The 106,679-nt window shown below is 68.9% G+C and carries 126 protein-coding genes, 1 tRNA gene, 1 other RNA gene and 1 pseudogene (2 of these 129 cut by a window edge); 57 read left to right on the top strand and 72 right to left on the bottom strand.

Features of this window, described 5'->3' with window-relative positions; genetic code table 11:
- Positions 1-918, top strand: the 3' portion of a protein-coding gene (locus tag J2X41_RS14985) for an NADH:flavin oxidoreductase (protein WP_310082810.1). The gene continues 174 nt to the left of window position 1, outside the view; 918 of the gene's 1,092 nt are visible here — the last part of the coding sequence; the start codon falls outside the window, past its left edge; it ends in the stop codon at positions 916-918.
- 138 nt (positions 919-1,056) lie between these two features.
- On the opposite strand, the gene J2X41_RS14980 is transcribed toward J2X41_RS14985, so the two are convergent.
- From J2X41_RS14980 to J2X41_RS14945, 8 genes are all read right to left on the bottom strand, one after another.
- A complete protein-coding gene (locus J2X41_RS14980; RefSeq protein WP_310082809.1) occupies positions 1,057-1,848 on the bottom strand; it encodes an SDR family oxidoreductase in 792 nt (263 codons plus the stop codon).
- Positions 1,849-1,956: 108 nt separating this feature from the next.
- Positions 1,957-2,871, bottom strand: a complete 915-nt coding sequence (locus J2X41_RS14975) for an SMP-30/gluconolactonase/LRE family protein (RefSeq protein WP_310082808.1) — start codon at positions 2,869-2,871, stop codon at positions 1,957-1,959.
- A 94-nt stretch (positions 2,872-2,965) separates the two neighbouring features.
- A complete protein-coding gene (locus J2X41_RS14970) occupies positions 2,966-3,376 on the bottom strand; it encodes a hypothetical protein (protein WP_310082807.1) in 411 nt (136 codons plus the stop codon).
- Complete coding sequence (locus tag J2X41_RS14965) at positions 3,376-3,891, bottom strand: dihydrofolate reductase (RefSeq protein ID WP_310082806.1); 516 nt, start codon at positions 3,889-3,891, stop codon at positions 3,376-3,378. Before J2X41_RS14965 ends, J2X41_RS14970 begins: the two co-directional genes overlap by 1 nt.
- A 70-nt stretch (positions 3,892-3,961) precedes the next feature.
- A complete protein-coding gene (locus J2X41_RS14960; RefSeq protein ID WP_310082805.1) occupies positions 3,962-4,390 on the bottom strand; it encodes a PaaI family thioesterase in 429 nt (142 codons plus the stop codon).
- Positions 4,387-5,229 (bottom strand): thymidylate synthase, encoded by an 843-nt coding sequence (locus J2X41_RS14955; protein WP_310082870.1) that lies wholly within the window; start codon positions 5,227-5,229, stop codon positions 4,387-4,389. Before J2X41_RS14955 ends, J2X41_RS14960 begins: the two co-directional genes overlap by 4 nt.
- Before the next feature lie 86 nt (positions 5,230-5,315).
- On the bottom strand, positions 5,316-6,269 hold the full coding sequence (locus J2X41_RS14950) for an SH3 domain-containing protein (RefSeq protein ID WP_310082804.1): 954 nt from the start codon (positions 6,267-6,269) through the stop codon (positions 5,316-5,318).
- Between the two features lie 72 nt (positions 6,270-6,341).
- Complete coding sequence (locus J2X41_RS14945; protein ID WP_310082803.1) at positions 6,342-6,896, bottom strand: DUF924 family protein; 555 nt, start codon at positions 6,894-6,896, stop codon at positions 6,342-6,344.
- A gap of 132 nt (positions 6,897-7,028) precedes the next feature.
- Between J2X41_RS14945 and J2X41_RS14940 the strand changes: the two genes are divergently transcribed.
- Positions 7,029-7,940 (top strand): RcnB family protein, encoded by a 912-nt coding sequence (locus J2X41_RS14940; protein ID WP_310082802.1) that lies wholly within the window; start codon positions 7,029-7,031, stop codon positions 7,938-7,940.
- A 115-nt stretch (positions 7,941-8,055) separates the two neighbouring features.
- On the opposite strand, the gene J2X41_RS14935 is transcribed toward J2X41_RS14940, so the two are convergent.
- Positions 8,056-8,580 carry an inclusion body family protein gene (locus J2X41_RS14935; protein ID WP_310082800.1) on the bottom strand — a complete coding sequence of 175 codons (525 nt, stop codon included), beginning with the start codon at positions 8,578-8,580 and terminating at the stop codon, positions 8,056-8,058.
- A gap of 167 nt (positions 8,581-8,747) precedes the next feature.
- Positions 8,748-9,683, bottom strand: coding sequence for an NAD(P)H-dependent oxidoreductase (locus J2X41_RS14930; RefSeq protein WP_310082799.1), 936 nt, complete (start codon positions 9,681-9,683; stop codon positions 8,748-8,750).
- A 166-nt stretch (positions 9,684-9,849) separates the two neighbouring features.
- On the opposite strand from J2X41_RS14930, the gene ilvC reads away from it, so the two are divergent.
- Positions 9,850-10,869: a ketol-acid reductoisomerase gene (gene ilvC, locus J2X41_RS14925; protein ID WP_028039886.1), complete on the top strand. Its 1,020-nt coding sequence runs from the start codon at positions 9,850-9,852 to the stop codon at positions 10,867-10,869.
- Between the two features lie 149 nt (positions 10,870-11,018).
- Positions 11,019-11,291: a hypothetical protein gene (locus J2X41_RS14920; RefSeq protein ID WP_310082798.1), complete on the top strand. Its 273-nt coding sequence runs from the start codon at positions 11,019-11,021 to the stop codon at positions 11,289-11,291.
- Between the two features lie 212 nt (positions 11,292-11,503).
- Here the strand turns inward: J2X41_RS14920 and J2X41_RS14915 are convergent, their stop codons facing one another.
- Entirely contained in the window at positions 11,504-12,316 is an 813-nt protein-coding gene (locus J2X41_RS14915; protein WP_310082797.1) for a CAP domain-containing protein, read from the bottom strand.
- Between the two features lie 50 nt (positions 12,317-12,366).
- On the opposite strand from J2X41_RS14915, the gene J2X41_RS14910 reads away from it, so the two are divergent.
- Entirely contained in the window at positions 12,367-12,930 is a 564-nt protein-coding gene (locus J2X41_RS14910; protein ID WP_310082796.1) for a nucleoside 2-deoxyribosyltransferase, read from the top strand.
- A gap of 163 nt (positions 12,931-13,093) precedes the next feature.
- Here J2X41_RS14910 and J2X41_RS14905 read toward each other — a convergent pair whose 3' ends face one another.
- A complete protein-coding gene (locus J2X41_RS14905; protein WP_310082795.1) occupies positions 13,094-13,861 on the bottom strand; it encodes a methyltransferase in 768 nt (255 codons plus the stop codon).
- 131 nt (positions 13,862-13,992) lie between these two features.
- On the opposite strand from J2X41_RS14905, the gene J2X41_RS14900 reads away from it, so the two are divergent.
- Both J2X41_RS14900 and J2X41_RS14895 read left to right on the top strand, forming a co-directional pair.
- Complete coding sequence (locus tag J2X41_RS14900; protein WP_310082794.1) at positions 13,993-15,003, top strand: polyprenyl synthetase family protein; 1,011 nt, start codon at positions 13,993-13,995, stop codon at positions 15,001-15,003.
- A gap of 1 nt (position 15,004) precedes the next feature.
- Positions 15,005-15,559 carry a hypothetical protein gene (locus tag J2X41_RS14895; protein WP_310082793.1) on the top strand — a complete coding sequence of 185 codons (555 nt, stop codon included), beginning with the start codon at positions 15,005-15,007 and terminating at the stop codon, positions 15,557-15,559.
- A gap of 158 nt (positions 15,560-15,717) precedes the next feature.
- Here J2X41_RS14895 and J2X41_RS14890 read toward each other — a convergent pair whose 3' ends face one another.
- Positions 15,718-16,572 carry an FkbM family methyltransferase gene (locus J2X41_RS14890; RefSeq protein ID WP_310082792.1) on the bottom strand — a complete coding sequence of 285 codons (855 nt, stop codon included), beginning with the start codon at positions 16,570-16,572 and terminating at the stop codon, positions 15,718-15,720.
- Between the two features lie 166 nt (positions 16,573-16,738).
- Between J2X41_RS14890 and J2X41_RS14885 the strand changes: the two genes are divergently transcribed.
- Complete coding sequence (locus tag J2X41_RS14885) at positions 16,739-17,140, top strand: YccF domain-containing protein (protein ID WP_028039892.1); 402 nt, start codon at positions 16,739-16,741, stop codon at positions 17,138-17,140.
- Here the strand turns inward: J2X41_RS14885 and J2X41_RS14880 are convergent.
- From J2X41_RS14880 to fumC, 5 genes are read right to left on the bottom strand one after another with little or no spacing between them, the layout of a single operon-like run.
- On the bottom strand, positions 17,137-17,421 hold the full coding sequence (locus tag J2X41_RS14880) for a CcdB family protein (protein WP_310082791.1): 285 nt from the start codon (positions 17,419-17,421) through the stop codon (positions 17,137-17,139). The genes J2X41_RS14885 and J2X41_RS14880 overlap by 4 nt on opposite strands.
- Before the next feature lie 15 nt (positions 17,422-17,436).
- Positions 17,437-17,679 (bottom strand): type II toxin-antitoxin system CcdA family antitoxin, encoded by a 243-nt coding sequence (locus J2X41_RS14875; RefSeq protein WP_310082790.1) that lies wholly within the window; start codon positions 17,677-17,679, stop codon positions 17,437-17,439.
- A gap of 31 nt (positions 17,680-17,710) precedes the next feature.
- Entirely contained in the window at positions 17,711-18,451 is a 741-nt protein-coding gene (locus J2X41_RS14870) for an AAA family ATPase (RefSeq protein ID WP_310082789.1), read from the bottom strand.
- Complete coding sequence (locus J2X41_RS14865) at positions 18,448-18,894, bottom strand: GNAT family N-acetyltransferase (RefSeq protein WP_310082788.1); 447 nt, start codon at positions 18,892-18,894, stop codon at positions 18,448-18,450. Before J2X41_RS14865 ends, J2X41_RS14870 begins: the two co-directional genes overlap by 4 nt.
- A 2-nt stretch (positions 18,895-18,896) precedes the next feature.
- Positions 18,897-20,288, bottom strand: a complete 1,392-nt coding sequence (gene fumC / locus J2X41_RS14860; protein ID WP_310082787.1) for a class II fumarate hydratase — start codon at positions 20,286-20,288, stop codon at positions 18,897-18,899.
- Between the two features lie 130 nt (positions 20,289-20,418).
- Here fumC and J2X41_RS14855 point away from each other — a divergent pair, with 130 nt between their 5' ends.
- The 4 genes from J2X41_RS14855 (at position 20,419) to J2X41_RS14840 (ending at position 23,316) form a co-directional block, all read left to right on the top strand.
- Entirely contained in the window at positions 20,419-20,958 is a 540-nt protein-coding gene (locus J2X41_RS14855) for a DUF1697 domain-containing protein (protein WP_310082786.1), read from the top strand.
- Positions 20,959-21,118: 160 nt separating this feature from the next.
- Positions 21,119-22,312 carry a heparan-alpha-glucosaminide N-acetyltransferase domain-containing protein gene (locus J2X41_RS14850; RefSeq protein ID WP_310082785.1) on the top strand — a complete coding sequence of 398 codons (1,194 nt, stop codon included), beginning with the start codon at positions 21,119-21,121 and terminating at the stop codon, positions 22,310-22,312.
- Positions 22,313-22,588: 276 nt separating this feature from the next.
- Complete coding sequence (locus tag J2X41_RS14845; protein ID WP_028039897.1) at positions 22,589-22,912, top strand: YbjQ family protein; 324 nt, start codon at positions 22,589-22,591, stop codon at positions 22,910-22,912.
- A 2-nt stretch (positions 22,913-22,914) separates the two neighbouring features.
- Complete coding sequence (locus J2X41_RS14840) at positions 22,915-23,316, top strand: RusA family crossover junction endodeoxyribonuclease (protein WP_310082784.1); 402 nt, start codon at positions 22,915-22,917, stop codon at positions 23,314-23,316.
- A gap of 45 nt (positions 23,317-23,361) precedes the next feature.
- Here the strand turns inward: J2X41_RS14840 and J2X41_RS14835 are convergent, their stop codons facing one another.
- From J2X41_RS14835 to J2X41_RS14810, 6 genes are all read right to left on the bottom strand, one after another.
- Positions 23,362-25,575, bottom strand: a complete 2,214-nt coding sequence (locus J2X41_RS14835; RefSeq protein WP_310082783.1) for a serine hydrolase domain-containing protein — start codon at positions 25,573-25,575, stop codon at positions 23,362-23,364.
- Between the two features lie 119 nt (positions 25,576-25,694).
- Positions 25,695-26,495, bottom strand: a complete 801-nt coding sequence (locus J2X41_RS14830) for a C13 family peptidase (protein WP_310082782.1) — start codon at positions 26,493-26,495, stop codon at positions 25,695-25,697.
- Between the two features lie 8 nt (positions 26,496-26,503).
- Positions 26,504-26,989 carry a PaaI family thioesterase gene (locus tag J2X41_RS14825; RefSeq protein WP_310082781.1) on the bottom strand — a complete coding sequence of 162 codons (486 nt, stop codon included), beginning with the start codon at positions 26,987-26,989 and terminating at the stop codon, positions 26,504-26,506.
- 4 nt (positions 26,990-26,993) lie between these two features.
- Complete coding sequence (locus J2X41_RS14820) at positions 26,994-27,479, bottom strand: ClpXP protease specificity-enhancing factor SspB (protein ID WP_310082780.1); 486 nt, start codon at positions 27,477-27,479, stop codon at positions 26,994-26,996.
- A gap of 224 nt (positions 27,480-27,703) precedes the next feature.
- Positions 27,704-28,068: a transfer-messenger RNA gene (ssrA, locus tag J2X41_RS14815) on the bottom strand.
- On the bottom strand, positions 28,034-28,342 hold the full coding sequence (locus J2X41_RS14810) for an Atu4866 domain-containing protein (RefSeq protein ID WP_310082779.1): 309 nt from the start codon (positions 28,340-28,342) through the stop codon (positions 28,034-28,036). Before J2X41_RS14810 ends, ssrA begins: the two co-directional genes overlap by 35 nt.
- Positions 28,343-28,544: 202 nt before the next feature.
- Between J2X41_RS14810 and J2X41_RS14805 the strand changes: the two genes are divergently transcribed.
- Both J2X41_RS14805 and J2X41_RS14800 read left to right on the top strand, forming a co-directional pair.
- Positions 28,545-29,456, top strand: a complete 912-nt coding sequence (locus J2X41_RS14805) for an AraC family transcriptional regulator (protein ID WP_310082778.1) — start codon at positions 28,545-28,547, stop codon at positions 29,454-29,456.
- 125 nt (positions 29,457-29,581) lie between these two features.
- Entirely contained in the window at positions 29,582-30,244 is a 663-nt protein-coding gene (locus tag J2X41_RS14800) for an aquaporin (RefSeq protein ID WP_310082777.1), read from the top strand.
- 157 nt (positions 30,245-30,401) lie between these two features.
- Here J2X41_RS14800 and J2X41_RS14795 read toward each other — a convergent pair whose 3' ends face one another.
- From J2X41_RS14795 to miaA, 9 genes are all read right to left on the bottom strand, one after another.
- Complete coding sequence (locus J2X41_RS14795; protein WP_310082776.1) at positions 30,402-30,632, bottom strand: DUF6289 family protein; 231 nt, start codon at positions 30,630-30,632, stop codon at positions 30,402-30,404.
- Between the two features lie 70 nt (positions 30,633-30,702).
- Positions 30,703-31,551 (bottom strand): hypothetical protein, encoded by an 849-nt coding sequence (locus J2X41_RS14790; protein WP_310082775.1) that lies wholly within the window; start codon positions 31,549-31,551, stop codon positions 30,703-30,705.
- A 2-nt stretch (positions 31,552-31,553) separates the two neighbouring features.
- Positions 31,554-32,102, bottom strand: a complete 549-nt coding sequence (gene ilvN, locus J2X41_RS14785) for an acetolactate synthase small subunit (RefSeq protein WP_056761859.1) — start codon at positions 32,100-32,102, stop codon at positions 31,554-31,556.
- Positions 32,102-32,389, bottom strand: coding sequence for a BrnA antitoxin family protein (locus tag J2X41_RS14780; RefSeq protein WP_310082774.1), 288 nt, complete (start codon positions 32,387-32,389; stop codon positions 32,102-32,104). The genes ilvN and J2X41_RS14780 overlap by 1 nt, the downstream gene beginning before the upstream one ends.
- Complete coding sequence (locus J2X41_RS14775; RefSeq protein WP_310082773.1) at positions 32,370-32,654, bottom strand: BrnT family toxin; 285 nt, start codon at positions 32,652-32,654, stop codon at positions 32,370-32,372. The genes J2X41_RS14780 and J2X41_RS14775 overlap by 20 nt, the downstream gene beginning before the upstream one ends.
- Positions 32,655-32,779: 125 nt before the next feature.
- Positions 32,780-34,585 carry an acetolactate synthase 3 large subunit gene (locus tag J2X41_RS14770; protein ID WP_310082772.1) on the bottom strand — a complete coding sequence of 602 codons (1,806 nt, stop codon included), beginning with the start codon at positions 34,583-34,585 and terminating at the stop codon, positions 32,780-32,782.
- A 114-nt stretch (positions 34,586-34,699) separates the two neighbouring features.
- On the bottom strand, positions 34,700-34,747 hold the full coding sequence (locus J2X41_RS25310) for a hypothetical protein (protein ID WP_369744215.1): 48 nt from the start codon (positions 34,745-34,747) through the stop codon (positions 34,700-34,702).
- Between the two features lie 118 nt (positions 34,748-34,865).
- The gene (locus J2X41_RS14765; protein WP_310082771.1) at positions 34,866-35,348 is read right to left on the bottom strand and encodes a CinA family protein; all 483 of its coding nucleotides are present in this window, start codon (positions 35,346-35,348) and stop codon (positions 34,866-34,868) included.
- 84 nt (positions 35,349-35,432) lie between these two features.
- Entirely contained in the window at positions 35,433-36,362 is a 930-nt protein-coding gene (gene miaA, locus J2X41_RS14760) for a tRNA (adenosine(37)-N6)-dimethylallyltransferase MiaA (protein ID WP_310082770.1), read from the bottom strand.
- 55 nt (positions 36,363-36,417) lie between these two features.
- Here miaA and J2X41_RS14755 point away from each other — a divergent pair, with 55 nt between their 5' ends.
- From J2X41_RS14755 to J2X41_RS14745, 3 genes are read left to right on the top strand one after another with little or no spacing between them, the layout of a single operon-like run.
- Positions 36,418-36,891 (top strand): hypothetical protein, encoded by a 474-nt coding sequence (locus J2X41_RS14755; RefSeq protein ID WP_310082769.1) that lies wholly within the window; start codon positions 36,418-36,420, stop codon positions 36,889-36,891.
- Positions 36,892-36,947: 56 nt separating this feature from the next.
- Complete coding sequence (gene serB, locus J2X41_RS14750) at positions 36,948-37,817, top strand: phosphoserine phosphatase SerB (protein ID WP_310082768.1); 870 nt, start codon at positions 36,948-36,950, stop codon at positions 37,815-37,817.
- Positions 37,814-38,479, top strand: coding sequence for an HAD family phosphatase (locus J2X41_RS14745; protein ID WP_310082767.1), 666 nt, complete (start codon positions 37,814-37,816; stop codon positions 38,477-38,479). Before serB ends, J2X41_RS14745 begins: the two co-directional genes overlap by 4 nt.
- Positions 38,480-38,628: 149 nt before the next feature.
- Here the strand turns inward: J2X41_RS14745 and J2X41_RS14740 are convergent, their stop codons facing one another.
- Positions 38,629-39,477: a protease modulator HflC gene (locus J2X41_RS14740; RefSeq protein WP_310082766.1), complete on the bottom strand. Its 849-nt coding sequence runs from the start codon at positions 39,475-39,477 to the stop codon at positions 38,629-38,631.
- A complete protein-coding gene (gene hflK / locus J2X41_RS14735) occupies positions 39,474-40,586 on the bottom strand; it encodes an FtsH protease activity modulator HflK (RefSeq protein WP_310082765.1) in 1,113 nt (370 codons plus the stop codon). The genes J2X41_RS14740 and hflK overlap by 4 nt, the downstream gene beginning before the upstream one ends.
- A 98-nt stretch (positions 40,587-40,684) precedes the next feature.
- Here hflK and J2X41_RS14730 point away from each other — a divergent pair, with 98 nt between their 5' ends.
- A complete protein-coding gene (locus J2X41_RS14730) occupies positions 40,685-41,797 on the top strand; it encodes an Mrp/NBP35 family ATP-binding protein (RefSeq protein WP_310082764.1) in 1,113 nt (370 codons plus the stop codon).
- 206 nt (positions 41,798-42,003) lie between these two features.
- On the opposite strand, the gene J2X41_RS14725 is transcribed toward J2X41_RS14730, so the two are convergent.
- The 5 genes from J2X41_RS14725 to J2X41_RS14705 form a co-directional block, all read right to left on the bottom strand.
- Positions 42,004-43,314: an outer membrane protein transport protein gene (locus J2X41_RS14725; protein ID WP_310082763.1), complete on the bottom strand. Its 1,311-nt coding sequence runs from the start codon at positions 43,312-43,314 to the stop codon at positions 42,004-42,006.
- Positions 43,315-43,591: 277 nt separating this feature from the next.
- Positions 43,592-44,500 (bottom strand): SDR family NAD(P)-dependent oxidoreductase, encoded by a 909-nt coding sequence (locus tag J2X41_RS14720; RefSeq protein WP_310082761.1) that lies wholly within the window; start codon positions 44,498-44,500, stop codon positions 43,592-43,594.
- A gap of 77 nt (positions 44,501-44,577) precedes the next feature.
- Positions 44,578-45,582 (bottom strand): HlyD family efflux transporter periplasmic adaptor subunit, encoded by a 1,005-nt coding sequence (locus tag J2X41_RS14715; protein WP_310082760.1) that lies wholly within the window; start codon positions 45,580-45,582, stop codon positions 44,578-44,580.
- Between the two features lie 20 nt (positions 45,583-45,602).
- Positions 45,603-46,370, bottom strand: coding sequence for an ABC transporter ATP-binding protein (locus J2X41_RS14710; protein WP_310082758.1), 768 nt, complete (start codon positions 46,368-46,370; stop codon positions 45,603-45,605).
- A complete protein-coding gene (locus J2X41_RS14705) occupies positions 46,367-47,572 on the bottom strand; it encodes an ABC transporter permease (protein ID WP_310082757.1) in 1,206 nt (401 codons plus the stop codon). Before J2X41_RS14705 ends, J2X41_RS14710 begins: the two co-directional genes overlap by 4 nt.
- A 309-nt stretch (positions 47,573-47,881) precedes the next feature.
- Between J2X41_RS14705 and J2X41_RS14700 the strand changes: the two genes are divergently transcribed.
- The 3 genes from J2X41_RS14700 (at position 47,882) to J2X41_RS14690 (ending at position 50,730) form a co-directional block, all read left to right on the top strand.
- On the top strand, positions 47,882-48,625 hold the full coding sequence (locus tag J2X41_RS14700; RefSeq protein WP_310082755.1) for a calcium-binding protein: 744 nt from the start codon (positions 47,882-47,884) through the stop codon (positions 48,623-48,625).
- Positions 48,626-48,769: 144 nt separating this feature from the next.
- Entirely contained in the window at positions 48,770-50,050 is a 1,281-nt protein-coding gene (locus J2X41_RS14695; RefSeq protein WP_028039926.1) for a nucleoside transporter C-terminal domain-containing protein, read from the top strand.
- A gap of 62 nt (positions 50,051-50,112) precedes the next feature.
- Positions 50,113-50,730, top strand: coding sequence for a glutathione S-transferase (locus tag J2X41_RS14690; RefSeq protein WP_310082752.1), 618 nt, complete (start codon positions 50,113-50,115; stop codon positions 50,728-50,730).
- A gap of 39 nt (positions 50,731-50,769) precedes the next feature.
- Here J2X41_RS14690 and J2X41_RS14685 read toward each other — a convergent pair whose 3' ends face one another.
- Positions 50,770-51,219 (bottom strand): PaaI family thioesterase, encoded by a 450-nt coding sequence (locus tag J2X41_RS14685; protein WP_310082750.1) that lies wholly within the window; start codon positions 51,217-51,219, stop codon positions 50,770-50,772.
- Positions 51,220-51,324: 105 nt separating this feature from the next.
- Between J2X41_RS14685 and J2X41_RS14680 the strand changes: the two genes are divergently transcribed.
- The 4 genes from J2X41_RS14680 to J2X41_RS14665 all read left to right on the top strand — a co-directional run bounded on the left by J2X41_RS14680 (position 51,325) and on the right by J2X41_RS14665 (position 54,583).
- Positions 51,325-51,633 (top strand): DUF3253 domain-containing protein, encoded by a 309-nt coding sequence (locus J2X41_RS14680; protein WP_310082748.1) that lies wholly within the window; start codon positions 51,325-51,327, stop codon positions 51,631-51,633.
- 51 nt (positions 51,634-51,684) lie between these two features.
- On the top strand, positions 51,685-52,272 hold the full coding sequence (locus J2X41_RS14675; RefSeq protein WP_310082746.1) for a uracil-DNA glycosylase family protein: 588 nt from the start codon (positions 51,685-51,687) through the stop codon (positions 52,270-52,272).
- The gene (locus tag J2X41_RS14670; protein WP_310082744.1) at positions 52,269-53,300 is read left to right on the top strand and encodes an alpha/beta fold hydrolase; all 1,032 of its coding nucleotides are present in this window, start codon (positions 52,269-52,271) and stop codon (positions 53,298-53,300) included. Before J2X41_RS14675 ends, J2X41_RS14670 begins: the two co-directional genes overlap by 4 nt.
- Positions 53,301-53,521: 221 nt before the next feature.
- On the top strand, positions 53,522-54,583 hold the full coding sequence (locus tag J2X41_RS14665; protein WP_310082741.1) for a Glu/Leu/Phe/Val dehydrogenase: 1,062 nt from the start codon (positions 53,522-53,524) through the stop codon (positions 54,581-54,583).
- Between the two features lie 45 nt (positions 54,584-54,628).
- Here J2X41_RS14665 and J2X41_RS14660 read toward each other — a convergent pair whose 3' ends face one another.
- Both J2X41_RS14660 and J2X41_RS14655 read right to left on the bottom strand, forming a co-directional pair.
- The gene (locus tag J2X41_RS14660) at positions 54,629-55,861 is read right to left on the bottom strand and encodes a cyclopropane-fatty-acyl-phospholipid synthase family protein (protein WP_310082739.1); all 1,233 of its coding nucleotides are present in this window, start codon (positions 55,859-55,861) and stop codon (positions 54,629-54,631) included.
- Between the two features lie 150 nt (positions 55,862-56,011).
- Entirely contained in the window at positions 56,012-57,469 is a 1,458-nt protein-coding gene (locus J2X41_RS14655; RefSeq protein WP_310082736.1) for an MFS transporter, read from the bottom strand.
- Positions 57,470-57,567: 98 nt separating this feature from the next.
- Between J2X41_RS14655 and J2X41_RS14650 the strand changes: the two genes are divergently transcribed.
- The 4 genes from J2X41_RS14650 (at position 57,568) to J2X41_RS14635 (ending at position 62,383) form a co-directional block, all read left to right on the top strand.
- Positions 57,568-57,771, top strand: coding sequence for a UvrB/UvrC motif-containing protein (locus tag J2X41_RS14650; protein WP_310082734.1), 204 nt, complete (start codon positions 57,568-57,570; stop codon positions 57,769-57,771).
- A 209-nt stretch (positions 57,772-57,980) separates the two neighbouring features.
- Complete coding sequence (locus J2X41_RS14645) at positions 57,981-58,640, top strand: TetR/AcrR family transcriptional regulator (protein WP_310082868.1); 660 nt, start codon at positions 57,981-57,983, stop codon at positions 58,638-58,640.
- Between the two features lie 294 nt (positions 58,641-58,934).
- Complete coding sequence (locus tag J2X41_RS14640) at positions 58,935-61,028, top strand: TonB-dependent siderophore receptor (protein WP_310082732.1); 2,094 nt, start codon at positions 58,935-58,937, stop codon at positions 61,026-61,028.
- 8 nt (positions 61,029-61,036) lie between these two features.
- Entirely contained in the window at positions 61,037-62,383 is a 1,347-nt protein-coding gene (locus J2X41_RS14635) for a PepSY-associated TM helix domain-containing protein (RefSeq protein ID WP_310082730.1), read from the top strand.
- Positions 62,384-62,534: 151 nt separating this feature from the next.
- Here J2X41_RS14635 and J2X41_RS14630 read toward each other — a convergent pair whose 3' ends face one another.
- Entirely contained in the window at positions 62,535-63,239 is a 705-nt protein-coding gene (locus J2X41_RS14630; RefSeq protein WP_310082867.1) for a UdgX family uracil-DNA binding protein, read from the bottom strand.
- Between the two features lie 97 nt (positions 63,240-63,336).
- On the opposite strand from J2X41_RS14630, the gene J2X41_RS14625 reads away from it, so the two are divergent.
- The 4 genes from J2X41_RS14625 to J2X41_RS14610 all read left to right on the top strand — a co-directional run bounded on the left by J2X41_RS14625 (position 63,337) and on the right by J2X41_RS14610 (position 66,169).
- Positions 63,337-64,212 carry a transglutaminase family protein gene (locus J2X41_RS14625; RefSeq protein WP_310082729.1) on the top strand — a complete coding sequence of 292 codons (876 nt, stop codon included), beginning with the start codon at positions 63,337-63,339 and terminating at the stop codon, positions 64,210-64,212.
- 34 nt (positions 64,213-64,246) lie between these two features.
- Complete coding sequence (locus tag J2X41_RS14620; RefSeq protein WP_310082727.1) at positions 64,247-64,393, top strand: hypothetical protein; 147 nt, start codon at positions 64,247-64,249, stop codon at positions 64,391-64,393.
- A gap of 272 nt (positions 64,394-64,665) precedes the next feature.
- A complete protein-coding gene (locus J2X41_RS14615; protein WP_310082726.1) occupies positions 64,666-65,007 on the top strand; it encodes a DUF559 domain-containing protein in 342 nt (113 codons plus the stop codon).
- A 907-nt stretch (positions 65,008-65,914) separates the two neighbouring features.
- Positions 65,915-66,169, top strand: coding sequence for a hypothetical protein (locus J2X41_RS14610; RefSeq protein ID WP_310082725.1), 255 nt, complete (start codon positions 65,915-65,917; stop codon positions 66,167-66,169).
- A 98-nt stretch (positions 66,170-66,267) separates the two neighbouring features.
- On the opposite strand, the gene J2X41_RS14605 is transcribed toward J2X41_RS14610, so the two are convergent.
- From J2X41_RS14605 to J2X41_RS14590, 4 genes are all read right to left on the bottom strand, one after another.
- A complete protein-coding gene (locus tag J2X41_RS14605) occupies positions 66,268-67,446 on the bottom strand; it encodes a VWA domain-containing protein (protein ID WP_310082724.1) in 1,179 nt (392 codons plus the stop codon).
- A gap of 44 nt (positions 67,447-67,490) precedes the next feature.
- A complete protein-coding gene (locus J2X41_RS14600; protein WP_310082723.1) occupies positions 67,491-68,129 on the bottom strand; it encodes a hypothetical protein in 639 nt (212 codons plus the stop codon).
- Between the two features lie 146 nt (positions 68,130-68,275).
- Positions 68,276-68,788: a GNAT family N-acetyltransferase gene (locus J2X41_RS14595; protein WP_310082722.1), complete on the bottom strand. Its 513-nt coding sequence runs from the start codon at positions 68,786-68,788 to the stop codon at positions 68,276-68,278.
- Positions 68,789-68,829: 41 nt separating this feature from the next.
- Positions 68,830-69,834 (bottom strand): zinc-binding alcohol dehydrogenase family protein, encoded by a 1,005-nt coding sequence (locus tag J2X41_RS14590; protein ID WP_310082721.1) that lies wholly within the window; start codon positions 69,832-69,834, stop codon positions 68,830-68,832.
- A gap of 109 nt (positions 69,835-69,943) precedes the next feature.
- Here J2X41_RS14590 and J2X41_RS14585 point away from each other — a divergent pair, with 109 nt between their 5' ends.
- From J2X41_RS14585 to dxs, 7 genes are all read left to right on the top strand, one after another.
- Positions 69,944-70,300, top strand: coding sequence for a helix-turn-helix domain-containing protein (locus J2X41_RS14585; protein WP_056761805.1), 357 nt, complete (start codon positions 69,944-69,946; stop codon positions 70,298-70,300).
- Positions 70,301-70,303: 3 nt separating this feature from the next.
- On the top strand, positions 70,304-71,224 hold the full coding sequence (locus tag J2X41_RS14580) for a histone deacetylase family protein (protein WP_310082720.1): 921 nt from the start codon (positions 70,304-70,306) through the stop codon (positions 71,222-71,224).
- A 46-nt stretch (positions 71,225-71,270) separates the two neighbouring features.
- Positions 71,271-71,921 (top strand): phosphoglycerate mutase family protein, encoded by a 651-nt coding sequence (locus J2X41_RS14575; protein WP_310082719.1) that lies wholly within the window; start codon positions 71,271-71,273, stop codon positions 71,919-71,921.
- A 120-nt stretch (positions 71,922-72,041) separates the two neighbouring features.
- Entirely contained in the window at positions 72,042-72,284 is a 243-nt protein-coding gene (locus J2X41_RS14570; RefSeq protein ID WP_310082718.1) for an exodeoxyribonuclease VII small subunit, read from the top strand.
- A complete protein-coding gene (locus J2X41_RS14565) occupies positions 72,284-72,634 on the top strand; it encodes a tRNA-binding protein (RefSeq protein WP_028039948.1) in 351 nt (116 codons plus the stop codon). The genes J2X41_RS14570 and J2X41_RS14565 overlap by 1 nt, the downstream gene beginning before the upstream one ends.
- Positions 72,631-73,515, top strand: coding sequence for a farnesyl diphosphate synthase (locus J2X41_RS14560; protein ID WP_310082717.1), 885 nt, complete (start codon positions 72,631-72,633; stop codon positions 73,513-73,515). Before J2X41_RS14565 ends, J2X41_RS14560 begins: the two co-directional genes overlap by 4 nt.
- A gap of 17 nt (positions 73,516-73,532) precedes the next feature.
- On the top strand, positions 73,533-75,449 hold the full coding sequence (gene dxs, locus J2X41_RS14555) for a 1-deoxy-D-xylulose-5-phosphate synthase (RefSeq protein ID WP_310082716.1): 1,917 nt from the start codon (positions 73,533-73,535) through the stop codon (positions 75,447-75,449).
- Positions 75,450-75,487: 38 nt separating this feature from the next.
- Here dxs and J2X41_RS14550 read toward each other — a convergent pair whose 3' ends face one another.
- The 4 genes from J2X41_RS14550 to J2X41_RS14535 all read right to left on the bottom strand — a co-directional run bounded on the left by J2X41_RS14550 (position 75,488) and on the right by J2X41_RS14535 (position 77,424).
- A complete protein-coding gene (locus tag J2X41_RS14550) occupies positions 75,488-75,979 on the bottom strand; it encodes a hypothetical protein (protein ID WP_310082715.1) in 492 nt (163 codons plus the stop codon).
- A gap of 43 nt (positions 75,980-76,022) precedes the next feature.
- Entirely contained in the window at positions 76,023-76,412 is a 390-nt protein-coding gene (locus tag J2X41_RS14545) for a hypothetical protein (RefSeq protein WP_310082714.1), read from the bottom strand.
- Positions 76,413-76,544: 132 nt separating this feature from the next.
- A complete protein-coding gene (locus J2X41_RS14540) occupies positions 76,545-77,177 on the bottom strand; it encodes a glutathione S-transferase (protein ID WP_310082713.1) in 633 nt (210 codons plus the stop codon).
- A 171-nt stretch (positions 77,178-77,348) separates the two neighbouring features.
- Positions 77,349-77,424: transfer RNA gene (locus J2X41_RS14535), tRNA-Lys, on the bottom strand.
- Positions 77,425-77,505: 81 nt separating this feature from the next.
- Between J2X41_RS14535 and J2X41_RS14530 the strand changes: the two genes are divergently transcribed.
- Both J2X41_RS14530 and J2X41_RS14525 read left to right on the top strand, forming a co-directional pair.
- Complete coding sequence (locus J2X41_RS14530; protein ID WP_028039954.1) at positions 77,506-77,844, top strand: Hpt domain-containing protein; 339 nt, start codon at positions 77,506-77,508, stop codon at positions 77,842-77,844.
- 77 nt (positions 77,845-77,921) lie between these two features.
- Positions 77,922-78,749, top strand: a complete 828-nt coding sequence (locus J2X41_RS14525; protein ID WP_310082712.1) for a TIGR00266 family protein — start codon at positions 77,922-77,924, stop codon at positions 78,747-78,749.
- A gap of 101 nt (positions 78,750-78,850) precedes the next feature.
- Here J2X41_RS14525 and J2X41_RS14520 read toward each other — a convergent pair whose 3' ends face one another.
- From J2X41_RS14520 to gcvA, 4 genes are all read right to left on the bottom strand, one after another.
- Positions 78,851-79,432, bottom strand: a complete 582-nt coding sequence (locus J2X41_RS14520; RefSeq protein WP_310082711.1) for a hypothetical protein — start codon at positions 79,430-79,432, stop codon at positions 78,851-78,853.
- Positions 79,429-79,734: a PadR family transcriptional regulator gene (locus J2X41_RS14515; protein ID WP_310082710.1), complete on the bottom strand. Its 306-nt coding sequence runs from the start codon at positions 79,732-79,734 to the stop codon at positions 79,429-79,431. Before J2X41_RS14515 ends, J2X41_RS14520 begins: the two co-directional genes overlap by 4 nt.
- Positions 79,735-79,846: 112 nt before the next feature.
- On the bottom strand, positions 79,847-80,176 hold the full coding sequence (locus J2X41_RS14510) for a chorismate mutase (RefSeq protein WP_310082709.1): 330 nt from the start codon (positions 80,174-80,176) through the stop codon (positions 79,847-79,849).
- A gap of 60 nt (positions 80,177-80,236) precedes the next feature.
- Positions 80,237-81,193 carry a transcriptional regulator GcvA gene (gene gcvA / locus J2X41_RS14505; protein WP_310082708.1) on the bottom strand — a complete coding sequence of 319 codons (957 nt, stop codon included), beginning with the start codon at positions 81,191-81,193 and terminating at the stop codon, positions 80,237-80,239.
- A gap of 221 nt (positions 81,194-81,414) precedes the next feature.
- Between gcvA and cobA the strand changes: the two genes are divergently transcribed.
- The 7 genes from cobA (at position 81,415) to J2X41_RS14470 (ending at position 86,774) form a co-directional block, all read left to right on the top strand.
- Positions 81,415-82,338 carry a uroporphyrinogen-III C-methyltransferase gene (gene cobA, locus J2X41_RS14500; RefSeq protein ID WP_310082707.1) on the top strand — a complete coding sequence of 308 codons (924 nt, stop codon included), beginning with the start codon at positions 81,415-81,417 and terminating at the stop codon, positions 82,336-82,338.
- On the top strand, positions 82,335-82,700 hold the full coding sequence (locus tag J2X41_RS14495) for a DUF2849 domain-containing protein (RefSeq protein WP_310082706.1): 366 nt from the start codon (positions 82,335-82,337) through the stop codon (positions 82,698-82,700). Before cobA ends, J2X41_RS14495 begins: the two co-directional genes overlap by 4 nt.
- Before the next feature lie 5 nt (positions 82,701-82,705).
- A complete protein-coding gene (locus tag J2X41_RS14490) occupies positions 82,706-84,364 on the top strand; it encodes a nitrite/sulfite reductase (protein WP_310082705.1) in 1,659 nt (552 codons plus the stop codon).
- The gene (locus tag J2X41_RS14485; RefSeq protein ID WP_310082704.1) at positions 84,348-84,848 is read left to right on the top strand and encodes a DUF934 domain-containing protein; all 501 of its coding nucleotides are present in this window, start codon (positions 84,348-84,350) and stop codon (positions 84,846-84,848) included. The genes J2X41_RS14490 and J2X41_RS14485 overlap by 17 nt, the downstream gene beginning before the upstream one ends.
- Positions 84,848-85,639 carry a phosphoadenylyl-sulfate reductase gene (locus J2X41_RS14480; RefSeq protein ID WP_310082703.1) on the top strand — a complete coding sequence of 264 codons (792 nt, stop codon included), beginning with the start codon at positions 84,848-84,850 and terminating at the stop codon, positions 85,637-85,639. The genes J2X41_RS14485 and J2X41_RS14480 overlap by 1 nt, the downstream gene beginning before the upstream one ends.
- Positions 85,640-85,891: 252 nt before the next feature.
- The gene (locus J2X41_RS14475; protein ID WP_310082866.1) at positions 85,892-86,269 is read left to right on the top strand and encodes a hypothetical protein; all 378 of its coding nucleotides are present in this window, start codon (positions 85,892-85,894) and stop codon (positions 86,267-86,269) included.
- A 34-nt stretch (positions 86,270-86,303) separates the two neighbouring features.
- The gene (locus tag J2X41_RS14470) at positions 86,304-86,774 is read left to right on the top strand and encodes a response regulator (protein WP_310082702.1); all 471 of its coding nucleotides are present in this window, start codon (positions 86,304-86,306) and stop codon (positions 86,772-86,774) included.
- 51 nt (positions 86,775-86,825) lie between these two features.
- On the opposite strand, the gene J2X41_RS14465 is transcribed toward J2X41_RS14470, so the two are convergent.
- Positions 86,826-87,317, bottom strand: coding sequence for a 3D domain-containing protein (locus J2X41_RS14465; protein WP_310082701.1), 492 nt, complete (start codon positions 87,315-87,317; stop codon positions 86,826-86,828).
- 377 nt (positions 87,318-87,694) lie between these two features.
- On the opposite strand from J2X41_RS14465, the gene J2X41_RS14460 reads away from it, so the two are divergent.
- Together J2X41_RS14460 and J2X41_RS14455 are read left to right on the top strand one after the other, a co-directional pair.
- Positions 87,695-88,726: a S1/P1 Nuclease gene (locus J2X41_RS14460; protein WP_310082700.1), complete on the top strand. Its 1,032-nt coding sequence runs from the start codon at positions 87,695-87,697 to the stop codon at positions 88,724-88,726.
- A 4-nt stretch (positions 88,727-88,730) separates the two neighbouring features.
- Positions 88,731-89,177 carry an NUDIX domain-containing protein gene (locus J2X41_RS14455; protein ID WP_310082699.1) on the top strand — a complete coding sequence of 149 codons (447 nt, stop codon included), beginning with the start codon at positions 88,731-88,733 and terminating at the stop codon, positions 89,175-89,177.
- Between the two features lie 3 nt (positions 89,178-89,180).
- On the opposite strand, the gene J2X41_RS14450 is transcribed toward J2X41_RS14455, so the two are convergent.
- Positions 89,181-89,501 carry a hypothetical protein gene (locus tag J2X41_RS14450; RefSeq protein ID WP_310082698.1) on the bottom strand — a complete coding sequence of 107 codons (321 nt, stop codon included), beginning with the start codon at positions 89,499-89,501 and terminating at the stop codon, positions 89,181-89,183.
- Positions 89,502-89,635: 134 nt separating this feature from the next.
- Between J2X41_RS14450 and J2X41_RS14445 the strand changes: the two genes are divergently transcribed.
- Positions 89,636-89,983, top strand: coding sequence for a GIY-YIG nuclease family protein (locus J2X41_RS14445; RefSeq protein ID WP_310082697.1), 348 nt, complete (start codon positions 89,636-89,638; stop codon positions 89,981-89,983).
- A gap of 8 nt (positions 89,984-89,991) precedes the next feature.
- Entirely contained in the window at positions 89,992-90,558 is a 567-nt protein-coding gene (locus tag J2X41_RS14440; RefSeq protein WP_310082696.1) for a DUF2239 family protein, read from the top strand.
- A 65-nt stretch (positions 90,559-90,623) separates the two neighbouring features.
- On the opposite strand, the gene J2X41_RS14435 is transcribed toward J2X41_RS14440, so the two are convergent.
- The 4 genes from J2X41_RS14435 to J2X41_RS14420 are packed head-to-tail and all read right to left on the bottom strand — an operon-like array spanning position 90,624 to position 92,968.
- Complete coding sequence (locus J2X41_RS14435; protein WP_310082694.1) at positions 90,624-91,688, bottom strand: ThuA domain-containing protein; 1,065 nt, start codon at positions 91,686-91,688, stop codon at positions 90,624-90,626.
- Between the two features lie 6 nt (positions 91,689-91,694).
- On the bottom strand, positions 91,695-92,090 hold the full coding sequence (locus tag J2X41_RS14430) for a VOC family protein (RefSeq protein WP_310082693.1): 396 nt from the start codon (positions 92,088-92,090) through the stop codon (positions 91,695-91,697).
- Positions 92,091-92,137: 47 nt separating this feature from the next.
- On the bottom strand, positions 92,138-92,611 hold the full coding sequence (locus J2X41_RS14425; protein ID WP_310082692.1) for a hypothetical protein: 474 nt from the start codon (positions 92,609-92,611) through the stop codon (positions 92,138-92,140).
- On the bottom strand, positions 92,612-92,968 hold the full coding sequence (locus tag J2X41_RS14420) for a DUF6152 family protein (RefSeq protein ID WP_310082691.1): 357 nt from the start codon (positions 92,966-92,968) through the stop codon (positions 92,612-92,614). It lies immediately after the preceding gene.
- A gap of 58 nt (positions 92,969-93,026) precedes the next feature.
- On the opposite strand from J2X41_RS14420, the gene J2X41_RS14415 reads away from it, so the two are divergent.
- On the top strand, positions 93,027-93,617 hold the full coding sequence (locus J2X41_RS14415; RefSeq protein ID WP_310082689.1) for a hypothetical protein: 591 nt from the start codon (positions 93,027-93,029) through the stop codon (positions 93,615-93,617).
- Between the two features lie 896 nt (positions 93,618-94,513).
- On the opposite strand, the gene J2X41_RS14405 is transcribed toward J2X41_RS14415, so the two are convergent.
- The 3 genes from J2X41_RS14405 to J2X41_RS14395 all read right to left on the bottom strand — a co-directional run bounded on the left by J2X41_RS14405 (position 94,514) and on the right by J2X41_RS14395 (position 98,921).
- Positions 94,514-96,556 carry a family 43 glycosylhydrolase gene (locus J2X41_RS14405; RefSeq protein ID WP_310082687.1) on the bottom strand — a complete coding sequence of 681 codons (2,043 nt, stop codon included), beginning with the start codon at positions 96,554-96,556 and terminating at the stop codon, positions 94,514-94,516.
- A gap of 270 nt (positions 96,557-96,826) precedes the next feature.
- Entirely contained in the window at positions 96,827-97,660 is an 834-nt protein-coding gene (locus J2X41_RS14400) for a flagellin (protein ID WP_310082685.1), read from the bottom strand.
- Between the two features lie 250 nt (positions 97,661-97,910).
- On the bottom strand, positions 97,911-98,921 hold the full coding sequence (locus tag J2X41_RS14395; protein ID WP_310082684.1) for an SDR family oxidoreductase: 1,011 nt from the start codon (positions 98,919-98,921) through the stop codon (positions 97,911-97,913).
- 131 nt (positions 98,922-99,052) lie between these two features.
- Between J2X41_RS14395 and J2X41_RS14390 the strand changes: the two genes are divergently transcribed.
- On the top strand, positions 99,053-100,429 hold the full coding sequence (locus J2X41_RS14390) for an MATE family efflux transporter (RefSeq protein WP_310082682.1): 1,377 nt from the start codon (positions 99,053-99,055) through the stop codon (positions 100,427-100,429).
- Between the two features lie 27 nt (positions 100,430-100,456).
- On the opposite strand, the pseudogene J2X41_RS14385 reads toward J2X41_RS14390, so the two are convergent.
- From J2X41_RS14385 to mdoH, 3 genes and pseudogenes are all read right to left on the bottom strand, one after another.
- A pseudogene (locus tag J2X41_RS14385) lies at positions 100,457-100,547 on the bottom strand (hypothetical protein); the annotation flags it as partial.
- Positions 100,548-100,551: 4 nt separating this feature from the next.
- Positions 100,552-101,454 (bottom strand): cobalamin biosynthesis protein CbiG, encoded by a 903-nt coding sequence (locus tag J2X41_RS14380; protein ID WP_310082681.1) that lies wholly within the window; start codon positions 101,452-101,454, stop codon positions 100,552-100,554.
- Between the two features lie 82 nt (positions 101,455-101,536).
- Complete coding sequence (gene mdoH / locus J2X41_RS14375) at positions 101,537-103,543, bottom strand: glucans biosynthesis glucosyltransferase MdoH (RefSeq protein ID WP_310082680.1); 2,007 nt, start codon at positions 103,541-103,543, stop codon at positions 101,537-101,539.
- A 353-nt stretch (positions 103,544-103,896) separates the two neighbouring features.
- Here mdoH and J2X41_RS14370 point away from each other — a divergent pair, with 353 nt between their 5' ends.
- Positions 103,897-104,208 carry a copper-binding protein gene (locus J2X41_RS14370; protein ID WP_310082679.1) on the top strand — a complete coding sequence of 104 codons (312 nt, stop codon included), beginning with the start codon at positions 103,897-103,899 and terminating at the stop codon, positions 104,206-104,208.
- Positions 104,209-104,253: 45 nt separating this feature from the next.
- On the top strand, positions 104,254-104,589 hold the full coding sequence (locus J2X41_RS14365) for a hypothetical protein (RefSeq protein ID WP_310082678.1): 336 nt from the start codon (positions 104,254-104,256) through the stop codon (positions 104,587-104,589).
- Between the two features lie 142 nt (positions 104,590-104,731).
- On the opposite strand, the gene J2X41_RS14360 is transcribed toward J2X41_RS14365, so the two are convergent.
- The 4 genes from J2X41_RS14360 to J2X41_RS14345 form a co-directional block, all read right to left on the bottom strand.
- Positions 104,732-105,091: a potassium channel family protein gene (locus J2X41_RS14360; RefSeq protein WP_310082677.1), complete on the bottom strand. Its 360-nt coding sequence runs from the start codon at positions 105,089-105,091 to the stop codon at positions 104,732-104,734.
- An 80-nt stretch (positions 105,092-105,171) separates the two neighbouring features.
- Positions 105,172-105,471 (bottom strand): EF-hand domain-containing protein, encoded by a 300-nt coding sequence (locus tag J2X41_RS14355; protein WP_310082676.1) that lies wholly within the window; start codon positions 105,469-105,471, stop codon positions 105,172-105,174.
- A gap of 110 nt (positions 105,472-105,581) precedes the next feature.
- Positions 105,582-105,965: a biopolymer transporter ExbD gene (locus tag J2X41_RS14350; RefSeq protein WP_310082675.1), complete on the bottom strand. Its 384-nt coding sequence runs from the start codon at positions 105,963-105,965 to the stop codon at positions 105,582-105,584.
- 3 nt (positions 105,966-105,968) lie between these two features.
- Positions 105,969-106,679, bottom strand: partial view of a prephenate/arogenate dehydrogenase family protein gene (locus J2X41_RS14345; RefSeq protein ID WP_310082674.1) — the 3' portion only. The gene runs 228 nt beyond the window's last position; only the last 711 of its 939 coding nucleotides appear in the window; its start codon lies beyond the right edge, outside the window — the gene reads right to left on this strand; the stop codon is at positions 105,969-105,971.

The following is a 106,679-nucleotide window of genomic DNA, read 5'->3' as shown; positions in this document are numbered from 1 at the left end:
GGCACGGGCGTGGCCCGGCCGGCCTCGCTGAACGACGCCAACATCCCGCGCTTCCACGGCGAGAAGGAGTTGGCGGCCTGGAAGAAGGTGGTCGACGAGGTGCACGCCGCCGGCGGCCTGATCGCCCCGCAGCTGTGGCACGTGGGCTCGGCCAAGGGCAAGGACGTGCTGGGCAAGATCGACAGCCCCTCGGGCCTGTCCAAGCCGGGCGGCAACCCGTTCACCGAACCGATGACCGACGAGGACGTGGCCGACACCATCGCCGCCTTCGCCAGCGCCGCCGCCAACGCCAAGACCCTGGGCTTCGACGCCATCGAGCTGCACGGGGCCCACGGCTACCTGATCGACCAGTTTTTCTGGAACGGCACCAACGTCCGCGACGACGTGTTCGGCGGTCCCGGCATCGCCGAGCGCAGCAAGTTCGCCGCCGAGATCCTCAAGGCCGTCCGCGCCGCCGTCGGTCCTGACTATCCGGTGATCATCCGCCTGTCGCAGTGGAAGCAGCAGGACTACGCGGTCAAGAACGCCGAGACCCCGCAACTGCTGGAGGCCTGGCTGCAGCCGCTGGCCGACGCCGGCGCCGACATCTTCCACTGCTCGCAACGGCGGTTCTGGGAGCCGGAGTTCGAGGGCAGCGACCTGAACTTCGCCGGCTGGGCCAAGAAGCTGACCGGCGCCCCGACCATCACCGTCGGCTCGGTGGGCCTGTCGGGCGAGTTCATCGCGGCGTTCGGCGGCGAGGGCAGCCAGCCCGCCTCGATCGACGGCCTGCTCGAACGCCTGGAGCGCGACGAGTTCGACCTGGTCGGCGTCGGCCGCGCCATCCTGCAGGACCCCGAATGGGTGGTGAAGATCCGCGACGGCCGCCAGGACGAACTGAAGAGCTTCGAGCGCTCGGCGCTGGGGGTGCTGTACTAGGCAGAGCGCCCAGGAAGATCCTCACCCTGTGGGGGAGGTGTCGGCGTAGCCGACGGAGGGGGGAGTTGGCCGAGGTGGGTCTACTCCCCCCACCGGCGCTTCGCGCCGCCTCCCCCACAGGGGGAGGTCCTAGCCAGGCTAAGCGATCGTCGTGACCAGACCGCCCTCGGCCTTCAGCGACGCGCCGTTGGTGGCCGCCGAAAGCGGGCTGGCGACATAGGCGACTAGGCTGGCGATTTCCTGCGGCTCGATCATCCGCTGCAGCAGCGAGGCCGAGCGGTGCTTGGCGAAGAACTCGGCCTCGTGCTCTTCGGGCGAGGCGTCCGGATTGCTGGACACGCTCTTGAGGAAGTCGGCGATGGCCGCGGCGCGGGTCGGTCCGGGCAGGACCGAATTGACCGTCACGCCCGTGCCCTTGGTCTGCTGGGCCATGCCCCGGGCGACCGCCAGCTGGGCGCTCTTGGTCATGCCGTAGTGGACCATCTCGCCCGGGATCGCCAGGCCGGACTCGCTGGAGATGAAGATCACCCGGCCCCAGTCGCGCTCCAGCATGCCGGGGAAATAGCCGCGCGACAGCCGCACGCCGCTCATCACATTGACCTCGAACAGATGCAGCCAGTCCTCGTCCGGGATGTCGGCGAAGGCCTTCATCTCATAGATGCCCAGGTTGTTGACCAGGATGTCGACCTGGGGAACCGCGGCCAGCAACGTCGCGGCGCCCTTGGCGGTGGCCGCATCGGCCAGGACGCCTGAGACGTTCGCGCCGCCCGAGGCGCGGATGTCGCTTACCGCCGCGTCGAGCTTGGCCTGGTCGCGGCCGGTGACGAACACCGTCGCGCCCTCCACGGCCAGGGTGCGGGCGATCTCCAGGCCGATGCCGGCGGTCGAGCCGGTCACCAGGGCGGTCTTGTTTCCGAGTTTGAGATCCATCGAAGGACTCCTCTTTGTTTTGCGACGCCAAAGATGGGACGCAAGCCGAGCTGGACCATGCCTTGGCGCGGCACATGGCCTGTGACTTCAGTTCACAGGTCGCGCCGATCAGGCGTTGAAGTTCAGTCTCAACCCCGGACGCGGCCACCGGGCCTTGTAGAGCCTGCCCGTTCCCGAGGCCGTGATCCAGGCGTCGCGCATTTCGGCGCCGCCGAAGCAGATGTTGGTGACGATCGCGTCGGGCACGGCGATATGCTCGGTGGTCCCATCCGGCGAGAAGGCTGTGATCCCGCCGTTGATGATCGTCGCCACGCAGACCCTGCCGTCGGCCTCGACCGCCAGGCTGTCCAGCATCTGGTAGCCCGGCAGGTTGCAGACCACGTTCCCCGGCTGCAGCGGCGCGGGGGGATCGGCCAGCACGCCCGGCTCGGCCACGTCGAACGACCACAGCCGCCCCAGCAGGGTGTCGGCCATGTAGACGGTCTTCTCGTCGGGCGAGAGACCCACGCCGTTGGGCGAAACGAAATGGTCGCGCCGGCGGACGATCTTCGAGCCGTCGGACAGGGCGTAGTACAGCGCGCCGTACTTGCGGCCGTCGGGGGTGCTGCAGCCGTGGTCGGTGAACCAGAAGCCGCCCTGTCGATCGAAGACCAGGTCATTGGGGCCCACCAGAGCCTTGCCGTCGCATTCGGTGTAGAGGGTGGTCACAGCGCCGGTGACGAGGTCGACCCGCTGGATCGAGCCGCCCGTGTGGGTGGGCGGGGTGGGGCCGGGCACGTTGAGGCCGCCCATGTCGATGCACTGGAAGCTGCCGCCGTTGTTGGCGACATAGATCGCCCCGTCCGGCCCGATGGCGGCGCCGTTGGGGCCGCCGGGGACCTCGGCTACTGTCCCCTTGCGTCCGTCGGGACGCACCCGGGTCAGGACCTGGCCCTGCATTTCGACGAGGATCACCGAGCCGTCGGCCATGGCGATCGGGCCTTCCGGAAACCGCAGGCCCTCGGCGACGAGTTCCAGCTCCATGCGTCTCTCCCTGGATGACGCCTCTATCGGGCGCGTTCAGGGAGTAAACGGATGTTTGAACGGCACGGCAAGCGCCTTACCGAGGCGCAGCGCCTCAGTTCAGGTCATAGAGCTCGTAGGCGATCAGCCCGCCATCGCTGCCCAGGAAGGCCCGGCCGTGGGCCGAGCGCACCAGGGCCTCGCGATCCACCCACTTGGGCGTGGCGTCCGAAGCGTCCGCGCCCTGGGTCGCGCAGGGGACGGTCAGGCGCACCGACTGGCGAGGCCTGAAGCGCTTGCCGCGCTCGGCCCGGATCGCCCGGCCGAACACTCGGCAGCTGGCGACCTCGCCGCCGTCCAGCGGCCGCACCTTGACCACGTTGAACACCACCACGTCGGTGGCCGCCGCCCGCGCCAGGCTGTCGCCCTGGCCCAGTCCGATGTCGGCCAGGGCCACGTCGGTCACCCCGGCGGTCAGGGCCAGGACGCTGAGAAGGACGGCCAGGGCGCGGGGAGGGGGACGCATCAGCGGCGCTCCAGGACACGGAAGACGAAGGCGTGGTCGTCGTCGGGACCGGCAGGATGCGCCTCGCGGCGCACCTCGGTCCAGGCCGCTTCGTCGAACGCGGGAAAGCTGACGTCGCCGTCGACCTCGGCCTGCACCTCGGTCAGGTACAGCCGCCTGGCCTTGGGCAGGGCGGTCTCGAACAGGGCGCGGCCGCCGATCACGCAGACCTCGTCGACGCCGTCCTCGGCCGCCTGCTCCTTGGCCATCTGCACGGCCTCCAGGAAGCTCTCGCAGACCACCGCCTGGGGCGGCTCGAACGAGCCGTCGCGCGACAGCACGATGTTCATCCGCCCCGGCAGCGGCTTGCGAGGCAGGCTATCCCAGGTCTTGCGTCCCATGATCACCGGCTTGCCCATCGTACAGGCCTTGAAGATCGCCAGGTCGGACTTCAGCCGCCACGGCAGGTCGTTGTCGCGGCCGATGACGCCGTTAAGGGAACGGGCCACCGGGCCGACGGTAAGGATAACGGACATGCGACATGTTTACCCTGCGTCGGCCGTCGCGGCCACCCGGTCTGTCGGGCTTGCGACTTTCGCGGACGGATCAGCCGCCGAAGGGGACGATGATCTGCTGGGCGCTGGCGCGGGCGATCATCTCGCCGTCCGGACGGCGGAAGTCGGCCTCGACATGGATCATGCCCCGGGTCCGGGCGACCACGCGGCCTTCGAGCGCGAGAACCTCGGCCTTGCCCACGCGGATGAAGTCGACCTTCAGGTTGCTGGTGCGGAACACGGCGTCGGCGGGGGCGACGGTCATGGCCGCGAAGGCCAGGATCTGGTCGGCCAGGGCGGCGATATAGCCGCCGAACAGCGAGCCGTCGCTGTTGAGCAGTTCCGGGGCCGGCGTCCAGGTCTTGTGGACCCATCCCTCGCCCCAGTCGTCCAGGCCGCCGAGCTTCAGGGTCTGGACGACGGGCGGGAAGGGCGTGTCGCCGCCCCGGATCTGGTCGAGCCGATCGGTGGCCCAGGTCAAACCGCGACCGCCGCCTTGATGTGCGGATGGGCCTCGTAGCCTTCCAGCTGGAAGTCCTCGTATTCGAAGGCGAACAGGTCGCGCTTGTCGGCCATCTTCAGGGTGGGGAAGGGCTTGGGCTCGCGCTGGATCTGCTCGCGGGCCTGGTCCAGGTGGTTCAGATACAGGTGCGCGTCACCGAAGGTGTGGACGAACTCGCCCGGCTGCAGGCCGACGACCTGGGCGACCATCAGGGTCAGCAGGGCGTAGGAGGCGATGTTGAACGGCACGCCCAGGAAGACGTCGGCGCTACGCTGGTAGAGCTGGCAGCTCAGCTTTCCATCGGCGACGAAGAACTGGAACAGGCAATGGCAGGGCGGCAGGGCCATGTCCTCGACATCGGCCGGGTTCCAGGCGCTGACGATGTGCCGACGGCTGTTGGGATTGGTCTTCAGGCCCTCGACCAGGTTGGCGATCTGGTCGATCGACCGGCCGTCAGGCGCGGCCCAGGACCGCCACTGCTTGCCGTAGACCGGGCCCAGGTCGCCGTTCTCGTCGGCCCACTCGTCCCAGATCTTGCAGCCGTTGTCCTGCAGGTACTTCACGTTGGTGTCGCCGCGCAGGAACCACAGCAGCTCGACGATGATCGAGCGCAGGTGCAGCTTCTTGGTGGTCAGGACCGGAAAGCCTTGCGACAGGTCGAAGCGGATTTGCCGGCCGAACACGCCCAGGGTGCCGGTGCCGGTGCGGTCGCCGCGCTGGACGCCGTTCGCAAGGATGTCGGCGAGCAGGTTCAGGTACTGCCGCTCGGGATGGTCGGCGGAGGCGGGATCGGCGTGGACGGGCGCGTGGGCGTTCATGCCGCCAGAGTGCCGCCGAATCGAGATGTTCGCCAGTGTATTGGCTGGGGACAGGCGCATGCGCCTGTCCCCAGACGAGCGTCCTGCTACCGCGACGGCTCCAGGCCGGTGTTCAGCACCCAGCCGACATTGTCGTTCTCGTCGGACACTTCCCACCACAGGCCGTTCTTCTCGCCGGTGGGATAGACGATGGCGCCGGCGGGCAAGGCGCGGATCAGCTTGCCGCCGGCCGCGGCCGTAGCGCGCATGTTGGTCACGCGGATGGCGGTGAAGGTCTTGGACGGCGCGGCCGCGGCGGCCGAGGCGGTGGTGGCCGACACCAGGCCCAGGTCGGTGACCAGCTTGGTGTAGCTGTTGATGAACGACAGGGTGATGATCCGGCCGATCTCGGTGTCCTCGTAGCCGCCGCCGACCGCGCCGCCGAAGCCGATCGCGCCGCCCAGGCCGAAGCCGATGTCGTTCTTCGCGGCGTAACCTTCCTGCACGGCCACCGTCTCGGTGGTGCGCACGTTGGTCAGGGACAGCACGGTGTTGGCTTCGAGCTTCTTGGTCTTGATGCCGCCGATCAGGCCGCCGGCCCGGCCGCCGATCACCCCGCCCAGCAGGCCCGCCACCGCGCCGCCGCCCGAATTGGCGTCGCTGGCCTGGACCTCGGCCACCAGCACGTAGTCGGCGGCCTTGACCTGGCCCTGGCCGACGTTGGAGCCGCGCTGCAGGCCCAGATTGCCGCCGATGTTGCGCTCGATCTGGGCGGCGTTCAGGCCCGCGCCCCGGTCGACCAGGTTGAAGCAGCCCGACTTCTGGACCATGGCCTTCAGCAGTTTCTGCGGCGAGGCCAGATTGTATTGCGTCCAGCCCCGAGGGTCGTCGCCGTCGATGATCGACAGCGTGCCCAGCTTGCGGGCGCAGCGGGGGATCTCGGCGACGGCCTGGGTCTGCAGCTTCTGCGCGTTGCTGGGCTTGGCCTGGGCGAACACCGCCGAAGGCGCGAGAACGGACAAGGTGACGCTGGCCGCCACCAGTCCCGACAGCAATTTCATGATTTGCCCCTAAATGCTCTAAAGCTTGAGAACCAACCCTAGCTTGTGGCAGGTCCCCAGCCAAGGCCTGGCTCAACCCGCGAAACCGCCCTCGTCCAGGAAGGCCTGTTCGGCCGCCGTCGTCGCGCGCCCCAGCGCCGCGTTGCGGTGGGGAAAGCGGCCGAAGCGGGCGATGATGTCCCGATGGGCGATGGCCCATTTGAGGCTGTCGGCGTCGCCGGTGTCCTTCAGCAGGCCTTCGAACAGGGCGATGCTGGTCTCCTGGTCGGCCAGGGATTCGGAGTGCTCGTAGGGCAGGTAGAAGAACGGCCGCAGTTCAGGCGCGACGGCCTTGTCGTGGCCTGCCGCCACGGCGGCCGCGGCGATGGCGCGGGCCTTGCCGTCGGTGGCGAAGGCGTGGCCGCCGCCGCGGTAGAGGTTGCGGGGAAACTGGTCCAGCAGGATCACCAGCGCCAGGGCGCCCTCGGGCTCGGCGGCCCAGGCGTCGTACTTGCCCCGGGCGGCGGCCAGGTGGACAGGCTCGAACTTCAGGCGGATGGCGTCGTCGAAGGCGTCGGACTTGGCGAACCATTTGTCGGGACCGGCGGCGGTCCAGAAGCCCAGCACGTCCTGTGGTTTGGCGGCCATGGTGGATCTCCTTTTGGACAATCTTGGATAGGCGGCGTCGTTCAAACAAGGTTCATGGAGCAAGGCCGACACTTCAATACAAGGGATGAGCGACGGGGCCAGCACAAGGTCCCTTGGAGCACTTGGAAAGACATGAAACGTCTGATCACGACGGCGATGATCCTGTCGCTGCTGGGCGGGGCCGCGGCGGAAGCCGCCGGCGCCGGGCAGGATCGCCCGGATCGCCGCGGCGAACGCGGCGACGGCGGCGGCTGGCGTCAGCGACAACAGCAGCAGCCGCAGCCGCAGGCTCAGCAGCCCCAGCAGCAGCCCCAGGCTCAGCCGCAACAGCAGCCTTCGGGCGGCGGCGATCGCGGCGCCTGGCGTCAGTCGCGCGGGGAACGTGGCGATCGCGGCGACCGAGGCGGTCGTCCCGACTGGAACGGCGGCGCCCGGCCGGCGCCCGAGGCTCAACAGCCACAGCAACCGCCCCCCGCGCCGCAACCTCGCAACCCGCGGGAAGGCTGGCCGGACCGGGGCGGCCGCGACGGCGGCTGGGATCGGGGCGGCCAGAACAGGGGCGACCAGAACCGCGGCGATCAAAATCGCGGCGACCAGAACCGCGGTGACCGGAACTGGAACGATCGCGGCGACCGTGGCGACCGCAATGGCGGCTGGGACCGGGATCCCGGACGTGGCGACCAGGGCCGTCCCGGCCAGGGACGCCCCGACTGGGGCCGGCCGGGCCACGACGGTCAATGGCGCGACCGCGACAACGATCGCCAGCGCTACGACCAGCGCCGCTACCGCCCCTCCTATCGCGCCGCCCAGCGCTACCGGGTTCCGGCCTACCGCTACCCGCGCGGCTTCTATGCGCGCCACTGGTCGTTCGGTGACTACCTGCCGGGCGGCTGGTACGGCTCGTCCTACTATCTGGACGCCTGGCGGTACGGCCTGCCCTATCCCCCGATCGGCTGCGAGTGGGTGCGGGTCGGCGACGACGCCCTGCTGGTCGACGTCTGGAGCGGCCAGGTGCTGAGCGTCTATTACGGCCTGTTCTGGTAAGGCCCGTCGCCCGGCCGCCAAGGGCCGTGTTGCGAAAAAGACGAAAGCCGCGCCTCGATGAGGCGCGGCTTTCTCGCGTCGCGAGCAGGCTCGCTTCGTCGACTATGACTGTCGGTCAGGACGCGGTGAGCGTCGGATCCCAATAGAAGTAGCCCAGGACGTTCATGGCGCCCGCATGGTACTCAAGCACGACGAACGAGACGTTGTAGCTCTCGGTGCCGGCCTTGACGATGTCGGCCGTCAGATAGAAGTCGTACTGCGGCGTCGTGACGTAGGTCGGGGGCAGGCCGATCGTGCCGGGCGTCGTGCCGGGCACCGGCGTCTGCGGCTGGATCAGCTCCCCGGTCATCGTCCCGGTAATCTGGTCGTTCGCGAAGCGCTGGATGTTCTGCAGGTTCGCCGAATAGCTGGTGTTGCCGGACTGCGACGTCATGCGCCAACGAATGCTGTCGCCGACATCCACCGAAATCGACAGGTCGCCCGAGGCTTGGCCGCTCTTCACGTACTCGCTGGGCGCGACCATGTAGGCGTAGTTGTGCCCGATGCCGGTGGGAGACCTCGGATCCTTGCTCGGGTTGGGGTTGGCCGCCATCAGGTTGGCCGTGTCGACGACGACCTCGATATCAACTATGTCGCTCATTTTAGAAATCTCCCTTAAAGGTTGTGTTTATGGCTCGACCTTGCGCCACACACAATCTTGAGTCAAGTGCGTCATATATAATCGATAAAGTTGTATCACGGCGTCGAAGCCGCCATGCGGCTCCACCGAAGAAGGTCCCCTTGGCGGTCATCAAGGCGGGGGGCGACCTAGACGTTCGTCGTCGACTTCGCCGCCCGCTCGTCGTCCTTGGTCGCCACCATCCCCTTGAGGGCTACGTGAGTGATGAAGCGATCGACCCAGGCGTCGAACTCGGCGAGGTGGTCGGTTTCGGCCATCATGTCGTCGGCCTGGTCGTCGGCATACGGCTTGCCCTCGCCGAACACGCCGGCGATCCACAGGCGATCGGGAACTTCGACCCCGCTGTAGCGGCACTGCCAGACCAGACCCTGATAGGCCAGGCGTTCGTCCTGGTACGGCTCCTGGCCCGGATCGAACCAGTCCTTGCGTTGGACCAGCCGGGGGCGGCCGTCCTCGCCGAGTTCGTTGGCCCCGCCGTCGCAATAGGTGAAGAACGCCGCGGTGCGGCCCTCCAAGTGGTTGCGGGTCAGCCGCCGCCACTGGGGCGAGCGCTCCAGGGCCTGGGCCTTCAGCGTGTCCTTCTTGTCGATCAGGTCGGGACGCGGATTGCCGCCGGCCGCGCAGACCAGGCGGTCGAACATCAGCTTGAAGTTGCTCGAGGGGCCGTACCAGTTGGTCGGGCCGATGAAGGCCCAGGCGTCGGCCCGGGCCAGGCGACCGTAGAGGTCCAGGTCCCACATCAGGTCGGGCTGGGTCGTGCTGCGCGGACCGTAGCAGTTGCAGGGCCAGACGCAGAGCGCCATCGACGAGCTGACGCAGGCGTTGCACGCCTGGATCTTCGGCCTGCCGTGCTGGTTGCCCAGGTCCTCCGTGTCGATTTGCCACGCGGCCGGCAGGCGGGCCGCCATCCGCGTCATCAGGGCGCGCGCCTTGGAATCCAGGCCCGGACAGCTGTTGTGGCGTCGCTGCGAGCCGGCGATCACCAGCACCCGCAGGGCGCGATCCTCGCTGGGCCTGGGGGAAACGATCGGGGCGTCTTCGGGCGCTTCTTGCAGGCTGGCCATGGCGGTGGAACGCCTCAACGTCTAAAACGTCGCCACAGAGGCTTTAGCGTCACAATGTTCTGTCGTCATCGCCTTGACGAAACGGCAAAAAAACGCTCAAACGCCCGGCCTTTGTCGCTCCGCTGTTGCGTGGGGCGGCCATATTGACCAGTCCTGGAGAAAAAACATGCGCGTCTATTATGATCGCGACGCCGACCTCGCTCGCATCCTGGACAAGAAGATCGCGATCGTAGGCTATGGTTCGCAAGGTCACGCGCATGCCCTCAACCTTCGGGACTCCGGCGCGACCAACGTCGCCGTCGCCCTGCGCGCCGGTTCGCCGACCGCCAAGAAGGCCGAGGGCGAAGGCCTGAAGGTCATGACCGTGGCCGAGGCCGCCGCCTGGGCCGACCTGCTGATGATCCTGGCGCCCGACGAGCACCAGGCCGCGATCTACAAGAACGACATCGCGCCCAACATCCGCGACGGCGCAGCCCTGCTGTTCGCCCACGGCCTGAACGTCCACTTCGGCCTGATCGAGCCCAAGGACACCATCGACGTGCTGATGGTCGCGCCCAAGGGCCCCGGCCACACCGTGCGCGGCGAATACCAGAAGGGCGGTGGCGTGCCCTGCCTGATCGCGGTGCACCACAACGCCACCGGCAACGCGCTGGACCTGGGCCTGGCCTATGCCAGCGCCATCGGCGGCGGCCGCTCGGGCATCATCGAGACCAACTTCCGCGAGGAATGCGAGACCGACCTGTTCGGCGAGCAGGCCGTCCTCTGCGGCGGCACGGTCGAGCTGGTCCGCGCCGGCTTCGAAGTGCTGGTGGAAGCCGGCTACGCGCCGGAAATGGCCTATTTCGAGTGCCTGCACGAGCTGAAGCTGATCGTCGACCTGATGTATGAAGGCGGCATCGCCAACATGAACTACTCGATCAGCAACACGGCCGAGTACGGCGAGTACGTCACCGGCCCGCGCATCATCACGCCGGAGACCAAGGCCGAGATGAAGCGCGTGCTGGAAGACATCCAGTCGGGCAAGTTCGTCCGCGACTTCATGCTGGAGAACCAGGTCGGCCAGCCGAGCTTCAAGGCGACCCGTCGCCGCTCGGCCGAGCACCAGATCGAGGAAGTCGGCGGCCGCCTGCGCGCCATGATGCCCTGGATCGCCAAGAACAAGCTGGTGGACGTGGCCAAGAACTAGGCTTTTCGCTTCATCGCCGAACGGACGAACGGCGGGCTCGACAGGGCCCGCCGTTTTTCGTTTGGCGTCGCTCGTACTCAATTGACGGTTGTTGCAATCTTGGGTCACCTAGGCGTGCGCGATTTCGCGTGCATTAGGCTGGAGGTTGTATGTCTTTCTCCAAAGTTCTTCGCCTTGGAGCCGCGGTCGCGGCTCTGGTGGCCGGTACGGTGGTTCAGACCACGGCGGCTCAGGCGCGCCCCGAGGTCTGCGTCCAATGGGCTTGGTCGCGCTGCGACCCGCGTTTCGAGCGCTTCACACCGGAGTGGAACGCCTGCTTCGATCAGAACGTGACCGCTTGCGAACTGACCCAAGGCCCGCCACCGCCGACGCCCAATCCCCCGGCGCCGCCATTCCCGTGGCCGACCTCGGGCGACGACTAGCCTTGAGCCTTGATCGAACGATGGACGGCGGGTTCGAAAGAGCCCGCCGTTTGTTTTCACAGCGAGCTGTCGGACCGCTCATCCGGCGAATGCCGGCGGACCCAGACGACCGAACTCTGGCGCGGACGTCGTGAACGCCGCACAGTCCAACCCAACCCTGCTTCGGGATCTGGGTTCCGGTATTCGCCGGAAGGGGCGAATTTAGGGACGCCTTACCCCAGCACGAACACCGGCCCCCAGGCCACCTGATACTTCCGCGCGCCGGTCGACAGGTGCGGCCGCAGCTGCCAGGCCCCCGGCGGCAGGGTCCGGGCCCCCGGCGCCTCGACATAGGTCTCGACCAGGGCTTCGCCGCCGGGCTCGGAGACCGAGAACTGATCTATGCGCGGGACGGCGTTGGCCAGGACCGCGGCGATGGCGGCGACCGACGCCACCCGCAGCGGAGCGGGGGCGGCCAGGCGAGCAGAGACCTCGGCATAGGCCCCGACCGCGATCACCTCGCGGCCTCGGCGCAGCACCCCGTAGCCGACATGGGTGAAGCCCGGCGACAGCAGGTTGGCCCGGTGGCCCGCGCTGCCCTTCCACTGGCCCATGATCTGGTCGGGCCGCACCGCGCCGTCGGCATTCAGCCGCTCGGCGATGTTCTCGGCCGGGGCGCCGACCAGGTCGCGGGCCAGCAGCCCCACCCGGGCGGCGGGGCCGAAGCCCTCGCGGGTCATGTGGTCGAAGACGCCGGTGCGGGCGATGTCGGCGGCGTGGGCGCGGGCCGCCAGGGTCAGGCCGGGATCCGGCGTCAGTTCGAAGAGGCCCTGGCCGCGCCGGAAGATGTCGCCCAGGTCGCGCAGGTCGGTCTCGAAATCGGGATCGAAGTCGCCCCGGCTCTCGGCCAGTTGCCGGCGCAGGCGGCGGTCGTAGGCCAGCCACGGATCGCTCGTGGCGGCCCCCGCTGGGCTAGGGGCGAGGCCCGGCGCGGCCAGGATGGCGGCGGTCGCGGCGACCAGAGTCCTTCGATCTAAAGCGTTCATGATCCTCAAGGCGGTTGACAGCGTCCCGTTTCGGCAAGCTCTAAGGGGCCATGAGACCCGTACGTTCCATTTGGCTGGCCGGCCCCGAGCCCTGGCTTCCCGACGCGCAGGCGCAAGGCGCGCGCCAGCGGGCCCTTTGCGCCGACAACGGCTTCACCGGCCTGACCGCGCCCGCCATCGTCGAGACCCAGGCCGACAATGTCGAGATCCAGGCCCGGGAACTCTACGCCGAGAGGATGGCCAAGCTGCGGCAGGCCGACGCCGGGATCATCAACCTGACCCCGTTCCGCGGCCCCTCCTGCGCCAGCGCCGCCGCGTTCGAGGCCGGGGTGCTGGCCGGGCTGGGGCGGCCGATCATGGCCTATGTCAATATCGCCGACGAGAGCGAGGCCGAATATGTCGACCGCGTCGAGGTGCATGTCGGCGCCCAGCGCGACGAGCACGGGGTCTGGCGCGATGGCGACGGCTGCGTGGTCGAGGACTTCGGCCTGCCCGAGACCCTGATGCTGTGGGCCGAGGCCCGCCGGTTGTTCGTGATCATCACCGACAATCCGCTGCACGACCTGACCGGGCTGGAGATGTGCCTGGAGGCGCTGGCGCTGTACGCGGAGTAGGGTGGTTGGTGGTTCATCCACTTGCCCCCACCTGACCGCTTCGCGGTCTGTCCGCCCCCAGAGGGGGCGGAGCCTTCGCACCGGAGCGCTCTTCCCCCTCTGGGGGAAGACGACCGCGAAGCGGTCCGTAGGGGGCAAGTGGTGAGAATGAGCGAACTCTCCATCACCACCCCAGCGCCGCGTCCCCTCGCAGGATCGCCTCGGCCGCCGCCGAATGCCCCAGGCCCTCCCGCTCGTGCAGGACCAGCGGCGGCAGCAGGACCAGCGGGGCCTTGCCGGTCTTGATCGCCCGGACGATCACCCGCTTGGCCGGGGCGTCGGCGAAGGGCGCGACCGGGCGGATCCTGAACGAGCCGGCCTTGGGGGACAGCAGGGCCAGGAGGTCGGCCAGCCGGTCGGCGCGGTGGATCAGGGTGATCGTCCCGCCCTCGCGCACGGCCTTCAGGCAAAAGCCGGTCCAGGCCGCCAGGCCGCCGTCGGCCATCCAGGCGCCGGACTTCTCCGGGGCGGGCGCGCGCAGGGCGGCGGGATCGTCGAAGAACGGCGGATTGCTGATCGCCGCGTCGAACACCGGCAGGTCCAGGGCGCGGAAACCCCGCTCGACGTCGCCGCCGACGATCTCGACGCGGTCGTCAAGGCCGTTGAGGACGACATTGCCGCGCGCCAGGTCGGCGGCGGCTGGATCGCGCTCCAGTCCGACGAATCGGGCGTCCGGACGCCGGACGGCCGCCGCCAGCAGCGCCCCGCCGACCCCGCAGCCGGCCTCGATCACCTGCTCGCCCGGTCCCGCGTCGCAGGCGGCCGCCAGCAGGGCCGCGTCCATGCCCGCCCGGTAACCCGCCACGGGTTGCCGCAGCCGCACGCGGCCGTTGAGGACGGCGTCTTCGGTGACGCTTGGCGGGCTTCCGGCCGCGGGTATCTCGTTCGGCAACGTTTCAAGCCTTGTGCTCGCCTTGACCCTGACCTATCCCGCCACCATTGTCGCTCGCAACGGCTGATCAAGCCCAAGGGACGCGAGGCGTACGCCGACCGCCGGCGGGCGTCAGCAGGGAGAGTATGGTTTTGGACGCAGCTGCAGCGACCCTCGCCCGGGAGCCGGGATCGGTGGATCGTCTCGTGCGGCTGGCCGCCGCCGACATGGCCGGGGTCGACGCCCTGATCACCGCGCGCATGCAGAGCGAGGTTCCGGTCATCCCCGCCCTGGCCGAGCACCTGATCGCCGCCGGCGGCAAGCGCCTGCGTCCGCTGCTGACCGTGGCCGCCGCGCGCCTGGCCGGTTCCGACAACGACACCTGCCTGAAGCTGGCCGCCGCCGTCGAGTTCATCCACACCGCCACCCTGCTGCACGACGACGTGGTCGACGGCAGCCAGCTGCGGCGCGGCAAGGTCGCGGCCCACCTGATCTGGGGCGCGGCCCAGAGCGTGCTGGTCGGCGACTTCCTGTTCGCCCGGGCCTTCGAGTTGATGGTCGAGACGAACTCGATGAAGGCGCTGGAGATCCTGGCCAAGGCCAGCCGCGTGATCGCCGAAGGCGAGGTGCTGCAGCTCACCCGCAGCCACGACCTGAACCTGTCGCAGGCGCTGTACCTGGAGATCATCGCCGCCAAGACCGCCGAGCTTTTCGCCGCGGCCTCGGAAGCCGGTGGCGTCTCGGCCGGCGTGTCGGCCGCCCAGTCCGACGCCCTGCGCGCCTATGGCATGAACCTGGGCCTGGCCTTCCAGCTGGCCGACGACGCCCTGGACTACGGCGGCACGACCGAGGCCTTGGGCAAGAACGCCGGCGACGACTTCCGCGAAGGCAAGGCCACCCTGCCGCTGCTGCTGGCCATCGCCCGCTCGGGGCCGCGCGAGGCCGAGTTCTGGGAGCGGGCCATCGGCCGCCGCGAGCAGACCGAGGCCGACTTCCGCCGGGCCCGCGAGCTGATCGTCGGCACCGGAGCGCTGGAGGCCACCCTCGACCTGGCCGCCAACTACGCCGACAAGGCCAAGGCGGCGCTGTCGGGCTTCCCAGCCAACGACTGGCGCTCCAGCCTTGAGAGCCTGGCCGACTTCGCGGTCAGCCGGCGAGCCTGACATGGCAAGGGCCGGTCGACGCGACGGAGCGTCCTCGCGCGCCACGCCCGAAGGCCGCGACCGCAACGGTCATGATCACGCCCATGCCGCAGGCGAGGCGGCCGGCAAGGTGATCGGCGGCGGCCTGGGCCTGGTGATCGGCTTCGGCGTCCTGCTGCTGATGTTCGGACCTGTGCTGTGGGCGCCGCTGTGGGCGGCGGTCTCGGCCGCGATGCGGGTCAAGGCGCTGGGGCACAGCGGCTGGCTGGCCGCCGGCGCGGCCGTCGCCGCGGGCCTGGCCGTGGCGTTCGTCCAGGCCCTGCTGCTGGTCCAGAAAAGCCCGCTGCTACGGTATCCGGCCGTGCTGCTGTTCTCGCTGGCCTGGGTGGGCGGGTTGTGGCTGGAACTGACCGCCCCGCCGCACGACTGGCTGGCGCCGCCGCCCTGGCATGCGCCCGGCCCCTGGGCGATGGCGATCGTCGCCGTCGGCACGGTGATCTATGCGGGGCTCTACCTGCTGATCCTCGGGCGCTTCGGCAAGGGCCGGTGGGCCAAGCGGTGGCAGCTGATTAAGTAGGCTGAGCCTGCTTCTCATGCCCAACCGTTGTCATCCCGGAAAGCGCGGAGCGCTTGTCCGGGACCCAGGTGAATCGCAGTCACATTTGACCAGTCCCCTGGGTCCCGGACAGCCTCTGCGAGGCTTCCGGGATGACAACTGTTTGAGGGCCAGAGCCGCTACTTCGCCTTCAAACACAGATCCAGGTGCGTGCCGTTGTCGTCCTCGACGTGGCGCGTCCAGGCCGCGTCGATCCGGGCGATCACCTCGGTGGCGTCGGCGCCCTTGACCGTCTCGCGCTTCTTCTTGCGGTGCAGGATCTCGACGCCGTAGCCCAGGTCCAGGAAGAAGCTCAGCAGGGCCGAGCCCTCGGCGCGCGAGGTCTCGGCCTGGAAGCGCGGTGAATATTCCAGGAAGGTGATCGGCTTCTGCTCGGCCATGAAGGCCTTGGCGCCCATGAAGGCGCGATATTCCATGCCCTCGATGTCGATCTTCATCACGTCGACCTTGCCCAGCTCTCCGCGCAGCAGGTCGATCGGCACCACGGGCGCGAAGTCGTAGTCGCTCAGGTCGTCGGGCGCGGCTTGGCCCGCGGGCTCCAGCTGGTGGTTGTTGTGCATGGTCTGGCGGCGCAGGAAGGCGGTCTCCAGCGTGTCGGACACCCCCACCAGGATCAGGCGGATGTTGTCGATGGCGTTGGCCTTGGCGCTCTCCAGGATCACCCGGCCGTTGCCGGGGCTCATCTCGATGGCGATCACCCGGCCCTCGGGACCAACCTTCCGGGCGGCCGGCAGGGCGAAGGCGCCCCAGCTGGCCCCGACGTCCAGCACGGTCATGCCGGGCTTCAGGGTCTGCAGGAAATAGTCCAGCACCCAGGGCTCGTAGTCCTTGCCGTCCAGCAGCTGCTTGGTGATCACCCAGTGGTCGGGCATGCGGAACGTACAGCCGCGGAACTTCACAGAGGCCGGGACGGGGGCGGCGCCGACGGGCAGCGAGATCGCCTGGTGCTTCTTCTTCTTCCGGAACAGACCCATCGCGCCCTCGTCACGGCCCGCCGCCTGGAATCGGAGGCGGGCCTTTTGTTTCTCGAGCGTCACATAGCGATAGCTTGTGGCAAGGTCACGTCCGAGCAGCGCGAAAGGCGAAGCTCGACATCGGCCGCGATTCGTCGCACGCCTGGAGCATCCTTCGGAGACGGTCATGATCCGCCTGCTGCTCAACATCCTGTGGTTCATCTTCGGCGGCTTCATCTCGGGCTGCCTGTGGCTGCTGGGCGGGGCCCTGCTGGCCATCACCATCGTGGGCCTGCCCTATGCGGGCGCGGCCTGGCGGATCGCCGGCTTCGCCTTCTGGCCGTTCGGCAAGGAGATTGTCCCGCGCGACCTGGTGACCGGCCGCGAGGACCTGGGCACCGGCCCCCTGGGCTGCGTGCTCAACGTGATCTGGTTCGTCCTGGGCGGCTGGTACATCGCCCTGGCCCACCTGATCGCCGCCGTCGCCGAGGCGGTGACGATCATCGGCATCCCATTCGCGATCAAAGACCTGCAATTGGCCGTCGTCGCCCTGGCCCCGATTGGGCGGACCGTGGTGGACCGGCGCTAGAAGCCGGTGAACAGGCGGTCGAGGGCGCGACGGATGTCGTCCTCATGGGCGGCGAGATCGGCGACGGCGCGCCGAAGCGGCGCCTTGAGAATGTTACTCAGTTCGGACATCGCGATGTGAAGGTCGCGACCTTGGACGGTGACCGGAATGTCGAGACCAAGAGACGTGGCGTCGACAACGATTGGGGCCACGATGACCGTTTCCAGCGGCAGATAGTGCGATTGAAGGACGATGACGAACGGGGCGAAAGGGCGCGAAGCCGGCGACGGATTGGCGAACACCTGGAACTGCCGCATTCACCAGCGCCGCAGATCTTCGCCAAATACGCCGCGACGGGAGATCCGTTCATTGTAGGCCCTGATCGCCTCGGCGTTCTCTTCCGCCCACCGCCGTGCGCGTTCCTCGGCTCCGGCCGGATCGACCTTCTGCAAGTGCAGCCGCAGCTGGGTCTCGCTCATGCCGGCGACGGAAATCCCCAGCCGCTTGGCCTGAGCCAGCAGTTCCGGATCGATGCCGATGTCCAGTTCGACCTTGCCCATGCGTAGAGGCTAGCACGGCGGCCGCGAACCGTCAGGCCTCGTCGTCCGGCGCCAGCAGGATGTCCAGGAAGGTCTGGCGGCGGTTGAGGAAGTTGCGGGTCACCTGGAAGTGCTCGGTGTCTTCGTACTCGACACGCTCCAGGCCGCGCTCGGAGGCCTGGTAGATCCAGGCGTCGGGATAGCCCAGCAGGATCGGCGAGTGGGTGGCGATGATGAACTGCGAACGGGCCAGGACCAGCTCGTGCAGCCGGGCCAGGAACGACAGCTGCCGCTGCGGCGACAGCGCCGCTTCCGGCTCGTCGAGGATGTAGAGGCCGTCGCCGCGGAAGCGATTGTCGAACAGGGCGAAGAAGGCCTCGCCGTGCGACTGTTCGTGCAGGGGTGTGCGGCCATAGCCGCTGACCCCGACCTCCTCGATATAGCTGGCGACGTTGAAGAAGCTTTCGGCGCGCAGGAAATAGCCGTCGATGGGGCGCAGCGCGCCTCGGACCCGCCGGATGTACTGGCTGAGGGACGAATGCGACGCGCGGGTCGAGAAATTGACGTTGGTCGATCCGCCCTCGGCGTTGAAGCCCCAGGCCATGGCCAGGGCCTCGATCAGGGTGGACTTGCCCGAGCCGTTCTCGCCGACCAGGAAGGTCACCCGCGGATGGAACGCCAGACGGTCCAGGTCGCGCACGACGGGCAGGTTGAAGGGATAGACGCTGGCGTCCCAGCCCTCGCGCCGCTCGAACAGGGCTTCGATCCAGTAGGGACGGTCCAGGGCGGTCATGGGGCGCTCCGCCTCAGCACGTGAGTCCAGGGTCCCGAACTGTCTCGCGAAAAGCCCTGCGCTTCCCAGAACGGCGCGGCGGCGGGGGAGGCGGCGGCGTTGCACGTCAGGAGGTCGACCTGATCGAGGGCTTCCTGGATCAGGGCCGAGGCCAGGGTGCGCGCCACGCCCTGGCGGCGGAAGGCGGGGCGAACATAGAAGCGGCGCACGCGGCGGGCCGGTTCGGCGGCGGCGGGTTCGATCGACAGGCCGCCGATCCCGGCCAGTTCGTCGGCCAGCAGCGCGGCGAGCAGGGCTTCGCCGTCGTCCTCGAAGCGCTGGTCGCGGCTGGCCCAGTCCTCGGCCAGCCGCGCCATGTGGCTGACGCCCTCGCTCGCCGCATCGGCGAGGAGGGCGTCGAAGCCGTCCGGCAGGTCGTCGATGATCCGGACCAGCTGGATCAAGATCAGCCCGGCGAGATCATGTTCTCGGGCCGCACGTACTGGTCGAATTCCTCGTTGGTCAGGTAGCCGCCGCCGACGGCTTCCTCGCGCAGGGTGGTGCCGTTCTTGTGCGCGGTCTTGGCGATCTTGGCGCAGAGGTCGTAGCCCAGCTTGCCGTTCAGGGCCGTGACCAGCATCAGCGAGTTCTCGACGCCTTTGTTGATGTTGTCGACGCGGGGCTCGATGCCGACGACGCAATTGTCGGTGAAGCTGATCGCCGCGTCGGCGACCAGGCGCACCGACTGCAGGAAGTTGTAGGCCATCACCGGGTTGAAGACGTTCAGCTCGAAATGGCCCTGGCTGCCGGCGAAGGTGACGGCGGCGTGGTTGCCGAACACCTGGACGCAGACCTGGGTGAGGGCCTCGCACTGGGTGGGGTTGACCTTGCCCGGCATGATCGACGAGCCCGGCTCGTTTTCCGGCAGGCTCAGCTCGCCCAGGCCGGCGCGCGGGCCCGAGCCCAGGAAGCGGATGTCGTTGGCGATCTTGAACAGGCTGGCGGCGACGGTGTTGATCGCGCCGTGGCTGAAGACCATGGCGTCGTGGGCGGCCAGGGCCTCGAACTTGTTGGGGGCGGTGGTGAACGGCAGGCCGGTGATGGCGGCGATCTGCTCGGCCACCTTCTCGGCGAAGCCGATGGGGGCGTTGAGGCCCGTGCCGACCGCGGTGCCGCCCTGGGCCAGCTGCATCAGCTTGGGCAGGGTCTGCTCGATGCGCTCGATGCCGTTGGCGACCTGCTGGGCGTAGCCGCCGAACTCCTGGCCCAGGGTCAGGGGCGTGGCGTCCTGGGTGTGGGTGCGACCGATCTTGATGATCTTGGCCCAGGCGTCGGACTTGGCCTTCAGGGCCGTGTGCAGGTGCTTCAGGGCCGGCAGCAGGTCATGGACGATCTGCTCGGCGCAGGCCACGTGCATCGCCGTCGGATAGGTGTCGTTCGACGACTGGCTCATATTGACGTGGTCGTTGGGGTGGACGGGCTTCTTGCTGCCCATCTCGCCGCCCAGCATTTCGATCGCCCGGTTGGAGATCACCTCGTTGGCGTTCATGTTCGACTGGGTGCCCGAGCCGGTCTGCCAGACCACCAGCGGGAAGTGTTCGTTCAGCTTGCCTTCGATGACTTCGTTGGCGGCCGCGACGATGGTCTCGGCGATCTTCGGATCCAGCTTGCCCAGGGCCAGGTTGGCCTCGGCGGCGGCGCGCTTGACGATCCCCAGGGCGCGGACGACGGGAAGCGGCTGCTTCTCCCAGCCGATCTTGAAGTTGCCGAGCGAACGCTGGGCCTGGGCGCCCCAGTACTTGTCGTTCTCGACGGCGATCGGGCCGAAGGTGTCGGTCTCGTTGCGCGTGGCGGTCATGCGGCGGGTCTCCCGGAAAAACGGTCGAGCGGGGGTCTAGACCCAAGGCGGGCGAAGGGCAACGTTCCCCGGTTGCTCAGGGACGTGGTCGCGGGTACGACGGGAACAATCACGGAACGGAGTTCGCCCGATGAGCCCTCACATCGCCCTGCTGCGCGGCGTCAATGTCGGCGGCCGCAAGGTGCTGAAGGACGACCTGCTGGGCCTGGCCAAGGACCTGGGCTTCGACGACGCCAAGACCCTGCTGGCCAGCGGCAACCTGGTGCTGTGGGGCAAGGCCGAGGCTGACGCCCGTCTGGAAAAGCGGCTGGAGGACGGCCTGGAAAAGCGCATGGGCCTGCGCACCGAGTTTTTCGTCCGCACGCCCGCCGAGCTGAAGGCGATCATCGACGCCAACCCCTATCCGGACGAGGTCAGGAGCCACCCCAACCACCTGCTGGTGCACTTCATGAAGGCGTCGCTGCCGGAGGGCGACGAGGCGACGCTGCGCGCGGCGATCACCGGTCCCGAGACCTTCAAGGTCGGAACGCGCGAACTCTATATCGACTACCCCGACGACGTCGGCCATTCGATGCTCGACCGCGACTGGAAGAAGACCAAGCGCGCGCCGCTGGGCACGGCCCGCAATTGGAACACGGTACTGAAGCTGGCGGCGATGGTGGGGCTATGACTCCGCGACGGGATTTCGCGACATCCAGCCGCTTCACAGCTTTCGCGCCGCCGCTGTCGTAAGGAGCCACATCGGCCTCCGGGATGTGACGTCGAAATGGAGATTTGACAGCGCTGTCTTTCGTGGCAGGGTCTCGCCGGAAAAAAAGGGGAGGCAGGCCATGGATTCGGCGAAGGCTTATGGCGGACGGATCGTTGCGCTCGATGTGCTGAGAGGATTGGCCGTCGCGGGCATGATCCTGGTGACCAGCCCGGGATCGTGGGATCGCGCCTATGCGCCGCTGAAGCACGCGGCCTGGCGCGGGTGGACGCCCGCCGACCTGGTGTTTCCGACCTTCCTGTTCTGCGTCGGGATGGCGATCGGCCTGTCCGTCCCGCGCCTGCGGGCCGGGGAGGGGGCGTCCGCCGCCTTGTGGCTCAAGGTCGCCCGGCGCACGGCGCTGCTGATCCTGCTGGGCCTGGCGCTCAACGCCCTGCCGAGCTTCGACCTGGCCCATCTGCGCATTCCGGGCGTCCTGCAGCGGATCGGCCTCTGCTACGCCCTGGCCAGCGCGATCTGCATCCTGCCCGCCAAGGCCGAGCCTGGCGGCGTCCCGCGCCTGAACCTCGGCGCCGTCGTCCTGGCCGCCGTGGTCCTGCTGGTCGGTTACTGGGCGCTGCTGACCTTTACGCCCGTGCCGGGGTTCGGCGCCGATCGCTGGGACTCGCAAGGGGCGCTGCCGGCCTTCATCGACCGCGCGGTCTTCACGCTCCCCCACCTGTGGCCTTACGGCACGACCGAGGGCGTGGGGGTGACCTATGATCCGGAAGGCCTGCTCTCGACGCTTCCGGCCACGGTCAATGTGCTTCTGGGCGCCGTCGCGGCCGCGTTTCTGGCCCGGGCCAGCGACCGGCGCGAGGGCCAGGGTCGAATTGTCGCCGCGTTGCTGGCCCTCGGCGCGACCTTGATCGTCGTCGGCCTGGCGCTGGACCCGATTGTGCCGGTCAACAAGCGCATCTGGACGCCCAGTTTCGCGCTGTTCAGCAGCGGCGCCTCCCTGGTCGCCCTGATCGCGCTGCACCTGGTTCTGAAGGCCCGGGCGGCGCAGCGAGCCGCCTGGCCGCTGAAGGTGCTGGGCGGCAACGCCATCCTGGCCTTCGTGGTGTCGCAGGTCCTGGGCGCCTGCGCCGGCCTGACCGTCCAGCATCGCACCGGGGTTCCGGACCTGACCCCGCAGGGCTTCGGCTTCGAGACGACCCAGCGCCTGACCGCCGATCCCTACCTGGCCTCGTTCCTCTGCGCCCTGGCGATCCTGGCCCTGATCATCGCCGTGATCGCGCCGCTGGACCGGCGCGGGATCCATCTGCGGCTCTAACGGCCTATCGACATTCGGGCCCGTCCCCCAACGCATCGTCATTCCCGCCCTTGTGGCGGGAACCCCCTCTCGCCGCCGCAGGGACGGATGGGTGGCGCGCCAGCGCGCCAAGGCGCTTCACCGTCGGCTGAACCAGGGGTTCCCGCCACAAGGGCGGGAATGACGGTTCAGAAGGGGGGCAGGTTGATCCCGAAGCGCTGAATGCCGATACGCTCTAGCCATGGTCGAGCCGCGAGCGCTCGGCTATAGGAGCGCAACGTCTTCCGGAGAAACCCGATGCTCGTCGCCACCACCAATGACCTGCCCGGCTACCGCGTCGTCGCCCATCTGGGCCTTGTCCGTGGCGTCACGGTCCGCTCACGCAGCGTGATCGGCAATATCGGCGGCTCGATCCAGTCGATCTTCGGCGGCAAGCTGTCGATCTATGTCAACCTGGCCGAGGCGGCCCGCAAGGAGGCCTACGACCTGCTGGTGGCCCACGCCGCCGAACTGGGGGCCAACGCCATCATCGCCGTACGCTACGACGCCAACGAGATCATGGAAGGCATCACCGAGGTGCTGGCCTACGGCACCGCCGTGAAGGTCGAGCCGATCGCCTAGCGATGCCGCCTTTGGGTGAGAGTGGCGGCTGGGTCCACCACGGCAAGGTCCGGGCCCGCGAGGCCGACGGCGAGCTGACCCTGGTGGTCGACGGCCTGACCACCCAGGCCAAGTACTACAAGCCGCTGATCTACGAGTTCTTCCGCAAGGTCTGGCGCGGCTCGCGCCCGGCCTGGGGCGAGTTCTCGGTCGAGATCGGCATGGAGTTCGTCGGCGAGCCGCCGTGGATGGACCTGGACAACCTGGCCAAGGCCCTGCTGGACGCCATCAAGGGCTACGCCTTCCACGACGACGCCCAGGTGGCCCGGCTGCTGGTCGAGCGCCGCCCGGCCGAGCGCGAGCGGATCGTCATCGTCGTGCGCAAGCTGGAGACGCGGTTCCTGCGGGCGACGCTGGAGGGCTGAGGGAGCGACTGGGGACAGGCCCATGAGCCTGTCCCCGTCTTCGCTCTAGGCGTTCCAGAACTCCAGGAAGCCCCAGGCCGCCAGCAGCAGGGCGAAGCTCAGAAAGATCAGGGTCGTGCAGCTGAAGGCCAGCTTGCGCAGCGAGGTCCAGCTATCGACCCGCCGGCCGCCGCGCCACACCACCGGCAGCATGGCCAGGGTGGCGATGGTCAGGGCGGTGGCCACGAAGGCGCAGGCCGAGGCGCTGAGCAGCCAGCCGCTGGGCCAGCCGTAGAACACCTTGGCCAGGTCGCCAGCGCCGCTGGCGAACATGCCCACGCCGACCAGGGCGACCAGCCAGAGGATGGCCTGGATGGTCTGCAGCAGGCTGGCGCGGGCCTGGGTCGGGGTCTGGCGCGCCTCGCGGCGGTCGCGGGTGACCGCGCCCACCAGGGTGGCCAGCGCCGCGAGGGCGGCGAGCACGGCCAATGTGGTCAGCAGGCCCGGCTGGTGCGGGAAGCCGATGCGCTCGAACGCCGCCGCGCCGGCGGGCGAGAAGAACCGCGCCACCTTGCCGTCCTCGCGCTGGAACACCAGCAGGCCCGAGCCGCTGGCCGGCGCGAAGGTGTCGGGCTGGTCGGTCGCCGTCCATTGGCTGGACTTGCCGTCGAGGGTCAGGGTCAGGCGACCGTCCGCCGCAGCGCGCACGGTCGCATCGCCGATCAGGCGGTCGATGAAGCCCTCCAGCCCGCCATAGGCGCGCCGCGTGGTCAGGTACTGACCTTCGTAGGCCCGGGCCTCGTCCTGGGTGATCCGGCTGGGGGCGGGGATCTCCGGGCGCGGGGCGTAGAAGCGCTCGATGATCGTCGCGGGCAGGCTGGCGGGCAGGTCGGCGCCGGTGTCGGTGTTGACGGCCACGAACACGCCCAGGCCCAGGTCGGGGACCATGACCAGATTGGAGTGGAACCACAGGGTCGCGCCCGCATGGCCGAAGCCGCGATGGCCGCCGGGCAGGGGGATGTCCATGAAGCCGGCGTTCCAGCCCGGCGCGCCCTCGGCCGGGCGGTACATCGGGGTGCGGAACATCGCGCTGGTCCGGGGCGAGAACACCGTCCGTCCGTCGATCGTCCCGCCGTTCAGCAGCAGGGTCATGTAACGGGCCATGTCGCCGGCTGTGCTGGAGGCGGCTCCGGCGGGGGCGACGTGGCCGATGAACTCGGGCGCTTCCGTCTGGAAGCCCAGCGACGTCCAGCGGAAGCCGTCCGACAGACCGGCCGCCAGGACCGGAGCCATCGGGGCGGGCAGGTCGTCCCGCCACGGGCGGTTCTCGCGGAAGGTGGTGTGGGTCAGGCCGGCGGGCAGTATCACCTGGTCGGCGATCGTCTTCTCGAACGGCTGGCCCGTGACATTGGCCAGGGCCGCGCCGGCCAGGCCGGCTCCGTAGTTTGAATAGGCCGGCAGCAGGCCCGGCTCGCGCACCCGGTTGGGACGTTCCTGCCGCAGGTACTGATCCAGCGACCGTTCGCGGCGCGGATCGCGTTCGAACAGCTGGCCCAGGGCCCGGTCCTCGAACCCGGCCGTGTGGGTCATCAGGTCGCGCAGCCGCACCGGCGTCTTCTTGCCCTGGTCCTTCAGCTGCAGCTTCTCGGGCAGGTAGATGTTGATCGGCGTGTCCAGGCGCATGCGCCCGGCCTCGACCTCGTTCATCAGGGCGATCCAGGTGAAGGTCTTGGAAATCGAACCCAGGCGGAACAGGGTCGTGTCGGGGTCGACCTTGCGGCGGTCCGTGAGGCTGGCGACGCCGTAGCCTTTCTTCAGCACCACCTGGCCGTTTTGGACGACGGCGATGGTTACGCCGGCGATATGGTCGCGAGCCATGCGGTCGCGCACCACGCCGTCGACATAGGCTTCGAGGTCGGCGGGCGGCAGCGGGGCGGCGGAACTGGCCGCGACCGGCGACGGGGCTGGTGCGGTGGTCTCCGGCGAGACCGCCGCCGCGACCGCTGCGACCGCTGCGGGCGCCGCCGCTGGCGCGGCCGTCGCCGTCGTGGCGCGGGTCGGGATCGCCGTACGGGCGGCGGCCGGCGCGGCGGGGCGTGGGCGCGGCGCGCGGCGGCGCACCGTCGAGGTGTAGGGGATCGGTTTGGAGGGCAGGACGACGGTCGCCGCCGCCGGTCGCCGAGCGGGGGAGTCCTGGGTCTGAGCCACCGTCGCGCCGAACAGGCCGCAGCCGATGATCGCCGCCGAAAGAACGGACCTGAACGAAAGACGCAGCGTCACGAACAAGACCTCGCCGGCTCTAGGAAAACTAAGGGTGGTCCGACTTCTAGGGCGCCCTGGCCGGGGATCAAAGGGGCTGTGGCCCCATCCGGCCGCCTTTCCCGTGGACGCCTCGTCGATCAGCGCCGCTTGGGCGGCGCGGCGGGTCGGGCGGGGGCGCGCGGCGGAAAGGCGTAGAGCGGCAGCAGCGGGCGCAGGGCCGCGCCGATCCACAACTGCGGCTCCGACGCCGGCTCGGCTCCCGTGTCGCGCTCGCGCCGGGCCACGCAGGCCTGCACCGCCCGGCCCAGGGCCGCGAAGTCGTGGGCCGTCGACGCCGACGACAGGAAACAGTCGTCGAAATAGGGGTACTTGTCGTCCTCGCTGCAGCCGAACGAGGCGCGGTCCGGCCGCGCCGCCGTCAGGATCATCCGGTCCTCGCGCTGCAGCGGCTTGACGAACACCCCCGAGAAGCAGGCCGAGACCACGATGATGGACGGGCGGGCCGGGCAGGCGTCGTCGACCGCCGCCGCCAGCAGGCTGGGGGGCAGGATCTCCTCGCCCAGCAGCGCGCCCTCGGGCGCGCCGTGGCTGGTCAGATAGACCAGGCATCCGCCGGGGTTCTTGGTCGCCAGGTCGCGCAGGTCGGCGTGGATGGCCCCCAGATCGGTCTTGCGCGGCCTGGGCGCCGGATAGCGCCTGGGTCGCACCGAATACTGGCGGACGGCCTCGCGGGAAAAGCCGAAGTCGAGCAGGGTCGCGCCTACGTCGCGGCGGGCGTTGTCGAAGGCTTCGGTCGGCCCCCCGGAATGGGCGTGCCAGTCGCCGGCGACCACGACGGCGGCCCAGTTCGCGAACGAGGGCGCATCGGCCCGGGCGGGCGCGGCGGCGAGCAGCGGCGCCAGCAGCAGACCCAGGACCAGGCGCGCGAACCGCCGCATGGGCCCTGCTACGTCTTGAACTTCGAGAACGGCGTCGGGATCGCCGTGGCGCTGGCCTTGGCCAGCAGCCGGCCTTCGGGGTCGTAGAGCTCGCCTTCCAGGAAGCAGACGGTCTTGCCCCAGCGCACCACCCAGCCGATGCCCTTCAGCGGTCCGGGCATGGCCGGGCGCAGGAAGCTGGTCTTCATTTCCAGCGTCGGGACGACCGAGGTCATGCCCGAGGCGATCATGCCAGCCACCGACATGCACTCGTCCAGCATGGCGCAGACGAAGCCGCCCTGGACCTGGCCCATGGGATTGCCGACCGCCTCGACCGAGGGCTCGAAGGCGATCTCGACCCGGCGCTCGGCCTGGCTGACCGACAGCATGTGGAAGCCCAGCGTGCGGGCGCTGCCCGGCGGGTTCCGCGACGCGTGGAACCGCGCGAGGATCGCCTCGTCCGTCAGGGTCTGCGGCGTTTCGGAGACGACGTCGTTTGGGGCGATGTCGCTCACGCGGCTATTTCTTGCGGAACTGGTCGAGCGAAATGATCTTCGGCGCGTCCTCGCCGCCCTCGGTGGTGGCGACCACCTCGGGTTCCGGCTCGGGCTCGGGCTCCTGGGGCGAGATCTCGGGAGCCTCGAATTGCAGGGCGAACTGCACCGACGGATCGTAGAACCGGGTCACGGCCGCGTAGGGCACGGACAGTCGCTTGGGCTGGCCGCCGAACTTCAGGGTCACCGAGAAGAACGTCTCGCCCGGCGCCAGGTCCCAGTACTGGTGCTGCAGGATGATGGTCATCTCGTCGGGATACTTGCCAAGCAGGTCCTGGGGTCCCGACACGCCCGCCGCCTGGGTCTTGAAGGTGATGTACAGATGGTGCGGCTCGGGCAGGCCGCCGGGCGCGGCGGCCTTCCTCAGCGCAGCCTTCACGACGCCGCGCAGGGCGTCCTGGGCCATCGCCTCGTACTGCATCAGGTCTTCAGGCGGATTGGTCTGGGCCATGCGGTCCATCGTAAAGCGAGAACTGGAATGAAGCGCGCAGAGTAGCGTGTCGCAGGGGCGGCGAGAAGGTGGGGGAGCAGGGGAATTTTACAATTGGCCCGACGGCTTTCCCTGCTGCTGGAGGAGGGGGCCTCGGCGATGTCGTGGAAAGTGGAGGGATTCTGTTGGCAGGCTCCCGCATCCCTTCGCAAGGAAGAGGAGGGAGCCTCGGCGATGTCGTGGAAAGTGGAGGGATTCTGTTGGCAGGCTCCCTCCGGGCCCCGCCTAAGGATCTGAACCCCTAGGACTTAAGAGGCGAGATCACCCGCACCGCATTACGCGGCGATGGCGAACTCTTCAGCGAAGTTATCGTTCGCAGTTAGTTTAGCGGCCCGATACGGTGAGCCACGCCGAGAGAAAGCATACACCTTTACACGTCTGTCGATGCTGATCGGCCCCATGCATTCCCGTGATAACTCGGGAGGTCTTGGTGGAGCCGCCGGGAATCGCACCCGGGTCCAGTCCGCTTATTACGTGCGCGTTTATCCCCATAGTCCGGGCGAACCCGAACGGACTCAATATAGGGGCTGGGGCTCGCGGATGGAAGGGCGACGTTGGGGGCGACGGGGAAACCGGGCGGTTTCCGGTGGGCGAGGCGGCGGCTGCAGGCTGAGACGGCCTTCGGTCAGGCGGCCGACCAGCAGGCCGCCGTTGTCCTCGAACAGGCGCACGTCGTCGCCCTCCATTTCGTAGTGGCCGGTGAAAGCGACCTCGCCGTCGTGGCGTTCTTCGAACCGGCCGTCCATGCGCAGTTCAAGGGCCACGCCGTCGGCGCTGGCCCACACGCCGGACACCCGGCGAGCGATCTTGGGATAGTATTTCATGGGAACCTCGGGGGCGGGCGGCCACGTCACGACCGGACAGGAGGCATGACGAGACCGACCCCGCCAATGTGACGTGTCCGAGCCCTCAGGGGATAGACCGATGCTGCCCCTTGATTGCACGATCCTGCACATCACCTCTGGCAAGCGTGACGGGCCGACCGACGAGGCGTAAGGCAACGTCCATCAACAAAAGGAAATGTCGATGATCGAGCAAGGCGAACTCGCCGCTCTGATTGAACGATACGCGCCCGCCGATGGAACCTACGAGATCTGCGGCGACCGTGCGTCGGTGATCCGGATCAGCCAGCCCAGCGAACCGACCCACGGGGTGTTCGGCGCCGCGGTCTGCGTCGTGGCCCAGGGGCGCAAACAGGTGCTGAGCGGCGGGGCGGTGCTGGTCTATGACGCGCTGAACTATCTGGTGGCCTCGGTCGACCTGCCGGTGATCGGCCAGGTGGTCGACGCCTCGCCCGACGCGCCCTACCTCTGCTTCCGGATGACCCTGGATCCGGCGGTGATCGGCGACCTGCTGCTGCAGCTGGGCGGCGAGCCGGCCCTGGCCCAGGACGCCGGGCCGCTGGTCGGGGCCATGGCGGTCAGCCAGGTCAATCCGCCCCTGCTGGACGCGGTGATGCGGATGGTCCGGCTGATCGACACGCCGCGCGACGCCGCCGTGCTGGCCCCGCTGATCGAGCGCGAGATCCTCTACCGCATGCTGCTGGGCGACCAGGGGCCGCGCCTGGCCCAGATCGCCCGGGCCGACGGCCGCATGCGCCAGGTCAAACGAGCCATCGGCTGGATCACCCAGCACTTCAACCAGCCGTTCAGCATCGAGGAGCTGGCCGCGGAGGCGCGGATGAGCCCCTCGGCCCTGCATCGCCACTTCAAGGCCGTCACCGCGCTCAGCCCGCTGCAGTACCAAAAGCAGATCCGCCTGCAGGAGGCGCGCAAGCTGATCCTGGCCCAGCGGCTGGATGCGGGGTCCGCCGGTCACGCGGTGGGCTATGACAGCCCATCGCAGTTCAGCCGCGAATATGCCCGCCTGTTCGGCGCGCCGCCCCTGCGCGACGCCGCTCGCCTGCGGGCCCGTCCGGACATGCTGGTGGACACCTGACGCGCCGGGGACCGGTTCTTCGGTCGCCTGGGGCATTTCCCCTATTCCAGGACTCGCCAAATAGAGACAAGCTCGCGACGCTTGTCTTCAAGGTGGAGTGCGGGCGCGGAGAGGGAGATCGCGAAATGTCAAAAATTGTTGCCGAGTTCATCGGCACCTTTGCTCTTGTGTTGTTCGGCTGCGGAGCGGCCGTGCTGGGCGGCGACCATGTCGGACAACTTGGCATAGCCTTGGCGTTCGGCTTCGCGATCATCGCCATGGCCTATGGCATCGGTCCGGTCTCCGGCTGCCACGTCAATCCGGCGGTCAGCCTGGCGGCCTTCGTGGCCGGGCGGATGAGCGCCAAGGAGATGCTGCTGTACTGGGTCGCCCAGTTCGTCGGCGCGACGGCCGGGGCGGCGGTGCTGCTGCTGATCGCTGGCGGCACGGCGCACGGCCTGGGTCAGAACGGCTGGGGCACGGGCTACGGCGGCGGCTTCGGGGTCGAGGCGGCCTTCGTCTTCGAAGTGGTGATGACGGCCCTGTTCGTGATCGTCATCCTGGGCTCGACCGGCACCGACGCCGCGCCGGGCTTCGCCGGCCTCGGGATCGGCATCGCCCTGGCGGTGATCCACATCGTCGGCATCCAGGTGACCGGCGTCTCGGTCAATCCGGCCCGCAGCTTCGGCCCGGCGGTCTTCGTCGGCGGCCAGGCCCTGGCGCAGCTGTGGCTGTTTTTCGTGGCCCCGGCGATCGGCGCGGTGCTGGGCGCGCTGCTCTACCGCTTCAACCTGCTGAAGGTGGGCTAGCTTCGGCGAACCGGCGGACCGCTGAGGTCACGACTTCAGTGGTCCACCGGAAGCCTAGAGCAAACTGCGCGATATAGGAATCGCGCGGTTTGCTCCAGATTTTTGTTTTTCGCATCGCTTTTGCGGAAAACCGGCATCCACTTTTCCGCGCGATGCTCTAGTCGCAGGGCGTGGAGGTGACGTCCGAATACGCCGTCTGCACGCCGTTCGAGAAGAAGTGACCGTTGCAGGAGAGCAAGGTGTGTCCGACCTCCTGGGTGTGGGAGGCGTCGGAATAGTAGTAGGTCTCGACCTCGTGCGAGGGCAGGGCGAAAGCGACGCCGACGGCCAGGGCCGAAGCGGCGACGGCCGACAGAGCCAGGATCTTGAAGGCTTTTGACAGGCGCATGGTGGACTCCTCATGGAGCGATCACTCTTGCATCGCGCCGTGAGTGATACAATCGAAGATTGATCATGTCCTACGGGCGAGTGGGTACGGTTGGCGGGTCTTCCGGCGGTAACGGCGCCGCTGGTGGCTGAGGGCGATTGTTCTCGCCGGGCTTCAACCGCCCGCCCGAGGCGATCAGCGCGTCATAGGCCCGCTGCTGGCGCGAGAAGTCGCCGCCGCGCGCGAACATGGCGTCGAACCGGGCGTCGCGTCCCGAGGCCGCCGACAGCGCCGCGGCCAGGGCCGGCGCGATCGAGCCCACCTCGGCGTCGTCGCAGGCCCGGCGCAGGTGGCGGGCCTGGCCGGGGATCAGCAGGGTGACGTCCCAGGAGACGCCCTCCAGGCACACGGGCTCCACGGCGCCGCCGCCATAGTCGACGACCACCGAGCGGGGCTGGCTCCACATCGGTGCGCCGACCAGGGCCTTCAACGGTGGAATCTGCTGGGTCGCGAGCTCGGCGTCGATATCGACGCGGCGGCCGATCTCCGGCGTGCAGCAGCCCAGGCCGGCCCGGGCCTGGACGAAGGCGCGGCCGTCGCGGCGCACGGTCACCCGGATCACCGCCTGGCGCACGCCGGTGGCCGGCCGCGCCCAGACCTCCAGCACCATTTCGCCGGGCTTGATCAGCTGGCTCTGCAGGGGCTGCAGGCCCCAGAGGCGGTAGAGCAGGGGATCCACGCCATTGTCGATCGGGACCAGCGTCTCGCCCGGCCGCAGGCGGCGGCCCTGGAAGGGGTCCTGCTCAGGCGGCGGCTTGGGGATCTCGGGGGCCCACCAGACGGCGGGATCGGGGGGCGGCGGGGCGGCTTGCGGCGCGGGTTGCTGGCCGGCGAGGGCGACGCCCGCCGCCAGGCCAGCCAAGAAGATCGCGCCGCTCATCGCTACATCCCTTCAACACCCCGCTCGATGGAAAGCACGCCGGTGCGCGACAGTTCCACCAGGCCCAGCGGCCGCATCAGGTCCAGGAACTTGTCGATCTTGGACGGCGCGCCCGAGATCTCGAACACGAAGCTCTCAAGCGTGGTGTCCACCGGCTTGGCGCGGAAGATCTCAGCGATGCGCAGGGCCTCGACGCGGTCCACGCCCTGGCCGCGCACCTTGACCAGGGCCAGTTCGCGCTCGACGCCATTGGGATCGCGGGTCACGTCGTGCACGCGGCGGACGCTGACCACCTTGTGCAGCTGGGCCTCGATCTGGTCGAGCACGTGACGGGTGCCGCGGGTGACCACGGTGATCCGGCTGGTGTGGGCCTTGCGGTCGGTCTCGGCGACCGTGAGGCTCTCGATGTTGTAGCCCCGCGCGGCGAACAGCCCGACCACCCGGTGCAGCACCCCCGGCTCGTTGTCGACCAGCAGGGCGAAGGTCGCGGTCTGCTCGACCTGTTCGTTGGGGGCCATGTCGTAGGCGGAGGCGGGTTGGAGGTCGGTCATCAGGCGCGCTTCTTTTCGTGTTTGGCCACGTGCTGGCGCAGCACGCGGTTTATCTCGGTCTGATAGGGCTTGCCGCCCGCGTGTTCCTTGAACCAGCCTACGACGTCGGCGTCGAGCCGAATGGTGACGGGCATCTTGATCGGGCGGTGCAGACCTGGCCGGAACCCACGGCTCAGCTGCTCTTCGGTCAGTTCCGGGATGTCGCTGAGATCAATGTCTTCGTCGTGCATCGCTCGCAGCTTCGCCAGTTGTTCGAGTTCCTCGGGGCTAAAGGGCTTCGAGTTCATAGCGTCTTCTTTCCCTAGGGGTCGCCCTTCGCGCGCTCACGATTCGAATGCGGTCTTCGTCCAGGCCGGGATGCGTGTGCACGACGAGCAAGACGACGACGCCATCAACACAACCCATCGCATGCCAACGACTTTCGCCATTCTCCACGCGATCAAAGTAGATCTCGTGGAGCGGATCGTCCCAGACGCGCTTGGCGGTCTCGAACGACACCCCGTGTTTCTCGAGGTTCGTTCGCGCCTTCTCGGCATCCCATTCAAACGACATTTGTACATACAACTTTGTGCGTACAAATGTCGTCCGTCAAGCGTATCCGCTCCATCGCCCGTCCCCGTCGCTAGTCGGCGAGATTGAAGCGCGGAGGAACGGAGTAAAGCGAAGAAACCGAGCCTTTAGACCAGCCCCGCGCCCGCCGCCCCGATCACGTTGCCGATGTCCTCGACATCGCCCATGATCATTTCGTTGTGGGCCTTGCCCGAGGGGATCATCGGCAGGCAGTTCTCGTGCTTCTCGACGCGGCAGTCGAAGACCACGACCTTGTCGCTGTTGATCATCTCCAGGATCTTGCCGTCCAGCTCGGCCGGGTCCGAGCAGCGGATGCCGACGGCGCCATAGGCCTCGGCCAGCTTCACGAAGTCGGGCAGGCTGTCGGAATAGGAGTGGCTGTAGCGTTCGCCGTGCAGCAGCTGCTGCCACTGGCGGACCATGCCCATCCATTCGTTGTTCAGGATGAAGATCTTGACCGGCAGGTTGAACTGGATCGCCGTCGACAGTTCCTGGATGCACATCTGGATCGAGGCCTCGCCGGCGATGTCGACGACCAGGCTGCCCGGATGGGCCAGCTGCACGCCCAGGGCGGCGGGCAGGCCGTAGCCCATGGTGCCCAGGCCGCCGGAGGTCATCCAGCGGTTGGGCTCCTCGAACCGGAAGAACTGCGCGGCCCACATCTGGTGCTGGCCGACTTCCGTCGTGATGTAGACGTCCCTGTCGCGGGTCAGGGCGTACAGGCGCTCGATGGCGTACTGCGGCTTGATGACGGTGTCGGAGCGCCGGTAGTTCAGGCACTGGCGGGCGCGCCAGGCGTCGATCTGGGCCCACCAGTCGGTCAAGGCGGCCTTGTTGGCCTGGTGGCCGGCGGCCTTCCAGGCGGCGATCAGATCCTCGAGCACGCTGCCGGCGTCGCCGACGATCGGCAGGTCGACGCGGACGTTCTTGTTGATCGACGAGGCGTCGATGTCGATGTGGATCTTCTTGCTGCCCGGCGAGAAGGCGTCGAGGCGCCCGGTGACCCGGTCGTCGAACCGCGCCCCGACGCAAATCATCACGTCGCAGTCGTGCATGGCGTTGTTGGCCTCGAACGTGCCGTGCATGCCCAGCATGCCCAGCCAGGCCGGGTCGGCGGCCGGGAAGGCGCCCAGGCCCATCAGGGTCGAGGTGACCGGAGCCCCGGTCAGGGCCGCGAACTCGCGCAGGGCCTGCGCCGCCTTGGGGCCGGCGTTGATGACGCCGCCGCCAGTGTAGAAGATCGGTCGACGCGCGCCGGCGATCAGCCGGGCGGCCTCGGCGATGCGGTTCTGGTCGCCCTTGACCCGCGGATTGTAGGCGTGGGTCGAGGCGACTTCCGTCGGGCCGTAATATTCGCCCTTGGCGAACTGGACGTCCTTGGGGATGTCGATCAGCACCGGGCCGGGCCGGCCGGTGGTGGCGATCTTGAACGCCTCGTGGATGATCTGCGGCAGGTCGCGGACGTCCTTGACCAGGTAATTGTGCTTGGTGCACGAGCGAGTCATGCCGACCGTGTCGGCTTCCTGGAAGGCGTCGGTGCCGATCAGGTGGGTGGGGACCTGGCCGGTGATGACGACCATCGGGATGGAGTCCATCAGGGCGTCCATGATGCCGGTGATGGCGTTGGTCGCGCCCGGGCCCGAGGTGACCAGGACGACGCCCGGCTTGCCCGAACTGCGGGCGTAGCCCTCGGCGGCGTGGGTCGCGCCCTGCTCATGGCGGACCAGGATGTGCTGCAGGCGCGGCTCGTGGAACAGGGCGTCATAGATCGGCAGGACCGCGCCGCCCGGATAGCCGAACAGCACCTCGACGCCCTGGTCCACGAGGCCGCGGACCACGATCTCGGCGCCGGTCATGGCGCGGGAGGCGGTGTCGACGGGGGTCGAGCTCTCGATGGTCTGGTGGGCGGTCATGGCGGTGATCCCTGGGGTTGGGAAACTGGCGGCGGGAAGCGGGGACGCGGAAAAGAAAAAAGGCCCCGAAGGACCTTTTGTGCGCGCGACCGATCTATCAGCGTGACTTCGAGGTCACGCCGTGAACGGCCGCTCCATAAGTACGATCATGGTGTTGCGCACGAGTGTTGCTCCAAATGGATGATCGGGGAATGCCATGCTCGCCGAGGGGCGTCAAGGCGCGCTTTGACGCAAGAAACAACCCGTGGCGCCGGCGCAACGGCGTTCCGTCAGGCGAAATTCAACCCAAGCGTTCCAAGAGCAGGGCAAGGGCGTGCTCGGCGAAGCGCCGCATGTTCGCCTCGCGGTCGTCCAGGCCCGTCTCGACGGTAAGACTGACCTCGGTGTCCGGCCCGACCACGGCGGCGCAACTGTGGCCCGCCGCGTCGCCGTAGCGGTTGCCGTCCGGCCCGGCCGCGCCGGTCTCCGACAGGCCCCAGGTCGCCTTCAGGTTCTTGCCCGCCACCCGGGCCAGCAGCACGGCATAGGGCTCGCTGGCCGAGCGCAGGCCGTCCATGGCCTTCTGCGGGATGTCCAGCAGGGTGAGCCGGGCGCGGGCCGTGTAGACCACCGCGCCCCCGACATAGAACTTCGACGCGCCGGGCACGGCCAGCAGGGCCGCCGAGATCAGGCCGCCGGTCGAAGATTCGGCCACGGCGAGGGTCTCGGCCCGTCCGGTCAGGCGAGCGGCGACGGCGGCGGCGAGGCGGGCGAGTTCGGTCATGGTTGCGTCCTGTGTACCGGGGGCCTTGCCCCCACCTGGCGACTTCGTCGCCTGTCCGCCCCCATAGGGGGTGGAGCGCTCGCTCTACGGCTCTTCCCCCTCCGGGGGAAGACGATCGCGAAGCGATCCGTAGGGGGCAAGCGTTTCAACCCGCTCCCAGTCCGGCGTCTGGTTCCGAAACCAGGTCATCTGGCGCTTGGCGTAGCGCCGCGTCTCCTGTCGCGCCACCTCCAAGGCCTGCTCCAGGGACGTCTCGCCCCGCAGGTGGGCCGCCAGTTCGCGGTAGCCGACGGCCTTGAGGGCGGGCAGAGACGGGTCCAGGCCGCGCGCCTCCGTGGCCGCAACCTCGTCCAGCGCGCCATGCTCGACCATCAGGCCCAGGCGGGTGTCGCAGCGGTCGTAGAGCTCGGAGCGCGGCGGATCGAGCACGACGCCCCGCCAGGTCCCCGCCGCCAGGGCCGGCCGGGTGTCGGTCTGCCACGCGGTCAGCGACTTGCCGGTGGCCACGGCCACGGCGTGGGCGCGGACCAGGCGCTGCCGGTCGCCGACCTCGATGCGGGCCTCGGCCTGGGGGTCGAGGGCGGCCAGAACGTCGCGGAACTCGGGCTCGCCCTGGGCGGCGTAGAGCAGGGCCGAGACCTCGCGCTGGGTCTCGGGCACCGGCGGCACGTCGGCCAGGCCGTGGGTCAGGGCGCGGAAATAGAGGCCCGTGCCGCCGACCACGATGGCGGGACGGCCTCGGGCGGCGATCTCGGCCAGGCTTTGAGTCGCCGCCGCCAACCAGCGCCCCACCGACCAGCCGTCCGCGGCGTCGGCGACGCCGAACAGGTGGTGCGGCGCCTGGGCCAGTTCGTCGGGCGACGGCCCGGCCGTCAGCACCCGCAGACCGGCATAGATCTGCATGGAGTCGGCGTTGACGATCTCGCCGCCGGTCTCGCGCGCCATCTTCAGGGCCAGGGCGGACTTGCCGCTGGCGGTTGGCCCGGCGATAAGGACGATCTTTGTATCAGGCAATCTCGGGTCGAGTCCTTTTCCGGTCTCGAGGGGTTCGCGTTATCGGGGACAAACCATGAAAACCACCTTCGGCGCCATCCTGGCCGGCGTTCTTGTCTTGGCCGCGTCGCCGGTCCTGGCCGCTTCGGCCGACCGCACCACGCCGGCCAAGGCGCCGGTCCAAGCGCCAACCGAGACGACGCCCGAGGCCCAAGGGCCCGCCACCCTGGACGAACGCCTGGGCTGCGGCGTGATGCTGGTGACGATCGACGAGGTGCTGCAGCGCAATCCGCAACTGGCGGCGAAGTTCTCGCAGGGCAACGGCGCCGGGGCGGCGATGGTCCCGATGTTCAAGCTGCTGGGCGTCAGCGGCGGCCAGGTGCTGGACAAGGCCTATGCCGAGGGCGTGGCCCAGGGCTCGACGCCCTCGACCCTGTACCGCCGGGGCGTGGCCGCGCTGTCGGCCAAGATCAACCAGGACGGCGGCGGCAAGGACCAGGCCATGGCGGTGTTCAGCCGCTGCATGTCGGTGGCCGCGCCCCAATCCTGAGCCTTCGGGACGCTTGAAGGTTGACGCGGGCGGCTTCCTCCAATAGCCGCCCCGTCATGCTCGCGATCACACTCGTCTCGCCCGACCCTGCCGCCCTGGCGCAGGCCGCTGCCGCCGTGCGCGCCGCCCTGGCGATCTCGTCGGAAATTCCGCTGGGGCAGGGCGCGCTGGACCTGCTGGCCGACCTGCCGCCGGTCGAGACCCACCAGGCGGTGAAGGCCGCCGTCGGCGACCTGCCGGTCGACTTCGCCGTCCAGCCGGTCGAGAACCGCCGCAAGCGGCTGCTGATCGCCGACATGGACTCCACGATCATCAATGTGGAGTGCCTGGACGAACTGGCCGACTTCGCCGGGGTCAAGGACAAGGTCTCGGAGATCACCGAACGGGCCATGCGCGGCGAGCTGGCCTTCGAGGGCGCGCTGCGTGAGCGGGTCGGCATGCTCAAGGGCCTATCGGTCGACGCCCTGCAGGCCTGCTACGACGACCGCGTGAAGCTCAATCCCGGGGCGCGGACCCTGGTGCGGACCATGGCCGCCCACGGCGCCCGCTGCGCCCTGGTCTCGGGCGGCTTCACCTTCTTCACCTCGCGGGTCGCCGAAGCCGCCGGCTTCCACCTGAACCGCGCCAACACCCTGATCGAGGACGCTGGCCGGCTGACCGGAACGGTCGGCGAGCCGATCCTGGGCAAGGAGGCCAAGCTGGCGGCGCTGCGGGAAGAGACCGCGGCCCTGGGCCTGACCCCGGCCGACGCCCTGGCGGTGGGCGACGGCGCCAACGACCTGGCGATGATCGAGGTCGCTGGCCTGGGCGTCGCCTATCGCGCCAAGCCGATCGTCGCCGCCCAGGCCCACGCCAAGGTCGACCACGCCGACCTCACGGCCTTGCTCTACTTCCAGGGTTACACCGCCGCGGAGTTCGTCTCGTGACCTTCCCGCGCGGCGTTCAGGCGGTGGTGTTCGACATGGACGGCCTGCTGCTGGACACCGAGACGGTCTACCAGGCGGCGATGATCGAGGCCGGCCAGGCGTTCGGCGTCGACTTCACGGCCGCCACCTACCGCTCGATGGTCGGCAAGACCAACCCCGAATGCGGGGCGATGCTGCGCGAGCTCTACGGCGCCGGCTTCCCCGTCGAGGACTACTTCGCCCGCACCTGGAGCGACGTCGAGGCGATCCTCGAGGCCGAGGTGCGACTGAAGACCGGGGTGATGGAGATCCTGGACTATCTGGACGCCTTGGGCGTGCCGCGCGCCATCGCCACCTCCAACAGTCGCCAGGCGGTCGACCGCTATCTGGGCCGCTTCGACCTGGTCAAGCGCTTCCACGCGGTGGTGGCCAACGCCGATGTCGTCCACCACAAGCCGCATCCGGCCCCTTATCTGGAGGCCGCCCGCCGGCTGAACGTGCACCCGACCCTGTGCCTGGCGCTCGAGGACTCCCATCCCGGCGTCCGCGCGGCGCACGCGGCGGGGATGATGACGATCATGGTGCCCGACATCCTCGATCCCACCGACGAGATCGCGGAGAAGTGCGTGCACATCGCCGAGAGCCTGCACGTGGTGATGGACCTGCTGAAGGCGGCGGCTTAGGGCTCTGCACACTTGCCCCCACCTGACCGCTTCGCGGTCTGTCCGCCCCCGTAGGGGGCGGAGCCGGATGCGCGAGGCTCTTCCCCCTCTGGGGGAGGAGCGCCGAAGGCGCGGAGGGGGCAAGTGATCGAGCCAGTAGCATCTCAGGCCTACCCCGCCGGTCCCTTCTCGAAGTACTTGAAGAACGCGCTGTCGGGCGAAAGCACCAGGGTGGTGTCGCCCTGGCCCAGCGCCTTCTCGTAGGCCGACATCGAGCGGTAGAAGGCGGCGAAACCCGGATCGCGGCCGAAGCTTTCGGCGAACAGCTGGGCGCGCTGGGCGTCGGCGTCGCCGCGGATCTTCTCGGCTTCCTCATAGGCGGTGGCGACGATCTCGCGACGCTTCTGCTCGCCGATGGCGCGCAGCTCGGCGGCCTCCTGCTTGCGGGCCGTCTGCATCCGCTCGAACACGGCCTGTTCGTTTGTCGGCGGCAGGTCGGCGCGCTTGATGCGCACGTCGATGATCTGGACGCCCAGGTTGGACGCGGCCACCTGGCGGGCGACGCGGTCGCGGATGGCGGCCATCACCTGGGCGCGCTTGCCGGCGATCACCTCTTCCGACGTCGAGCGGCCGATCTCCTCGCGCAGGGCGGCGTTGACGATTCGGTCCAGACGGTCGGTGGCGACGCTCTCCTGGCCCAGGGTCCGGTAGAACTGGCGCGGGTCGGTGATGCGATAGCGGACGAAGGCGTCGACCACCAGCCGCTCCTGGTCGGCGGCGGTGACCTCTTCCGGCTGGGCGTTGATCATCTCGATATTGCGCTTGTCGAACCGGATGACGGTGTCGAACGGGCTCTTCAGGTGCAGGCCCGGCGTGCTGACCACGCGCACCGGGTCGCCAAGCCGCACCAGCAGGGCCTGCTGTCGCTGGCCCACCTGGAACAGGGTGAAGTTGGCCAGGATCAGCAGGAACAGCGCGCCGACCCCCGTGGCGACGACGGGTCGATTGAAGCGGTTCATCGGACGGCTCCCTCGCTGCCGGAAACGGCGGCCGACACGGACGGGCCCTTGGGCCGGAACGCGTCGGGCGGCAGGATCACGGGGGCCGTGGCGCCCTTGTTGTCGATGATCACCTTGTTGGACCGTTCCAGCACCCGCTGCATGGTCTCGATGTAGAGGCGCTCGCGGGTGACGGCGGGGGCCAGCTTGTACTGGGCGTAGACCTGGTTGAAGCGGTCGGCGTCGCCGGCCGCCTCGCGCACGACCTGCTCGCGATAGCCGAGAGCCGCCTGCTTGATCTGGGCCGCCTCGCCCCGGGCGTTGTTGGCGGCGGATTCGGCGTTCTGGGCGGCGCGCTGCACGTCGCGATAGGCTTCCAGCACCGGACCCGGCGTGGTGGCCGCCTGGATGTTGACGCTCTGGACCGACACCCCGACGTCGTAGCGGTCGAGGATGCGCTGCATCAGCTGCTCGGTCTGGTCCTGCACCTGGCCGCGGCCGGTGGTCAGGATCGGGGTCAGGGCGGTGCGGCCGACCACCTCGCGCATGGCGCTTTCGGCCACGTCCTTGATGACGGTGTCGGGTTCGCGGACGTTGAAGGCGTACTTGGCCGCGTCGGACACCTTCCATTGCACGGTGAAGCTGAGGTCGACGATGTTCTCGTCGCCGGTCAGCATCAGGCGCTCGTCCGGCAGCGGCTGGCTGACCGTGCCGCCGATGTCGAGGGTCTGGATCGAGGTGACGGGCACCAGCTCGGCGTGCTCGATCGGCCAGGGCAGGTGGTAGCGCAGGCCGGGCTGGGCGGTGCGGCTGTAGGCGCCGAACGTGGTGACCACCGCCTGCTCCTTGGGCTGGACCACGTAGCAGCCGGACAGGGCCCACAGCGCGATTACGCCCAGGGCGGCGCCAACGAGGGCGCGTGACCGGCTGGGGCCGCCGAAGGTCTGGCGCAGGCGGTTGGACAGCCGCTCGATCAGGGCGTTGAGGTCGAGGGGCGGCGGCGGGTCGCCGGACCCCCTGGGACCGCCGGGGGGCGACTCCTCGCCTCTTGGCCGATCCGCATCCTTCTTGCCGTCGTTCGGCGGCGGGGATCCCCAAGGTCCGGGGCCGGCGTTGTCGTTCCAGGGCATGGGCGGCTTGGTCTTCCCGGTCACAGCATTGGCGGGGTTGTAAAACGACCCCTGCACGCGGATATGAAAGCCCCCGCAGAACAAGGCAAGACAATCCCGTGACCGCAGCTTCGCCCGCCACCCTCGACGACGCCCGCGCGGCGCTGGATCTGGTCGTCGATCCGGTCTCCGGCCAGGGGCTGGTGGCGGCCGGCCTGGTGCAGGGCCTGGTCGTGCGCGCCGGCCGCGCGGGCTTCATGCTGGAGGTGCCCGCGTCCCAGGCCGCGACCTACGCTCCGGTGCGCGAGGCGGCGGAAAAGGTGCTGGCCGGCCTGCCGGGCGTCGAGGTCGCCCAGGTGGTGCTGACCGCCCAGGCGGTCGAGGGCGCGACGCGGGTGCGCAAGGGGGCCAAGGTTTCCGAAGACGGCCAGGCCAAGCTGGTTCCGCCCCCGGAGGCCGAGAAACCGGCCCATGTAAAGCACGTGATCGCCGTCGCCTCGGGCAAGGGCGGGGTGGGCAAGTCCACCGTGGCCACCAACCTGGCCTGCGCCTTCGCCGCCCAGGGCCTGCGGGTCGGGCTGCTGGACGCCGACGTCTACGGTCCTTCGGCCCCGCGGATGATGGGGATCGACGGCGAACCCAGCTTCGAGGACGGCAAGCTGCAGCCGCTGGAGGCCCACGGCATCAAACTGATGTCGATCGGCTTCCTGGTCGACGAAGGCAAGGCGATGATCTGGCGCGGCCCCATGGCCTCGTCCGCCGTCCGCCAGATGATCCACGACGTTGCCTGGGGCTCGGAGGCCGCGCCGATGGATGTGCTGGTCGTCGACCTGCCGCCCGGCACCGGCGACATCCAGCTGACCCTGGTCCAGAAGCTGCGGATCGACGGCGTGGTGCTGGTGACCACGCCCCAGGAGATCGCCCTGATCGACGCCCGGCGCGCGGCGGCGATGTTCGGCAAGACCGCGACCCCGATCCTGGGCCTGATCGAGAACATGGCCTTCTTCGCCGACCCGGCGACCGGCGCCCCGATCCCGATCTTCGGGGCCGGTGGCGGCGTGGCCGAGGCGCAGGCCCTGGGCGTTCCGGTCCTGGCCCGGGTTCCGATCGAGATCGCCGTGCGCGAGGCCGGTGACGCCGGGACGCCCGTCGTGCTGCGCGCGCCGGACAGCGCCGCGGCCAAGGCGTTCGCGGCGGCGGCGAAGGCGCTGTGGGACGGGGTGAAGGGGTAATTCGTCATAGGACCTCCCTCTGTGGGGGAGGCGGCCGAAGGCCGGTGGGGGGAGTTTTGGGATCGTCGATCCGGGATCGACCCCTCTCCTATAAATCCCCCCTCCGTCGGCTTCGCCGACACCTCCCCCACAGGGGGAGGATCAAAAGAAAAAAGGCCGCCCGGATCGCTCCGGACGGCCTCTTCCTGGTCAACTCACGCCGAAGCCTAGAAGCTCCAGCGCAGGCCCGTCGACAGGACCACGGCCGAGCCGCCGACGTCGCCCTTGAGGTTCAGGGTCGTCGCCGCCGCGGTGCCGGGATAGATGGTCTCGGTGCGGTTGATCTTGGTGTCGTCGAAGCTGATGTACGACAGGGCCGCGTCCCACTGGATGCTGTCGGTGGCCTTCCAGGTCGAGCCGATGGCGTACAGCATGCGGTCGCCGTCCGGCACGCGGGCGGTGCGGCCGATGTCCGGGGTCGGGGTCGGGTCGTACTGCACGCCGGCCCGCAGGGTCAGCTTGTCGTTGACGTCGTGGTCGACGCCGACGGCCACGGTCGTGGTGTCCTTGTAGTTCTGCTGGCTGACGGTGCCGCCGTTCGGATAGGTGACGACGATCTTTTCGAACTCGCTCCAGCCGATGCGCGAGACCGAGGCGTTCAGGGTGGTCTTGTCCGTCACCTGCCAGCGGGCGCCCAGGTTGGCCATCCACGGGGTGGTGATCGTCGCCTTGCCGTCGGTATCGACATTGGCGGCGGCGAGCGGGCCCAGCAGGCCGGAGACCACCACGTGGCCGTCCAGCTTGTGCTTGATCTCCGAGCGGTACGAGGCGCCGATCGTCAGGGCCGGCGAGGCGTGGAACTGGGCGCCGACGTTCCAGCCATAGTCCCAGTTGCCGTCGCCTTTCAGCGACGAGGAGCCGTCGGGCAGCAGGGGCGACAGGTTGGGCAGGGCCGAGGACAGTTCGGCGTCGGTGTACTGGGCCGAAACGCCCACGCCCAGGTCGAGCATGTCGTTGACGCGGTAGGCGACCACGCCGTTGACGTCGATGGTCTTCAGGTTCGACTTCAGGGCGTCGTAGCGGGTCCAACTGCGGCTGTTGTAGTCGGTGGTGAAGTTGTAGGGCGCGGCGACCGACAGGCCGAGGGCCAGCTTGTCGTTGACGCGGAAGGCGCCGGCCAGGTTGGGGACGATGCCGTTGTTGATCGGACCGCCGGCATAGGGCTCGCCGCCGACCGGGGTGGTCAGGCCGCCGGGGATGACCGGACGGGTCAGGGTCGAGCCGGCGTTGTTGACCTGCGAGTCGACCTGGACCAGGTGGACGCCGCCATAGATCTCGTTCTTGTCGAGACCGGCGATCGAGGCGGGGTTCCACCACAGGCTGGCGGCGCCGCGGTCGGCGACTTCGCCCGAATAGGCCCGGCCGGCGCCGCGCACCGATTGTTCCTGCAGGTAGAAGGCGGCGGCGGAGGCCTGCGAAGCCGCAGCCAGGGCGGCGAGCGCCACGCCGGCGGCGAGGGAGATACGCGTAATGGACATGAAAGACGACCTTCTGGGGAGGAAGCTCCGGCGCCCTTGGTGGCGCCGGTTGCCGTCGCTCTAACGCATCCAGTCAAAAACCGTTGCTATTTATTCGCAAAACGGTGAATTTTGTGCAGAGCGTCCAAGAATGTCAGCGTTGAACACGATCTATATTTCGATGTTCCGTCAGTTACGCTCGAAGTTGCCTGAAAAGGACGCGAAAAAGCTGACGTAAGGGAAATCTACGCCACCTTCTTTCGCGTCACAATTCAAGATCTCCGCTTCGCAGGGGAAATTAGCCGCCAGCCAACTTGCGAAAGAACTTCGCGCCTTGTTCGCCGCCGTTGAAATAGGCCTTCTGGTCGGGCTCGGCGGTGATCCTGTCCCAGCTGTCGCGGACCTCCTCGGCCGAGAGGCCGCCTTCGCCGAGATAGACGCCTTCCGTCTCGAAGATTCGCGACAGGGCGAAGGCCCCGGCGCCGGCCGTCAGGATGGCTCCGGTGGGGGCGTCTTCCGACACCAGATAGACCACGCCTGGGGTGACGTATTCCGGCTTCAGCTTCTCCAGCACCTCCGGCGGCATCAGGCCTTCGGTCATGCGCGTGGCGGCGACCGGGCTGATGGCGTTGACCTTGACGTTGTTCTTGGCGCCCTCAAGCTTGAGGGTGTTCATCAGGCCCAGCACCGCCATCTTGGCCGCGCCGTAGTTGCTCTGGCCGAAATTGCCGTACATGCCCGAGGACGAGGTCGTCACGACGATGCGGCCGTAGTTCTGGGCCTTCATGATGTCCCAGACCGCCTTGATCGGCTTGAACGTGCCGAACACGTGGACCTGGATCACCGCCTCGAAGTCGGCCAGCTCCATCTTGCTCAGGGTGCGGTCGCGCAGGATGCCGGCGTTGGCGACCAGGATGTCGATCCGGCCCCACTTTTCCATCGTGGTCCTGACCATGTCGGCGACGCCGGCGTCGTCGGTCACCGAAGCGCCATGGGCGATGGCCTGGCCGCCGAAGGCTTCGATCTCGGCGACGACCGCCTTGGCCGCGTCGGATGAGCCGCCCGAGCCGTCGACGCTGGCCCCCAGGTCGTTGACCACCACCTTGGCTCCGCGCCGCGCCAGCTCCAGCGCATGCTGCCGGCCCAGGCCGCCGCCGGCCCCCGTGACGATCGCCACCTGACCATCGAACCGGATCTCGTCCGCCATGCTCTCATCTCCCTCAAACGCGCGTTTGGTTTGTCGCGTTTGTGCGGCGCGGGGGAGGGGGCGTCAAGAGAGGAGGCCTACGCCTTCTTCTTGTCGCCACCCGCGATCGGCGGCTTGGGCTGGTCGCGCTTCACGCCGGCCTTCTGGCCGGGCTTCATGAACTTCACCAGCACGCGCTGGCCCACCAGGATCGGCGCGCCGTCGGCGCTGACCACCACCTCGACCACGCGGTCGTCGCTGCGCTGGCTGGGGTCGTCCGAAGCCAGCTTGCGGGCGCCGTAGACGGCCGCGCGGCGCAGGACCTTGCCGACATAGGTCTTGGTCGGATCGCCTTCCGGCTGGATCTCGACTTCCTGGCCCAGGGTGACGTTGGGGATGTCTGCCTCGACGATCTCGGCGCGGACGATGCGGGCGGTGCGCGGCTCCAGGTCGAACATCGGGGTGACGTTCAGGGTCGAGGCGCCGGCGCCGGGATTGGCGTAGCGGCGGGCGATGCGGCCGTCGGCCGGCGCGCGGATCACCGTCAGTTCCTGGTTGTAGCGCGCCTGGGCCAACTGGGCGGTCGCGACCTGGATGGCGGCCTGCTGGGCCTGGATGTTGGCGGTGGCCGTGGCGATCTGGTCCTGGGCGGCGTCGAGGCGCTGGCCGGCCACGAAGTTCGAGGCCGACAGGTTCTGCAGGCGCTTGTACTCGCGCTGGCTGGTGCGCAGCTGCACCTGGTAGAGCGCCAGCTGGGCGCGAGCCGAGTTCAGGCTGGCGCTGGCGGTTTCGGCCGCCAGGCGGGCGTCGTCGTCCTCCTGCTTGGCCAGGGCTTGGCCGGTCACCACGTCCTGCCCCTCCTGGACCATGACGTCGCGGACGATGCCCTGGCGGCGGGCGGCCACCTGGATGATGCCGCCCTCGATGTCGGCCTTGCCGTTGGCGATGGCCGCGTAGGGGCTGGGCTCTTCCTGGACAGCCGCGGCCTCCAGCTTCTTCTTCTTCTCGGCCGCCTGGCTCTTCACGAAGAAGAACCCGCCGCCGCCGAGCACGACGACCGCGATGATGATCCAGAAGGCGGGACGGCGCAGGAACGCGGGCATGGACAACTTCCCCAAGAAATTCAGTGGCTGAGCGACGGCGGATTGGCGTCGGGCGTCCTGCGCACGTCGTCCAGGATCAGACCGTCTTCGATGTGGATGACGCGGTCGGCATAGGCCTCAAGCCGCGGGTCGTGGGTCACGCAGATCACCGCCGCGCCGCGCTCGGTGGCGGCCTGGCGCAGCAGGCGGATGACGATCTCGCCGCTCTTGCCGTCGAGGGCCGAGGTCGGTTCGTCGGCGAAGATCAGGTTGGGATTCTTGGCCAGGGCGCGGGCGATGGCGACGCGCTGCTTCTCGCCGCCCGACAGCTCGGACGGACGCTGGTTGACGCGCGGGCCCAGGCCCACCGACTCCAGCGCCGCCTGGGCGCGACGCCCGGCCTCGCCAGGACCGACGCCCTGGTACTTCAGGGCCGTCATTACCTGCTGCTTGGCCGTCAGGGCGGGGAACAGGTTGAAGCCCTGGAAGATGAAGCCGCAGTGGTCCAGGCGGAACTTGTCGATCTTGCCCGGCGACAGCTTCCACAGGTCGGCGGCCTCGAGGGCCTTGACCTTGCCTTCGTCGGGCTTGAGCAGCCCCGACAGGGCCGCCACCAGGGTCGACTTGCCCGAGCCCGACGGGCCCATGACCATGGTCACGTCGCCGTGCTTGGCGTCGAAGTCAACGCCCTTGAGCACCTCGATGAACGTGCGGCCGGTCTTGAAGCGCTTGACCAGGCCTTTCGCCGTGAGGGCGCTTTCGCCATGGGTGAAGCTGCGGAGGCTTTTGATCGAGACGGGAGCGTTCATCGCAGGAGGTCCGCGGGTTGGCTGTTCTTGAGGACGCCCAGCGACAGGAAACCCGACACCATGGCGATGACGATCAGGAACACGGCGACCACGGCCACCAGCATCGGCGGGAACGACATCGGCACCCCGCCGGCGGTGGCCGCCAGCGAGACCAGCCAGGTCAGGGCGGCCGAGGCGATGACGCCGACGATCCCCACCCAGAAGCTGAGCTCCATGACGATGTTGCGCAGGTCGCCCATCGACACGCCCAGGGCGCGCAGGCTGGCGAACTCCTTGATATTGGCCATGATTGCCCCGCGCAGGGTCTGCCAGGTGATCACCACGCCGATCAGCAGCCCCAGGAACGCCGAGAAACCCAGGATGATGCCGATGATCTGGTCGTCGAGCATGGCGCCGGAATTGGCGTCGGCCAGCTCCTGGCGGGTCCAGGCGCGGAACTTGCCGTCGCCCTTCTTGTTGAGCTGGGCGGCGACGATCTCGGCGCGGGCCGGGTCGCGGATCTGCACCATCAGCGGCCCGACGCGCTGGCCGGTGTCGGCCTCGCCCAGCATCCGCAGGGTGTCGCGCGACATCACCAGGGTCGGCTGGATGATGTTGGGATAGCCGTGGGTGACGACGCCGATGGTGATGGTCTTGCCGTTGTAGAGGGCCTTGTCGCCCTTCTTGACGCCCAGGCGCTTGAGGGCGGTCTGGTCGACGGCCACGGAGTACGGCTGGCGCAGGGCCTCGACCATGCTCAGCGTATAGTCGGTCGGCACCGTGACGAAGCCGGGGATCGCGTCGATCACCGTGACATTGACGAACTCGCTCTTGCGACCGCTGCCGCCGCCCCCGCCTTTGCCGCCCTTACCAGCCTGCTTGGCGCGCGCGTCGGCCTTGGCCTGCTCCTCGGGCGACTGGATGTTCTGGAAGCGGCCGCCGGAGCCGTCCAGCGGCGCCACCTGCAGCACCTCGGGATGGGTGTAGACCAGGGGGATCATCCGGCGCGGCAGGCCCGAGGGACCGCCGAACAGCGCCTTTGCGCCGGGACCCAGCACCATGATGTCGGCGCGGGCCCGGTCGATCTGGGCGGTGAAGCCCTTGCCGATGCCGACGAAGATGCCGACCTGGGCCAGCACCAGCAAACCCGAGAAGGCCAGCGCGACCACGGCCGCCATGTAGCGACGCCACTCGTACAACAGTGTGGCCAAGGCCAACGACATGCTCGCAACGCTCCCCAAATCCAGGGTTGCAGCAATGCCCGGTGAACTTCAAGCGGCCAAGTTAAATCGGGGTAAGGCGCGATCGGCGATCTCCAGAAGCAGCGCCTTGCCTGTTTTCTCGCCGGCGCGGCGCCCCCTGCGGTCCGGTCAAGTTTGCCCATCCCATTCTGGGTTTGGCCGGCTTAGTTCACTGTGTCGAGGTCGCAACAAGCTGAAACAGGGCATGTTTTTCGCACCTAGCCTGCCGCGTCGGCTGTCGGCGCGGGCGTCGGCGCAAGGGCCGACGCGCCTTCTTCCAAGGAGAGACAGATGACCATCTCCAGTATCGGGTCTTCTTCGCTGTTGCAGCAGTTGCTGCAGGTGAGGGCGTCCGCTTCGGCCCAGGCCGGGGACGGCGACTCGGCGTCCAACGACCCCTTCGCCGAGATCGGGCAGAACGTGCCGGCGGGCGGCAGGAACGGTCCGCCGCCGCCGATGCAGGGCTGGTCCTCGTCGAGCCAGGGTTTCGGCGCCGATACACTGGCGTCGCTGCTGGACGCCCAGCAGACGGACCGGAGCGACCGCGCCGCCTCGATGTTCGCCGACGCGGACGCGGACGGCGACGGAACCGTGACCCAGGACGAACTGGCCACGGCGATGGCCGCCCACGCCCCGTCCGACCTGCCGGCCGACGCGCCCAGCGCCGCGGACATGGCGTCCAACCTGGTGTCGAGTGGTGACGCCGACGGGGACGGCGCCCTGTCGCTGGACGAGTTCCAGGCGATGAAGCCGCCGCATGGCGGCCCGCATGGACCTGGCGGCCCGCCGCCCGGTGGGGGTTCGGAAGCCAGCGGGTCCTCCACCAGCGCCTCGACCGACCCGACCGACCTGAACGGCGACGGGGTGGTGACGGCCGACGAACTGCTCCAGACCCTGACCTCGGCGACGGACCAACTGGGATCGGACGTCGCCAGCGACGCTTCGGACCTGATGCGAAAGCTGCTCGGCCAGCTGGCCAGCAGCCTGGCCGGCTCCACTGGCTCGGCGACGCCGTCGGTCGACGTGGCGGCGTGAAGCGCCTGGCGCGAGGGTGGGGCAGATCGCTCGACCCTCGCGGTTTGGCAAGCATTACGCTTGCGCCGCGCCCCCCATTCATAGTCATTTGGTCCCTTGGCTGCGTCGCGGGGGTGCGTCGCTCATTTAGGGTCTTCCGTCTTGATCTTCCTTCCCGAGAACGTCCAGGCCCTGGCGGGCGTGGCGCTGATCCTCGGCCTTTGCTGGCTGGTGTCCGAGAACCGCAGGCGCTTCCCGCTGGTGCTGGCGGTCTGCGCGATCGCCATCCAGCTGATCCTGGTCTTCGTTCTGTTCCGGCTGCCAGCCATGCGCGACGCGCTGCAGGGCGTCAATGGCGCGGTCGAGGGCCTGGCCTCGTCGACCCAGGCGGGCACCAACTTCGTGTTCGGCTACCTGTCGGGCACCGCGCCGCCCTATACCGAGACCAATCCGGGGGCCGGCTTCCTGTTCGCTTTCCGGGTGATGCCGGTGATCCTGGTGGTCTGCGCCCTGTCGGCCCTGCTCTGGCACTGGGGCATCCTGAAGTGGCTGGCCAAGGGCCTGGGCTTCCTGTTCCAGAAGACCCTGGGCCTGCGCGGCCCGCCGGCCCTGGCCACCGCCGCCACCATCTTCATGGGCCAGATCGAGGGGCCGATCTTCATCCGCGCCTATCTGGAGCGCCTGACCCGCTCGGAGCTGTTCATGCTGATCGCGGTCGGCATGGCCTGCGTGTCCGGCTCGACCATGGTGGCCTACGCCACCATCCTGCACGACGTGCTGCCCAATGCCGCCGCCCACGTGCTGGCCGCCTCGCTGATCTCGGCCCCGGCCGGCGTGCTGCTGGCCCGGATCATGGTCCCAGGCGACCCCAGCGAAAAGTCCGACGACCTGGACCTGGCCGAGGAGGACAAGACCTACGGCAGCTCGATCGACGCGGTCATGAAGGGCACCACCGACGGCCTGCAGATCGCCCTGAACGTCGGCGCCACCCTGATCGTGTTCATCGCCCTGGCCACCATGGTCGACAAGATCCTGTTCGCCCTGCCGATGGTGGGCGGCGAGCATCTGAGCATCGCCCGCATCCTGGGCGTGATCTTCGCGCCCCTGGCCTGGGCCATGGGCGTGCCGTGGAAGGAGGCTGGCAGCGCCGGCGGCCTGCTGGGCGTCAAGCTGATCCTTACCGAGTTCACCGCCTTCATCCAGATGGCCAAGACCGGCCCCGAACTGCTGGATCCGCGCACCCGGATCATCATGACCTACGCCCTGTGCGGCTTCGCCAACATCGGCTCGGTGGGCATGAACGTCGCCGGCTTCTCGGTGCTGGTGCCCCAGCGCCGGCAGGAGGTGCTGGGCCTGGTCTGGAAGGCGATGATGGCCGGCTTCCTGGCCACCTGCCTGACCGGCTCGCTGATCGGCCTGATGCCGCGGGCCTGGTTCGGGCTGTAAGGGCCTTTCCTTCCGCCGCGGAACCGAAGCATCCTCCCGGTCGCAAGCCGGGAGGATCTGCCTTGAAGCTCTATGACAGCCGCCGCGCGCCCAATCCCCGCCGCGTGCGCTGGTTCATGGCCGAGAAGGGGATCGAGGACATCGAGGTCGTCGACGTCGACATCTTCGGCGGCCAGCACCGCACGCCCGAATACCTGGCCAGGGCGGGCCTGCCCAACGTGCCGGCCCTGGAAATGGACGATGGCCGGACCATCACCGAGTCGGTGGCCATCTGCCGCTATCTGGAGAGCCGCTATCCCGAGCCCAACCTGTTCGGCCAGGACCCGGCCGAGGTCGCCGTCGTCGAGATGTGGTCGCGCCGCGCCGAGATGATGGTCGCCACCCCGCTGATGATGGCGGTGCGTCACGCCCATCCGGCCCTGGCGGCCATCGAGACCCAGGTCCCCGAACTGGCCGCCAACGGCCGCGCCACCGCCGAGAAGGGCCTGGCGATGCTGGACCGCCGCCTGGCCGACAGCCCGTTCATCGCTTGCGAGCGGCTGACCATCGCCGACATCCTGGCGGCGACGGCGCTCGACTTCGCCCGGATGGTCCGCTTCCGGCCCGATCCGGAGCTGGTCAACGTCAAGCGCTGGCTGGAGGGCATGATGGCCCGGCCGGCGGCGAAGGCGGGGGTTTAACGGTTGGGGACAGGCGCATGCGCCTGTCCCCGTCCAGTTCTAACGCGGCCGGATCTTCTTGATCACGCCCGAGAAGTTCAGCATCGGCGCGCCGCCCGTCGACACCAGGCCGCGCACGAACAGCAGCGAGCCGCCGGCCTTGGTGACCTCGCCGGTCGACTCCACCAGGTCCCCGGGCCTGGCCGGGCCCAGGAACTCGCCGTTCAGGCTGACGGTGACAGCCCGCACGTCCTTCAGGTGGGCCCACGAGATGGCGAACAGCGAGTAATCGGCGAAGGTCATCATGCAGCCGCCGTGCATGAAGCCGCCGCCGTTCATGTGGCGGGCCTCGGCGCGGAAGGCGCTGCGGACGACGCCGTTCTCTTCCTTGAAATAGAACGGTCCGGTCTGGTCCTCGAAGGCGTCCATGCCCGCCCAGGTGCTCCAGCCGGCCCATTCGCCGTCGGTCACCAGCTTGGGGCCGTCCCAGATCTCGTTGCCGCCGTCCATGGTCGGTCCCCTTCGTTGTCTTTGAGGATGCAGCTAAGGCCGCGCGGCGCCGGAGGCAAGCGGCCGCCCTCGCGCTGCTGACGGATTCGTGGCATCCCTCCGGCCATGACCACCCCGATCCAAGACACCATCCTTTCCCAGCTGGCCGCCGTGGCGGCCGGCAAGTCCATCGACCCGATGTCGGTCGCCAAGGCCATCGAGCCCGAGCGCTGGCAGCGGGTGCTGGGCCATGTGCGGACCAACGCCATCGAGCTGGCCCGCGAAGGCAAGATCGTCATCCTGCGCCACAACAAGCCGGTGAATCCGGAGAAATTCCGCGGCGTCTACCGGCTGCGCCTGCGGATGGACGGCGATCCGACGAGCTTCGAGGATGTCGTCGACGACTCCGCGAGCGAAGAGGGCGGCGAGGCATAGACCGCAAGCGCTCAAGCTTGCCTTGCCTCGTCACCGCTCTACCTGAGCCCCATGCCGCTGGACGTCCTCCTCGCCGAGATCGCCGCCTGCCGGGCCTGCGCGCCGTACCTGCCGCACACGCCCAGGCCGGTGGTGCGGGTCAGCCCGGAGACCCGGCTGCTGATCTGCGGCCAGGCGCCGGGGCGGCTGGTGCACGAGACCGGACTGCCGTTCAACGACCCGTCCGGCGTCCGCCTGCGCGACTGGATGGGGATCGACCGCGAGACCTTCTATGGCCGTCCCGAGATCGGGGTGGCGGCCATGGCCTTCTGCTTTCCGGGGACCAACCCCAAGGGCGGCGACTATCCACCGCCGCCCCGCTGCGCCGCGCTCTGGCGCAAGCCGCTGCTGGCGGCCCTGCCCAAGGTCGAGCTGACCCTGCTGGTCGGGAGCTATGCCCAGGCCTGGGCGTTGGGTGAGCGGATGAAGGCGAACATGACCGACACCGTCGCCGCCTGGCGCGACCACATCGAGGCGGGCGTGCTGCCGCTGCCGCACCCGTCGTGGCGCAACACCGGCTGGCTCAGGCGCAATCCGTGGTTCGAGGCCGAGGTCGCGCCCTATCTTCGCCGCCGAGTGGCGGGCATTCTGGGAACATGAACCGTCGGACTCTCCTTCTCGGGGCGACCTGCGCGGCTGGCCTGGCCGCCTGCGCCCCCGTCATCCAGCATCCGGGGCCGGGCCAGCTGGGCTATCGCGGCCCGCGGCTGGACGAGGGCGGCCTGTTCAGCTTCGACGGCAAGAAGCTGGGCATGATGAAGTGGCTGCCGCCCGAGGGGCAGCCGGTCACCCATGTGGTCATCGCCCTGCACGGCATGAACGACTATTCGAACGCCTTCCACCTGGCCGGGCCGTTCTGGGCGGGGCAGGGGATCGCCACCTACGCCATCGACATCCGCGGCTTCGGCCGCTCGCCCGATCGCGGCGTCTGGGCCCCGCCAGACCTGGTGATCGAGGACATCCGCACCGCCGTCGCCCTGGTCCGCGAGGCCCATCCGGACGCCAAGGTCGCCCTGGCCGGCGAGAGCATGGGCGGGGCGCTGGCCATCGTCGCCATGGCCTCGGACCGGCCGCCGGCCGCCGAGCGCCTGCTGCTGTTCGCGCCGGCCGTCTGGGGCTGGTCGAACCAGCCGCTGCCCTACAAGACCAGCCTGTGGATCACCGCCCACACCACGCGCGGCTGGGTGGTCAAGCCGCCCGAATGGCTGGTCAAGAACGTCCAGCCCACCGACAACATCGACGAACTGCGGCGCATGGGCCGCGACCCGCTGATGATCTGGGGCGCGCGCTCCGACACCCTCTACGGCCTGGTCGGGCTGATGGAGAAGGCCTGGGCGTCGCTGGGCAAGGTCCAGGTCCCGATCGCCTATTTCTACGGGGCCAACGACCACATCATCCCCAAGGAGCCGACCATGGAGGCGGCCCGGCGGCTCAAGCCCGACGACCGCTCGGCCTATTACGCCAACGGCTGGCACCTGCTGCTGGTCGACCGGCAGGCCCAGGTGGTGTGGACCGACGCGGCCTCGTTCCTGAAGGACCCGCTGGCCGACCTGCCGTCCGGCGCCCCGCCGATCCCCGGGGCGCCGACCGCGCCGAACGTGGTGCGATCGGAGGCTTCGAGACAATAAGAATCCGCTCATCCCGGCGAATGCCGGGACCCAGATGGAATGGCGGCGTGGTTGACGCCAGGAACGCTGAGTCCCTCCAATCCTCCACACCGCTTTGGGATCTGGGTCCCGGCGTTCGCCGGGATGAGCGGTTTAGGGATGTGGTGAGTTGAGGCCTTGTGACCCAGCCCTCACCAGCGTACACCGCGCGCAAACTTTCTGACTAGGGCAGGACTGACGGCATGACCTTGTTCGATTCCCCGGATTTCGAGGGACACGAAGGCGTTCACGCGTTCTTTGACGAAAAAACCGGCCTCAAGTCGATCATCGCCGTCCACTCCACCGCCCGCGGCCCGGCGGCCGGCGGCTGCCGGATGTGGGACTACGCCAGCGCCGACGCGGCCGTGACCGACGCTCTGCGGCTGTCGCGCGGCATGTCGTACAAGAACGCCATGGCCGACCTGGACTTCGGCGGCGGCAAGGCCGTGATCATCGGCGACGCCCGCAGCCAGAAGACGCCGGAGCTGTTCGAGGCCTTCGGCCGCGCCGTCGACAGCCTGGCTGGCCGCTATTGGACGGCCGAGGACGTCGGCGTGTCGCCGGCCGACCTGGTCGCCACCCGCCGCGCCACCCGCTACGTCGCCGGCCTGGAAGGCCATGCGGCCGCCTCGGGCGACCCGTCGCCCGTCACCGCCGAGGGCGTGTTCCGCGGCGTGCGCCTGTGCGTCCAGCGCGCCCTGAACCGCGACCTGAACGGCGTCACCGTCGCCATCCAGGGCGTCGGCCACGTCGGCGCCTATCTGGCCGAGAAGCTTCACGCCGCCGGCGCCAAGCTGATCATCGCCGACGTCAACCAGCACGCCCTGGACGAAGTCGCAGCCAGGACCGGCGCTCGGATCGTCTCGACCGACGCGATCTTCGACGTCGAGGCCGACGTCTTCGCCCCCTGCGCCTTGGGCGGCGCGATTTCGGCCACGACCCTGCCGCGCCTGAAGGTCAAGGTCATCGCCGGCGGGGCCAACAACCAGCTGGCCGACAAGACCATCGGCGAGGCGGTGTTCGAGCGCGGCATCCTCTACGCCCCCGACTACGTGATCAACGGCGGCGGCATCATCAACGTGGCCGGCGAGATCCGGGCTCTGGAAGCCGGCGCGGCCTTCGACCCCGACTGGGTGGCGACCAAGCTGGACCGCCTGGCCCAGACCCTGGGCGAGGTGCTGGACCACTCGCTGGTCGACAAGCGCCCCGCCAACCTGGTCGCCGACGAGATCGCCCGCGCCCGCATCGCGGCGGCGCGTTCCTAACTCGCCCCCTGGGGAGAAGGCGGACCCGCGCCAAGCGTGGCGGGCCTACTCCCGGGCGCGGAGCGCGGCCTCGGCGGCGGCGATGTAGTCGCGGGTCAGGGGCACGTTCTCCTGCCGCCGCGCCAGCTGCAGCTGGAAGACCACCACGTGCTCGTGGCGGAACGCCGTCTCGGACATGGCCAGGTAGTATTCCCACATCCGGCAGAAGCGCTCGTCGAACAGGCGGGCGGCCTCGTCGCGGCGGGCCATGAACGCCTCGCGCCAAGCCTTCAGCGTCTCGGCGTAGTGCAGGCGCAGCACCTCGACGTCGGTGACGACCAGGCCCGAACGCTCGGCCGACTTGGCGATGTCGGACAGCGAGGGCAGGTGGCCGCCGGGGAAGATGTATTTGGTGATCCAGGGATTGGTGACGCTGGGCTCGTCCGAGCAGCCGATGGTGTGCAGCAGCATCACGCCGTCCTGAGCCAGCCGCGCGAAACAGGTCTCGAAGAACTGGTCGTAGTTGCCCAGGCCCACGTGCTCGAACATGCCGACCGACACGATGCGGTCGAAGGTCTCGGTCACGGCGCGATAGTCGGTCAGGGCGAAGCGGGCGCGCTCGGCCAGCTCGGCGGTCGAGGCGCGCTGCCGGGCGCGGGCGATCTGTTCGCTGGAGAGCGTCACGCCCAGCACGTCCGTCACGCCGCAGACGCCGGCCAGGTACAGCGCCAGCCCGCCCCAGCCGCAGCCGATCTCCAGGGTCTTGTGGTGCGGCTCGACCAGCAGCTTGGCGACGATGTGCCGCTTCTTGGCCAACTGGGCGTCGGCCAGGCTCTGGCCCGGATGCTCGAAATAGGCGCAGGAATATTGCCAGTCCGGATCCAGGAAGAGGGCGTAGAGCGCGTCGCCCAGGTCGTAGTGGTGGGACACGTTGCGACGGGCCAGGCCCGGATCGTTCTTCTGCCGCCAGAGCTGGGTGGCGGTGCGCAGCCGGTCGATGGTCTTGACGATCGCCGAGGGCGGGGTCTCGCCCCCGTGGCGCAGGACCAGCGACAGGAAGTCGTAGACGTTCCCTGTCTCGATGATCAGCCGTCCGTCGGTGAAGAGTTCGCCGGTGCGCAGGTCCGGGTCCAGCAGCAGGGCGCGGACCGCGGCCGGGTCCGTCAGCCGCGCGACGATCGGATCGCCTGTCCCGTCGCCGAACGTCAGCCGTTCGCCGTCCGGCAGGACCAGCGTCAGGTTTCCGCTGCGGACCAGCGATCCCAGTCCCCTGCGCAGGAGGGCGGCGGCTAACCCCATCAGACGATTCCCGGCTTGGCGCGCGATGGCGAGAAGGTCGCATCAGCCGGCCGTATGACGGCCGGATTGTGGCCAAGGTTCGCGGGACGTCGCGTCTAGCAACGCTGGGGGCCGACCGTCACGGATGTCTCGGAACACCTGTCGCCGATGTCAGCGGTCCGAAGGCCTTTGGGAGAGGGGGTCCGTCGCGCGGACCCGTCCCGAGATCTCCGCCCCCGCGTCGCGATCCAGCCGCAGATAGACCGGCAAGGCCAGCAGCGTCACCAGGCCGATCGCCACGAACGGCCAGGTGAACCGGTCCGGCGTCAGGTGGGCCTGGTGGCCGCGCGCCACGTGCAGCATCAGGCCGCCGAAGCTGACCCCCAGGGCCAGGCCCACCTGCTGGCTCACAGCCGCCAGGGTCGAGGCCGCGGCCACCCTGGGCTGGGGCACGTCGGCATAGGCGATGGTGTTGGCGGCGATGAACTGGTTGGAGCGCGCGAAGCCGGCCAGGAACAGGGCCCCGGCCATCACCGCCATCGGCGTCGCCAGGGTGAAGAAGCCGGGAACCGCGGTCAGGATCGCCGTGGCGACCACGAACACTGCCAGCGAGCTGCGGAAGCCGAAGCGCTTGAGGCCCGCGGCGGCGAACGGCCGGGCGATCAGGGTGCCGACCCCGGTCCCCAGGGTGACGGCGCTGGCTTTCAGGGGACTCCAGCCCAGGGCGACCTGCAGCAGCAATGGCAGCAGGAACGGACTGGCCCCGATCCCCAGCCGCACGAACGTCCCGCCCAGCAGGCTGGCGCGATAGGTGCGGTACTTGAGCAGGCCAAGGTCGAGGATCGGCCGGGGCGTGACCTTGGCTTTGCGCAGGTATAGCCAGCCGGCCCCTACGGACAACGCCACCACGGTCGCCTGCGCCCAGGGCGGCAGCAACGAGAGGCCCGCCGTCTCGGCCACCACTACCAGGCCGCTGATGGCCAGGGCCGACAGCAGGAAGCCCAGGGTGTCGAACCGGCCCATTTCCTTGTTCGGCAGGCCCCGGGGCACGAAGCGCATCACCGCCGTCATGCCCAGCACGCCGATCGGCAGGTTCAGGTAGAAGATCCACGGCCAGTCGGCGACGCTGAGCACAAGGCCGGCGAGGGGCGGGCCGATCAGCGGGCCCACCAGGGCGGGCATGGTGAACCAGCCCATGGCCCGGATCAGCTTGTCCTTGGGCGTCGAGCCGACCACGATCAGCCGGGCGACCGGGGTCATCATCGCCCCGCCGATCCCCTGCAGGATCCGCGAGGCGACCAGCGCCTCCAGGTTTCGCGACAGGCCGCACAGCGCCGAACCGGCCAGGAACACGACCATGGCCGTGATGAACACCCGCCGCGCCCCGAACCGTTCGGCCGCCCAGCCGCTGGCGGGGGTGAACACCGCCAGGGCCAGGATGTAGGAGGTCAGGGCCAGCTTCAGGTGGATGGGGTCGACCCGGAAGGCGTGGGCCAGGGTGGGCAGGGCGGTCGACAGGGCGGTGGAGTCGATGAATTCCATCAGCAAGGCGCTGGCCACGGCCAGGGAGATCAGCCGGGTCCCGAGAACCGACGGGTCTGGCGAAGGGGCGGGCTGATCGGTGGACACGACGGGCGGATTACGCTCGCCCGCCGCCGATCTCAAGCCGCGGTTCCGATTCGGCGTCTCGCGCGTTCTCAGAGTCCAGCGCTCGCCCGGAGCCCATGATGACCCAGGAAAACCATCTGTCCGAACTGGAGGAGGAGATGGCCCAGGCCGTCGCCGCCGAGGACTTCGAAACCGCCTCGGTCCTGCGCGCCCAGGTCGACCAGATCCGGCGCGATCTGAAGATCCTGGAGCAGCCCGGCGCCGATGGCCCGCAGGCCGCCTACTTCAGGCAACGCGAGGCGCAGAAGGCCGGCCCGGGCTGACCGCCGCGCCGCCGGTCGTGATTACTCCTGACCAGCGCGCCAAACGCGGGCGCGGCGCCGAAATCGAGAGCGTTTGCCGCCATCCTGGCGCCGCCCCCAGAATTCCTCCGTCGGCGTTCCATCTTGACGCTTGCGCCAAATTCGAACGGCCGTAAGACTTCCCCGTAGGTAAAGGGGATACCGTAGTGAGTCCGAAGAGCGACGGCGCGATCGTCACCACCGCGCCAGAAACCGACGTCGAGGGCGCCGACAACGAAGCCGTCACCAAGAACCTAGTGTTCGTCGCCGCCGAGCGCCTGTTCGCGCTGCACGGCTTTCAAAACGTGTCGGTGCGCGACATCACCGCCGCGGCCGGCGTGAACCTGGCCTCGGTGAACTATCACTTCGGCTCCAAGGACGCGCTGCTGTACGAGATCTTCCGTCGGCGCACGGTCGAGCTGAACCGCGAGCGGGCCAAGAAGCTGCACGAGGCGACCGACCGTCACGAGGGCAGTCCGCCGGTGCGCGAGATCCTGGCCGCCCTGCTGACCCCGCCGCTGAAGTGGCTGGCGCCGGACCACGAGCGCCGCATCTCGCTGCAGTTCCTGATCCGGGCCCGCAGCGAGGGCACCGACGAGATCCGCAAGGTGCTGCAGACCGACGTCACCCACCTGCGCCGCTTCTCCGACGCCCTGCTCAAGGCGCGCCCGGATCTTCCGTCCGAGGAGATCTACTGGCGGCTGCACTTCACGCTCGGCATGCTGCACAACAACCGCTTCGCCGAGTTCGACCGCCTGAACGTGCTGTCGGAAGGCGCGACCAGCGAAGCCGATGTCGAGGCCCTGCTGGAGCGCATGCTGGCCTTCGCCGAGGCGGGGTTCTCGGCCTGACGCTCCGGGCTCGATCGAAACACCCCCAGATGTCGCCATCCCGGCCGTAGCCAAGCGAAAGGCCGGTCCCCGGGGCGTCGCAGCGCGCCGGGTCCCTAGGTCCCGGATAGCCTTCGCGAGGCTTCCGGGGCGGCGCCTTGGGTTGGCCCAAGCTTTCGACCGCTCCCGGGCGAGCCTGCACCTCGCGTCTCTCATCCCACAAATGTCGTGCAACGCCGGGTGACGGTTTGACAGGTCGCGCCCATACCTACTATTGCACTTGCGACTCATTATTGTTCGCAAGCGAGACCGTCCATGATTTCCTCTCCGCGCGCCCTGCTGATGGTCGGCGCCGCGCTCCTGGCCCTGTCTTCCGCCGCCGTCGCCCAGGCTGAGGAGACCGCGCCCGCGGCCGACGCGAGCGCGGCCGAGAACCAGGTGGACGGCGTGGTGGTCACCGGGGCGCGCACTCGCACCTCGGCGGTGACCGGCCTGGACATGAGCCTGCGCGAGACGCCGCAGTCGGTGACGATCCTCGACCAGGCCCGGATCCAGAACTTCGGCCTGACCAGCGTCAACGACCTGCTGGCCCAGGTGACCGGGGTCAATGTCGAGAAGGTCGAGACCGACCGCACCTATTACAACTCGCGCGGCTTCGACATCACCAACTTCCAGGTCGACGGCATCGGCCTGCCGCTGATCTGGGGCATCCAGTTCGGCGATTTGGACACCGTGCTGTTCGACCGGGTCGAGGTGGTGCGCGGCGCCAACAGCATGATGACCGGCACCGGCAACCCGTCGGCCACCGTCAACTATGTGCGCAAGCGTCCGACCGACACCTTCAAGGCCAACGCGGCGCTGCAGTACGGCTCGTGGGACGACTACCGGCTGGAAGCCGACGTCTCGGGGCCCCTGAACGCGACGGGCACGGTGCGCGGCCGGCTGATCTACGCCAACGAGGACAGGGGCTCGTACCTCGATCATTACCACGTCAACCGCAACGTCTATTCGGCCCTGCTGGCCTGGGACGTCACGCCCAAGCTGACCGCCACCGCCGGCTATGCGCTGCAGGACAACCGCTCGCGGGGCGTGCTGTGGGGCGCCCTGCCGCTGCTCTATAAGGACGGCACGAAGGTCGACTATCCGCGCTCGGCCTCGACCTCGGCCGACTGGACCTACTGGAACGTCAAGGACCAGACGGCCTTCACCGAGCTGGACTACCGGTTCGACAACGGCTGGGAGCTCAAGGCGACCGGCACCTACAAGCGCTTCAACGAGAACGCCAAGCTGCTCTACGCCTATGACAACCCCGATCCGATCACCGGCCTGGGCGTCAAGGGCATGAGCGGCATCTATCCGTCCAAGTACGAGAACTTCATTCTGGACGCCTACGCCTCAGGGCCGTTCCAGCTGTTCGGGCGCACGCACCAGTTGGTGGTCGGCGGCCAGACCTCCAAGTCGACAGGCAAGGAGTGGGAGAACTTCTCGGGCGACACGATCCTCTATCCCGCTATCGGCCTGTGGGACTCGCAGCAGGTCGCCGAGCCGACCTATCCCGGCGCGTACCAGGCCTCGGACCAGACTGACCGCCTGTCGCGCTTCTACGCCGCCGCCCATTTCAGCGTCACCGACCAGCTCAAGGTCGTGGCCGGCTTCAACGCCCTGAAGCTGAAGTCCAAGGGCTATTCCTACGGCGCCGACACGCCGCGCGACGAGAAGAAGGTCAGCCCCTATGTCGGCGCGGTCTACGACCTCAGCCCCAACGTCTCGCTCTACGCCAGCTATACCGACATCTTCAATCCGCAGTCCGAGCGCGACATCAACGACCGGAACCTGCCGGCCGCGCATGGCAAGGCCTATGAGGCGGGGGTCAAGAGCGAGTGGTTCGACCACCGCCTCTACCTCACCGGCGCGGTGTTCCAGTCGCAACAGGACGATCTGGCCTTCGCCGTCGGCATGAACGGGACCCGGACGGTCTATGCGGGCCTCGACACCAAGGTGACCGGCTACGAGCTGGAAGCCACCGGCGCGCTGAGCGACCAGTGGACGGTCAGCGCCGGCTGGACCCAGCTGAAGGTCGAGGGCGAGGACGGCCAGGATCGCGAGTACCTGCCGCGCAAGACCTTCAAGGCCACCACCACCTACACCTTCCCCGAGCTTCGCAACCTGACGGTCGGCGGCGCGGTGCGTTGGCAGAGCGCTGTGTCGATGGTCGACATCGCGCCGGTCGAGCAGAAGGCCTACGGCGTCGTCGACCTGATGGCCGGCCTCGACCTGACCGACCAGGTGCGCGCCACGCTCAACGTCAAGAACGCGACCGACAAGACCTACCTGACCAGCCTGATGTGGACCCAGTCGTACTACGCCGCGCCGCGTAGCGTGTCGCTGCGTCTGGCCTACACGTTCTGAGGATAGCCATGGACGCGCGAACCCAGGATCTCGCCCCGGCCGCGGCCCCCGACGCCGGCTCGAAGCCCGCGCGTTCGGGCGCCGTCCGGTTCGCGCCGCCCAGCCTCCGGCCCGCCCTGACCTTCCTCCACCGCTGGGTGGGCCTGTTCATCGCGGGGTTCCTGTTCGTGTCGGGCGTCACCGGGGCGGTGATCTCGTGGGACCACGAGTTGGACGACCTGCTCAACCCACACCTGATGTTCGCCCAGTCTAAGGGCGGTCCGGCCTTGCCGCCGCTGGACCTGGCCCGGCAGATCGAGGTCCGCGACCCGCGCGTGCAGGTGACCTACTTGCCCCTGGCCCCCGAGCCGGGCGGGACCCTGGCCTTCGGGGTCTCGCCCAAGCGCAACCCCGCCACCGGCAAGCTGTTCGAAACGCACTACAATCAGGTGTTCATCGATCCGGCGACCGGGGCGGAGCAGGGGCGGCGCGAGTGGGGCGCGGTCTGGCCGATCACCAGCGAGACCTTCGTCTCGTTCCTCTATGTGCTGCACTACACCCTGCACATTCCGGCGATGTGGGGCATCGACCGCTGGGGGATCTGGCTGCTGGGCGGGGTGGCGATCCTGTGGACGCTGGACTGCTTCGTCGGCTTCTACCTGACCCTGCCGCCACGCCAGAAGACCGCGCCGCGCGGGAGCGGCGCCAAGGCGACCAAGGGCTTCTGGGCGCGCTGGAAGCCGGCGTGGGTGATCAAGACCTCGGCCAGCGCCTACCGGATCAACTTCGACGTCCACCGGGCCTTCGGCCTGTGGCTGTGGGGCGTGCTGTTCACCGTGGCCTTCACCGCCTTCTCGCTGAACCTTTACAGCGAGGTGTTCTATCCGGTGATGTCCAAGGTCTCGAAGGTGACGCCGGGCCCCTTCGACCTGCGCAAGCCGGCCGACATCCATTCGCCGATCGTCGCCACCCGCACCTACGCCCAGGTGCTGGACACCGCCCGGGCCGAGGCGGCCAAGCGCGGCTGGAAGGCGCCGGCCGGCAGCGCGTTCTACTCGCCCGAATACGGCCTCTACGGCGTGGCCTTCCACGAGCCCGGCGGCGACCACGGCGCGGCCGGCGTCGGTCCGCCCTACCTCTATTACGACGGCAAGACCGGCGCCCTGCTGGGCGCCCGCCAGCCGTGGAAGGGCACGGCCGCCGACATCTTCGTCCAGGCCCAGTTCCCGCTGCACTCGGGGCGCATCCTGGGGGTTCCGGGACGGATCCTGATCTCGCTGACCGGCGTGGTCGTCGCGGCGCTGAGCGTCACCGGCGTGGTCATCTGGTTGAAGAAGCGCCGGGCGCGGGTAGGGCGCAGGGCGCGGGTGGCTTGACCGCCATCCTCCGCCTTTGAGCGTTGTCATCCCGGAAAGCGCGTAGCGCTTGTCCGGGATCCAGGGGACTGGGCGAAGGCCTTGCGGTTCACCTGGGTCCCGGACAGCCTCTGCGAGGCTTCCGGGATGACAAGGAATAGGAAATGACAATCTACTCCGCCAGTTTCCACGCCTGCCTCAGGTCCGCGACCAGCTCGGCATAGGCGCGGTCCTTGGCGTCGCGGTCGGGGATGCGCAGCATGAACGACGGGTGCCAGCTGACCAGGGCCTGCTCGCCTCCGTCCAGCGCCAGCGGCTGGCCGCGGGTCTTGCCGATCGGCAGGGCCTTGCCGAACACCGCCTGCACCGCCGTCGCGCCCAGGGCCAGGATGACCTTGGGGCGGACCAGCCGGCGTTCGGCGTCCAGCCACCAGCGGCAGGCCTGGACCTCGCCGCGATCCGGCGTCTTGTGCAGCCGGCGCTTGCCACGCGGCTCATGCTTGAAGTGCTTGACGGCGTTGGTCACGAAGACCCGGTCGCGCGGCGCGCCGGCCTCGGCCATGGCGCGGTCGAGAAGCTGGCCGGCCGGGCCGACGAAGGGGACGCCCTGCAGGTCCTCCTGGTCGCCCGGCTGCTCGCCGACGATCATCAGGACCGCCTTGGCCGGACCAAGGCCAGGAACGCCCTGGGTCGCGTGGCGCCACAGGTCGCAGCGGCGGCAGACCTGGATGCCGGCGGCCACCGCGTCCAGATTGGTCAGGTCGCCCTCGCCGTACGAGCCGTGCGCGTGCTTCAGGGCAGCCTTGGGCGTGCGTTCCGACGGCTTGGCGGGTTGGGCGGCGACCATGGTCTCGGTCCGACTCTGCGCTTCCTCGATCAGGTCTGGAATGAACCTCGCCTCCGACAGGTTCCGCCCGACCCGATCACCCGCCTGTGACGGAACGAAGCGGATGTTATGGGGTTATGCTGACCCCATGGCGCGGCTCGGCATCCTTCACGAAACGCGATACAGCTACGCCCGGCCGGTCGGCTTCGGGGCGCATCGGCTGCTGATCCGGCCGCGCGACAGCCACGCCATCCGCATCAGCGAGGCGTCCTTGCAGACATCCCTGCCGGGCGAGACGCGCTGGACCTACGACGCCGCCGGCAACTGCGTCTGCTGGTTCACGCCCCGGGGCGAGGCCGACGGCCTGACCATCACCAGCCGCCTGGTCATCGACCGCTTTCCCGCGCCCCTGACCAGCCTGCGCATCGACGACCCGCACACCGTCTCGCCGATCGTCTACGCCCGCGAGGACCGCGCGGTGCTCAACCCCTTCATCACCCCGGCCACCGAGGACGAGGACCGGGTGCTGCTGCGCTGGCTGCGCGGCCAGATGGAGCGGCCCGACGAGCCGGCGGTCGACTTCCTGCTGCGGATGAACCGCACGATCCACGACCAGTTCGACTATGTCCCGCGCGAGGAGGCGGGCGTCCAGTCGCCGGCCGAGACCATCGCCCTGGGCAGCGGCACGTGCCGGGACTTCGCCTGGCTGATGGTCGAGGCCCTGCGGCGGCTGGGCTATGCGGCGGTGTTCGCCACCGGCTACATCCACAGCCCCGGCGGGACGGTGCGTGGCGCGGGGGCGACCCACGCCTGGTGCGAGGTGTTCCTGCCCGATCTGGGCTGGACCGAGTTCGACCCGACCAACGGCCTGGCGGAGTCGCCCGACCTGATCCGGGTGGCCGCCACCCGCACGCCGGGCGAGGCCCGGCCCGTGTCGGGTACGATCATCGGCGATCCCGGCGAGGCGCATCTGAGCGTCACCGTCGAGGTGCGCCTGCTGGACGCCCTCGATGAGGCGGCGTGATAAGAACGACAAAAGATTTCGGGAGGATGAGGCGATGATGAAAGCGTTCCAACAACAGGCTCCCCTCGGCGCCGGCCACCTGCCGCACCCCGAGCCCAAGCCGCAGCATGGCCAGAAGCCCGACGCCGAGTGCCTGAAGACGCCGGAAAAGCGCTCGTTCGAGCCGCGTCCGGCGCACTAGAGGCTTCTAACCCTCTCCCAGAGCGGGAGGTCTTTCACTGATCGGCGGTGTCGAGTCCCGCCTGATTGTGCGCCCTTCCCACCAGCGGACGTTTTCAGAGTCCGAGATGGGTGGTTGGCGGAAATTGGCCGGCGCGCCCTGGAACCCTCTCTCTTTGAGAGAGGGAGGGGCCCGCCGCCGCAGGCGGTGGGAGGGTGAGAGGTTTCACCGCTGGCCGGAAAATCCCGATTCCTGTCGTTGATCGGCCCAGTCCGGCCAGCCAGGCTCCGACCATGGACACGACCGCCACCGCCCGTCGCCTTCGCCGGGATCAGACCCTCGCCGAAAGGACGCTCTGGGCCCTGGTGCGCAATCGCCGCCTGGGCGGATTCAAGTTCCTGCGACAGGTGGCGATCGACCGCTACTTCGCCGATTTCGTCTGCGAGGCGGCCAAGGTGATCGTGGAGCTGGACGGTCCGGCCCACGACGGGCGGGAGGATTATGACGCCCGCCGCACCGAAACCCTGGAATTGTTCGGGTACGTCGTGGTGCGGTATCGCAACGAGCGGGTCCTGGCCGATCCGGGCGGAACAGCGGACGAAATCCTGGCGGTGCGTCGATCTGACAGGCTGTAACCTCTCACCCTCCCACCGCTTCGCGGCGGGCCCCTCCCTCTCTCTAAGAGAGAGGGGGCGGGTAGCGTCCGCTAAGTCGGAAACGGAATCTGGAGCCGGCGCCGGAAGCCGACATACGGCGTAGGCGCCGCAAGCGGACCTTCCATCAGGCTGGAATGGTCAGCGGACATGCCGTGCGTCCTTCAAGGTCCGCTGTGCGGGCGCCTCAGGAAGAGGAGCTTTGTGCTGAATTCCTCCTCCTGAGGTGCGCGCTCCTGAGCGCGCCTCGAAGGACGCACGGCGCTTAAAGGGGCTGACTAAGGTCGGTAACGGAAGCCACGTCGAAGATGACGGGATAGGGCGACCGGTCGGCGTCTATCCTCGGCGTACGGCGAACAAATCCTTGCAAAATCAGCGCTCTAATATTTCTCGACCCCAATCTGTCCTCACCCTCCCAAACCGCCCCGATAATGGTCTCACCCCAGCGCACGGGGAGGGACGTCGGCCGGCGACCTGACGGGCGGTGGGGAGTGGTCGAGCGGGAAGGCTTGGCCGCCGTGTTTCCTTCGGGAGACGTCCCAGGTTGGTTCGGAGCAGGTTCGCCTTAGCGGCGACGAAGCTCCGGCGCCCAGGATAGGCGGATCAGGCCGGCAGGCATGCGGGGGTTACGCATGCGGTCCGGGACCGGGGCTCGCCGCCCTGGCCCGCCCGTCGGGGGCGAATGAGACCGGCTAAGCGCTAAAACCGCTGCCTACCGGACGCTCCTGGAAAACGGATTACGCGAAGCGCCTGACTTCGTCGAAACGGTACCACAACTCGCAATCCTTCCGGGCGGAGCCCGGGCGCTTCGCGACCCTCCCCGCTCCATCGCAGCGAAAGCGCGTGGGGGCGAAGCCGCGCGCGCTCCCCGACCGAAAGGAACAAGCCCATGACCCAGCCTCGGAAACCGCGTCCCTATGATGCGATCGAGCGTCGCCTCCACGACCTCGAGGCCGCCAAGCTCCGGCACTACAATCTGACCAGGATCGCGCGCCTGGAACGCGAGGTCGCGGCCCTGCCGAATCCCGGACAGCCCAGCGCCTACGAGATGTCCAGTCGCGCGTCGGACGCCCGGATCGAGGCGCTCCTGCGCGACATGGCCAAGAGCGGGGCGGCCTGCGAGCCGGAGGCCGCCGATGACTAGAGCATCGCGCGGAAAAGTGGATGCCGGTTTTCCGCGAAAGCGATGCGAAAACAAAAAACTAGAGCAAGCCGTGCGATTCTTGAATCGCGCAGCTTGCTCTAGCCCCGCACCAGCTCCCGCATCGCCTTGTCCAATCCTTCCAGCGTCAACGGGAACATCCGGTCGTTCATCAGCTGCTTCATCACCCCGATCGACTGGGTGTAGTCCCAGTGCCGCTCGGGGGTGGGATTCAGCCAGACGGCGCTCTGGTAGATGTCGGTGACCCGGCTCATCCAGATGGCCCCGGCCTCCTCGTTCCAGTGCTCGACGCTGCCGCCCGGATAGGTGATCTCGTAGGGGCTCATCGTGGCGTCGCCAACGAAGATGACCTTGTAGTCGTGGGGGAACTTGTGGAGCACCTCGAAGGTCGGGATCTTCTCGACCTGGCGGCGGCGATTGTCCTTCCACACCGCCTCGTACAGGCAGTTGTGGAAGTAGAAGAACTCCAGGTGCTTGAACTCGGTCTTGGCGGCGCTGAACAGCTCCTCGCAGAGCTTGATGTGGCCGTCCATCGAACCGCCGATGTCGAAGAACAGCAGCACCTTGATGGTGTTGCGCCGCTCGGGACGCATCTGGATGTCCAGGTAGCCCTTCTCGGCCGTGCCCTGGATCGTGCCCTTCAGGTCCAGTTCGTCGAGCGCCCCCTGGCGGGCGAACTTGCGCAGGCGCCGCAGGGCCACCTTGATGTTGCGGGTGCCCAGTTCGACGCTGTCGTCGAGGTTCTTGTATTCGCGCTTGTCCCAGACCTTCACGGCCCGGCCATGGCGGCTCTTGTCCTGGCCGATGCGGACGCCTTCGGGGTTGTAGCCGGTGGCGCCAAACGGGCTCGTTCCTCCAGTGCCGATCCACTTGGAGCCGCCTTCGTGGCGCTCCTTCTGTTCCTTCAGGCGCTCCTGCAGGGTCTCCATCAGCTTCTCGAAGCCGCCCATGGCCTCGATCTGCGCCTTTTCCTCGTCGGTCAGGAACTTCTCGGTCAGCGCCTTCAGCCACTCGGCCGGGATATCGGCGGTCAGGCCGTCCTCGACCGTCTCCAGCCCCTTGAACACATGGCCGAACACCCGGTCGAACTTGTCCAGGTTCTTCTCGTCCTTCACCAGGCTGGCGCGCGACAGGAAGTAAAAGTCCTCGATCCGCCGGTCGATGACGTCCTTGTCCAGAGCCTCCATCAGCAGCAGGTATTCGCGCAGGGACACGGGCACCTTGGCGGCGCGGAGTTCGGAGAAGAAGCGCAGGAACATGGGCGGGGCAGCTTTCGAACGAGTGTTCGAGCTCAGGATGGCCGTCAGGAGGCGGGCTGTCCAGCCGGCGTGGCGGGCGACCCCGAGGTCACGGCCTTATGGTAGCTATCGGCCTTGAAGACGTACATCAGCCAGCCGACGCCGTCGCCAGCGTCGGCCAGGAACTTGGCCATTCCCGCGTCGCCGCTCAGGCGATATTTGATCGCCCAGCCGTCGATGACCGCGACCGACACGCTTTCGTAGTTGCCGTCGGCCAGGAAGCGCTCGGTACGGCTGGGCGGAACCTTGTCGGAGGTCAGCATCTTGTCGATCATCGGATTGACCGCAGCCTTGTAGGGCTTGGCCTTCGGATACTTGACCTTCAGGGCCATGACGGCCGCGGCGATCTCCTGGTCCAGGGTGAGGCTGGTGCGGGTGGCGTAGACCATGCGGCTGTCGAAGCTGGTCACGCTACGGCAGCCGACGTCGTCGCCATTGGGGTTGAACAGCACGACCTCGCTGTCGGTCCGCCCCGGATTGAACAGGCAGTAGAGGCCCGATCCCTTGTGCTGCAGCACCACCGCGCCGTCCTGGTCGGGCTGGTCGCTGATATTGTCGAACAGCGCCGCGGCGCCGGCCTTGGCCAGGATCGCGTCGCCCTCGGTCTTTGCCGCGGCGCGCTTGGCCGCCGCGTCGGGCGACATCCCAGGCCCTTGAGCCTGCGCGAAAGCCGTGCTCGTTAGCGCCAACGCCGTCAGCGCCGCGCCGCAACCTGTCAGAAATCGCCGCATCCGATCCTCCCCCGATGATTGAAGGAAGTTTGCAGCCTCCGGTCGAGCTTGGCTAGCCCCTAGCCGCGCCGCAGGATGAACTCCAGGTCCTTCGTCTCGCCGACCGGGAAGCGGTATTCGCCGACCTTCTCGAACCCCAGGCGGCCATAGAGCTTCTGGGCCCCGAAGTTCTCGGACCACACGCCGATCCACAGGGGCCGCGGGCCGTCCTTCTCCAGCCAGTCCAGCGCCGTGCTCAGCAGGATCGAGCCGCGACCGCCGCCCTGGTGCGACTTGAGCACATAGATCCGATACAGCTCGCCGTGTTCGGGCCGGGCGTCGGGATGGGGCAGGCCGCAGGGGCCGGCCAGGGCGTAGCCGATGGCCTCGCCGTCGTCCTCGAGCAGCCAGGCGGCCTTGGCCGGGTCGGCCAGGTCGTTGCGCGTCCGCTCCAGGCCGTAGGCATAGGCCAGGAAGGTCTCCAGGTCCTGCGTCGGATAGAGATGAGCGAAGGTCTCGGTGAAGGTCCGGGCGCCGAGGCTGGACACCGTGTCGGCGTCTTCGATCGTGGCTCGGCGTAAGGTCGCGGTCATGGCGACATCGATAGCCGCCACGACCGCCGTCTTGCAACGGGTCAGAAGCCTTCGAGCACGATCTTGCCGCGCGTCGTGCCGCTCTCGACGGCTGCGTGGGCCGTCTTGAGGTTGGCGGCGTTGATCGGGGTCAGCACCTGGGTCAGCGTGGTCTTCAGCCGGCCGGCGTCGACCAGGTCGGCGACGGCGTCCAGCAGGCGGTGCTGCTCGATCATGTCTGGGGTCTGATACAGCGAGCGGGCGAACATCATCTCCCAGTGCAGCGAGATCGACTTCCACTTCAGCGGCAGGGCGTCGAGGCTCTTGGGATCGTCGATCACCCCTAGGCGGCCTTGCGGCGCCAGGATCTCGACCAGGGCCGGGAAGTGGTCCGTCGTATTGGTCAGACTGGCCACCAGGCCCACCGGGCCGGCGCCGGTCGCCTTGACCGCCGAGACGAGGTCGTCGGCATGGTCGACGACGTGGTGAGCGCCCAGCGCCAGGCACCAGTCGCGGGTCTCGGGCCGCGAGGCGGTGGCGATGACCGTCAGGCCGGTCAGCTGACGGGCCAGCTGGATCAGGATCGAGCCGACCCCGCCGGCCCCGCCGACGACGAGCAACGCGCCGGTGCTGTCCTGGGTGGCGCCCAGCCGGTCGAACAGCAGCTCCCAGGCGGTGATCGCCGTCAGAGGCAGGGCGGCGGCCTCGGGAAAGGACAGGCTGGCGGGCTTCTTGCCGACGATGCGCTCGTCGACCAGCTGGAACTGGGCGTTGGAACCCGGGCGGTCGATGGCCCCGGCGTAGAACACCGGGTCGCCGACCTTGAACAGCGTCGCCTCCGGCCCGACCGCCTCGACGACCCCGGCGGCGTCCCAGCCGATCACCTCGGCCTGGCCCTCGGCCGGTTTACGGCTGGTGCGGACCTTGGTGTCCACGGGGTTCACCGAGACGGCGCGGACGGCGACCAGCAGGTCGCGGCCGGTTGGGACGGGCTGGGGCAGGTCAAGGTCGATCAGCGACTCGGGGACGTTGATGGGCGAGGGGGCTTTGAAACCGACGGCTTTCATGGGGGTCCTCAGGGCTTGATAGGTTTGGCCTGGACCCCCAGATCGGACCAGCCTGCCAAGTTCGCAAGTACGGCGAAATTCTGTAGGTAGTACACAAAAGGATACCGTGATGACCAAGCGTCGCGACTACAGCTGCGCCGAAGGATGTCCGGTCGAGGCCACCCTCGACCTGCTCGACGGCAAGTGGAAGGGCGTGATCCTGTTCCACCTGAAGCGGGACGGCACGTTGCGGTTCAACGAACTGGGCCGGCGGCTGAGGGGGATCACCCAGCGCATGCTGACCAAGCAACTGCGCGAGCTGGAGGAGGTCGGCCTGGTCGATCGCCGAGTCTACGCCCAGGTGCCGCCGAAGGTCGAATACAGCCTGTCCGACGAGGGCCGCAGCCTTGGGGCGGTGATCGACGCCCTGGCCGCCTGGGGCGAGGGCCGCATCGCCCGGTTGGCGGCCGCCCCGAAAGCGGCCTGAGCCATGGAGGTCGCGCTCCACACCCATCCGGACATGCTCGACCACCGGCCTGGCGACGGTCACGCCGAGCGGCCCGAACGCCTGCGGGCGGTGATCGAGGCGCTGGAGGACGACGCCGGTCTGGACCTGGAGCGCTTCGAGGCTCCGCTGGTCGACTTCGCCGATCTGGCGCTGGTGCATCCGCAAGGCTTCATCGACGCCATCCTGGCCGCCGCGCCGCGCGCCGGCCGCCACGCCCTCGACCCCGACACCGTGCTGTCGACCGGCAGCCTGACGGCGGCCCGTCGGGCTGCCGGCGCCGTGGCGGCGGCGACCCGGGCCGTGGCGGCCGGTCAGCGGACCCGGGCCTTCTGCGCCGTGCGGCCGCCGGGTCACCATGCCGAGCCGAGCACAGCCATGGGCTTTTGCCTGTTCTCCAACATCGCCGTGGCGGCCCGCGTCGCCCAGGCGTCCGGCCTCAAGCGGGTGGCGATCGTCGATTTCGATGTCCACCACGGCAACGGCACCCAGGCGGCGTTCGAGCACGACCCGACGGTGTTCTTCGCCTCGATCCACCAGTCGCCGCTCTATCCGGGCACCGGCGATCCGTCCGAGACCGGGGTCGGCAACGTCGCCAACGCCACGGTCGCCCCGCACGCGCCCCGCGAGACCTGGCGCCGGGGCTTCGAGGGCCTGATGGACAAGGTCGACGGATTCGCGCCGGAACTGATCCTGGTCTCGGCCGGTTTCGACGCCCACGTCCGCGATCCGCTGGCCGCCCAGAGCCTTGAGGCCGAGGATTTCGCCTGGGCGACGCGGGCGATCGCCTCGGTCGCCAACCGGCGTTGCGGCGGGCGTATTGTTTCCTCGCTCGAGGGCGGTTACGACCTAGAAGCGCTCGGCCGCTCGGCGGCGGCGCATGTCAGGGCGTTGCAGGAGGGGTGAGAGGTTCGACAGGTCGCCACGGCGGCAGACCGGACCTCCAAGATCTATGGCCGACGAATCCGCCGACCACCTTTCCTCCCGGGAACCTTCTGGACAGGCGACCGCCGCTCCCCCGGCGGCGTCGCGCCCCGGCGCGATCACCCTGGCCCGTCACGGCGAACCGGCCCTGTCGCGCAAGGTCCGCTTCAACGCTCCGGCCTATGGCGAATGGTGGGCGCGCTACGAGGAGGGCGGGCTGCTGCCCGGCCAGACCCCGCCGGACTCGCTGAAGGCCACGGCCAGGCGGGCCGGGGTGATGATCGCCTCGACGCGCCGCCGCTCGATCGAGACCGCCACCGCCGTGGCCGAGGGCAAGGCCTTCGCCACCGACCCGCTGTTCATCGAAGCGCCGCTGCCGCCGCCGCCATGGCCGCGCTGGATCAAGATGTCGCCCAAGCACTGGGGCTTCTTCGCCCGGTTCTGGTGGTGGTTTTTCGACCACCATGACGGCCAGGAGAGCCGGGCCCAGGCCGAGCTTCGCGCCGACCAGGCCGCGGACCTGCTGATCGACCTGTCGAAGAACGGACAGGAGGTGCTGCTGGTGGCCCACGGCTTCTTCAACACCATGATCGGCCTGTCGCTGCAGAAGCGCGGCTTGAAGAAGACGTTGGACCAGGGATTCCAGTACTGGTGCGTGAAGCGCTTCGAGCGGCCCTAGGCGCCTCCGCAACGCCAGGCGCCCTAGGGTCCTCGGCCCTGTTCACCAAAAGCCCCGCCAACGACGTTGCCCGCGTCGCGGCCCGCCACTAGGGTGCGCCCATTCGCCCCCGGAGTAGAAATGATCAGTCCGCAAGATCTTGAAGGCATGAGCTTCGAGCAGGCCCTGGCCCGTCTGGAGCAGATCGTCGGCGAACTGGAGTCCGGCAAGGCCGAGCTCGAGCGCTCGATCGAGATCTACGAGGACGGCGCGGCGCTGAAGGCCCATTGCGAGAAGAAGCTGGAAGCGGCGCGCCTGAAGGTCGAGAAGATCGTGCTGGGGCAGGGCGGCGCCGTCACCGGCGAAGCGGCCGAGTTCAACTGATGGGCCAGGCCTCGCCCCAGATCGGCTACGAGGACTTCGAACGGGTCGATATCCGCATCGGCACGGTGATCGAGGCCACGCCGTTTCCGGAGGCGCGCAAGCCGGCCTACAAGCTGACCATCGATTTCGGGCCCCAGATCGGCGTCAAGAAATCCTCGGCCCAGGTGACCAAGCACTACGCCTTGGGCGAGCTGATCGGCCGCCGCGTGGCCGCCGTGGTCAATTTTCCGCCGCGCCAGATCGGCCCGATGAAGTCCGAGGTCCTGTGCCTGGGCTTTCCGGACGCCGAGGGCGGCGTGGTGCTGGTCGACGTCGACCGCGACGTTCCCAACGGGGGGAAGCTGTTTTGATCGACCTCGAAAAGCGCATCGTCCAGGCCGCCGACATCGTCACCGTGGCGCTCGACGAGCTGTTGCCCCGCGCCGACGGTCCCGAGAGCCGCCTGACCGAAGCCATGCGCTACGCGGCCCTGGGCCCCGGCAAGCGCCTGCGGCCGTTCTTCGCCCTGGAGACGGGCAAGATGTTCGACCTGCCCGAGCGGCCGGTCCTGCGCGCCGCCTGCGCCCTGGAATGCATCCACGCCTACAGCCTGGTGCACGACGACCTGCCGGCCATGGACGACGACGACATGCGCCGCGGCCGTCCGACCGTGCACGTGCAATACGACGAGGCCACCGCGATCCTGGCCGGCGACGCCCTGCAGACCGCCGCCTTCGAGATCATGGCCCACCCCGACACCCACGACGACGGCCACGTCCGCGCCGAGCTGGTGCGCAAGCTGGCCATCGCCTCGGGGGCCAAGGGCATGGCTGGCGGCCAGATGATCGACCTGCTGGGCGTTCGCGACGACCTGGGCGCCGTGGCCCGCATGCAGCGCCTGAAGACCGGCGCCCTGATCGCCTTCGCCTTCGAGATCCCGCTGATCATCGCCCGATCCAAGGCCGAAGAGCGCGCGGCCCTGATGGGATTCGCCCAGGACCTGGGCCTGGCCTACCAGATCGTCGACGACATTCTCGACGCCGAGGGCGACGAAGCGGTGCTGGGCAAGGCGGCCGGCGGCAAGGACGCCGCCAAGGGCAAGGCCAACTACGTCACCCTGCTGGGCCTCAAGGCGGCGAAGGAACGAGTCAACCTTCTGGCCGCTCAGACTCGGTCACATCTCGATATTTTCGGCGAACGGGCCGAACATCTGCGCCTTAGCGTGGATTTCGTGCTGGACCGCCGCAACTGACCGCGCTTTCTTCGGACATGCCTGCTTTGACCCCTCTCCTCGACACCATCTCGTCACCGGCCGACACGCGCGGCCTCAGCGTGGCCGAACTGAAGCAGCTGGCGAACGAGGTGCGGGCCGAGACCATCGACGCCGTGTCCGTGACCGGCGGCCACCTGGGCGCGGGCCTGGGCGTGGTCGAGCTGACCGTCGCCCTGCACCACGTGTTCGAGACGCCCAGGGACATCGTCATCTGGGACGTCGGCCACCAGGCCTATCCGCACAAGATCCTGACTGGCCGTCGCGACCGCATCCGCACCCTGCGCCAGGGCGGCGGGCTGTCGGGCTTCACCAAGCGGGCCGAGAGCGAATACGACCCGTTCGGCGCGGCCCACGCGGCCACCTCGATCTCGGCGGCCCTGGGCTTCTGCGCCGCCCGCGACGCCAAGGGCGAGGACAACAGCGTCGTCGCTGTGATCGGCGACGGCTCGATGAGCGCCGGCATGGCCTACGAGGCGATGAACGCCGCGGTCGACACCACCCGGCGCCTGATCGTCATCCTCAACGACAACGACATGTCGATCGCCCCTCCGGTGGGCGGCATGAGCGCCTATCTGGCCAACCTCGTCTCCGGCGGGGCCTATCGCAAGGTCCGTAAGCTGGGCAAGACCGTGGTCGAGAAGCTGCCGACCCCGATCCGCGACGCGGCCCGCAAGGCCGAGGAATACGCCCGCGGCATGGTCACTGGCGGCACGTTCTTCGAGGAGCTGGGCTTCCACTATGTCGGCCCGATCGACGGCCACGACATGGACGCCCTGGTCTCGGTGCTCAACAACGCCAAGCACTTCGACGAGAAGCCGGTGCTGGTCCACGTCGTGACCCAGAAGGGCAAGGGCTACGCGCCCGCCGAGGGCGCGGCCGACAAGCTGCACGCGGTGGTCAAGTTCGACGTCGTCACCGGTCAACAGCAGAAGCCGGCCGCCGGCCCGCCCAGCTACACCAAGGTCTTCGCCCAGGAGCTGATCAAGCACGCGGCGGTCGACGACAAGATCGTGGCCATCACCGCGGCCATGCCGTCGGGCACGGGGCTGGACCTGTTCGGCAAGGCCTATCCGCAACGCACCTTCGATGTCGGCATCGCCGAGCAGCACGCGGTGACCTTCGCCGCCGGCCTGGCCGCCGACGGCATGAAGCCGTTTGCGGCGATCTATTCCACCTTCCTGCAGCGCGGCTACGACCAGGTGGTCCACGACGTGGCCATCCAGCGCCTGCCGGTGCGCTTCGCCATGGACCGCGCCGGCCTGGTGGGCGCCGACGGACCCACCCACGCCGGCACCTTCGACATCGGCTTCATGGGCGCCCTGCCCGGCATGGTGCTGATGGCCGCCGCCGACGAGCTGGAGCTGGCCCACATGGTCGCCACCGCCGTGGCCATCGACGACCGCCCCAGCGCCTTCCGCTATCCGCGTGGCGAGGGTCTGGGCCTGACCCTTCCCGACCTGGCCGCGCCGCTGGAGATCGGCAAGGGCCGCGTCGTCCGCGAGGGGACCAGCGTCGCCATCGTCTCGCTAGGCACGCGTTTGACCGAATGCCTGAAGGCCGCCGACCTGCTGGCGGCACGCGGCCTGTCGGCCACCGTCGCCGACGCCCGCTTCGCCAAGCCGCTGGACGTCGACCTGCTGCTGCGCCTGGCCCGCGAGCATGAGGCGATCATTACGGTGGAAGAAGGCGCCATGGGCGGCTTCGGCGCCTTCGTGCTGCAGGCCCTGGCCGAGCACGGCGCCCTGGACCGGGGGCTGAAGATCCGCACCCTGGTGCTGCCCGACATCTTCCAGGACCAGGACAAGCCCGACCTGATGTACGCCCAGGCCGGCCTCGACGCCGAGGGCATCCTGCGCGGGGCGCTGTCGGCCCTCGGGATCGACAACATCAGCGCGGCGGGGCGGCGGGCTTAACGGACGGGGACACGCCGCAAGGGCATGTCCCCCGCGCTTCAAGCCGCCGAACAAGCCTTGAAGAACGCCTTTACCTGCCGCTGGTCGGCGGGAGCGGCGTCCAGGCTGTGGCGTTCGTCGGCGACCAGCAGGTCGAGGTCGCCGGTGCGGCGGAAGGCGCGCAGCGCCGACGCGTCCAGCGTCGTGCGGGCCTGGAGGACGCCGTCGCTCATATCGGAAGGCGCGGTCCCGGCCTTCAGGCGGGTGACCGAATGGCCCGAAGCCAGGGCGACCTCGCCGCCTGACAGGCCGGTCATGGTCAGGGTCACGGCCGAGGCGCGGGGCGCGCAGGCCATCATCAGCACCACGTCGTCGCTGTTCGGCCGGCCATAGGCCAGCTTGGGGCCTTCCTCGGCGCTGTCCATGAAGTTCCAGGCGTAGCCCGGCTGGCTGGACCGGTCATAGGCGCAGCCGCTCAGCGTCACCCCGCCCACGGCCAGGACCAGGAGCAGGGCCTTGGGAAGCAGGCGGTTGAACAGGCGGCGGGGCATGACGGGTTCCTCGCCAGAGGAACGCGGCGTCCGCCTGAGTAGTTCAGAGCCGCCAGTCCAGCACCTCGTCGCCGCCCGCGCGTAGGGTTCCGGTCCGCCCGATCGCCAAGGTGTCAGGATCGGTCAGGGCCGCCAGGGTCTCGGCGTCTGCGGTTGGGACCTGCGCCAGGGCTCGGGCGCCGTCCGTCGTGCGGACGATGACCACGCCATGGGTCGGCGCGCCGTCGCGGTCGTAGAGCACCGTGTGGGTCTCCAGCACGGCCTTGCCCGTCGTGTCCGCCACGAAGGCCGGGACCGGGCCTCGGCGGGCGTCAGCGGCGGCCTGGGCGCTAACATCCTCCAGCGATCTGCGGCGGTCGATGGCGGGGCGGTCGGCCGGGACCAGGCCGTGATGCTTGGTGACGAACTCGCCCTGGCCGTAGAGCAAACCCACGCCGCCCTCGCGTCGGCGTCGGCCGCCCGCAGGGCCGTCTCCATCAGGGCCAGGGCTCCTGGGCCCGCGACAGGTCGGCGGGACGATCCAGGACCTCGCCGACCCCGATGATGACGGGGACGCGATCCGGGCTCACAGGACGGCTTCCCCGGCGCTTTCGGCGGCTAGGGCGCGCTGGTAGCCGTCGCGGACCTTCATCCGCGCCAGGTGAGCCCTGAAGGTCTCGGGAAAGCTTTCGGCAAAGCCCAGCTGCTCGCCCAGCTTCAGGGCGTAGGCCACCGAGATGTCGGCCATGGTGAAACGGCCGGCGGCGACGTAGCCGCTGTCGTCCAGCAGCCTGGCCGCCGCCTTCAGCCGCGACAGGAACCACTGCACGTAGTCGGCCGCCGCCTGGGGCAGGCGGCGTTCCTCCGGCTCGAACACCGCGTAGCGCAGGTGGATGGTCTGCGGAAAGGTGAGCGTGGCCTCGCCCATGTGCAGGAAGTTCAGATAGGCGCCGAAGCCCGGCTCGTCCGGCGCGACGGTCAGGTCGCTGGGACCGTGGCGGCGGGCCAAGTATTCCCCGATCGCCGCCGATTCGCTCATCAGGGTGTCGCCGTCGATCAGGGTTGGCGTCGTGCCCAGCGGGTTGACGTCCAGGTAGCCCGGCTCGCGGAACCGCGGCGGGAAGGCCGTCAACTTCAGCGCATAGGGCAGGCTCAGCTCCTCCAGCGCCCACAGCGCCCGGAACGAGCGCGCGCCGACGCAGTGATAGAGGGTGATCATGATGCGCCTCCCGCCTTCGTTGCGGGCGCCATCCGATGGAACGCCGCGCGAGGCCATCATGCCCTTACGTCCGCCGCGCGAGCGGCGTAGAAGGCAAGGGCGCGGACGCGTCGCGACGACGCGCCTGGCGGCGTCCCCGAAGGGAAAAGTCTTTGAAGTCTTGGAAGGAAATGGTGGGCGCAGTAGGATTCGAACCTACGACCCGCTGATTAAGAGTCAGCTGCTCTACCAACTGAGCTATGCGCCCGCGCGGCCCGAAGCGGTGGTTTGCCTCGGCGGCGAGGCGCGGAACATACGCAAAGAATCTTGGAACGCAAGGGACTATTTTTTGGCCAGACGAGATATCAGCGGAGCCGTGGATTTCGCCTATCTGGAAGGGTTCGCGCTGGATGATTCCACGGTCATCGACGAGGTGCTGGCCCTGTTTCGCGAACAGGCCGCGCTGTGGACGCCGATGCTCGATAAGAGCCATCCGGGCTGGATGGACGCGGTCCACACGGTCAAGGGTGCGGCGCGGGGCGTCGGGGCTTTTGCCCTGGGCGATGTCTGCGCCGAGGCCGAGGCCGGGACCAGGAGCCTGGGCGAGGTGCGCAACGCCCTGGACGCGGCGCTGCTGGACATCGCCGCCTACGCCCACGAGCGGGCGCTGCGGTCGCTGAAGGGGTAGCCGTTACGAACCTGTAATTGGCTTGCCGCGCGGCGCTCGCCTAGGCTGCGGCGGCTTCAACAGGAGTTCCTTCGACCATGACCAACAGCCCCTGGTCGCATCAGCGCAGCGCCAGCGTCGCCGACGACGTCGATTTCGAGATCAAGGGCCAGGAGCTGCAGTTCCTGGAGATCGAGCTCGATCCCGGCGAGAGCGCCGTGGCCGAGGCCGGGTCGTTCGTCTGGAAGGACGCCAGCGTCCAGATGACCACGGTGTTCGGCGACGGCTCGGGCGACGCCGGCGGCGGCTTCATGGGCAAGCTGTTGGGGGCGGGCAAGCGCCTGGTCACCGGCGAGAGCCTGTTCACCACCGTCTTCACCCACACCGGTTCGGGCAAGGCGCGCGTGGCCTTCGCCTCGCCGACGCCGGGTTCGATCCTGCCGCTGAACCTGGGCCAGCTGGGCGGGAGCCTGATCTGCCAGAAGGACAGCTTCCTGGCCGCCGCGCGCGGCGTGTCGATCGGCGTCCATTTCCAGAAGCGGGTAATGACCGGCCTGTTCGGCGGCGAGGGCTTCATCATGCAGCGGCTGGACGGCGACGGCTGGGTGTTCGTCCAGATGGGCGGCACCCTGGTCGAGCGCGAGCTGAAGGCCGGCGAGGAGCTGCACGTCGATACCGGCTGCCTGGCCGCCTACACGCCGGGCGTCGATTTTGACCTGGTCACGGCCGGCGGCGTGCGCAGCGTGCTGTTCGGCGGCGAGGGCCTGTTCTTCGCCCGCCTGCGCGGGCCAGGCAAGGTGTGGATCCAGTCCCTGCCGTTCTCGCGTTTGGCAGGGCGCATGCTGCAGGCGGCCCAGGGCGGCGGCGGAAATCGCGGCGAGGGGTCGATCCTGGGGCAGATCGGCAATCTGATCGACGGGAACTAAGTGTGCTTCACGTCGAAGCGTTGGAGAGGCGAGGCCCTGTCCCCCCGGGGAGCGCTCCGTTCCCGAAAATCTTGGTGCTCGGTCAGGTCATGAACGGGCGGCTAGACGGTGTGCGTGCGCCGACGGCCTATGCTGGCGCCGAGCATCGCGCCGAAATGGCAGACACCTAGCAGCGCAGCGAGGCCGACGAGAGGCGGGGCCATGTAGAGCGTGGCCTTCGGGTTCAGCCACCAAAAAACTGTGATTGGTTCGCCGAACATGAAGGAGGCGATCACGTCCATGGCGAACAGTGGGATCAGGGCGACGGCTGCTACGGTCAGGATCAGGTTGTGGGGGCGATAGGCGCTCAGAACGACGCTTGCAAGGAAGGGCCAAACCAAGGCTTCTGCTGTCAATACCGTCACCAGGGTGTCCCGTGGGATCGACCGATGCCACGAGAACGAGATCATTACGCCCAGGTTTTCGAGCAGGACCGGAACGATCAGCAGCGTAATCAGATAGATCGCGTCGGTGCGAAGCCGCCAAGTCGCGGTCGCGCCCAAGCAGCCCAAGGCCCAGCTCAGATGGTTGTGCTCGGCGGCTTCGAACTCCCGAGTCATGGCCAGGGCCCAGTCTTCGCGTCCGCGTGGCGGGCGGCGGACGGCCAGGTGCATGATCGCGCGCGCCAGGCGGGAGGGCGTCATCCGAGAGCTCCCTTTAGGTTCAATACGGTATTGGATCGGGAAGCGGCTTTCGCCGCCGCGCGGCCGGCGGCCGTGATGCGATAGGCGTGGCGTGGCGGTCGTCCTGGCCGTTCGGGTTCTAGCCAACGACTTTCCAGCAAGCCGCGCTCGTTCAGCCGTATCAGGATCGGATAGAGGCTGCCGGACTTGAGGCCGGTGGCCGCCGAGACCTCCAAGCCGTAGAACCAAGCATTCGCGTCACGGACGAGAACATTCAGCACGGCGAGCGTTTGCGGTGACAGGCGGCGTGTAGACGATGGCATGTAACAAGTCTACATATATAGCGATCATCGTCAAGCCGAGTTCACGCGCCCTTTATGGCCATGTCCGAAGTGGGATGAGCGCTCTAGTTCGCGAGAAACGGGGAAATGGCTATCACCCCTTCGTCCGATCCCAGCTGTCGTACTCATAGGCGATGCAGCGGTCGATCAGCGTTCGCCACACCGGCTCGGCGATGGCTTCCGACAGGCCCGACGCGCGGGCGGCGGCCTTGACCTTGTCGACCACGTCCTCGATGCGCGCGCGGTCGAACACCTTGGCCCGGTCGGCCTTGATGCGGGCGGCGGCGTCCATGTAGCCCTGGCGTTCGGTCAGCAGCGCCACCAGCGCCCGGTCCAGGGCGTCGACGCCCTGGCGGACGTCGAGCATCGTCTGGCAGTCGGCGGGGGCGAGGCGCTCGTCGACGTTGAGAGTCGTCTTGATCATGCGCCCCTTTAAGCCGTTTTGAGCGGCCGGGACCATCCCAAACCTGACCGTGGCGGCCGCCTAGATGCCCGCGCCGTTGTCCATGGTCAGCAGGGCCGCCTCGTGGGCGGCGGCCTCTTCCCTGAGCCAGGCCACGAACGCCTTGACCTGCGGCAGGCGGCCCTTGGCCTTGGGGTGGACGACGTAATAGGCGAAGTCGACGGCGGTCGGGATTTCGAACGGAATCACCAGCCGGCCGGCGTCGAGATCGGCCTGGGCCAGGGTCTGCTTGGCCAGGGCGACGCCGCGGCCGTTGGCGGCCGCCTCGATCACCAGGCTGGACTGGTTGAAGCGCGGGCCGCGCGCCCCGTCGACCGACTTGATGCCGCGGGCGGCCAGCCACATGGCCCAGTCCGGGCAGCTGTCGTCGGCGTCGGGCGAGCCGTCGTGCAGCAGGATGTGGCGGGCCAAGTCCTCGGGCGATTCCAGGGGGTTGGAGGCCAAAAGTTCGGGGCTGGCGACCGGGATGACCGTCTCGCTGAGCAGGCGGATCACTTCCAGACCCGGATAGCGGCCCGAGCCGTAGCGGATGGCCAGGTCGACCTCGCCTGCGGCGAAATCGACGACCTCCATGCCGGCCGACAGCCAGACGTCGACCTGGGGCTGGGCCTGCTCGAACTTGCCCAGGCGCGGCACCAGCCACTTGGCGGCGAACGAGGGGGCGGCGGTCAGGGTCAGGCGGCGGCCGTCGACGGCGGCGGTCAGCAGGGACGCGGCCTCGGCCAGGCGGTCGAAGGCCTCGCGCAGGGCGGGCAGGGCGGTCTGGGCCGCGTCGGTCAGCAGCAGGCCCTTGGGCGTGCGCTTGAACAGGGCCGCGCCGACATAGTCCTCCAGGTTCTGGATCTGCTGGCTGACGGCGCCCGGGGTCACCGACAGCTCGTCGGCGGCGCGGCTGAAGTTCAGGTGGCGTGCGGCGGCCTCGAACGCGCGCAGGGCGTTCAAGGGCGGAAGCCTCCGACGTTCGGACTGTCTTTCCATGAGTTTTACTGAACGCCCCGGCAGAAGACCTTGTTTGCGAAGTGGCCCGGTCGCGACCAATTTGCAAGCGTTCGCTGATGGAGATGGCCCTTTTCCTCGGTGGACGCGAGCGGGGCGGACCCTAGGGTTCGCGCCGCAATGCTTTGAAGCGCACCGGTTTGGCGAACTCGCCGGTCCGGCGTGTCGCCAATGGTAGCTGGCTTATAGAGGACCTGAATCACATGGCTCGGCCAACGGTCCGATCCGCTTCCCGGTCTAAAGCCGGTCTTGTCGCTCTCGGCGGCGGGACGAGCGCGCGCGCGCCTGGAAAAGTGACCCTGGTCGGCGCCGGTCCCGGCGATCCCGAGCTGCTGACGATCAAGGCGCTGAAGGCGCTGCAGGCCGCCGAGGTAGTGGTCCATGACGGCTTGGTCTCCGACGAGATCCTCGACCTGGCGCCGGCGGCGGCGCGGCGGATCAACGTCGCCAAGCGCAAGTCCCGCCACACCCTGCCGCAGGACGACATCAACCAGCTGCTGGTCGCCCTGGCCGTGGACGGCCTGACCGTCGTGCGGCTGAAGGGCGGCGACCCGTTCCTGTTCGGCCGCGGCGGCGAGGAGCTTTCGGCCTGCCGCCAGGCCGGCGTCGACTGCGCCGTCGTGCCTGGAATCACCGCCGCCCTGGCCGCCTCGGCCGGCGCCGGCGCGCCCCTGACCCATCGCGGCAGCGCCCAGGCCGTGACCTTCGTCACCGGCCACGCCGCGCACGGTGAGCCCGATCTCGATTGGACCGCCCTGGCGCGGCCGAACCAGACCGTCGTCGTCTATATGGGCGTCTCGACCGCCAGCCTGATCGCCGAACGCCTGACGGCGGCCGGCCGGTCCGGCGCGACTCCGGCCCTGATCGTCGAGAACGCCAGCCGCGCCGACGAGCGCCGCTTCCTGACCACCCTGGCCGGTTTGGCGCTCGCCGCCGAGGGCCTGAAGGGCCCGGCGCTGCTGATGGTCGGCGAGGCTATGGCGATGGCCGACGCCGTGCCGGACAACCTTGTCCTTCGACAAGCTCAGGATGAGGTTGTCTCGGGCGCCGCAATAGACCTCATCCTGAGCTTGTCGAAGGACGAGGTCGCATCTCCGAAAGTCCAACGCGTGAGCCTCGGTCAATGAAAGCCATCACCGCCAATCGCCTGATCGACGGCGAGGTCGTGTTCTGGAAGGCCGGCGCCTGGGTCGAGGGCTTCGGCGACGCCCAGCTGTTCGGCGAGGGCCAGGACGCCGAGGTCGAGGCCGTGGTGGCCGACGGCAAGGCCCAGCCGACGGTGGTGGTCGACGTCTATCCGATCGACCTGGCCCCTGTGGACGGCGGTCTGGCCCCGATCAGCTATCGCGAACGCATCCGGGCGCTCGGGCCCACCAACGAACCCACCCACGGCAAGCAGGCCGTCGGCGGCGAGGTGATCGAGGCGCTGCGCCACGCGGCGGGTGCGGCCCGCTCCACCGGTCGCGTCGACCTGATCCGCAGGAAGTAGGCCTCATGTACCTGTACGATCCCATCGACCGCGAATTCCTGACCGACCGCTCCAACGAGTTCCGGCATCAGGTGGCGCGCCGCCTGGCCGGCGAGCTGACCGAGGACCAGTTCAAGCCGCTGCGGCTGATGAACGGCCTGTACCTGCAGCTGCACGCCTACATGCTGCGGATCGCCATTCCGTACGGCTCGCTGAACGCCCGCCAGGCCCGCCGGCTGGCCTGGATCGCCCGCACCTACGACAAGGGCTACGGCCACTTCACCACGCGCCAGAACATCCAGTTCAACTGGATCAAGTTGAAGGACGCGCCCGACATCCTGGACGCCCTGGCCGAGGTGGACCTGCACGCCATCCAGACCAGCGGCAACTGCATCCGCAACGTCACCGCCGATCCCTATGCCGGCGCCACGGCCGAGGAGATCGACGACCCGCGCGTGTGGTCGGAAGTCCTGCGCCAGTGGTCGACCCTGCATCCCGAGTTCAGCTTCCTGCCGCGCAAGTTCAAGATCGCCATCACCGGCGCCCTGACCGACCGCGCGGCGGTCAAGGTGCACGACATCGGCCTGATCCTGCGAAAGGGTCGTGACGGCGCCATCGGCTTCGAGGTGATCGTCGGCGGCGGCCAGGGGCGCACGCCCTATGTCGGCCCGACCATCCGCTCGTACCTGCCCGCCGAGCACCTGCTTAGCTATGTCGAGGCGATCCTGCGCGTCTACAACCGCCATGGTCGCCGCGACAACATCTACAAGGCCCGGATCAAGATCCTGGTCGCGGCCCTGGGCGCCGAGGAGTTCGCCCGCCAGGTCGAGGAGGAGTGGGGCAAGATCGACGCCGCGCGCGCCAACCTGCCGGCCAGCGAACTGGCCCGCGTCCGCGCCGCCTTCGCCCAGACCCGGTTCGAGACCCTGCCGGCCGTGTCGGACATCTTCGAGGCCGCCCGCGCCGCCAGCCCGGCCCTGCAGCGCTTCGTGCGCAACAACGTCAAGCCGCACAAGCAGAGCGGCTACGCCATCGTCGAGGTGTCGCTGAAGGCCATCGGCCAGACGCCGGGCGACGCCACGGCCGAGCAGCTGGAGGTCGTCGCCGACCTGGCCGAGCGCTATAGCCTCGACGACCTGCGCGTGACCCACGCCCAGAACCTGGTCCTGCCGCACGTCAGGCTGGACGACCTGCCGACCGTGCACGCGGCGCTGGAGGCGGCCGGCCTGGCCACCGCCAACATCGACCTGGCCAGCGACATCATCGCCTGCCCGGGCCTGGACTACTGCGCCCTGGCCAACGCCCGCGCCATCCCGATCGCCCAGGACATCGCCCGGAAGTTCGCCGATCCGGATCGCGCCGAGAAGGTCGGCGAGCTGAAGATCAAGATCAGCGGCTGCATCAACGCCTGCGGCCACCACCACGTGGCCCACATCGGCATCCTGGGCGTCGACAAGAAGGGCGAGGAATTCTACCAGCTCTCGCTCGGCGGTTCGGGGGCGGAGGACGCCAGCATCGGCCGGATCCTCGGCCCGGGCCTGTCGGCCGACAAGGTGGCCCCGGCCATCGACGCCCTGGTCGACGCCTATCTGAACATCCGCGCCGGCGACGAGCGCTTCCTCGACACCTATCGCCGCGTCGGCCTCGAGCCCTTCAAGGAGGCGGTCTATGCCCAAGCTGATTAAGCTGGCCGGTGATACGGCGCAGTGGGCCGAGGACATCTTCACCCACGTCGGCGACGACGACGTCCTGCCGGAGGGCGACGTGATCCTGTCCCTGGCCCGCTTCCAGGCCGAGGGCGAGATCCTGTTGTCCAACAGCCGTCGCGTCGGCGTGCGGGTCGAGGCGGACCAGGAGGTCGAGGCCCTGGCCTACGACCTGCCGCGCCTGTCGGTGGTGGCCCTGGCCTTCCCGAAATATCGCGACGGCCGCGCCTATACCTCGGCCCGCCTGTTGCGCGAGCGCCTGGGCTTCACCGGTGAGGTGCGGGCGGTCGGCGACGTGCTGCAGGAACAGGCCGGCTTCATGGTCCGCTGCGGCTTCGACGCCTTCGAACCCGCCGACGGGGCCACGCCCGAGGTCTGGACCAAGGCCGCCCATCGCTACCGCCATGTTTATCAACGCGCCGCCGACAACCGTCAGGTGGCGTTCGAGGAAAGGGCCAGCTGATGGCCTACGACCAGACCGCGACCGAGGTGAAGCCGACCGCCGCGACGCAATCCTCCGTTTCGCCAAACGGGGCCGCTGACCTGGCGGCGCGGCTGGACGCCGAACTGCGCGAAGCCCACCCGCTGACCGTGCTGCGCAAGGCCTACGAGACCTTCGGCGACAAGCTGGCCCTGGTCAGCTCGTTCGGGGCGGAATCGGCCGTGCTGCTGCACCTGGCCAGCCAGGTGTCGAAGGATATCCCGGTGCTGTTCCTCGACACCGGCATGCTGTTTGGCCAGACGCTGGACTACCGCAAGGCGCTGGCCGCCAGGCTGGGCCTGACCGACGTGCGCGACCTGCGCCCGGCCTATACCGACCTGGCGGTCACCGATCCCAAGTCGGACCTGTGGCGCACCGACACCGACGCCTGCTGCCACATCCGCAAGGTGCTGCCGCTGGACCGCGCCTTGGGCGGGTTCGCGGCCTGGACCACGGGCCGCAAGCGCTTCCACGGCGGCGACCGCCTGCGGCTGCGGGTGGTCGAGGAGTCCGAGGGCCAGATCAAGTTCAATCCCCTGGCCAACTGGGGCAAGGCCGAGCTGGACGCCTATGTCGCCCAGCATGACCTGCCGGCCCACCCGCTGGTCTCTCAAGGCTTCCCCTCGGTGGGCTGCTGGCCCTGCACCAAGCCGGTGGACGACCCCAACGCCGACGTCCGCGCCGGTCGCTGGGCCGGCCAGGACAAGACCGAGTGCGGCATCCACGTCGCCCGCGCCCCCGGCGCCGCGCCGAACGTCGGCGAGGGGATCTAGGGCCGCTCAACGCTTGACGGCGCGAGCCCGCCGCCCAGCGGCCAAGGTCTAGGATTTCCTGCGCGAGGGCCGCACGGCGGACCCGCCAGCCGAGGTGTGGCTGGACCCCGTAACCTTTGCCAGACCGGACTTTCAGCGCCTGGGCGCGCGGTTTCGACGCAGGGGACCAGGCCGGACACATCCCCAAGGTTAAATCGTCGTTAGGCCTCGCCTCGTAGCTTCGGCCTGGGTTCGGGAGAAAAGATCTTGTCGATGGTCGCCAGTGAGCTTCGGTCGGATGTCGCCGCGACGTTCGACGTGCTGTCGTGGGAGCTGGAGTTGGCCGGCGCCCGCTGCATCTTCCTCGACACGCTGATCGGCAAGCTGCTGGGGACCGTGGCGCCCGAGCAGCGCGAACAGCTGATCGAAGGCATCCAGGCGGTGGACCTGCTCAGCCAGCACCTGACCGGCCTGTCGACCTTCGCTCGGAGCCTCAGCCAGACCGTGGCCGCGCCCGAGCAGATCGAGGTCGGCGCCGCCCTGCAGAGCGTCACGCTCGGCGCCCTGGCCGACCGGATGACGTCGTCGTTCGGCGGCGACGAAGCCGGCATCAACGACGGCGACGACGCCGGCGACCTGGATCTCTTCTGATGACGCGCCGCCGACACAAACTGCGGGGGCGCCCATGAACATGGTTCAACCCGGCACGCGGATTCTGGTCGCCGACAGCGACCGCGCGGTCCTGGAAATGCTGCAGATCCGCCTGGATCTGGCCGGCTATCACGCCTTGGCGGCGCGGAGCGGTCCGGCGGCGCTGGAAATGGCGCACAACATGCGTCCGGCCCTGCTGGTGCTGGACCTGGCGATCACCGAAATGACCGCCTTCGAGGTGATGGCGGCGCTGCAGCGCGACGTCTCGCATCCCTGCGGGCAAATCCTGCTGGTCGGCAAGCGGCTGGGGGTCGAGGAGGTCAAGCGCGGCGCCAGCCTCGGCGTCCGGGCCTGCATGCTCAAGCCGTTCAGCGGCGCCGATCTGGTCGAGCGCGTGGGCAAGATGCTGAAGCCGGTTTCGCCCGAGCGCGCCCCAGCCAATGGGTTCGGATCGCGGATCGTGTCGGCGGCGGCCAGGCCTTCGTCCAGCGACGTCTTCATCTAGAGAGGATTGTAGCGGCGGCTCGGCTCGGCGCCTGGCCGACAGGCGGCGCGCCTATTCCGGCGGGCAGCCCTTGAACTCGCCCACCTTGGTCACCGAGAGCGTGGAGAGGTTGAGGCCCATCAGGGGCTTCATCGAGGACGCGCCCTGGCCGCTGAACAGGTCCAGCTTGTTGCCCTTGATCGCCCCGCCGATGTCGGAGGCGTACCAGTAGCCGTCGTGCTTGTCGCCATTGGGCATCGGCAGGCCGACGGTTTCCTTGATGAACACCACGGTGCGGCGCGGGATCACGGTCTTGTCGACCGCCAGGGTGCGCATGGCCACCACCTTGCAGCCCAGGCTGTCTAGCGCCCGAATGCCCTTGGCGCCGGCGTGGTAAAGCGTGGCCTTCATCTTGTATTCGACCGACCCCGGCATCGTGCCCGTCAGGGCGCCGGTGATCAGGTCGCCCAGCGGATCGGGCTTGGAGTCCGAGTCGGCGGCCAGGGCGGGGAGGGCGATGGACATGGCCGCGACGGCCAGAAATCCCGCAAACGTGCGTCGCATCGAGGGGTTCCTCTTATCGGCGTAGAGTGTCGGTCGGCGGCCTGATTACTAAGATCACAGCCGCGTGACAACCCACCAGGAGGCGACCTGATGCCGCGCCGCACCCTTGACGGTGGCGTTCGGCGCCATCGTTCGAGCGGGGTTTTGGTTCCATGGCGAACGGTAACACCAAGCAGGCAAGGGATTGCATGCTGACGCTTGGCGGTTCGCGCGGCGCGCTCTGGCGGTCGTCGTACGGGTGGCATAAACCGGAGTCGCCCACGGCTTTTTGGCGGTGCACGCGTCTTGGGCAGGTCCGAGGGACCGGCCGAGTCGCGGCCATCGTCCGGCCTCAAAAGGCTATCAGTTCGTTGGGCTGTCAGTTGGTTGGAGCGCGCATGAAGCCGTCTGTTCGCCTGTTCACGGGGTTCGCCCTGGTCGCCGCCCTGGCCGCTCCCGCGGGCTCGGCCCTGGCCTGGGGCGCCTGGGGGCACCGCATGGTCGGCGTCGTCGCCGCCGAAAGTCTGCCCAGCGACCTGCCGGCCTTCCTGCGCACCCCGGAGGCGGTGGCCGCGATCGGCGAATACGCCCGCGAGCCGGACCGCTGGAAGGGCTCGGGCAAGGTCCACGACACCGACCGCGACGCCGCCCACTTCCTCGACATCGACGACGAGGGGCGGATGTACGGCGGTCCGAAGTTCACGCTGGAAACCCTGCCGCCCACCCGCGCCGACTACGAGAAGGCCCTGGCCGCGGTCGGCCACGACAGCTGGAACGCCGGCTACCTGCCTTACTCGATCATCGACGGCTATCAGCAGCTGGTGAAGGACTTCACCTACTGGCGCATCCTGCAGGCGGTCTCCGCCAGCGAGAAGGACGCGACCCGCAAGGCCTATTACGTCGCCGACCTGAAGCGGCGCGAAGAGCTGCTGGTCCGCGACCTGGGCGTCTGGGCCCACTATGTCGGCGACGCCAGCCAGCCGCTGCATCTGAGCGTGCACTACAACGGCTGGGGCGATTACCCCAATCCGAACGGCTACACCCAGAGCCGGGCCACGCACGGCAATTTCGAGGGGCCGCTGGTCAAGGCCGTGGCCGTCGACGCCGACGTCAAGGCGCTGGTGCCGGCCTACAAGGACTGCGCCTGCACGATCGAGGCGCGGACGGTGACCTATCTGAGTACGACGGTCAGCTTCGTCGAGCCGCTGTACAAGCTGGAGAAGGAGGGCGGACTGGTCGCCACAGACCCGCGCGCCAAGGCCTTTGTCGACGAACGCCTGGCGGCCGGGGCGACCCAGCTGCGCGACATGGTCGTCGACGCCTGGAAGGCCAGCGCCACGGGCAAGATCGGCTACCGGCCGGAGATCACCGTCGACGACGTGATCAGCGGCAAGGCCGACCCGTGGAACGATCTCTACGGTAAGGACTGATCCCATGCAGGCGTTCGACGCGCCCGAGCCGGGCCTGGAGTACAAGCATCGCTGGGCCGCCTTCGGCATCGCCGAGGGGGCCAACGGGACGATTGCCCTGGTGGAGGTCCGCAAGCCGGGCCGGCCGCCCTATTTCGACCTGCCGGGCGGCGCGGTCGACGGCGACGAGGACGAGCATGCCGCGGTCGTGCGCGAGTTCGGCGAGGAGACCGGCCTGGTCGTCGAGGTGGGGCGGCGGGTGATAGAGGTCAGCCAGCCCTTCTTGAAGTCCAACGGCCAGCCGGTCTGCAACAACGGCGGCATCTATGTCGTCCGCGTCATCGGCCAAAAGCCCGAGCTGAAGGTCGAGGACGACCACACCTTGGTCTGGCTGGACCCCCGCGACGCGGTCGTGGCCCTGAGGCACGACGCCCACGCCTGGGCGGTGGCGGCCTGGCTGCGGCGGGGCTAAGGCCTACTTCAGCAGCGCCTTGGCTTTTTCCGGCGCGACCTGGTCGAAGATCATCTTCAGGTGCGCGTCCTTGGCGTGGTCGTTGTGCAGGTCCCAGGCCAGCGACACGGGCAGCTTCAGCCGCCCGCCGTCGGCCAACTTCGCCACGAGGACGCGCCACGAAAAACCGTCGCCGGGATCGCCCAGCGGCTCCTTGAACTCCAGCGGCGCGGGATCGCGCAGGCGGAACGTCCGGCCCTCGTGCGCCTCGAACCAGGCGATGTCGGCCTGGGCGATCGGGTCGACGGCTGGAGCGACCAGCTTGCCCTTGAGATTGCGGACCATGTCGGCCTCCGGACTAGGAGCGGGGTCTCTACCGCTTTTGGACCCTGCGAGCCAGCGGGCGAAGGCGGGGCGCTTGCGGGCGAATACACCCGGGTAATATTGACTCCGCAAAATACCCGGGTAAAAAGCCGCTCATGGAAACGACGAACGACCGACGCGCCTTGGTGCGCGACTACAAGGACCGCGAGATCCAGGCGGGGATCTACGCCGTCCGCTGCGCGACGACCGGCGAGGTCTGGATCGGCGGCACGCCCGACCTGTCCACCCGGCAGAACGGCGTCTGGTTCGCCCTGCGCACGGGCGGCCACACCAGCCCGACCCTGCAGCAGGCCTGGAACGCCCACGGCGAGGCAGCCTTCGGCTTCGAGGTGCTGGAGGTGCTCGACGACAAGGGCCTGGAGCGGCTGGGCCGGGCCTCGCTGCTGGTCGAGCGGCGCGAGCATTGGCGGGCGAGCCTGCACGCCGAGGGGCTGCGGCGATGAGTGGTTCCATGAGCGCCTATGTCGTGTTCGAGGGCGAGCGGCGGCTGGCGACTGGTTCCAAGCTGGAGGTGGCGGTGGCCGCCCAGGCTCGCCTGGCCGAGGCGCCGGAGGCCTCGCTGCTGATCTTCGACCCCGAGGGCCGCCAGGTGGACTTCGACCTGCGGGGCGGACCCTGGGACATCGCGCTGCGGCTTGGCGAGGACCAGGGCGGCGAGGGCGGGTCCACGCCGCGCGGCCGGGGACGGCCGAAGCTGGGCGTCACCGCCCGGGAGGTGACCCTGCTGCCGCGTCACTGGGAGTGGCTGGCCGCCCAGCCGGGCGGGGCGTCGGTGGCCCTGCGCAAGCTGGTCGAGGCGGCGCGCCGCGAGAGCGAGGGCCCCGACCGTCGCCGCGCCGCCCGCGATGCGGCGTACCGCTTTGCCTCGGTCATGGCCGGCGACCGGCCGGGCTTCGAGGCCATGAGCCGGGCGCTGTTCGCCGGAGACGCCGAGGGGTTCGCGGCGCGGATCGCCGACTGGCCGAGCGATGTCGCCGAGCATTTGCGGGCCCTGGCGGCCGAGGCGTTCGAAACCTGACGCGCAACGGCAAGGGACAGGCCAGGGACAGGCACATGTGCCTGTCCCCCGATCGCGTCCGCTGCCTACTTCACTCCGCCCCGGGCCAGCACGTCCGCCAGCACCGTCTTGTAGGCCGCGTCGAACGGGGCGCGGTCGCTGTCGGGCTTGGCGGGATAGACCGTCCGCAGGTCGGCGATGCGTTGGGCGGTCGCCGTCTGCCAGGTCGGGTCCATCTTCAGCAGCCGTCCGAGGATCGCCTGGTCGTCGCGGCCGGCGACCGGCTCATAGGCCAGCAGCGCCTTCACCTGCCACAGGAACTGGCGCAGCGTGTCGGGGCTGGCCCCGCCGTCGGTGCGCCGGCCCGTCCATTTCACCGCCTCGACGATCTGCTTGCGGAACCGCGGGTCGTCCCAGGTCGACAGGGTGTGGCCCAGGTTGGTGAAGAACAATCGGCCCTGACCGATCTGCCGCGCCCAGGCGATCGGCACGGCGTAGGGCCGCTTCAGCGGCGTGCCGGTGAAGTCCATCGTCTGCAGCACGCGGACCTTGGCCGGGTCGAAGTCGCTGTGCTGGTAGATCTCCTCGGCATAGTCGAAATTGACCGGCCACATGCCGACCAGGGCCAGGTCGGGGTCCAGGGTCTCGACGCGGATCGGCGTGCCTTGGGTCCACGGATGGCCGGCGAACTTGCCGTTGATGAAGCCGGTATAGGTCTGGCCGGAACCGTCATAGGGCCAGCCGGTGTCGGTGGCGCTGTGCACGCCGACGAAGCCCAGCTTGCCCGCCGCCACCCGCTGCTGGACCGCGGCCCAGGCCTGCGGCGACAGGGGCAGGGCGCCGGTGGTGTAGAACACCAGCACGTCGACGCTGGCCAGCCGCTCCGGGGTGATCTCGCGGGCGTCCTGGGTCACCTCGGCGGTGAAGGCGCCGCTCTCCTGGCCGATGGCCCTCATCGCCGTCTCGGACGGGGCCAGGCCGCCGCCGTCGGGACGGGCGACCGGGGCGTGCTTCCAGCCGACCGACTGGTCCAGATAGAGCACCCGCAGCGGCGCCGGCTTGGCCAGGGCGGGGAGGGCGAACAGGGCCGCGAACGCCACCAGGGGGACGACCAGCAGGGTGGCGAGGCGGCGACGCAGGAAAGAGGGCATGGACGATCAGGCCTTGGTCTTGGGTTGCAGCAGGTCCCAGCGGTTGCCGTAGATGTCTTCGAACACGGCCACGCTGCCATAGACCTCGTGGCGGGGCGCCTCGAGGAAGTTCACGCCCGCGGCGCTCAGCCGGGCGTGGTCGGCCTCGAAGGCGTCGGTGTGCAGGAACAGCCAGACCCGGCCGCCGCCCTGGCCGCCGACCAGGGCCTGCTGCTGCTCGTCGCCCGCCTTGGCTAGCAGAAACCGCGTGCCGGCCGCGCCGGGGGCGACCACGACCCAGCGCTTGCCGCCGCCCAGGTCGCTGTCCTCGACGACGGAAAACCCCATCTTGCCGACATAGAAGGCCAGGGCCTCGTCGTAGTCGCGCACGAGCAGGGACAGGAGGGCGAGGTGCTGGGCCATGGAGACTCACTCGGTGATGTCCCTGCTTAGCACGGCGGCGCGGCCCGTCAGGCGTAGGCGATCCATCGGCCCAGTCCGGCGACCACCAGCCACAGGGCCAGCGATCCGGCGGCCATGATGCGCCCGCCCAGAGGCGGGTCGACGTCCCATCGCGCCAGCCGTCGCCGCCAGAGCAGGTGGTAGGCCCCGGCGTTGGCCAGGGCCAGGACGATCAGGACGACCTTCCAGCGAAACGCCGGCGAGACGACCAGGCTGGAGGCGTCGGCAGCGAACATCACCAGGCCGGCGGGGACCAGCAGCGCCAGGCCGGTGATCGCCAGCGGCGGCAGGCATCGCCACAGCGCCTCGACCGGCAGCCTGCGGAAGGCGCCGGCCAGGCGCAGGTCCAGCACGCCGATCCCGCCGATCAGCATCACCAGGCCCAGCAGGTGGACCAGGTTGGCCACGGGATAGGCCAGGTTCGATCCGCGCGCCCAGGTTCCCAGCGGCGAGGCTTCCAGCGCGGCGGCCAGCGCCTCCACCTAGCGCAGCTCGACCGTCTTGCCGTCGACGGTGATCCGCTCGATGCGCATCTCGCTCACGCCGTCCTTGCGCGGATAGCCCACCAGCGTGACCGGTTTGCCGCCCGAGATCATCGCCTCGCTGAGGCCCCGCGCTTCCATGCGGGCGACCGGCGCCAGGACGACGGCCCAGGTCTTGCCGGCGTGCTTGATCTTCGCCTCGCCGTGCGGGTTGCGCCAGGCGACGTCGGACAGCGGTCCGGTCACCGTCAGGGTCTTTTCGGCGTCGTAGGAACTCCAGCCGTGGTGGGCCAGGGCCGCGCCGGGGATCAGGACCGCCAGGGCGAGCGCGCCCGCCAGGCTCTTGTGCAGCGTCATCGGAATGGCTCCTTCCTGCAGTTGGCGCCCGCCCCGTCGGCGATTTGAGACCAAGATCATGATGGGTTCAATCTTCCCCTTCGGTTGGGGCATATTGGCCTGGGGCATGGCAACGACGACGAACCTGGAGGACGCCACCGTGTTTCTGCGCTCGACCCTCGCCCCGGCCTTCGCCCTGACCCTGATGACGGCCGGGACGGCCCTGGCCCAGGCCCCCGAGACCAAGATCACCCCCGTCGAGGCCGCCGACCTGCCGCCGGCCGTGGTCGCCGTCGTCACCGCCGCCGCGCCGGGCCTGAAGATCAAGGCCGCCGAGCTGAAGGTCCGCGAGGACCGCCGCTATTACGACGTCGAGGGCGCCTTGCCGGACGGCGGCGAGATCGAGTTCGACCTGCTGGAAGCTGGCGGCAAGTGGAAGATCGTCGAGACCCAGCGCGACATCGCCTGGACCGCCACGCCCCAGGCGGTGCGCGACGCCGCCGTCAAGGCCGCCCCCAAGGTCGCGCCCGTCCGGGTGATCGAGAGCACCCAGGCCGACGGCCAGGTGATCTACGAGCTGTTCGCCGCGGGCCAGCCCAAGACCCCGGCCCTGGAGGTCAGCTGGAAAGGCGGCAAGGCCAAGGTCCTGACGGAGACCTGGCCGCACTGAGGGGAGCGACGTTCCAAGCTCCTCCCCCTGTGGGGGAGGCGGCCGGAGGCCGGTGGGGGGAGGTTTGGGGTCGTGGATCGTAGGCTTGGCCGTCGTCCTATCACTCCCCCCTCCGTCGGCTTCGCCGACACCTCCCCCACAGGGGGAGGATCTTGGGCGCACGGCCTCGTCGCCTTTCGGGATCGCCCGAAAGGAGGGGTGGGGAGGCGCGGAGCGGTCCGGGCCGAGCCCGGATGACCGTGGGTGTATGTGTTTGCGTTTCGGCTAGACCTGACCGCTCCGCGAAACCGTTCTTCTCAAGGGACGGCGACTGAGGGCTTGTTTCATCCCGATCGACGTTTCCCCTCAGGCGGGCAGGATCAAAGTCGCCCGGAAGGGGCCGTCGGCGACTCCGACTGATCCTCGAACAGGCCGGTTTGAACTCCCAGCCCCGTCAACCCGCCTGTCCCGCCATCGTCCTTGGCCAGCCTTGGAGCCTTCTGAGCTCCGCCGCCCGCCGCGGTCCGATCGCCAGGCCCAGGCGGCCCCGCTCGGTTCCATCCCCATCGCCTGCTTGGGCCGGTACCAAGAGCCCTCCCCCGCGATAGGGACAGCTTCGATTGTGCAGGAGGTTTGAGGTCCGAGGACTTGTGACGCTAATTATTTTTCAGGGCGTTGAAAAGACTGGGGTTCTTTGCACCGCCAGCGGGGATAGAGCGCCGTCTATCCCCCCGCCCTCTCCCAGAGGGAGAGGGCGGGGCCCGCCGCGAAGCGGTGGGAGGGTGAGGGGTTTGGACGTTAGCCGGCGTGCCGGCAGGGCGTCGGTGTGAACCTGCGAGGGTGTAACCCCTCACCCTCCCACGCCTGCGGCGCGGGCCCCTCCCTCTCCCTTTGGGAGAGGGTTCAAGGCGGTCCCTTTACTCCGACCAGATGAAGCGCGCGCTGTCGCTGTTGTCCGGCATCGGGCCGGGGCTGTCGGCCCGAATGTCCCCGGTCTTCGGGTCGATGCGCAGGAAGCGGTTGGTGGCCAAGGACATCAGCACCAGTTCGCCCGTCGGCGTCTCGATCCATTGGAAGGTCTGCGCCGCGCCGGACGGGCCGGCCGCAAGCGTCACCCCGCCATCCTTGTCGACCGTGACGTAGCGCCCGCCCGACCGCAGGGCGACGCGGCCCAGCCGACGGTCGACGACCTCGAACCGCGTCGGGGCGCCCGAAGCCAGGCCTCCAGGGCTGGCCGCCAGTCCGGTCGTCGCGTGGAACGACGTCAGCCGGATCGACCGGCCGCGGGGAATGGGCCGCATCAGGCCGTGGGTGTGCGGCTGATGGACGTCGATACTGTCGAAATCGGCGAAACCGCCCTGCGCGCCGGTCGTATTGTAGTTGAACAGTCCGTAGCGGACGCCCTGGAAGGTGAAGGTCTGGTAGAACAGTTCGACCGCGTCGCCGATCGGGGTGAAGGTGACGCCGTCGAACGAATAGCTGAAGCGCGCCCGCTCGGTGAGAAAGTCGCAGTCGGCCCGCAGCCAGACGCGCGTCCCGGCCATCTTCACCCGCACCGTCTTGTCGGGGTGCTGGTCATAAAGGACGACATCGAGCCCGTCGGCGCGCTTTTCGACGCCCAGGGTCGCATAGGGCAGGTTGAGCAGCCCCAGGCCGGCCGTGTCGCCCGGCTTCAGGTTCGACGCGTCGAGCAGGACGGTCGGCGTCGACATCGGCCCGATCGCCCGCTGGGTCAGGGTGTTGCGCGCGTCGTAGAACGTGGTCGCCGGCAGGGCGTGAAGCCGCAGGAAGCCCGGCCGTTCCGACAACGACCACTTGCCGTCGACCGGGACATGGTTCCACTGCCAGAGGGGCTGGAGCTTCGGCGCCGAGAAATCGTCGCTGCGCCGGAAGGGGACGCGCACCGGCTGCGGCGTGACGGTCTTGGGCTTCACCCAGGTCCGCGGCGTGCGCGTCAGATTGCCCGGCAGGCCGAAATAGGGCCAGCCGTCTTTCCAGGTGATCGGAGACAGGCCAAGCAGGCGACCGACGGAATTGAAATCCATCATCGAAAAGCCCCACCATTCACCCGCTGGCGTCTGGACAACGCCCCCCTGGTGCAGCGCCAGGTCATGTTTGGCGGCGGGGCTAGGCCCCCAGAACGTGAACGGCGGCTTGGGCGAGCCCGTGCGCTTGCTCGACGCCATGCCGAAGTCCTCGTGCAAGCTGATCGCTTGATTGACCTCGTAGGGGCCCAGAACATGATCGGCCCGCGCCGCCGGCATCCGGAAGCCGCCGGCATAATTGGCGCTGATGATGTAGTACTTGCCGTCGATCTTGTAGAAGTGCGCGCCTTCGCCCATCCCGGCGTCCTTGGCGAACAGGACGCGTTCGGTGCCCGGAACGATGTCGGTCAGGTCGTCCGTCAGTTGGGCCAGGTGCATCGTCTGGTGGTCCCAGACGACATAGGCCTTGCCGTCGTCGTCGAACAGGACGGACAGGTCGTGAAAGCTGCGCTTCATCGACGTGCGCGTCCACGGCCCCTTCGGATCGGCAGCCGTGAACATCTGGGTCGTCTGGTGGTTGACGTTCGAGAAGATGTAGAACTTGCCGTCATGGTAGCGGAAGGACGGCGCCCAAATACCCTGACCATAGATGTTCTGACCGTCCTCCAGCCGGTAGGCCGGACCGAGGTCGAGCTTGTCCAGGGCGTAGGCGACGAATTCCCAGTTGACCAGGTCCTTGGAGCGCAGGATCGGCAGGCCCGGCATGGTGTGCATGGTGGTGCCGGTCAGGTAGAACCAGTCGCCGACGCGGATCAGGTCCGGATCCGAGAATTCGTCATAAAACAAGGGATTGGTGAAGGTGCCGTCGCCGTTGTCCGGCGTCCAGGTCGCGGTGGACAGGCCCTTCGATGCGCTGGCCGCTGGACCGTCCGGAGCCAGCGCTGACGCCGGCGCCGCGCCCAGACTCAGCGTCAAGGCCGCGCACGCCGCCAGGCCGGACAGAATAACTCCGGGTAATTTCGACCCACGCGGCATGACGCTTCCCCTCTTTTGCGCCTTGCTACCGCATCTGAGGCGGCGTTCACAAGAACTTTTGTCGGACAATTAGTGTAGCGACCGGCCATTGTCTTTGCTGGGGACGTGTCCGGGCGCGCGCTGGAACCCTCTCTCTTTGAGAGAGGGAACAGAGGAGAGGGAAAACCGGGCGTTCAGCGCGCGATTGAACGCCGGAGCCGCCCCGGTTCGTCAGCCGCCGAACAGCTTCAGCAGGTAGCTGGGCGCGGAATTGGCGATGCTCAGCGACTTGATCGCCAGCTGCTGCTTGATCTGCAGCGCCTGGAGCTTGGTGGCCTCCTTGGCCATGTCGGCGTCGACCAGCCGGCCGACCGAGGCGTCCAGGGTGTCCTGCAGCTTGTCGATGAAGCTCATGTGGGTCTCGAGAGCGTAGGACCGCGTGCCCAGGCTCGACAGCGCCGAGGTGACCTTCTCGATCGCCCCGCTCATCGCCTTGATCTCGGCGGCGCTGATCGGCGCGCCCAGCAGGTCGGCGCGCATCCCCGACAGGGCCGCGCCGGTGGTCGACAGGTCCACATGATCGACGTCGATGGTGTCGCTGGCGTCGGCGTTGGCCAGGGCCCGCACCTGGCCGGTCGAGCCCGAGGAGATCAGGTTGATTCCGTTGAAGTCGGCATTGCCCACGGTACGGTCGATCTGCCGCTTCAACGACAGGTAGTCGTCGTTCAGGGCCTTGCGGCTGGCGGTGTTGAGGCTGGTGTCCGAGGCCGCCAGCATCTTCTCCTTCATCTGGGTCAGGAGATCGGTCACCGTCTCGCCGGCCGCCAGGGCGACGTCTGTGATCGACTGGCCGCGCTGCAGCGAGGCGCGCACCGCGTCCAAGGCGTGGGACTCGGCGCGCTGGTTCTGGGCGATGGCCCAGACGGCGGGATTGTCCTTGGGGCTGGAGATCGCCAGGCCGGTGGCGATGTGGCGAAGGGTGTCGGACAGGTCGCGGTTGATCGCGTTCAGCGACTGCAGGGCGATCATCGCCCCGACATTGGTGTTGATGCTGTTGAACGACATCGACGGACCGTTTCCAGGATCGGCCGAAGCCGAAGGCGCGTTTTGCGCCTGACGGTCAACTTAGGCGAGAAGGCTTAGCCGTTCGTTAGCGGTCTAGGTTAAGGGCGGTGTGGGGGCGAGAGGTCCCCTCCCTGTGGGAGGGGTGTCGGCGAAGCCGACGGGGAGGGGAGTTTGCCGAGTCGGCCAACTCCCCCCACCGGCCGCTGCGCGACCGCCTCCCCCACAGGGGGAGGGTCTGGTTGGTCGGGCGTCAGCCCCCGCTGTACCCGCCGATGATCGGCAGCACCTCGCCGGTGATGTAGCTGGACGTCTGGGGCGAGGCGAGGAACACGTAGGCGGGGGCGATCTCCTCGGGCTGGGCGGGGCGCTTCATCGGGGTCTGGCCGCCGAACTGCGCCACCTGCGGGGCCAGCTTGTCGGCGGGGTTCAGGGGCGTCCAGACCGGACCCGGGGCCACGGCGTTGACCCTTATGCCCTTGTCGACCAGGTGGGTGGCCAGCGAGCGGGTGAAGGCGTGGATGCCGCCCTTGGTCAGGGAGTAGTCCAGCAGGTTCTTGGCGCCGAGCATGCCGGTGACCGAGCCGGTGTTGACGATCGCTCCGCCCGGCGGGATCACCTTCACCGCCGCCTGGGCCATGTGGAAATAGCCATAGAGATTGGTCTTCAGGGTGCGGTCGAAGTGCTCGGGCGTCAGGTCCTCGAAGGCGGTGACGTGTTCCTGGAAGGCGGCGTTGTTGACCAGGACGTCCAGCTTGCCCAGTTCGGCGACCGTGCGCTCGACGGCGGCCTTGGCGTAGGCCGGGTCGGCCACGTCGCCAGGCAGCAGGATGGCGCGGCGGCCTTCGCGCTCGACGGCGGCCCGGGTCTCGGCGGCGTCCAGTTCCTCGTCCAGATAGGCGATGGCGATGTCGGCGCCCTCGCGGGCGAACAGCACCGCCACGGCCCGGCCGATGCCGCTGTCGGCGCCGGTGATCAGCGCCACCTTGCCCTCCAGCTTGCCCGAACCCTTGTAGAACGGCGCGTCGTACATCGGAGCCGGATCCAGCCGGGCCTCGATACCCGGCTTGGCCTGGTGCTGCTCGGGGAAGGGCGGGGCGGGATAGGGGCGGGCGCCGGCCTGCATGGCGGGCTTTTCCTGTTTCTGGCCGCCGTCCTGAAACGAGCGCTGCTCCTTGGCGTCCAGCGGGGCCTGGATGTCGCGCTCGGCCTGGGCGGCGCGCTCGGCGGCGGGTTCGAACTGCGGGGTTTCGACGTCGGGCATGGAAGCCTCCTGCAACTGACGACGGCGAAACTGACGGGCCGCGCGGATGTTCCAAGCGCCAGCGCGCAAGCGGGGGTTGCCCAAAGCCTGGGCATCGGTCACCTTCCCGGCCTCTTGGAAAGGCCCTGAAGATGTCGCGTTCCGCGGCCGCGCCGGCTCCCCGCCCTGGGAAGCCGCACGGCGTCATTGTCTCCGACCTGATCGAGCTGCTGCGGCTGGCCGGGCCCGTGGTGCTGTCGCGCCTGGGCATCATGGTCATGGGTCTGACCGACGCCATCGTCGTCGGCCACTTCTCGGCGACGCAGCTGGGTTTCCACGCCATGGCCTGGGCGCCGACCTCGGTGTTCGTGACCATGACGGTCGGCCTGCTGGTCGGGGTGCAGGTGATGGCCTCGCGGGCCACCGGGGCGGGCAGGCCGCACGAGACCGGCGCGGTGCTGCGGCGCGGCGTGGTCTACGCCCTGTGGCTGGGCGTCGCCGGCGCGGCCTTGCTGGCGATCGCCGGGCCGCCGCTGATGCACCATGCCGGCCTCGACACGGCCCTGGCCAACGGGGCCACGGCGCCGCTGGTGGTCTTCTCCCTGTCGCTGCCGCTGTTCGCCCTCAGCGTGACGCTGAGCTTCTGGCTCGAGGGCCTGGGACGGCCCGGCCTGGTGACCGTGGCCATGTGGATCGCCAACCTGATCAACCTGGCGGTCAACCTGCTGCTGGTGCCGGGGACGTTCGGCCTGCCGGCCCTGGGCGCAGTGGGCGCGGCCTGGTCGACCTTCGTGGCGCGGGCGGCGTTCGCGGCGATGCTGGCGGTGGTCATCGTGCGCCTGAAGGACGCCAGGGCCATGGGCGTGTTCGACCGGCCGGCGCCCGACCTGGCCGCGGCGCGCGAGCAGCGCCGTATCGGCTACGGGGCGGGCGGCTCCAACCTGTTCGAGTCCGGGGCCTTCGCCGGCATGAGCCTGGTGGCCGGTTGGCTGGGCGGCTATTCGGTGGCGGCCTGGGCGGTGGTGCTCAATGTCGTGGCGGTGATCTTCATGGCGCCGCTGGGCCTGTCGACCGCCACGGCGGTGCAGGTGGGCCGGGCCTACGGCGCGCGCGACTCCAAGGGCATGAGCCGGGCCGGCTGGGTCGCCTTCGGGGTGACCGCGGCCTTCTCGCTGCTGGTCACGGTGCTGCTCTATCCCCTGCGTCACCTGGTGGCGGGGGCCTACACCACCGATCCGGCCGCCTTGGCCCTGATCGCGCCGGCCCTGGCGCTGAGCTGCCTGTTCCTGATCCCCGACGCCGTCCAGGTGGTCTGCGCCCAGGCCCTGCGGGCCCGCGGCGAGGTGTGGATCCCCACCACCACCCACATGATCAGCTACGCCCTGGTCATGGGCCCGCTGGCCTGGTGGCTGGCCCTGCCGATGAAGCTGGGCGTCAACGGCATCGTCTGGTCGGTGATCATCACCAGCTTCCTGGCCGCCGGCCTGCTGCTGGGGCGGTATCGGATGCTGGACCTCAAGGAGCGGTAGCCGCCTCGCGTCCTTCGAGGCCCGCTACGCGGGCGCCTCAGGATGAGGAGCGTTGTTGCTGAAATTCCTCATCCTGAGGTGCGAGGCGTAGCCGAGCCTCGAAGGACGCACGGCGTTTCCGCCTAGATCGCCGCCCCCAGGATCCAGCCCTCTTCCGTTTCCGCATCCACCACCACGTCGGCCGGGGCGTCCTTGCTCGGCCCGAACAGGGCGGCCAGCTTGTCGGCCTCGTCGAGCTTGGCGAAGTGCTCGGCCAGGGCCCGCACCTGGGCGGCGTCCTTGATCTCGCCGGGGGCCGGGGTGGCCTTGACCAGCGAGGGGTAGACCTCGGCGATCACCACCTGCACGCCGTCCAGGTCGGCCTCGGTGAGGGCCTTGAAGCCGGTCTCGAACGGCCAGACCCGGGCGGCGTCGCCGCGGGCGTCCTTCAGCCGGCGCGCGGCCGGGATGCCGACGATCGCCTGGCCGCCGACCGAGCCGTTGTAATAGAGCTTCCAGATCGAGGCCGCGCCTTTCGCCGCCAGGTCCGTGTGACGAAACTCCGGCAGGTCGCCGGGCCCGTGCTCACGGGTCTTCTTGGGCTGCAGGGTGGTCAGGGCGTCCTTGGGCGGGCAGCCCCAGAACGGGAACGGGCCGCCGGTCAGCCGGCGGTTCAGCTCCGAGCCGACGCCGAAGCGGTTGTTGGTGTTGTCGGCCTTGTCCTTGACCATCTTGGCCAGCTGGTCCCAGACCGCGCGCCAGGGGTGCTCGCCCTTCAGCGCCAGGGCCGCGGTGACGCCGCGCGGGAAGCCCAGCGGGAAGTCGAAGCCGACCAGGGCACGCTCGCCGCGCTTCTTCAGGTCGTCGAGGATCGTCGCCAGCTTGGCCTCGGCCTCCTGGCGGGTGGGCGGGTTGAAGCTCTCGAAGGTCAGGCGGAAGCGCACGTCGCGCTTCATCACGCCGATCCACACGGAATCCGCCCCCGTGGTCGGCTTGGCCGCCGCGCTCCAGTCGACGATCACATAGGCGCTGAAGAGGCGCGACACGGCGGACGCTCCGTTTGGATTGAACGAAGCGCGCTTCTACTCCTGTCGGGCGGAAGCGACCACCCTTAAGGCGGGAAAGGTCCTAGGCTGCGTTCCGTTCGGCCGCCGGCTCGGCGACCAGCACCGGGGCCGGCTGGCGGCTGAACCAGCGGGCGGGCGGCTCGCAGGCCGGGCCCAGGGCGGCGCGGACGATGGCCGGCGGGCGGCGCTCCTCCGGCGTCATGAACAGGCCGTTGGACTTGACGCTGAGGCCGGCCAGCTTGTGGGCGCCCAGCATGGTCAGCGGCACGGCCAGGATCAGGCCGGCCAGGATCGGCATCGTCGCGGTCAGCAGGTCGGGCGTGAACCAGAAGGCCACGGCCAGCACCACGCCGGTGACGCTGATCCAGCCCATGGCTGCGAAGGCTTCCTTGCCGGTGACCTTGTCGGCGTCGCGGCGCTGGGTGGCCCAGCCGCCGACCTTGCCGGCCAGGATCTCGACCAGGGCGCGGGTCTGGGTGAACATCAGCATCGGGGCGACCAGGGCCGAGAGCAGCATCTCCACGCCCAGGCCGGCCAGGATCCTGCGGCGGCCGCCGAAGCCCTTGATCTCGTTCTTGCGCGAGAACACCAGGATCGAGCCCAGGATCTTGGGGCCGAACAGCAGGACGAAGGTGATGATCATCGCCCAGGCGGTGGCCTGGATCTCGCGCCAGTCGATCAGGGCGTGGGCCGCGGCCTGCAGGTCGGCCATGGTGAAGGCGGCCTTCTTCAGCTCGGGCATCAGCATGCGCGAGATGATCCCCGACGACAGGGCCACGAACCACAGGGGCGAGAGCACGTAGCTGAGCACGCCGATCACCAGGTGCAGGCGGCTCATCCAGTGCAGGCCGGGCAGGCCGACCAGCGGGATGTGCTGCACGTTGCCCCGGCACCAGCGGCGGTCGCGGGTGGCGAAGTCCAGCAGGTTGGAGGGGCTCTCCTCGTAGGAGCCGCCCAGATAGGGGGCCAGGTGCACGCCCCAGCCGCCGCGGCGCAGCAGGGCGCTTTCCAGGGCGTCGTGGCTCATCACCTCGCCGCCGAACGGCTTGGGGCCGTCCAGGCTGGGCAGGCCGCAGGTCTCGGCGAAGGCGCGGGTGCGGACGATGGCGTTGTGGCCCCAGAAACTGCTCTCCGAGCCCGACCACCAGGCCAGGCCCGTCCACGCGACGCGGCCGTAAAGGCGGGTGGCGAACTGCAGGGTGCGGGCGAAGATCGTCTGGCCGTTGATGATCATCGGCATGGTCTGAATCAGGCCCACGCGCGGGTGACGCTCCATGGCGTCGGCCAGGCGGACCATGGCCTCGCCGGTCATCAGGCTGTCGGCGTCCAGCACCAGCATGTGCTCGTAGTCGCCGCCCCAGCGGGCCACCCAGTCGGCGATGTTGCCGGCCTTGCGACCCGTGTTTTGGGTGCGCTTGCGATAGAAGACGTGGCTGTTGGCCTCGCGGCGGAAGCGGGCGAAGCAGGCCTGCTCGGCCAGGGCCACGGCGGCGTCGCGGGTGTCGCTGAGGATGAAGATGTCGAAGGCGCGGCTGGCGCCGGTCTCGTGCAGCGAGGCGTCCATGGCGCGCAGGCGGGCGAACACCTCGGCGGCGTCCTCGTTGTGCACCGGCATCAGGATCGCCGTGCGGGCCTTGGGCCTGGGCATGGGCGAGGCGGCGCTGTCGTCGATGCCCAGCGGGTCGCGGGGCTTGCCCAGCAGCACCACGAAGCCGACAACGGCGGTGCAGAACCACAGGGCCAGGGCCAGGAACAGCGGGACCAGCAGGGTCAGGACCACGGCTTCCAGGCGGGTGACGCCGCCCAGGGCGATGGTGTCGTAGGTGGCGCGCCAGCCGGCGAAGGCCATGATCGCGGTGGCGACGAACACGCCCCAGCGGCGCAGGACCAGATTGTCGCGAGCCGTAGCCACCGGCTTGGCCTGGCCCTGCCAGAAGGCCAGCGGCTGGACCGGCATGGCCAGGGGCGCGTCGGCGGGGATTTCGACCCGATCGCTGGTGGAGACCGCCATGTCGTAGGCGACGCTCCGCGAGGAGGTCAGGTCGAAGAAAGCGCCGCGTTCGCTCATCAGATCCATCGTCTCGGCTGTCCGGTTCGGACGGGTCCGAGGGCCGGGCCTCTCCGAAGGGGGCTCGAGAGGCGCAAGGCCGGCCTTCACGGGACGCGCCGGTGTCGCTAGGGATCGTCTCCGCTAGGATCGGCGCGCTCGGTTCGGACGGTCTGGCCTGTCTCGACAGCCGACGTGGAGAGCCGTCGGCAGGGCTTAGAGTAAAACTTCGATCACAAAATCGCTACCACAATCGCCGGGCTTTTCGCACTTGCGGCAAAAAACCTTGTATGAGTGACGTGTTCGGATTGATCCGCTGAATCTCTAAAACTGATAAGCCCATGAAAATAAAAGCAATATCGGCCAGCCTCCTGATGGTGGCGCTTGCTTCCTGCGGTCCGGACAAGCCGGCGAAAACCGCGTCGGAAGGCCCGGCGACGGTTGCGGCGGCGCTTCCGGCGGGCCCGGAATACGATTCGACGGGCGTTATCGCCGGGCTCGAGGGCCAGGCGGTAACGCTCGATCACGAGGGCGCGAGCGGGGCGAAACTGGCGGCGGGGCGCACCGTTTTCCAGGCCTATGGCGACATCCTGGCCGAGGCGCCGCTGACGCCCGGGGCGCGGATAGCCTTCAAGTTCCACAAGGTCGGCGACGCCTGGGAACTGACCGAATTGAAGGCGCGCTAGGGCGTTTCCCCAGCGCGGCCATGGAACGCCGGTCGGAGGCGGCCGTTGATCGGGTCCAACTTCAAGGACATCACCATGGCTGACGACACCGCGCCGCAAGGCTCGCGCCCCGGGGTGCTGGGCGACTTCTCCCAGGCCCAGGACCTGGGCCAGCCCGGCCATCCCGAGGACCGCGTCTCCGAGACCGAGGTCAAGGAGGCCTTCCAGACCCCCGACACCCCGACCAGCCGCAAGGTCGAGCCGCTGCCGGAAGGCGAGAAGCCCGACCACCTGGCCGAGCACGTCGAGCAGGCCGAGGACCGCCAGGAGGCCCTGATCGACGAGAGCCTGGAGGAAAGCTTCCCGGCCAGCGATCCGCCCAGCGCCAAGCACATCACCTGAGGCGGGGCGGAGCCTCCAGGGGCTGAACTCGGAGCCGTCCCTGGAGCATCGCGCGGAAAAGTGGATGCCGGTTTTCCGCAAAAGCAATGCGAAAACAAAAATCTAGAGCGAACCGCGCGATTTCTACATCGCGCGGTTCGCTCTAGGCCCGTTCGGCCCGGTCCAGCTTGTCCTCCAGCCGGCGCAGCGCCGCCTTCAGCTCCTCCTGCTCGGTGTGGCTGAATTCGTTCTGGTCCTTGATGCAGCGCGAGCAGATGTTGCCGATCAGCAGCGGCAGGATGAACAGCAGGGTCAGGTGCATCAGCACTACGGCGACGATGCGGCCGCCGGTCGTGGTGGGGTACATGTCGCCGTAGCCGACGGTGGTGGCGGTGACGCAGGCCCACCAGAGCGCGTCGACGAACGGCTTGTGCTCGAAGGCGGCGTAGGCCCCGGCCCCGGCCACGAGCAGCACGGCGTAGAGCGCCAGCAGTTCCTTGATGCTGTCGACGTATTTGAGCATGGACCCCTCCCGAAAGAGGCCGACCTTAGCCAAGCCTCCCGGAACGGGTCCAGCGCCAACTCAATCCCTGGTCGTTAGACCTAATGCTCGGCGGGCGGGGTCTGCTCGCCCGTCGTCGGCGCGGCCGGGCGCGCCTTCATGCGGGCCATGCCGGCTCTCAGCTCTTCCAGGGAGACCTTGCCGTCGCCGTCCGTGTCGGCCTGGGTGAAGCGCTTTTCCTTGCGGCCGGCGGCGATCCACTCGTCCTTGTCGATGGAGCCGTCGGCGTTCTTGTCCCAGGCCTTGAAGACCTTTTCGGGCGACGGCATCCGGGCCTGGGCCGAGCCGGCGGCGAGGACGGCCAGCGTGGCCAGGGCGAGGGTGGTGATCTTGCGGCGCATGGGGTGTCCTTGGCGGTGCGTCCCTGTGGCGATCATTAGGGCCGGATGTTGCGGCTGTATTGCGGCGTCGGGGGCTATTGAGGCAGCCTGCCAGGCCCTTGATGGGCAGGTCAGTTGGAAATGGCCTCCTTGACGATGCCGACCTTGTGCCAGCCGGCGCCGCGCAGCCGTTCAAGCACCGCCATGTAGGTACCGTATGTTACGGTCTCGGATGCGCGGATCATCAGCTGCTGTTGGTTCCTGTCACGCGTCATGGAGACGGCGCCGACATCGCTGGCCAGGGTGTCCAGGCTCGAAGGCCGGCCGTTGACCTGGATCGCGCCGTTGGCGTCGATGAAAATCTCAACCGCCTTGGGCTCGACGGGTTTGGACGGTCGGGCCGGCGGCAGGTCGACCTTGATCGACACCGTCGTCAGCGGAAGGAACAGGCCCCAGACCACCAGCGCCAGGGCGACCGACGCCAAGGCCAGGCCCAGGATACGCTTCCAGCCCACCGCCTAGTGCTTCCCGCGATCGCGGCCGAAGTTCGGCTCGGCGCTTTCCTGGCCGGCGGCGACGATGCCGCGGCGGATGGCGCGGGTGCGGGTGAAGTGGGCGTGCAGGGTGTCGGCGTCGCCCCAGCGGATGGCCCGGCTCATGGCCTGCAGGTCCTCGGTGAACCGGCCCAGCATCTCCAGCACCGCGTCCTTGTTGGCCACGAAGATGTCGCGCCACATGGTCGGGTCGCTGGCGGCGATGCGGGTGAAGTCGCGGAAGCCCGAGGCCGAGAACTTGATCACCTCGCTCTCGGTGACGTTCTCCAGGTCGGCGGCGCTGCCGACGATGGTGTAGGCGATCAGGTGGGGCAGGTGGCTGACCACGGCCAGCACCAGGTCGTGGTGCTTGTCGTCCATCAGCTCGACCTGGGCGCCGAACGCCCGCCAGAAGGCGCTGAGCCGGGCGACGGCGGCGGCGTAGGCCTCGTCGTCGCTCTCGGTCGGGGTCAGGATGGTCCAGCGGTTCTCGAACAGTTCGGCGAAGCCGGCGTCGGGGCCCGACTGCTCGGTGCCGGCGATCGGGTGGCCGGGGATCACGAAGACCTTCGACAGGTCCAGGGCCTTGAACGCCTCGACCACGTTGGCCTTGGTCGAGCCGACGTCGGTCAGGGTGGCGCCCGGCTTCAGGTGCGGCGCCAGGGCGGCGGCGACCTCGGCCGTCGACAGCACCGG

Source organism: Caulobacter sp. BE254 (assembly GCF_031457295.1).
GTDB lineage: Bacteria > Pseudomonadota > Alphaproteobacteria > Caulobacterales > Caulobacteraceae > Caulobacter.
Note: the sequence above shows the minus strand (reverse complement) of the source record. Positions and strands in the feature narration are given on the sequence as shown.

Bases quoted from the DNA above. Each gene is read 5' to 3' on its own strand.
- J2X41_RS14980 (WP_310082809.1), bottom strand. From the start codon at position 1,848: ATGGATCTCAAACTCGGAAACAAGACCGCCCTGGTGACCGGCTCGACC.
- J2X41_RS14975 (WP_310082808.1), bottom strand. From the start codon at position 2,871: ATGGAGCTGGAACTCGTCGCCGAGGGCCTGCGGTTTCCGGAAGGCCCG.
- J2X41_RS14970 (WP_310082807.1), bottom strand. From the start codon at position 3,376: ATGCGTCCCCCTCCCCGCGCCCTGGCCGTCCTTCTCAGCGTCCTGGCC.
- J2X41_RS14965 (WP_310082806.1), bottom strand. From the start codon at position 3,891: ATGTCCGTTATCCTTACCGTCGGCCCGGTGGCCCGTTCCCTTAACGGC.
- J2X41_RS14955 (WP_310082870.1), bottom strand. From the start codon at position 5,229: ATGAACGCCCACGCGCCCGTCCACGCCGATCCCGCCTCCGCCGACCAT.
- J2X41_RS14950 (WP_310082804.1), bottom strand. From the start codon at position 6,269: ATGAAATTGCTGTCGGGACTGGTGGCGGCCAGCGTCACCTTGTCCGTT.
- J2X41_RS14945 (WP_310082803.1), bottom strand. From the start codon at position 6,896: ATGGCCGCCAAACCACAGGACGTGCTGGGCTTCTGGACCGCCGCCGGT.
- J2X41_RS14940 (WP_310082802.1), top strand. From the start codon at position 7,029: ATGAAACGTCTGATCACGACGGCGATGATCCTGTCGCTGCTGGGCGGG.
- J2X41_RS14935 (WP_310082800.1), bottom strand. From the start codon at position 8,580: ATGAGCGACATAGTTGATATCGAGGTCGTCGTCGACACGGCCAACCTG.
- J2X41_RS14930 (WP_310082799.1), bottom strand. From the start codon at position 9,683: ATGGCCAGCCTGCAAGAAGCGCCCGAAGACGCCCCGATCGTTTCCCCC.
- ilvC (WP_028039886.1), top strand. From the start codon at position 9,850: ATGCGCGTCTATTATGATCGCGACGCCGACCTCGCTCGCATCCTGGAC.
- J2X41_RS14920 (WP_310082798.1), top strand. From the start codon at position 11,019: ATGTCTTTCTCCAAAGTTCTTCGCCTTGGAGCCGCGGTCGCGGCTCTG.
- J2X41_RS14915 (WP_310082797.1), bottom strand. From the start codon at position 12,316: ATGAACGCTTTAGATCGAAGGACTCTGGTCGCCGCGACCGCCGCCATC.
- J2X41_RS14910 (WP_310082796.1), top strand. From the start codon at position 12,367: ATGAGACCCGTACGTTCCATTTGGCTGGCCGGCCCCGAGCCCTGGCTT.
- J2X41_RS14895 (WP_310082793.1), top strand. From the start codon at position 15,005: ATGGCAAGGGCCGGTCGACGCGACGGAGCGTCCTCGCGCGCCACGCCC.
- J2X41_RS14890 (WP_310082792.1), bottom strand. From the start codon at position 16,572: ATGGGTCTGTTCCGGAAGAAGAAGAAGCACCAGGCGATCTCGCTGCCC.
- J2X41_RS14885 (WP_028039892.1), top strand. From the start codon at position 16,739: ATGATCCGCCTGCTGCTCAACATCCTGTGGTTCATCTTCGGCGGCTTC.
- J2X41_RS14875 (WP_310082790.1), bottom strand. From the start codon at position 17,679: ATGGGCAAGGTCGAACTGGACATCGGCATCGATCCGGAACTGCTGGCT.
- J2X41_RS14870 (WP_310082789.1), bottom strand. From the start codon at position 18,451: ATGACCGCCCTGGACCGTCCCTACTGGATCGAAGCCCTGTTCGAGCGG.
- fumC (WP_310082787.1), bottom strand. From the start codon at position 20,288: ATGACCGCCACGCGCAACGAGACCGACACCTTCGGCCCGATCGCCGTC.
- J2X41_RS14855 (WP_310082786.1), top strand. From the start codon at position 20,419: ATGAGCCCTCACATCGCCCTGCTGCGCGGCGTCAATGTCGGCGGCCGC.
- J2X41_RS14850 (WP_310082785.1), top strand. From the start codon at position 21,119: ATGGATTCGGCGAAGGCTTATGGCGGACGGATCGTTGCGCTCGATGTG.
- J2X41_RS14845 (WP_028039897.1), top strand. From the start codon at position 22,589: ATGCTCGTCGCCACCACCAATGACCTGCCCGGCTACCGCGTCGTCGCC.
- J2X41_RS14840 (WP_310082784.1), top strand. From the start codon at position 22,915: ATGCCGCCTTTGGGTGAGAGTGGCGGCTGGGTCCACCACGGCAAGGTC.
- J2X41_RS14830 (WP_310082782.1), bottom strand. From the start codon at position 26,495: ATGCGGCGGTTCGCGCGCCTGGTCCTGGGTCTGCTGCTGGCGCCGCTG.
- J2X41_RS14820 (WP_310082780.1), bottom strand. From the start codon at position 27,479: ATGGCCCAGACCAATCCGCCTGAAGACCTGATGCAGTACGAGGCGATG.
- J2X41_RS14810 (WP_310082779.1), bottom strand. From the start codon at position 28,342: ATGAAATACTATCCCAAGATCGCTCGCCGGGTGTCCGGCGTGTGGGCC.
- J2X41_RS14805 (WP_310082778.1), top strand. From the start codon at position 28,545: ATGATCGAGCAAGGCGAACTCGCCGCTCTGATTGAACGATACGCGCCC.
- J2X41_RS14800 (WP_310082777.1), top strand. From the start codon at position 29,582: ATGTCAAAAATTGTTGCCGAGTTCATCGGCACCTTTGCTCTTGTGTTG.
- J2X41_RS14795 (WP_310082776.1), bottom strand. From the start codon at position 30,632: ATGCGCCTGTCAAAAGCCTTCAAGATCCTGGCTCTGTCGGCCGTCGCC.
- J2X41_RS14790 (WP_310082775.1), bottom strand. From the start codon at position 31,551: ATGAGCGGCGCGATCTTCTTGGCTGGCCTGGCGGCGGGCGTCGCCCTC.
- ilvN (WP_056761859.1), bottom strand. From the start codon at position 32,102: ATGACCGACCTCCAACCCGCCTCCGCCTACGACATGGCCCCCAACGAA.
- J2X41_RS14780 (WP_310082774.1), bottom strand. From the start codon at position 32,389: ATGAACTCGAAGCCCTTTAGCCCCGAGGAACTCGAACAACTGGCGAAG.
- J2X41_RS14775 (WP_310082773.1), bottom strand. From the start codon at position 32,654: ATGTCGTTTGAATGGGATGCCGAGAAGGCGCGAACGAACCTCGAGAAA.
- J2X41_RS14770 (WP_310082772.1), bottom strand. From the start codon at position 34,585: ATGACCGCCCACCAGACCATCGAGAGCTCGACCCCCGTCGACACCGCC.
- J2X41_RS14765 (WP_310082771.1), bottom strand. From the start codon at position 35,348: ATGACCGAACTCGCCCGCCTCGCCGCCGCCGTCGCCGCTCGCCTGACC.
- J2X41_RS14755 (WP_310082769.1), top strand. From the start codon at position 36,418: ATGAAAACCACCTTCGGCGCCATCCTGGCCGGCGTTCTTGTCTTGGCC.
- serB (WP_310082768.1), top strand. From the start codon at position 36,948: ATGCTCGCGATCACACTCGTCTCGCCCGACCCTGCCGCCCTGGCGCAG.
- J2X41_RS14740 (WP_310082766.1), bottom strand. From the start codon at position 39,477: ATGAACCGCTTCAATCGACCCGTCGTCGCCACGGGGGTCGGCGCGCTG.
- hflK (WP_310082765.1), bottom strand. From the start codon at position 40,586: ATGCCCTGGAACGACAACGCCGGCCCCGGACCTTGGGGATCCCCGCCG.
- J2X41_RS14725 (WP_310082763.1), bottom strand. From the start codon at position 43,314: ATGTCCATTACGCGTATCTCCCTCGCCGCCGGCGTGGCGCTCGCCGCC.
- J2X41_RS14720 (WP_310082761.1), bottom strand. From the start codon at position 44,500: ATGGCGGACGAGATCCGGTTCGATGGTCAGGTGGCGATCGTCACGGGG.
- J2X41_RS14715 (WP_310082760.1), bottom strand. From the start codon at position 45,582: ATGCCCGCGTTCCTGCGCCGTCCCGCCTTCTGGATCATCATCGCGGTC.
- J2X41_RS14710 (WP_310082758.1), bottom strand. From the start codon at position 46,370: ATGAACGCTCCCGTCTCGATCAAAAGCCTCCGCAGCTTCACCCATGGC.
- J2X41_RS14705 (WP_310082757.1), bottom strand. From the start codon at position 47,572: ATGTCGTTGGCCTTGGCCACACTGTTGTACGAGTGGCGTCGCTACATG.
- J2X41_RS14700 (WP_310082755.1), top strand. From the start codon at position 47,882: ATGACCATCTCCAGTATCGGGTCTTCTTCGCTGTTGCAGCAGTTGCTG.
- J2X41_RS14685 (WP_310082750.1), bottom strand. From the start codon at position 51,219: ATGGACGGCGGCAACGAGATCTGGGACGGCCCCAAGCTGGTGACCGAC.
- J2X41_RS14680 (WP_310082748.1), top strand. From the start codon at position 51,325: ATGACCACCCCGATCCAAGACACCATCCTTTCCCAGCTGGCCGCCGTG.
- J2X41_RS14675 (WP_310082746.1), top strand. From the start codon at position 51,685: ATGCCGCTGGACGTCCTCCTCGCCGAGATCGCCGCCTGCCGGGCCTGC.
- J2X41_RS14670 (WP_310082744.1), top strand. From the start codon at position 52,269: ATGAACCGTCGGACTCTCCTTCTCGGGGCGACCTGCGCGGCTGGCCTG.
- J2X41_RS14665 (WP_310082741.1), top strand. From the start codon at position 53,522: ATGACCTTGTTCGATTCCCCGGATTTCGAGGGACACGAAGGCGTTCAC.
- J2X41_RS14660 (WP_310082739.1), bottom strand. From the start codon at position 55,861: ATGGGGTTAGCCGCCGCCCTCCTGCGCAGGGGACTGGGATCGCTGGTC.
- J2X41_RS14650 (WP_310082734.1), top strand. From the start codon at position 57,568: ATGACCCAGGAAAACCATCTGTCCGAACTGGAGGAGGAGATGGCCCAG.
- J2X41_RS14640 (WP_310082732.1), top strand. From the start codon at position 58,935: ATGATTTCCTCTCCGCGCGCCCTGCTGATGGTCGGCGCCGCGCTCCTG.
- J2X41_RS14635 (WP_310082730.1), top strand. From the start codon at position 61,037: ATGGACGCGCGAACCCAGGATCTCGCCCCGGCCGCGGCCCCCGACGCC.
- J2X41_RS14625 (WP_310082729.1), top strand. From the start codon at position 63,337: ATGGCGCGGCTCGGCATCCTTCACGAAACGCGATACAGCTACGCCCGG.
- J2X41_RS14620 (WP_310082727.1), top strand. From the start codon at position 64,247: ATGATGAAAGCGTTCCAACAACAGGCTCCCCTCGGCGCCGGCCACCTG.
- J2X41_RS14615 (WP_310082726.1), top strand. From the start codon at position 64,666: ATGGACACGACCGCCACCGCCCGTCGCCTTCGCCGGGATCAGACCCTC.
- J2X41_RS14610 (WP_310082725.1), top strand. From the start codon at position 65,915: ATGACCCAGCCTCGGAAACCGCGTCCCTATGATGCGATCGAGCGTCGC.
- J2X41_RS14605 (WP_310082724.1), bottom strand. From the start codon at position 67,446: ATGTTCCTGCGCTTCTTCTCCGAACTCCGCGCCGCCAAGGTGCCCGTG.
- J2X41_RS14600 (WP_310082723.1), bottom strand. From the start codon at position 68,129: ATGTCGCCCGACGCGGCGGCCAAGCGCGCCGCGGCAAAGACCGAGGGC.
- J2X41_RS14595 (WP_310082722.1), bottom strand. From the start codon at position 68,788: ATGACCGCGACCTTACGCCGAGCCACGATCGAAGACGCCGACACGGTG.
- J2X41_RS14590 (WP_310082721.1), bottom strand. From the start codon at position 69,834: ATGAAAGCCGTCGGTTTCAAAGCCCCCTCGCCCATCAACGTCCCCGAG.
- J2X41_RS14585 (WP_056761805.1), top strand. From the start codon at position 69,944: ATGACCAAGCGTCGCGACTACAGCTGCGCCGAAGGATGTCCGGTCGAG.
- J2X41_RS14580 (WP_310082720.1), top strand. From the start codon at position 70,304: ATGGAGGTCGCGCTCCACACCCATCCGGACATGCTCGACCACCGGCCT.
- J2X41_RS14575 (WP_310082719.1), top strand. From the start codon at position 71,271: ATGGCCGACGAATCCGCCGACCACCTTTCCTCCCGGGAACCTTCTGGA.
- J2X41_RS14570 (WP_310082718.1), top strand. From the start codon at position 72,042: ATGATCAGTCCGCAAGATCTTGAAGGCATGAGCTTCGAGCAGGCCCTG.
- J2X41_RS14565 (WP_028039948.1), top strand. From the start codon at position 72,284: ATGGGCCAGGCCTCGCCCCAGATCGGCTACGAGGACTTCGAACGGGTC.
- dxs (WP_310082716.1), top strand. From the start codon at position 73,533: ATGCCTGCTTTGACCCCTCTCCTCGACACCATCTCGTCACCGGCCGAC.
- J2X41_RS14550 (WP_310082715.1), bottom strand. From the start codon at position 75,979: ATGCCCCGCCGCCTGTTCAACCGCCTGCTTCCCAAGGCCCTGCTCCTG.
- J2X41_RS14540 (WP_310082713.1), bottom strand. From the start codon at position 77,177: ATGATCACCCTCTATCACTGCGTCGGCGCGCGCTCGTTCCGGGCGCTG.
- J2X41_RS14525 (WP_310082712.1), top strand. From the start codon at position 77,922: ATGACCAACAGCCCCTGGTCGCATCAGCGCAGCGCCAGCGTCGCCGAC.
- J2X41_RS14520 (WP_310082711.1), bottom strand. From the start codon at position 79,432: ATGACGCCCTCCCGCCTGGCGCGCGCGATCATGCACCTGGCCGTCCGC.
- J2X41_RS14515 (WP_310082710.1), bottom strand. From the start codon at position 79,734: ATGCCATCGTCTACACGCCGCCTGTCACCGCAAACGCTCGCCGTGCTG.
- J2X41_RS14510 (WP_310082709.1), bottom strand. From the start codon at position 80,176: ATGATCAAGACGACTCTCAACGTCGACGAGCGCCTCGCCCCCGCCGAC.
- gcvA (WP_310082708.1), bottom strand. From the start codon at position 81,193: ATGGAAAGACAGTCCGAACGTCGGAGGCTTCCGCCCTTGAACGCCCTG.
- cobA (WP_310082707.1), top strand. From the start codon at position 81,415: ATGGCTCGGCCAACGGTCCGATCCGCTTCCCGGTCTAAAGCCGGTCTT.
- J2X41_RS14495 (WP_310082706.1), top strand. From the start codon at position 82,335: ATGAAAGCCATCACCGCCAATCGCCTGATCGACGGCGAGGTCGTGTTC.
- J2X41_RS14490 (WP_310082705.1), top strand. From the start codon at position 82,706: ATGTACCTGTACGATCCCATCGACCGCGAATTCCTGACCGACCGCTCC.
- J2X41_RS14485 (WP_310082704.1), top strand. From the start codon at position 84,348: ATGCCCAAGCTGATTAAGCTGGCCGGTGATACGGCGCAGTGGGCCGAG.
- J2X41_RS14480 (WP_310082703.1), top strand. From the start codon at position 84,848: ATGGCCTACGACCAGACCGCGACCGAGGTGAAGCCGACCGCCGCGACG.
- J2X41_RS14475 (WP_310082866.1), top strand. From the start codon at position 85,892: ATGGTCGCCAGTGAGCTTCGGTCGGATGTCGCCGCGACGTTCGACGTG.
- J2X41_RS14470 (WP_310082702.1), top strand. From the start codon at position 86,304: ATGAACATGGTTCAACCCGGCACGCGGATTCTGGTCGCCGACAGCGAC.
- J2X41_RS14465 (WP_310082701.1), bottom strand. From the start codon at position 87,317: ATGCGACGCACGTTTGCGGGATTTCTGGCCGTCGCGGCCATGTCCATC.
- J2X41_RS14460 (WP_310082700.1), top strand. From the start codon at position 87,695: ATGAAGCCGTCTGTTCGCCTGTTCACGGGGTTCGCCCTGGTCGCCGCC.
- J2X41_RS14455 (WP_310082699.1), top strand. From the start codon at position 88,731: ATGCAGGCGTTCGACGCGCCCGAGCCGGGCCTGGAGTACAAGCATCGC.
- J2X41_RS14450 (WP_310082698.1), bottom strand. From the start codon at position 89,501: ATGGTCCGCAATCTCAAGGGCAAGCTGGTCGCTCCAGCCGTCGACCCG.
- J2X41_RS14445 (WP_310082697.1), top strand. From the start codon at position 89,636: ATGGAAACGACGAACGACCGACGCGCCTTGGTGCGCGACTACAAGGAC.
- J2X41_RS14440 (WP_310082696.1), top strand. From the start codon at position 89,992: ATGAGCGCCTATGTCGTGTTCGAGGGCGAGCGGCGGCTGGCGACTGGT.
- J2X41_RS14435 (WP_310082694.1), bottom strand. From the start codon at position 91,688: ATGCCCTCTTTCCTGCGTCGCCGCCTCGCCACCCTGCTGGTCGTCCCC.
- J2X41_RS14430 (WP_310082693.1), bottom strand. From the start codon at position 92,090: ATGGCCCAGCACCTCGCCCTCCTGTCCCTGCTCGTGCGCGACTACGAC.
- J2X41_RS14420 (WP_310082691.1), bottom strand. From the start codon at position 92,968: ATGACGCTGCACAAGAGCCTGGCGGGCGCGCTCGCCCTGGCGGTCCTG.
- J2X41_RS14415 (WP_310082689.1), top strand. From the start codon at position 93,027: ATGATGGGTTCAATCTTCCCCTTCGGTTGGGGCATATTGGCCTGGGGC.
- J2X41_RS14400 (WP_310082685.1), bottom strand. From the start codon at position 97,660: ATGTCGTTCAACAGCATCAACACCAATGTCGGGGCGATGATCGCCCTG.
- J2X41_RS14395 (WP_310082684.1), bottom strand. From the start codon at position 98,921: ATGCCCGACGTCGAAACCCCGCAGTTCGAACCCGCCGCCGAGCGCGCC.
- J2X41_RS14390 (WP_310082682.1), top strand. From the start codon at position 99,053: ATGTCGCGTTCCGCGGCCGCGCCGGCTCCCCGCCCTGGGAAGCCGCAC.
- mdoH (WP_310082680.1), bottom strand. From the start codon at position 103,543: ATGAGCGAACGCGGCGCTTTCTTCGACCTGACCTCCTCGCGGAGCGTC.
- J2X41_RS14370 (WP_310082679.1), top strand. From the start codon at position 103,897: ATGGTGGCGCTTGCTTCCTGCGGTCCGGACAAGCCGGCGAAAACCGCG.
- J2X41_RS14360 (WP_310082677.1), bottom strand. From the start codon at position 105,091: ATGCTCAAATACGTCGACAGCATCAAGGAACTGCTGGCGCTCTACGCC.
- J2X41_RS14355 (WP_310082676.1), bottom strand. From the start codon at position 105,471: ATGCGCCGCAAGATCACCACCCTCGCCCTGGCCACGCTGGCCGTCCTC.